At 70.4% G+C, this 115,343-nt stretch carries 97 protein-coding genes and 3 pseudogenes (1 of these 100 running past the window's edge); 45 read left to right on the forward strand and 55 right to left on the reverse strand.

The genetic code is table 11. From position 1 onward, the window contains the following. Positions 1-43 precede the first annotated feature (43 nt). Genes IEY79_RS22170 through IEY79_RS22185 form a run of 4 tightly spaced genes read right to left on the reverse strand, consistent with a single transcriptional unit; the run spans position 44 to position 4,825 of the window. On the reverse strand, positions 44-1,558 hold the full coding sequence (locus tag IEY79_RS22170) for an amylo-alpha-1,6-glucosidase (protein ID WP_189109315.1): 1,515 nt from the start codon (positions 1,556-1,558) through the stop codon (positions 44-46). Further along, positions 1,555-2,946, reverse strand: coding sequence for an MGH1-like glycoside hydrolase domain-containing protein (locus tag IEY79_RS22175; protein WP_229701026.1), 1,392 nt, complete (start codon positions 2,944-2,946; stop codon positions 1,555-1,557). Before IEY79_RS22175 ends, IEY79_RS22170 begins: the two co-directional genes overlap by 4 nt. After that, positions 2,943-3,743, reverse strand: a complete 801-nt coding sequence (locus IEY79_RS22180) for a sugar phosphate isomerase/epimerase family protein (RefSeq protein ID WP_189109316.1) — start codon at positions 3,741-3,743, stop codon at positions 2,943-2,945. Before IEY79_RS22180 ends, IEY79_RS22175 begins: the two co-directional genes overlap by 4 nt. An 11-nt stretch (positions 3,744-3,754) precedes the next feature. Further along, entirely contained in the window at positions 3,755-4,825 is a 1,071-nt protein-coding gene (locus IEY79_RS22185) for a zinc-dependent alcohol dehydrogenase (RefSeq protein WP_189109317.1), read from the reverse strand. Positions 4,826-5,035: 210 nt separating this feature from the next. On the opposite strand from IEY79_RS22185, the gene IEY79_RS22190 reads away from it, so the two are divergent. The 8 genes from IEY79_RS22190 to IEY79_RS22225 all read left to right on the forward strand — a co-directional run bounded on the left by IEY79_RS22190 (position 5,036) and on the right by IEY79_RS22225 (position 13,398). Further along, a complete protein-coding gene (locus IEY79_RS22190) occupies positions 5,036-6,436 on the forward strand; it encodes an ABC transporter substrate-binding protein (RefSeq protein WP_189109318.1) in 1,401 nt (466 codons plus the stop codon). 31 nt (positions 6,437-6,467) lie between these two features. Continuing rightward, the gene (locus IEY79_RS22195; RefSeq protein ID WP_189109319.1) at positions 6,468-7,481 is read left to right on the forward strand and encodes a carbohydrate ABC transporter permease; all 1,014 of its coding nucleotides are present in this window, start codon (positions 6,468-6,470) and stop codon (positions 7,479-7,481) included. Next, the gene (locus tag IEY79_RS22200; protein ID WP_189109320.1) at positions 7,481-8,347 is read left to right on the forward strand and encodes a carbohydrate ABC transporter permease; all 867 of its coding nucleotides are present in this window, start codon (positions 7,481-7,483) and stop codon (positions 8,345-8,347) included. Before IEY79_RS22195 ends, IEY79_RS22200 begins: the two co-directional genes overlap by 1 nt. Before the next feature lie 38 nt (positions 8,348-8,385). Then, positions 8,386-9,582, forward strand: a complete 1,197-nt coding sequence (locus tag IEY79_RS22205; protein WP_189109321.1) for an ROK family transcriptional regulator — start codon at positions 8,386-8,388, stop codon at positions 9,580-9,582. 46 nt (positions 9,583-9,628) lie between these two features. After that, positions 9,629-10,558 (forward strand): Gfo/Idh/MocA family protein, encoded by a 930-nt coding sequence (locus IEY79_RS22210; protein ID WP_268240596.1) that lies wholly within the window; start codon positions 9,629-9,631, stop codon positions 10,556-10,558. Between the two features lie 319 nt (positions 10,559-10,877). Beyond that, positions 10,878-11,576 (forward strand): type 1 glutamine amidotransferase domain-containing protein, encoded by a 699-nt coding sequence (locus IEY79_RS22215; RefSeq protein WP_229701027.1) that lies wholly within the window; start codon positions 10,878-10,880, stop codon positions 11,574-11,576. Between the two features lie 533 nt (positions 11,577-12,109). Next, complete coding sequence (locus IEY79_RS22220; protein ID WP_189109322.1) at positions 12,110-12,256, forward strand: hypothetical protein; 147 nt, start codon at positions 12,110-12,112, stop codon at positions 12,254-12,256. Positions 12,257-12,375: 119 nt separating this feature from the next. Further along, positions 12,376-13,398, forward strand: a complete 1,023-nt coding sequence (locus tag IEY79_RS22225; protein ID WP_229701028.1) for an ABC transporter permease — start codon at positions 12,376-12,378, stop codon at positions 13,396-13,398. Positions 13,399-13,617: 219 nt separating this feature from the next. Here the strand turns inward: IEY79_RS22225 and IEY79_RS22230 are convergent, their stop codons facing one another. Beyond that, positions 13,618-15,705 carry an ATP-binding SpoIIE family protein phosphatase gene (locus IEY79_RS22230; RefSeq protein WP_189109324.1) on the reverse strand — a complete coding sequence of 696 codons (2,088 nt, stop codon included), beginning with the start codon at positions 15,703-15,705 and terminating at the stop codon, positions 13,618-13,620. 484 nt (positions 15,706-16,189) lie between these two features. Between IEY79_RS22230 and IEY79_RS22235 the strand changes: the two genes are divergently transcribed. Next, on the forward strand, positions 16,190-16,975 hold the full coding sequence (locus IEY79_RS22235) for an acetoacetate decarboxylase family protein (protein WP_189109325.1): 786 nt from the start codon (positions 16,190-16,192) through the stop codon (positions 16,973-16,975). 970 nt (positions 16,976-17,945) lie between these two features. Further along, a complete protein-coding gene (locus tag IEY79_RS22240) occupies positions 17,946-18,410 on the forward strand; it encodes a hypothetical protein (protein WP_189109326.1) in 465 nt (154 codons plus the stop codon). 401 nt (positions 18,411-18,811) lie between these two features. Here the strand turns inward: IEY79_RS22240 and IEY79_RS22245 are convergent, their stop codons facing one another. Next, on the reverse strand, positions 18,812-20,038 hold the full coding sequence (locus IEY79_RS22245) for a PP2C family protein-serine/threonine phosphatase (protein WP_229701029.1): 1,227 nt from the start codon (positions 20,036-20,038) through the stop codon (positions 18,812-18,814). Between the two features lie 1,228 nt (positions 20,039-21,266). Here IEY79_RS22245 and IEY79_RS22250 point away from each other — a divergent pair. Together IEY79_RS22250 and IEY79_RS22255 are read left to right on the forward strand one after the other, a co-directional pair. Beyond that, on the forward strand, positions 21,267-22,124 hold the full coding sequence (locus IEY79_RS22250; protein ID WP_189109327.1) for a Rieske (2Fe-2S) protein: 858 nt from the start codon (positions 21,267-21,269) through the stop codon (positions 22,122-22,124). Between the two features lie 237 nt (positions 22,125-22,361). After that, positions 22,362-22,747: pseudogene (locus tag IEY79_RS22255) on the forward strand (Imm21 family immunity protein). 27 nt (positions 22,748-22,774) lie between these two features. On the opposite strand, the pseudogene IEY79_RS22260 reads toward IEY79_RS22255, so the two are convergent. Then, positions 22,775-22,957: pseudogene (locus IEY79_RS22260) on the reverse strand (IS5/IS1182 family transposase); the annotation flags it as partial. Positions 22,958-23,440: 483 nt separating this feature from the next. On the opposite strand from IEY79_RS22260, the gene IEY79_RS22265 reads away from it, so the two are divergent. Next, positions 23,441-24,058 carry a TetR/AcrR family transcriptional regulator gene (locus tag IEY79_RS22265; RefSeq protein WP_189109328.1) on the forward strand — a complete coding sequence of 206 codons (618 nt, stop codon included), beginning with the start codon at positions 23,441-23,443 and terminating at the stop codon, positions 24,056-24,058. Between the two features lie 49 nt (positions 24,059-24,107). Here IEY79_RS22265 and IEY79_RS22270 read toward each other — a convergent pair whose 3' ends face one another. Beyond that, positions 24,108-25,607 carry an LVIVD repeat-containing protein gene (locus tag IEY79_RS22270; RefSeq protein ID WP_189109329.1) on the reverse strand — a complete coding sequence of 500 codons (1,500 nt, stop codon included), beginning with the start codon at positions 25,605-25,607 and terminating at the stop codon, positions 24,108-24,110. A gap of 189 nt (positions 25,608-25,796) precedes the next feature. On the opposite strand from IEY79_RS22270, the gene IEY79_RS22275 reads away from it, so the two are divergent. Next, complete coding sequence (locus IEY79_RS22275; protein WP_373292595.1) at positions 25,797-26,471, forward strand: DUF305 domain-containing protein; 675 nt, start codon at positions 25,797-25,799, stop codon at positions 26,469-26,471. 49 nt (positions 26,472-26,520) lie between these two features. Here IEY79_RS22275 and IEY79_RS22280 read toward each other — a convergent pair whose 3' ends face one another. Continuing rightward, positions 26,521-27,237 (reverse strand): DUF6214 family protein, encoded by a 717-nt coding sequence (locus IEY79_RS22280; protein ID WP_189109330.1) that lies wholly within the window; start codon positions 27,235-27,237, stop codon positions 26,521-26,523. 204 nt (positions 27,238-27,441) lie between these two features. Here IEY79_RS22280 and IEY79_RS22285 point away from each other — a divergent pair, with 204 nt between their 5' ends. The 6 genes from IEY79_RS22285 to IEY79_RS22310 all read left to right on the forward strand — a co-directional run bounded on the left by IEY79_RS22285 (position 27,442) and on the right by IEY79_RS22310 (position 33,916). Continuing rightward, complete coding sequence (locus IEY79_RS22285) at positions 27,442-28,836, forward strand: FAD-dependent oxidoreductase (protein WP_189109331.1); 1,395 nt, start codon at positions 27,442-27,444, stop codon at positions 28,834-28,836. 192 nt (positions 28,837-29,028) lie between these two features. Then, the gene (locus IEY79_RS22290) at positions 29,029-29,943 is read left to right on the forward strand and encodes an aldo/keto reductase (RefSeq protein ID WP_189109332.1); all 915 of its coding nucleotides are present in this window, start codon (positions 29,029-29,031) and stop codon (positions 29,941-29,943) included. 149 nt (positions 29,944-30,092) lie between these two features. Next, entirely contained in the window at positions 30,093-31,181 is a 1,089-nt protein-coding gene (locus tag IEY79_RS22295) for a WD40/YVTN/BNR-like repeat-containing protein (RefSeq protein WP_189109333.1), read from the forward strand. A 43-nt stretch (positions 31,182-31,224) separates the two neighbouring features. Next, on the forward strand, positions 31,225-31,899 hold the full coding sequence (locus IEY79_RS22300) for a uracil-DNA glycosylase (RefSeq protein WP_189109334.1): 675 nt from the start codon (positions 31,225-31,227) through the stop codon (positions 31,897-31,899). Then, positions 31,896-32,900 (forward strand): N-acetylglucosamine kinase, encoded by a 1,005-nt coding sequence (locus IEY79_RS22305; protein WP_229701030.1) that lies wholly within the window; start codon positions 31,896-31,898, stop codon positions 32,898-32,900. Before IEY79_RS22300 ends, IEY79_RS22305 begins: the two co-directional genes overlap by 4 nt. A 95-nt stretch (positions 32,901-32,995) precedes the next feature. Further along, positions 32,996-33,916, forward strand: a complete 921-nt coding sequence (locus IEY79_RS22310; protein ID WP_189109335.1) for a sirohydrochlorin chelatase — start codon at positions 32,996-32,998, stop codon at positions 33,914-33,916. Between the two features lie 116 nt (positions 33,917-34,032). On the opposite strand, the gene IEY79_RS22315 is transcribed toward IEY79_RS22310, so the two are convergent. Both IEY79_RS22315 and IEY79_RS22320 read right to left on the reverse strand, forming a co-directional pair. After that, complete coding sequence (locus IEY79_RS22315; RefSeq protein ID WP_189109336.1) at positions 34,033-35,106, reverse strand: lactonase family protein; 1,074 nt, start codon at positions 35,104-35,106, stop codon at positions 34,033-34,035. 182 nt (positions 35,107-35,288) lie between these two features. Next, positions 35,289-35,801 (reverse strand): Rossmann-fold NAD(P)-binding domain-containing protein, encoded by a 513-nt coding sequence (locus IEY79_RS22320; protein ID WP_189109337.1) that lies wholly within the window; start codon positions 35,799-35,801, stop codon positions 35,289-35,291. A 48-nt stretch (positions 35,802-35,849) separates the two neighbouring features. Here IEY79_RS22320 and IEY79_RS22325 point away from each other — a divergent pair, with 48 nt between their 5' ends. After that, on the forward strand, positions 35,850-36,470 hold the full coding sequence (locus tag IEY79_RS22325; protein WP_268240598.1) for a TetR/AcrR family transcriptional regulator: 621 nt from the start codon (positions 35,850-35,852) through the stop codon (positions 36,468-36,470). Here the strand turns inward: IEY79_RS22325 and IEY79_RS22330 are convergent. Beyond that, positions 36,462-36,755, reverse strand: a complete 294-nt coding sequence (locus IEY79_RS22330) for a putative quinol monooxygenase (RefSeq protein WP_189109339.1) — start codon at positions 36,753-36,755, stop codon at positions 36,462-36,464. The genes IEY79_RS22325 and IEY79_RS22330 overlap by 9 nt on opposite strands. A gap of 161 nt (positions 36,756-36,916) precedes the next feature. Between IEY79_RS22330 and IEY79_RS22335 the strand changes: the two genes are divergently transcribed. Beyond that, a complete protein-coding gene (locus IEY79_RS22335) occupies positions 36,917-37,624 on the forward strand; it encodes an HAD family hydrolase (protein WP_189109340.1) in 708 nt (235 codons plus the stop codon). 101 nt (positions 37,625-37,725) lie between these two features. Here IEY79_RS22335 and IEY79_RS22340 read toward each other — a convergent pair whose 3' ends face one another. Both IEY79_RS22340 and IEY79_RS22345 read right to left on the reverse strand, forming a co-directional pair. Beyond that, on the reverse strand, positions 37,726-38,205 hold the full coding sequence (locus tag IEY79_RS22340; protein WP_189109341.1) for a VOC family protein: 480 nt from the start codon (positions 38,203-38,205) through the stop codon (positions 37,726-37,728). Positions 38,206-38,382: 177 nt separating this feature from the next. Further along, entirely contained in the window at positions 38,383-38,802 is a 420-nt protein-coding gene (locus tag IEY79_RS22345; protein ID WP_189109342.1) for a TOBE domain-containing protein, read from the reverse strand. A gap of 199 nt (positions 38,803-39,001) precedes the next feature. Here IEY79_RS22345 and efeO point away from each other — a divergent pair, with 199 nt between their 5' ends. The 3 genes from efeO to efeU are packed head-to-tail and all read left to right on the forward strand — an operon-like array spanning position 39,002 to position 42,504. Continuing rightward, entirely contained in the window at positions 39,002-40,153 is a 1,152-nt protein-coding gene (efeO, locus tag IEY79_RS22350) for an iron uptake system protein EfeO (protein ID WP_189109343.1), read from the forward strand. 10 nt (positions 40,154-40,163) lie between these two features. Continuing rightward, the gene (gene efeB / locus IEY79_RS22355) at positions 40,164-41,468 is read left to right on the forward strand and encodes an iron uptake transporter deferrochelatase/peroxidase subunit (RefSeq protein WP_189109344.1); all 1,305 of its coding nucleotides are present in this window, start codon (positions 40,164-40,166) and stop codon (positions 41,466-41,468) included. A 49-nt stretch (positions 41,469-41,517) separates the two neighbouring features. After that, positions 41,518-42,504 (forward strand): iron uptake transporter permease EfeU, encoded by a 987-nt coding sequence (efeU, locus tag IEY79_RS22360; RefSeq protein WP_229701031.1) that lies wholly within the window; start codon positions 41,518-41,520, stop codon positions 42,502-42,504. Here the strand turns inward: efeU and IEY79_RS22365 are convergent. After that, positions 42,438-42,848 (reverse strand): cold shock domain-containing protein, encoded by a 411-nt coding sequence (locus IEY79_RS22365; protein WP_189109345.1) that lies wholly within the window; start codon positions 42,846-42,848, stop codon positions 42,438-42,440. The two genes, efeU and IEY79_RS22365, sit on opposite strands and share 67 nt — an antisense overlap. A gap of 130 nt (positions 42,849-42,978) precedes the next feature. On the opposite strand from IEY79_RS22365, the gene IEY79_RS22370 reads away from it, so the two are divergent. Next, the gene (locus tag IEY79_RS22370) at positions 42,979-43,959 is read left to right on the forward strand and encodes a YihY/virulence factor BrkB family protein (protein ID WP_189109346.1); all 981 of its coding nucleotides are present in this window, start codon (positions 42,979-42,981) and stop codon (positions 43,957-43,959) included. Between the two features lie 27 nt (positions 43,960-43,986). Here the strand turns inward: IEY79_RS22370 and IEY79_RS22375 are convergent, their stop codons facing one another. After that, entirely contained in the window at positions 43,987-45,702 is a 1,716-nt protein-coding gene (locus tag IEY79_RS22375) for an IlvD/Edd family dehydratase (protein ID WP_189109347.1), read from the reverse strand. Positions 45,703-45,792: 90 nt separating this feature from the next. On the opposite strand from IEY79_RS22375, the gene IEY79_RS22380 reads away from it, so the two are divergent. Next, entirely contained in the window at positions 45,793-46,806 is a 1,014-nt protein-coding gene (locus IEY79_RS22380) for a zinc-dependent alcohol dehydrogenase (RefSeq protein WP_189109348.1), read from the forward strand. 21 nt (positions 46,807-46,827) lie between these two features. On the opposite strand, the gene IEY79_RS22385 is transcribed toward IEY79_RS22380, so the two are convergent. Both IEY79_RS22385 and IEY79_RS22390 read right to left on the reverse strand, forming a co-directional pair. Then, positions 46,828-48,393 carry an MGH1-like glycoside hydrolase domain-containing protein gene (locus tag IEY79_RS22385; protein ID WP_189109349.1) on the reverse strand — a complete coding sequence of 522 codons (1,566 nt, stop codon included), beginning with the start codon at positions 48,391-48,393 and terminating at the stop codon, positions 46,828-46,830. 173 nt (positions 48,394-48,566) lie between these two features. After that, positions 48,567-49,142, reverse strand: a complete 576-nt coding sequence (locus IEY79_RS22390; RefSeq protein WP_078078626.1) for a TerD family protein — start codon at positions 49,140-49,142, stop codon at positions 48,567-48,569. Between the two features lie 196 nt (positions 49,143-49,338). Between IEY79_RS22390 and IEY79_RS22395 the strand changes: the two genes are divergently transcribed. The 4 genes from IEY79_RS22395 (at position 49,339) to IEY79_RS22410 (ending at position 53,712) form a co-directional block, all read left to right on the forward strand. Continuing rightward, positions 49,339-49,797: an ATP-binding protein gene (locus IEY79_RS22395; RefSeq protein WP_229701032.1), complete on the forward strand. Its 459-nt coding sequence runs from the start codon at positions 49,339-49,341 to the stop codon at positions 49,795-49,797. A gap of 149 nt (positions 49,798-49,946) precedes the next feature. After that, on the forward strand, positions 49,947-50,591 hold the full coding sequence (locus IEY79_RS22400; protein WP_189109350.1) for a 2Fe-2S iron-sulfur cluster-binding protein: 645 nt from the start codon (positions 49,947-49,949) through the stop codon (positions 50,589-50,591). Next, a complete protein-coding gene (locus tag IEY79_RS22405) occupies positions 50,588-51,616 on the forward strand; it encodes an FAD binding domain-containing protein (protein WP_189109351.1) in 1,029 nt (342 codons plus the stop codon). The genes IEY79_RS22400 and IEY79_RS22405 overlap by 4 nt, the downstream gene beginning before the upstream one ends. Next, entirely contained in the window at positions 51,613-53,712 is a 2,100-nt protein-coding gene (locus IEY79_RS22410; protein ID WP_189109352.1) for a xanthine dehydrogenase family protein molybdopterin-binding subunit, read from the forward strand. Before IEY79_RS22405 ends, IEY79_RS22410 begins: the two co-directional genes overlap by 4 nt. Before the next feature lie 92 nt (positions 53,713-53,804). Here the strand turns inward: IEY79_RS22410 and IEY79_RS22415 are convergent, their stop codons facing one another. The 5 genes from IEY79_RS22415 to IEY79_RS22435 are packed head-to-tail and all read right to left on the reverse strand — an operon-like array spanning position 53,805 to position 59,628. Beyond that, on the reverse strand, positions 53,805-54,470 hold the full coding sequence (locus IEY79_RS22415) for a hypothetical protein (protein WP_189109353.1): 666 nt from the start codon (positions 54,468-54,470) through the stop codon (positions 53,805-53,807). Further along, the gene (locus IEY79_RS22420) at positions 54,467-55,966 is read right to left on the reverse strand and encodes an ATP-binding protein (RefSeq protein WP_229701033.1); all 1,500 of its coding nucleotides are present in this window, start codon (positions 55,964-55,966) and stop codon (positions 54,467-54,469) included. The genes IEY79_RS22415 and IEY79_RS22420 overlap by 4 nt, the downstream gene beginning before the upstream one ends. Next, the gene (locus IEY79_RS22425) at positions 55,963-56,646 is read right to left on the reverse strand and encodes a response regulator (RefSeq protein ID WP_189109355.1); all 684 of its coding nucleotides are present in this window, start codon (positions 56,644-56,646) and stop codon (positions 55,963-55,965) included. The genes IEY79_RS22420 and IEY79_RS22425 overlap by 4 nt, the downstream gene beginning before the upstream one ends. Before the next feature lie 22 nt (positions 56,647-56,668). Further along, positions 56,669-58,378, reverse strand: coding sequence for a murein biosynthesis integral membrane protein MurJ (murJ, locus tag IEY79_RS22430; protein WP_189109356.1), 1,710 nt, complete (start codon positions 58,376-58,378; stop codon positions 56,669-56,671). Then, the gene (locus IEY79_RS22435; RefSeq protein ID WP_229701034.1) at positions 58,375-59,628 is read right to left on the reverse strand and encodes a lipid II:glycine glycyltransferase FemX; all 1,254 of its coding nucleotides are present in this window, start codon (positions 59,626-59,628) and stop codon (positions 58,375-58,377) included. Before IEY79_RS22435 ends, murJ begins: the two co-directional genes overlap by 4 nt. 237 nt (positions 59,629-59,865) lie before the next feature. Between IEY79_RS22435 and IEY79_RS22440 the strand changes: the two genes are divergently transcribed. Further along, positions 59,866-61,062 (forward strand): L,D-transpeptidase, encoded by a 1,197-nt coding sequence (locus IEY79_RS22440; RefSeq protein WP_189109358.1) that lies wholly within the window; start codon positions 59,866-59,868, stop codon positions 61,060-61,062. A gap of 146 nt (positions 61,063-61,208) precedes the next feature. After that, the gene (locus IEY79_RS22445) at positions 61,209-62,711 is read left to right on the forward strand and encodes a CehA/McbA family metallohydrolase domain-containing protein (protein ID WP_189109359.1); all 1,503 of its coding nucleotides are present in this window, start codon (positions 61,209-61,211) and stop codon (positions 62,709-62,711) included. Positions 62,712-62,774: 63 nt separating this feature from the next. Here the strand turns inward: IEY79_RS22445 and IEY79_RS22450 are convergent, their stop codons facing one another. The 5 genes from IEY79_RS22450 to IEY79_RS22470 form a co-directional block, all read right to left on the reverse strand. Then, positions 62,775-64,715 carry a helix-turn-helix domain-containing protein gene (locus IEY79_RS22450; protein ID WP_189109360.1) on the reverse strand — a complete coding sequence of 647 codons (1,941 nt, stop codon included), beginning with the start codon at positions 64,713-64,715 and terminating at the stop codon, positions 62,775-62,777. A 65-nt stretch (positions 64,716-64,780) separates the two neighbouring features. Next, positions 64,781-66,226, reverse strand: a complete 1,446-nt coding sequence (locus IEY79_RS22455) for an MFS transporter (protein WP_189109361.1) — start codon at positions 66,224-66,226, stop codon at positions 64,781-64,783. Between the two features lie 137 nt (positions 66,227-66,363). Further along, positions 66,364-67,161 (reverse strand): 3-hydroxybutyrate dehydrogenase, encoded by a 798-nt coding sequence (locus IEY79_RS22460; RefSeq protein WP_189109362.1) that lies wholly within the window; start codon positions 67,159-67,161, stop codon positions 66,364-66,366. Positions 67,162-67,300: 139 nt separating this feature from the next. Beyond that, a complete protein-coding gene (locus tag IEY79_RS22465) occupies positions 67,301-68,674 on the reverse strand; it encodes a 3-hydroxybutyrate oligomer hydrolase family protein (RefSeq protein WP_189109455.1) in 1,374 nt (457 codons plus the stop codon). A gap of 190 nt (positions 68,675-68,864) precedes the next feature. Then, positions 68,865-70,256 (reverse strand): extracellular catalytic domain type 1 short-chain-length polyhydroxyalkanoate depolymerase, encoded by a 1,392-nt coding sequence (locus IEY79_RS22470; protein ID WP_444544903.1) that lies wholly within the window; start codon positions 70,254-70,256, stop codon positions 68,865-68,867. Positions 70,257-70,837: 581 nt separating this feature from the next. Between IEY79_RS22470 and IEY79_RS22475 the strand changes: the two genes are divergently transcribed. Continuing rightward, on the forward strand, positions 70,838-71,569 hold the full coding sequence (locus IEY79_RS22475; RefSeq protein WP_229701036.1) for a LamG domain-containing protein: 732 nt from the start codon (positions 70,838-70,840) through the stop codon (positions 71,567-71,569). A 6-nt stretch (positions 71,570-71,575) separates the two neighbouring features. On the opposite strand, the gene IEY79_RS22480 is transcribed toward IEY79_RS22475, so the two are convergent. The 3 genes from IEY79_RS22480 to IEY79_RS22490 form a co-directional block, all read right to left on the reverse strand. After that, the gene (locus IEY79_RS22480; RefSeq protein WP_189109363.1) at positions 71,576-72,586 is read right to left on the reverse strand and encodes a hypothetical protein; all 1,011 of its coding nucleotides are present in this window, start codon (positions 72,584-72,586) and stop codon (positions 71,576-71,578) included. A gap of 171 nt (positions 72,587-72,757) precedes the next feature. Further along, a complete protein-coding gene (locus tag IEY79_RS22485; RefSeq protein ID WP_189109364.1) occupies positions 72,758-73,657 on the reverse strand; it encodes a serine hydrolase in 900 nt (299 codons plus the stop codon). After that, positions 73,654-74,607, reverse strand: coding sequence for a LysR family transcriptional regulator (locus tag IEY79_RS22490; protein WP_189109365.1), 954 nt, complete (start codon positions 74,605-74,607; stop codon positions 73,654-73,656). Before IEY79_RS22490 ends, IEY79_RS22485 begins: the two co-directional genes overlap by 4 nt. Before the next feature lie 165 nt (positions 74,608-74,772). Here IEY79_RS22490 and bla point away from each other — a divergent pair, with 165 nt between their 5' ends. Next, positions 74,773-75,744 carry a class A beta-lactamase gene (gene bla / locus IEY79_RS22495; protein WP_189109366.1) on the forward strand — a complete coding sequence of 324 codons (972 nt, stop codon included), beginning with the start codon at positions 74,773-74,775 and terminating at the stop codon, positions 75,742-75,744. 25 nt (positions 75,745-75,769) lie between these two features. Here bla and IEY79_RS22500 read toward each other — a convergent pair whose 3' ends face one another. From IEY79_RS22500 to IEY79_RS22560, 14 genes are all read right to left on the reverse strand, one after another. After that, complete coding sequence (locus tag IEY79_RS22500; protein ID WP_189109367.1) at positions 75,770-76,492, reverse strand: DUF6390 family protein; 723 nt, start codon at positions 76,490-76,492, stop codon at positions 75,770-75,772. An 11-nt stretch (positions 76,493-76,503) separates the two neighbouring features. Next, positions 76,504-77,496 carry a hydrogenase expression/formation protein HypE gene (hypE, locus tag IEY79_RS22505; protein ID WP_189109458.1) on the reverse strand — a complete coding sequence of 331 codons (993 nt, stop codon included), beginning with the start codon at positions 77,494-77,496 and terminating at the stop codon, positions 76,504-76,506. Between the two features lie 146 nt (positions 77,497-77,642). Further along, positions 77,643-78,746, reverse strand: a complete 1,104-nt coding sequence (gene hypD / locus IEY79_RS22510; protein WP_189109368.1) for a hydrogenase formation protein HypD — start codon at positions 78,744-78,746, stop codon at positions 77,643-77,645. After that, complete coding sequence (locus IEY79_RS22515) at positions 78,743-79,039, reverse strand: HypC/HybG/HupF family hydrogenase formation chaperone (RefSeq protein ID WP_189109369.1); 297 nt, start codon at positions 79,037-79,039, stop codon at positions 78,743-78,745. The genes hypD and IEY79_RS22515 overlap by 4 nt, the downstream gene beginning before the upstream one ends. A 43-nt stretch (positions 79,040-79,082) precedes the next feature. After that, positions 79,083-81,665 (reverse strand): carbamoyltransferase HypF, encoded by a 2,583-nt coding sequence (gene hypF / locus IEY79_RS22520; protein ID WP_189109370.1) that lies wholly within the window; start codon positions 81,663-81,665, stop codon positions 79,083-79,085. A gap of 2 nt (positions 81,666-81,667) precedes the next feature. Next, the gene (locus IEY79_RS22525; protein ID WP_189109371.1) at positions 81,668-82,216 is read right to left on the reverse strand and encodes a hydrogenase maturation protease; all 549 of its coding nucleotides are present in this window, start codon (positions 82,214-82,216) and stop codon (positions 81,668-81,670) included. A gap of 6 nt (positions 82,217-82,222) precedes the next feature. Further along, complete coding sequence (locus IEY79_RS22530; RefSeq protein ID WP_189109462.1) at positions 82,223-82,429, reverse strand: hypothetical protein; 207 nt, start codon at positions 82,427-82,429, stop codon at positions 82,223-82,225. A 28-nt stretch (positions 82,430-82,457) separates the two neighbouring features. Beyond that, positions 82,458-82,577, reverse strand: a complete 120-nt coding sequence (locus IEY79_RS38435) for a DUF6893 family small protein (RefSeq protein ID WP_373292597.1) — start codon at positions 82,575-82,577, stop codon at positions 82,458-82,460. Then, the gene (locus IEY79_RS22535) at positions 82,574-84,076 is read right to left on the reverse strand and encodes a hypothetical protein (RefSeq protein ID WP_229701037.1); all 1,503 of its coding nucleotides are present in this window, start codon (positions 84,074-84,076) and stop codon (positions 82,574-82,576) included. Before IEY79_RS22535 ends, IEY79_RS38435 begins: the two co-directional genes overlap by 4 nt. Continuing rightward, a complete protein-coding gene (locus IEY79_RS22540; protein WP_189109372.1) occupies positions 84,073-84,765 on the reverse strand; it encodes a DUF6084 family protein in 693 nt (230 codons plus the stop codon). The genes IEY79_RS22535 and IEY79_RS22540 overlap by 4 nt, the downstream gene beginning before the upstream one ends. Further along, entirely contained in the window at positions 84,762-85,520 is a 759-nt protein-coding gene (locus IEY79_RS22545) for a DUF5947 family protein (protein ID WP_229701038.1), read from the reverse strand. Before IEY79_RS22545 ends, IEY79_RS22540 begins: the two co-directional genes overlap by 4 nt. Next, positions 85,517-86,500 carry a NifU family protein gene (locus tag IEY79_RS22550; protein WP_229701039.1) on the reverse strand — a complete coding sequence of 328 codons (984 nt, stop codon included), beginning with the start codon at positions 86,498-86,500 and terminating at the stop codon, positions 85,517-85,519. The genes IEY79_RS22545 and IEY79_RS22550 overlap by 4 nt, the downstream gene beginning before the upstream one ends. Position 86,501: 1 nt before the next feature. Then, on the reverse strand, positions 86,502-88,274 hold the full coding sequence (locus tag IEY79_RS22555) for a nickel-dependent hydrogenase large subunit (RefSeq protein ID WP_189109373.1): 1,773 nt from the start codon (positions 88,272-88,274) through the stop codon (positions 86,502-86,504). Positions 88,275-88,385: 111 nt separating this feature from the next. Beyond that, positions 88,386-89,441 carry an NADH-quinone oxidoreductase subunit B family protein gene (locus IEY79_RS22560; RefSeq protein ID WP_189109374.1) on the reverse strand — a complete coding sequence of 352 codons (1,056 nt, stop codon included), beginning with the start codon at positions 89,439-89,441 and terminating at the stop codon, positions 88,386-88,388. 196 nt (positions 89,442-89,637) lie between these two features. On the opposite strand from IEY79_RS22560, the gene IEY79_RS22565 reads away from it, so the two are divergent. After that, positions 89,638-89,958, forward strand: a complete 321-nt coding sequence (locus IEY79_RS22565; RefSeq protein WP_229701040.1) for a hydrogenase maturation nickel metallochaperone HypA/HybF — start codon at positions 89,638-89,640, stop codon at positions 89,956-89,958. Between the two features lie 3 nt (positions 89,959-89,961). Continuing rightward, positions 89,962-90,756 carry a hydrogenase nickel incorporation protein HypB gene (hypB, locus tag IEY79_RS22570; protein WP_189109376.1) on the forward strand — a complete coding sequence of 265 codons (795 nt, stop codon included), beginning with the start codon at positions 89,962-89,964 and terminating at the stop codon, positions 90,754-90,756. 29 nt (positions 90,757-90,785) lie between these two features. Here hypB and IEY79_RS22575 read toward each other — a convergent pair whose 3' ends face one another. Then, positions 90,786-93,293, reverse strand: coding sequence for an alpha-L-fucosidase (locus IEY79_RS22575; protein ID WP_189109377.1), 2,508 nt, complete (start codon positions 93,291-93,293; stop codon positions 90,786-90,788). A gap of 389 nt (positions 93,294-93,682) precedes the next feature. On the opposite strand from IEY79_RS22575, the gene IEY79_RS22580 reads away from it, so the two are divergent. Both IEY79_RS22580 and IEY79_RS22585 read left to right on the forward strand, forming a co-directional pair. Next, on the forward strand, positions 93,683-94,234 hold the full coding sequence (locus IEY79_RS22580; RefSeq protein ID WP_189109378.1) for a hypothetical protein: 552 nt from the start codon (positions 93,683-93,685) through the stop codon (positions 94,232-94,234). A 134-nt stretch (positions 94,235-94,368) separates the two neighbouring features. Then, on the forward strand, positions 94,369-95,208 hold the full coding sequence (locus IEY79_RS22585) for an SAM-dependent methyltransferase (protein ID WP_229701041.1): 840 nt from the start codon (positions 94,369-94,371) through the stop codon (positions 95,206-95,208). Between the two features lie 19 nt (positions 95,209-95,227). Here the strand turns inward: IEY79_RS22585 and IEY79_RS37455 are convergent. Together IEY79_RS37455 and IEY79_RS22590 are read right to left on the reverse strand one after the other, a co-directional pair. After that, positions 95,228-96,112: pseudogene (locus IEY79_RS37455) on the reverse strand (helix-turn-helix domain-containing protein); the annotation flags it as partial. A gap of 77 nt (positions 96,113-96,189) precedes the next feature. Continuing rightward, entirely contained in the window at positions 96,190-96,417 is a 228-nt protein-coding gene (locus tag IEY79_RS22590) for a DUF397 domain-containing protein (protein ID WP_189109380.1), read from the reverse strand. Between the two features lie 390 nt (positions 96,418-96,807). Here IEY79_RS22590 and IEY79_RS22595 point away from each other — a divergent pair, with 390 nt between their 5' ends. Next, positions 96,808-97,068, forward strand: a complete 261-nt coding sequence (locus IEY79_RS22595) for a hypothetical protein (protein ID WP_229701042.1) — start codon at positions 96,808-96,810, stop codon at positions 97,066-97,068. A 122-nt stretch (positions 97,069-97,190) separates the two neighbouring features. Continuing rightward, complete coding sequence (locus IEY79_RS22600; RefSeq protein WP_189109381.1) at positions 97,191-97,949, forward strand: dienelactone hydrolase family protein; 759 nt, start codon at positions 97,191-97,193, stop codon at positions 97,947-97,949. A gap of 18 nt (positions 97,950-97,967) precedes the next feature. Here the strand turns inward: IEY79_RS22600 and IEY79_RS22605 are convergent, their stop codons facing one another. Then, on the reverse strand, positions 97,968-98,771 hold the full coding sequence (locus IEY79_RS22605; protein WP_229701043.1) for an endo alpha-1,4 polygalactosaminidase: 804 nt from the start codon (positions 98,769-98,771) through the stop codon (positions 97,968-97,970). Positions 98,772-98,894: 123 nt separating this feature from the next. Here IEY79_RS22605 and IEY79_RS22610 point away from each other — a divergent pair, with 123 nt between their 5' ends. The 3 genes from IEY79_RS22610 to IEY79_RS22620 all read left to right on the forward strand — a co-directional run bounded on the left by IEY79_RS22610 (position 98,895) and on the right by IEY79_RS22620 (position 102,992). Further along, a complete protein-coding gene (locus tag IEY79_RS22610; protein WP_189109383.1) occupies positions 98,895-100,319 on the forward strand; it encodes a hypothetical protein in 1,425 nt (474 codons plus the stop codon). A 124-nt stretch (positions 100,320-100,443) separates the two neighbouring features. Further along, the gene (locus tag IEY79_RS22615; RefSeq protein WP_189109384.1) at positions 100,444-101,697 is read left to right on the forward strand and encodes an AAA family ATPase; all 1,254 of its coding nucleotides are present in this window, start codon (positions 100,444-100,446) and stop codon (positions 101,695-101,697) included. A gap of 26 nt (positions 101,698-101,723) precedes the next feature. Then, positions 101,724-102,992 carry a vWA domain-containing protein gene (locus tag IEY79_RS22620; RefSeq protein WP_229701044.1) on the forward strand — a complete coding sequence of 423 codons (1,269 nt, stop codon included), beginning with the start codon at positions 101,724-101,726 and terminating at the stop codon, positions 102,990-102,992. Positions 102,993-103,221: 229 nt separating this feature from the next. Here the strand turns inward: IEY79_RS22620 and IEY79_RS22625 are convergent, their stop codons facing one another. The 6 genes from IEY79_RS22625 to IEY79_RS22650 all read right to left on the reverse strand — a co-directional run bounded on the left by IEY79_RS22625 (position 103,222) and on the right by IEY79_RS22650 (position 113,180). Beyond that, positions 103,222-105,987 (reverse strand): glycoside hydrolase family 38 N-terminal domain-containing protein, encoded by a 2,766-nt coding sequence (locus tag IEY79_RS22625; RefSeq protein ID WP_189109386.1) that lies wholly within the window; start codon positions 105,985-105,987, stop codon positions 103,222-103,224. Continuing rightward, entirely contained in the window at positions 105,984-108,878 is a 2,895-nt protein-coding gene (locus IEY79_RS22630) for a glycoside hydrolase family 2 TIM barrel-domain containing protein (protein ID WP_189109387.1), read from the reverse strand. Before IEY79_RS22630 ends, IEY79_RS22625 begins: the two co-directional genes overlap by 4 nt. A 10-nt stretch (positions 108,879-108,888) precedes the next feature. Next, positions 108,889-109,710, reverse strand: a complete 822-nt coding sequence (locus IEY79_RS22635) for a carbohydrate ABC transporter permease (protein ID WP_189109388.1) — start codon at positions 109,708-109,710, stop codon at positions 108,889-108,891. Next, complete coding sequence (locus IEY79_RS22640) at positions 109,707-110,678, reverse strand: carbohydrate ABC transporter permease (RefSeq protein ID WP_189109389.1); 972 nt, start codon at positions 110,676-110,678, stop codon at positions 109,707-109,709. The genes IEY79_RS22635 and IEY79_RS22640 overlap by 4 nt, the downstream gene beginning before the upstream one ends. Continuing rightward, complete coding sequence (locus IEY79_RS22645) at positions 110,675-111,964, reverse strand: extracellular solute-binding protein (protein WP_189109390.1); 1,290 nt, start codon at positions 111,962-111,964, stop codon at positions 110,675-110,677. Before IEY79_RS22645 ends, IEY79_RS22640 begins: the two co-directional genes overlap by 4 nt. 214 nt (positions 111,965-112,178) lie before the next feature. Next, positions 112,179-113,180 carry a LacI family DNA-binding transcriptional regulator gene (locus IEY79_RS22650; RefSeq protein ID WP_189109391.1) on the reverse strand — a complete coding sequence of 334 codons (1,002 nt, stop codon included), beginning with the start codon at positions 113,178-113,180 and terminating at the stop codon, positions 112,179-112,181. Between the two features lie 249 nt (positions 113,181-113,429). Here IEY79_RS22650 and IEY79_RS22655 point away from each other — a divergent pair, with 249 nt between their 5' ends. Next, positions 113,430-115,343, forward strand: partial view of an Ig-like domain-containing protein gene (locus tag IEY79_RS22655; protein WP_189109392.1) — the 5' portion only. Its footprint extends 336 nt past the window's final position; the window shows 1,914 of its 2,250 coding nt (coding positions 1-1,914); it begins with the start codon at positions 113,430-113,432; its stop codon lies off the right edge, out of view.

Raw genomic sequence — 115,343 nt, forward strand, 5'->3', positions numbered from 1 at the left:
GTTCATGGCGACGTATCACGACACCATGATCCACCAGCGGTGATCATTTGAAGACACTGCCTAGGGCCGGAAACCCGCTGCGGGGCATCCAGAAGTCGTCGTGGAAACGGGCCCGCAACTGCTGCGCCGCCGTGTCCAGTTGGTCCGCCAACCGGGGGTCGTCCCATGCCGTGCGGGCGAGGGTCGCCGCGCCGTGCAGGGCGTCGTACGCGTAGCCTTGGGCCTCCGCGACCGCGATGGCTCCTGTCGCCTGCGTGCCGTCGGCGAAGCAGACCGCGCCGGCCGAGTCCTTCCAGTTCTGGTTGAGCAGGCCGCCGGGGTCGGAGGCGTAGACGAGGTACCCGTGCCGGTCGAGTCCGCCGTGTTCGAACATCCAGCGCACGGCGGCGCGGGCGTGGGGCTGGAGGCGGCGCGCGAGTGCGGGGTCCCCCGTCTGCCGGGCGTGGGCGGCCAGGAGCGCGACGAACAGCGGTGTGCTGTCGACGGAACCGTAGTAGCGGCCGTACGGGACCTGCCGGAAATGGGAGAGCTCGCCGTGACGGATCTCGTGCACGATCTTGCCGGGCTGGGCCACGGCCGCCGCGTCGTGGGCGGTCGCCTGGGTGGCGGCGAGCGCCAGGAGCGTCGACTCGGCGACCTGCGGCAGGTGGGGCAGGGCGAAGAACGAGGTGAGCAGCGAGTCCCGGCCGAACAGGGTGAGGAACCAGGGGACGCCGGCTCCGGGGACACTCAGGTCCTCGCCGTCCGGGCCGGTGGCCGGGACGTGCAGCAGCGCGAGGTCGGCCAGGCCTTGGGCACAGGCGCGGCCGAGCGGTGTGTCGTCGGCCGGAAGCGGATGCGCGGTGGCAGATCCACCCATGTGGAGCCGTGCGCTCTCGCGCCGTGCGTGCTCCTCGGCCTGTTCGGGGCTGCTGGGGGCGGCTGGTGGTTCGGGGGCACCGTGGGCGCGTGCGGTGACGGTCAGGGTGAGTTCGGCGCTGCCGTGGGCGGGCAGCGGCAGGTGCCAGGTGAGGTCGCGGCCGGTGCCGTGGTCCGAGGCGGCGGTCGGCGCGGGGGTCGCGGTGACCGTGGTGGACGACCGCCACTCACCCCGCCGGTAGGTGAACTCGACGCCGCCGGGGACGGTACGGGTGGCCCGTACGACGCCGGGCTTGTCGTACGTACGGCCGTCCCCCCGCAGCTCGAACTGGTCGGCGAAGTCGGCGTCGGCCTCGACGGTGACGGCGAGCGTGGTGTCCCGGGCGACGTTGCTGATGATCCGTACGCGCTCGACCAACCGGCCCTGGACGAGCGCCTGTCGGCGCAGAAGTGTCCAGTCGGACGGTTCGTCGCGGGTACTGCTCGCCGTGAGCACGGCTGTCGTGCCGCCGGTGGGATCCCCGGGGACGAGGGCGGTGGGAGCGGCTCCGTCGACGGTGAGCCGCCACCGGCTGAGGTGGCGCGCGTCGCGGACGAAGAGTCCGTCGGGTGATCTGCCACGGGTGCCGGTGATGTCGCCTCTGCCGTCGAGCGCCGCGAACGTGCCCGCGTGGACGAGGAGTTGGGGTGCGCTGTTCATCGGTCCGCCCCCTCCCCCGGCTCCTCGGTGCGTGCCAGCAGGTCGAGTACGACGGCCGCGGTCCAGCTGAAGTCGGTCGTGCCGCGTGCCCGGCCGGTGCGCGGGTCGACGTACTCGGCGAAGCCGGAGGCGCCGCTCGTCGCCAGGATCGTCTGCCGCAGGTCGTCGGCGCGTGTGAGGGCGCCGTGTTGTCGAAGTCCGCGCTCGACCGCCCAGTTGATGTTGAACCAGGCCGGTCCACGCCAGTAGCGGGAGGAGTCGAAGGAGTGCCCCCGCAGGTCGTAGCTGGGGGCGAGCGCCGTGGTGGAGCCGAGCCCGAAGTGTTCACCGGACGCGGTGCGCAGCAGTGCCCGTACGACAGGGGCGGGCAGGTCGGGCACCAGCAGGGGGAGCAGGCCGGTGACGCTCTTCTCCGCGATGGGCGTGTCCGTGCGCAGATCGTGGCAGAGGAACAGGCCGGCTTCGGCGTGCCAGAGCCGGGCCACCAGGGCGGTGGTGAGGGCGCGGGCGCGTCGGCGGTGCGGTCCCGGGTCCTGACCGAGTGTCAGGGCGATGGCGGCCAGGGCGTGTTCGGACGCGATGAGGAAGGCGTTGAAACCGGGGTCCTCCACGACGAACGCGTGCCGTGTGCCGGCATCGGTGTAGCCGCGGTCACGGTAGTCGGTTGCCAGCCGTACGTAGCGGCCGTAGTCCAGGTCGGTGGGCCGGTCGGCCGCGTCGCCGTGCGTGAGGTCGGCCCGGCGGAAGGTGGTGGCGGGTGCCGGATCGACCCGCTCCAGCGGCAGGTCCCAGCAAGGGCTGTTGTCCATGCCCGGTTCCCACGGGTGCAGTACGGACGCGAGCCCGTGGCCGCCGAGGTCCCGGTTCGAGTGCAGATAGCCGTGCCAGGCGGTGAGCCGGGGGTAGACCCGCTCCAGGAAGCCGCGCCGCCCGGACGTCTCGGGGTCGCTCTCGTGGACGAGCCAAGCGGCCAGCGCGTGCACGGGTGGCTGGACGATCCCGGAGGTCTCGATGTCCGAGGGCGCGCCGTGCGCGGCTCCCGCCGTGCTGGAGCGCCAGAAGTCGGGGCTCGGGAAATAGGCCTCGTGCGGCACGGCCGGGTTGAACACGATGTGCGGGATCCGGCCGTCGTCCCACTGGGCGCCGAGGAGGGTTTCGAGCTCGCGCTGTGCGCGGCGCGGTGAGAGACGGGCCAGCCCGACGGCGATGAAGGCGGAGTCCCAGCTCCACTGATGCGGGTAGAGGGTGTGGGAGGGAACGGTGGAGGCGCCTGTCCAGTTGGCGAGCAGCACGCGGGACGCGGCGGCCCGCAGGTCCCGGCGGCCGGCCCGGTCCCCGGAGGCGCCCTCGGCGACGCGCGCGGGCAGGCCGGTGGTGGTTGCCGTCATGCCCCCGACCTTCGCAGCAGGGTGGGGATGGACCGTACGGCCTCGACGGGGTCACCGGTCAGGCAGCACTCGACGGCGAGGTATCCGTCGTAGCCGATGGAGTGCAGCGCGGCGAGCCAGACGGGCCAGTCCAGGTGGCCGGCGCCGGGCTGGAACCGGTTGGAGTCGCTGACCTGCGCGTGTCCGATGTACGGCGCGGCGGCGAGGATGGCGCCCGCCGGGTCGGCCTCCTCGATGTTCATGTGGTAGCTGTCGATACCGATACGGACCGAGTCGAGGCCGACGGCGCGGATCAACTCGGCTGCCTGGTCGAGCCGGTTGACCATGTGGTCCTCGTACCGGTTGAGCGGCTCCAGGAAGAGTGAGACACCTTCCTTGGCCGCGTGTTCGCCGAGTTCGGTGAGTCCGTCGAGCAGGACGGCACGTTCCTCGTCGGCGCCGCGCGGCGGTGTGAACGGCGGGAGGCGGCGGGAGAACATGCCGTACGACGCCGGGGTCTGGGCGCCGAGTCCGCCGAGTTCGGCGATCACGGAGAGCTGGGACTTGAGCTGGACGATCGCGTCACGGCGCAGGTCGGCGTCGAAGGCTCCGAAGAAGTGGAGCATGTCGACGCACACGGTCGGCATGACGACGCCGTCCCGCCGGGCGGCGCGGAGTTCGGGAAGGCGCTCCTGGAAGTGGAGGTCGCCCTTGGCACGCAGTTCGATCCCGTCGAATCCGGCGTCCCGCGCGAAGTCCCACTTCTGTTGCAGGGTTTGGCCCGGAAGCAACTGCTCCTGGCAAGCGGTCTTGAGCATCGGAGAGCCTTTCAGAATTCCAGGACGATCTGGAGGGCATCGGCGGGGCGTTCGTCGAGGAGCGCGTAGGCATCGGCGGCCTCGGCGGCGGGGACGACATGGCTGACGAGTGACGCCACGTCGACCAGGCCGTCGGCGACGAGGGCGAGGAAGGTCCGCTGGAGCCGTTCCACCGTCCAGCGACCGGCCAACTGCGCCGGTACGCCGCCGATCTGAGAGCTGATCAGCTGAACCCGGTTGTGGTGGAACTCGTCGCCGAGCCGCAGTCCGTCGCCGTCGCCCTGGTAGAAGCCGGAGGCGACGACGCGGCCTCCGACGGTGACGGAGCGCAGGGCCTCGTGGAGAGCCCGGTAGGCGCCGCTGATCTCGATGGCGACATCGGCACCCCGGCCTTCGGTGGCTTCGCGTACGGACTCGGCGACCGCGTCGTCCAGGGCGTTGAGGGTGCGGCTCGCACCGTAGGCGCGCGCCGTGGCGAGCCGCCCGTCGAGTGCGTCGACCGCGGTGACACGGGCGCCGTTGAGCTGTGCGAGGCGTGTGGTGAGCAGGCCGATGACGCCCTGCCCGAAGACGGTGACGTCCTCCCCGACGTGGATGTCGGCGGCGAGGACGGCGTTGTAGGCGATGGCGCCGACCCGGGCGAAGGCTCCGGCGAGCGGGTCGAGTCCTTCGGGAAGGGTATGGCCCATCATCCGCTCGACGGGGACGATGCCTTCGCTGCGATGGCCCCAGATGCCCCACACCAGGTCGCCGACGCGGGGCAGCGCGGCCGTGCGGGCGCGCTCGCCGTCCGAGCCGCGTTCGAGCTCGGGTGAGACCTCGGTGACCTCGCCGACCTCGGAGTAGCCCCAGCCCGCGACCGGGTACTCGATGCCGGCGGCGCCGTCGCGGAAGATCCGTGCCTCGGGGTCCCAGGTGCGGGTCAGATACGGGTTGGTGCCGCGGTAGGCGGTGAGTTCGGTACCCGCCGAGATGCCCGAGTAACGGGTGCGGACCCGCAGATGGCCGGGCGGCAGCGGGGCACTGGCGTGTGCGGCCACTTCGACGTGCCGCGGGGCGGTGAATTGGACGACGCGTTCCACGTGAGGACTCCGAGAGGTCGTTCGGTACTGAGGTCGGGCTGTGTGGTGAGGGTCCGGCGAGAGGGTGCGGGGCACTCCCACTCAGACTTAGGTCGAACCTATCCCAGACTTATGTCTTGTCAATACGCAGAAGTAGTGCTGAGATGCCGCTATCCAAAACATAAGGCGCGACGGTCCGAGCAGTTCGGATCCGGGTAGGTGAGGGCGAGCATGCACAGAAGGCTCCGGCGGTCGAAGGCGACCGCGGCCGGCCTGGCGGCGGTAATGGGTGTCGGCGTGCTGGCGGGCTGCTCCGCCGACACCGGCCCGGCCCGGCCGGACAACAGGATCACGGTGTGGTCGCAGGAGAACCTTCCGCCGCGTATGGCGGCGACCAACAAGATCATCGACCGGTTCGAGAAGGAGACGGGCGTCCAGGTGGACCTCGTGGGGGTGGACGAGGGCCAATTGCCGCAACTGATCATGTCTGCGGCGGCCGCGGGTACCCTGCCCGACATCATCGGGGCCGTACCGATGGGCCAGGTCTGGCAGATGTACAGCAACGGCCTGCTCAACACCGAGGTCAGCGGCGAGATCGTGAACAGCCTCGGCAGGGACACCTTCGCCGACAACGCCCTGAGCCTCACCGCCGACGCGGGCAAACAGCTCGCCGTCCCCTCCGACGCCTGGCTCCAGCTGCTGCTCTACCGCCAGGACCAGCTCAAGGAGGCAGGGCTGGCGGTACCCGACACGTACGACAAGCTGCTCAAGGCCGCCGACAGGCTCGACCAGGAGGGCCGCGACGGCATCTCCGTGGCCACCGACCCCGGTGACGTCTTCACACAGCAGAGCTTCGAGAACATCGCCCTCGCCAACGATTGCCGCCTCGTCGACGACGCGGGCGACGTGGCGCTCGACTCCCCCGCATGCGAGACGGCCTTCGACACCTACGACAGACTCGGCCGCCAGTACGGTCCGGCCGGCACCCAGTCCGTGGACTCGACGCGCGCCACCTACTTCTCCGGCGCCTCGTCCATGATCGTCTGGTCGTCGTTCGTCCTGGACGAGCTGGCGGGGCTGCGTAAGGACGCGCTGCCGAGCTGCCCCGAGTGCAAGAAGGACGGCACGTTCCTCTCCGACAACACCGGGATCGTCACCGCGCTGGCTGGCCCCGACGGATCGCCCGCACAGTTCGGGGAGGTCACGTCGTGGGCGGTGACGAGGACCGCGGAGACCGGCGCGTCGACCAGGTTCATCGAGTACATGATGGACAAGGGGTACGAGGACTGGTTCGGCATGGCACCCGAGGGCAAGATCCCCGTTCGCCGGGGAACGGCCGCGGAGCCGGAGAAGTACCAGGACGCCTGGCGTGCCAGCACCGCCGGAGTCGACACCCGTAAGCCCATGAACGAGGTCTACTCCGACGACCTGCTCGACCAACTGGCCGACGGCGTCGACAACATGAAGCGCTGGGGCATCACCGAGGGCCAGGGCGCCCTCGTCGGCGCCACCAACGGAGAACTCCCGGTCCCCAAGGCGATCGGCGCGATGACCGGCGGACAGATCTCCTCCCGCCAGGCCGCCCGCGAGGCGAACGAAGAAGTCTCCGCCCTCCAGAAGTCACTCCAGTAGCCGCCGTCCGGCGCCCCGTCGAGGAATCCATATGAGCACTGCACCGAGTGGCGTGACGCAACGCCGCGCTCCCAGCGAGAACCGCCCGCCCACCGGCAGGAAACGCCGTCCGGTCACCACCGCACAGCGCGAGAACCGCACGGGACTCGCCTTCGTCACCCCCACCTTCCTGGTGGTGCTGGTCGTGGTGATCATCCCGATCCTGTGGACCGTGCTGCTGACGTTCCAGCACGCCAGGCTGGTCGACATCCAGGGTATGGGCTTGTTCGGCAACTGGACGCTGGACAATTTCACCGCCGTCTTCGGCTCGGCCGGATTCTGGTCCAGCCTCTCCACCACTCTGCTCTACACCGTCGGTTCCACCGCGGGCTCCATCGTGCTCGGCCTGATCGCCGCGCTCGCCCTGCGCAGGCCGTTCCGCGGACGGGGACTGCTGCGCGGCTCGATGCTCCTGCCCTACGTCGCGCCCGTCGTCGCGGTGGCCTTCGTCTGGCAGGTCGCGCTCAGCCCCCAGTACGGCATCGTCAACGAGTGGGGCGGCAAGCTGCTGGGCTGGGACGATCCCCTCGCGTTCCTGTCCACCCGGTCGTACGAAGTGAGCCTGCTCGGGCTGCACTTCGACATACCCCTCGCCCTGCTCACCGTCATCGCCTTCGAGACATGGCGCTACTTCCCCTTCGCCTTCCTCTTCCTGCTGGCCAGGCTCCAGGCCGTGCCGGACGGCCTGGAGGAGGCGGCACGGGTCGACGGCGCGACGCCGTCACAGAACTTCCGGTACATCCTGCTCCCCCAACTGATGCCGGTGATCGCGCTGTTGAGCGTCCTGCGATTCATCATGACCTTCAACAAGTTCGACGACGTGTACCTGCTCACCGGCGGCGGGGCCGGCACGGATGTCGTCGCCGTACGCGTCTACGACTTCCTCACCGCGCGCTTCGACGTCGGCGCCGCCGCGGCGCAGGCGCTTGTGCTCGCCGCCGTACTGACGGTGCTGCTCGGCATCTACTTCACGTTCTTCGCCAAGAAGGTCCAGGAGGAGGCGTGATGACGCGCACACAGTTCGAGGAACGCTTCTTCGGTTTCGCACGCTGGGTGACCATCGCCTTCCTGGCGGCGATCACGATCGTGCCCTTCTATTACATGCTCCTGCTCTCGGTGAAGCCGATCGACGCCCTCCTGCTGGACCCCGGTTCGCTCTGGGTGGCCGCCAAGGACTTCACCCTCGACACCTACCGCAGTGTGCTCAGGCCGACCTCCGAGGGCGGCCAGGGTTTCCTGCGCATGCTGCTCAACTCGGCCGCCGTCGCGCTGGGAACGGTATTGCTCACCCTCGCCGCGGCCGTCCCGGGCGCGTACGCGATCAGCAGGCTCCGGTTCTTCGGCAGTCGGCACGTCAGCACGGTGTTCCTCGCCGTCTACCTCTTCCCCTCCACGCTCCTGGCCGTGCCGCTGTTCGTGATGTTCGCCAAGCTCGGGCTCTCCGGGAACCTGATGGGTCTGGCGATCGTGTACATCGCGCAGACCGTACCGGTGTCGATCTACATGATGCGGAACTACTTCACGACCATCCCACGCAGCATCGAGGAGGCCGCGGCACTGGACGGCTGCTCGCGGCTCCAGACCGTACGGAAGGTGGTCCTGCCCCTCGCCCTGCCGTCCTTGATGGCCACCGGGCTGTACGTGTTCATGATCGCGTGGAACGAGTTCCTCTTCGCGCTCCTCTTCCTGGCCGCGTCGCCGGACAAGTGGACGGTCTCGCTGGGGCTCCAGCAGCTCGCGGGTGGCATCGAAGTCTCCAAGACTGTTCTGATGGCCGGTTCCGTGGTCCTCACCATCCCCGTGGTACTGCTGTTCTTCGCCGCCGAACGTCTGCTGACCGAGGGCCTGACCAGCGGCGCGGACAAAAGCTAGAGCGAGAGCCAGAGAGCGGAACGAGGAGCACCACGAACATGCCGGCCAACCAGGCAAGCCCCGGGCATCTGTTGCGGCTGATCCGCAGTGGACAGGCCACCACCCGCGGCGAGTTGCAGCACGCGACCGGACTTTCCCGGTCCACCATCGGCAACCGCCTCGATCAGTTGTTCGCGGCGGGCTGGCTGCGCGACGGGACGGGCACGTCCACCGGCGGACGGCCCTCCGCACGCCTGGAGTTCGACTCCGGGCATGCCGTCGTCATCGCGGTGGACCTGGAAACCCGGCACAGCCGCGCCGCCGTCCTCGACCTGGCGGGGCGCATCCTGGCCGAGCGCTCGGAGCCGCTGCTCATCGCGGACGGACCGGACAAGGTCCTCGACACTCTGGCGGGCTGGTTCCCCGGTCTCCTGCGGGCGTCCGGTGTCGAACCGGCCCGGCTGTGCGGCATCGGCCTGTCCGTGCCGGGGCCCGTGGACTGGGCCACCGGCCAGGTCATCCAGCCACCGATCATGCCCGGCTGGGACCAGTACCCGATCCCGGAGCGTATGCAGCAGGCGTACGCGCGGCATGCTCCCGAAGCCGCGACCGCGCCCGTGCCGGTGCTCGTCGACAACGACGCCAATCTGATGGCGTACGCCGAACAGCGCGTCCACTACCCCGCCTGTTCGGCGTTCGTGCTGGTCAAGGTGTCGACGGGAATCGGTGCCGGGGTCGTCGTGGACGGGGAGCCGTACCGGGGCATCGACGGCGGCGCGGGCGACATCGGGCACATCCGGCTGCACGACCGGGCCGACGCCCTGTGCATGTGCGGCGCGTACGGGTGTCTGGCCGCCGTCGCCAGCGGGCGCGCCATCGCCGGGCAGCTCACGTCGGCGGGCATCCCGACCACCTCGGGGTCCGACGTACGCGAGCGTCTGGCGGACGGTCAGCCCGACGCGGTCCGGCTGGCACGGGAGGCCGGGCGGCGGGTGGGTGAAGTGCTCGTCACGGTCGTGACGCTCCTCAATCCGGGGGTGCTCGTCCTCGCGGGTGACCTCGCGGGCACCCCGTTCCTCACGGGCGTACGGGAGTTGCTGTACCAACGGGCCATGCCGCGCACGACCGCCCATCTGAACGTCGTGACGTCCGGGCTCGGCGACCAGGCGGCGCTGACCGGCGCGGCGACGATGGTGGTCGAAAGGCTGTACGCGCCGGACCGGGCGGACGACAGGCTGACCGCGATGAACGGTTAGTCCCCGCGCCCGACCTCTCACCCCTTCGATCTCTGTGGAGCACACCGTGCCGTACGACCCGCGACCCGCGACCGGCCCCGAACCGGTCCGTGTCGGTCTGGTGGGAGCCGGCCCCTGGGCCCGGACCATGCACGCCCGCATGCTCGGGGCCGGGCCGGAGACAGTACTCTCCGCGGTATGGGCGCGCCGTCCCGAGGCAGCACGCGAGACCGCCGCGCCGTACGGTGCGGCCGTCGCCGCCTCGTTCGAGGAACTGCTCGACCGCTGCGAGGCTGTGGCCTTCGCCGTTCCCCCCTCCGTACAGGCCGAATTGGCCGTACGCGCGGCACGGGCCGGCCGCCCGATGCTGCTGGAGAAGCCGCTCGGGCCCGATCTCGACGCGGCAAGACAGGTGGCGGACGCGGTGGCCGAACACGGGGTCGTGACCCAGCTCGTACTCACCAAGCGGTATCACCCGGTGACCAGGGAATTCCTGCGCCGGGCAGGAGAGTTCGAGGTCACGGGCGCGCGGTCGTGCTATCTGCACGGCGCGTTCCGCGCGGGCGCGCTCGCCACGCCCTGGCGCCTGGAGCAGGGCGCGCTGCTCGACCTCGGACCGCATCTGCTCGATCTCCTGGACGTGGCAGTGGGCCCGATCGCCTCGGTACGCGGCTCGGGTGATCCACGCCTCTGGTCGGAGCTGACCTGTGAACACACCAACGGCGCGGTCAGCCAGGCCTCACTGTCCGGTTCGGTGGGTCTCGACCGGGCCCGTACCCGTGTCGAGCTGTACGGGCCGGCCGGTGAACTGACCTACGACACGGCCGAGTTGGACCACGAGGAATGCTGGCCCGTGCTACGCCGCGAGTTCGCAGCCGCGGTCCGCTCGGGCACCGCGGGGCCGATCGACGCGGCGCGCGGTCTGCACCTCCAGAAGCTGATCGCGATGGCGGCCGGCGGTGCTCTCCGCACGAGCCGGGACACCACCTGGCGCTGATCAGTTGCCGCTCCAGCCACCTTGCCGAACCACTCGGCACCTTCCCCGGCAACTCAAGAACCGGGCCACGCGTACGTCGTCGAGTCGCCTTTCTCGTCGCCAATCCCCCCGGGCGTCCACGCGGGGATCGGTGGAACCCACCCAGGCGCGGGAGCGGAACCGCTCGATACCACGAAATGCCAGGGATTGCCATATCGCCGTACACTGGTTTTAGTTGATGTGCGCAGGAATAACCGCGGATGCGGTGTATGCGCCGCTTTCCCGCGTCGTATGGGGTCGGATTCGATCGGATCCGACTCCTAGAAAGGGTGAAAGCGCCATGGCGAATGTGCTGATGATCCTTTCGGGGGTCGACCACTGGACGGGGGCCGACGGAACGCGCCTTCCCGCCGGATACTGGGCGGAGGAGTTCGCCGTCCCTCACCGCAAGATGACCGAGGCAGGGATCCATGTTGACCTCGCCTCCCCCGTGGGGGGCAAGCCGACACCCGACCCGGACAGCCTGAGCACCGAGGGCGCCGGTCCTCGGGGTCCCGAGTTCGCCACGTACGTCGATGATCACTCTGACATCCTGGGGAATCCCAAACCGCTCTCGGACGTCCGTTCCGCCGACTACGATGCGACGCTCCTCGTCGGGGGGCACGGTCCGATGGAGGATCTGGCCCATGACCCCGACATGGGTCGCGTCCTGAGCGACTTCGAGGCATCGGGAAAGATCATCGCGCCGCTGTGCCACGGCCCCGCCGGTCTGCTCAGCGCGAACAAACCAGGAGGCCACTGGCTGTTCGAAGGGAAGACGCTCACGGGCTTCACCAACGAGGAGGAGGAGGAACACGGCTCCGCGACATTCGCTCCGTGGCTGGTGGAGAACATGCTGAAGGCCCGCGGCGCGAAAATCCAGTCGATCGAGGCATGGGGCGTGAACATCGTTGAAGACGGCACGATGATCTCAGGCCAGAACCCCCAGTCCAGCGGGGCGCTGGCCGGGAAGCTGATCGACAGGCTCACCGCCCACTGAGACCCGCCCAACAGCGCGCACAGCGGAGCGCGGATGTCACTCCGGCGACCGAGGAGGGCGCGGGTACCTCGTAACCGTGGTGCCGCTCCCACTCTCTCCAGGCACGACCCCTCGGCGGCGAACCTCAGCCCCCGTTCCCCCCGGGGTGGCGAAGAGGTGCTGCTCAACGAGGTCGCCCAGTGTCACTGATCGCATGCCGTTCAGCAGGCCATCTGGGGAGAGCCCCGGCTCCGAGCGCGACGAGTGACGTACGGAAGCCGGTGAAGATCACCCCGTCGGCGGGCTGGAGATCGGTTCCCCGCAGATGTGAGCCGTCGAGAAGCCACGGCCCCGTCAACATCAGCCACCGACTCGGGGCCCCAGGGTGCGCTGAACACCTCCCGTCCATGGACGGCGATCGTCGCCGCGGACCTCTCTCGAAGAATCCGCTGGCGCGCCATGGCTCAACACACCTGGAGCTCCGGACTACTTGAGTTCCGGGGGCGCCCTGAGGAGTGCCGGCTCTCCGACGAGAAATACCTCACCGGGTCGACGTGTTCTCGGCGATGTTCTTCACCGGCACGGTCAATAAACTGCCGATCGTGGTCGGACTGGGGGCGACCATCGCGGCGGTTACCGCACTCGACGCCGCCCTGGTGCTCGAACACTTCCTTCCTTGGATACGGGATAAATGGTGGTAGTCCTGTCACGAGTTCTCAAGGGAGTTGATATGGCCGAAAGGAACGATCCCGCGGCCCCGGAGTCAGCACCGCACGGACAATCTCCTGCCCCCTCACCCACGTCGCGGTTCCGGAGAGAGGTGAGAGAGGCGATTACGCCGCGCGCCGCGCTTCTGCTCCTGGGTGTCCTGATTCTTGAGCTGGCCTTCGTCGTCTCCTACATCGGGGCCTTTCACTCACCGAAACCCAGCAAAATCACACTGGCCGTGGTGGCTCCGGCGCGGACACAGGCAGCGGTGATCGACAGACTCGGCAGCATCCCTGGCCAGCCTCTTTCGGGCCGTCCGGCCGACAGTGTGAACCAGGCTCGTGCGATGGTCCTCGAACGCGAGGTGGACGCCGCTCTTCTGATCACTCCGGCCTCGCCCGCGGACCGGCTGCTGGTGGCCTCCGCCGGCGGTCCGTCAGCCGTACAAGCCCTGCAACTGATCTTCCAGAAAGCGGATGCTTCCCGACCGGTGAAAATCACCGATCTGCGCCCCCCGAACTCCGCGGACGGGCGTGGACTGGCCAGCTTCTATCTGGTGGTAGGCATGATCATCGGCGGTTATCTGGCCTCTGCGGCGCTATCCGCGTCGTTCGGCGCGCGAACGGCCAATCCGCACCGCATGCTCATCCGGCTGGGCGCGCTGGCCGGGCTGTCGATCCTGTCGGGACTCGGCGGTGCGATCATCATCGACCTCATCTTCGACGCCCTGCCGGGGCACTTCGGCCCGATTTGGGGGATCGCCACCCTCATCACCTTCGCTGCCGCCGCATCCGGAATGGCATTCCAAGTGCTTCTCGGCCCGGCCGGAATCGCCCTTTCAGTTCTGATCTTCGTGGTACTGGGAAATCCCAGCGCGGGCGGCGTCTACCCGTCGGCACTTCTCCCGCCGTTCTGGCGTGACCTCGGTCCGGCTCTTCCGAACGGCGCCGGAGTGACGCTCGTACGCAACTACTCGTACTTCGGCGGACATCACACCAGTACGGCCTGGTGGGTACTGTCCGCCTGGGCCGCGGGCGGTGTACTGCTCAGTGCCCTCGCCTCGCTACGCCGCAGCGCGAAGGCCGCGGCTCGTGCTGCGGCACCAGAGGGCGGGAGCAGCACGGCAGGGAAGTGACGGCCATGGCTCCCGCACGGGTAGAACAGTTGTTGAAGATCGGGCGTGTGCCCCTGCCCGGCCGTGCTTGGTCGCCCCAGGGCCGCTCGACCGGGTGCGCGGCAGCGGATCTCAGCAGCCGGAAACGCACAAGGTCGCCGCGGGCGGGAGTGCCGACAGGCTCCAGCTGACGGCGTCCCCTCCCGGCAGATGTCGTTGTTGTCGCCACCCCGTGGATCGTCAGGCGCCCTCTTGGGTGTCCATGTCGGCCCAGATGGTCTTCCCGGTGCCCTCATGCCGCGTCCCCCAGTGTTGAGCGAGGGAGGCCACGAGGAAGAGTCCGCGCCCTCCCTCGTCCTGCGGGCCTGCGTGGCGCAGGTGCGGGGTGGTGTCGGCGTCGTCGTGGACTTCCACCGTCAGGCTGCGGTCGAAGATCAGGCGCAACCCGATGGGGCCCGTTGCGTGGCGGATCACGTTGGTGGCGAGCTCGCTCACCACCAGGTCGACGAGGGGGGTGTGGTCTTCAAGGCCCCACTGCGTCAGCTGGCGGCGGGCACTCCGCCTGGCTTCACCCACCGAGGGCGCTTCCGGCGGGAATTCCCACGATGAGACCCGGTCGGGCGCGATGCGCCGCGTCCTGGCGACGAGCAGTGCCACCCCGTCCTCTGGAGTCGTGTCGTGCAGGACTTTGTAGGCGACCGAGCTGGACACCTGTTTGGGAGGCGCTGTGGAGCGCACGGCTTCACGCAGCCGACTGGTCCGCGCGCGGGCCTCGGCCGGGTAGCGCTCCGCGCTGCCGTCCGAGAAGAGCGTCAACAGACTTCCGGCGAGCAATTCCACGGTGGACAACTCGTAGGGAACGCCCTGGCCCAGCGGAGGTCCACCGGTCAGCTCAAGCACGGTCACAACGCCTTCGGGGCTGGTGAGCAGCGGGCTGTCATGGCCCGCGGAAGTGCCTGAGCACTGCTGGGTGACCGGGTCGTAGACCATGTACAGGCAGGAGGCCGTGAACGGTGGCCGTGCATGATGCAGGCTTGCCGGGTCCGCGTCGCGTTCGCGTGCAAGCCTCTGGGCGACGTTGTCGAGATGCGTCATCAGTTCGTCTGGCGGCAGGTCCAGTGAGGCCAGGGTGGAAGCGGCTGTCCGTAGTCGGCCCATGGCCAGGGACGCCTGCAGGTCCTCCCCCGGCACGTACCCGATGATCAGGCCCGCCCGGCAACTGGGTAGCGGCAGGACATCGAACCAGTGGGCGCCGTAGCGACCCGAGCGGTAGCAGTAGGAGGGCTCCACCGCCGGAGTCTCCGGTGGCGCCCACGGAAGCAAACTGCGCTGAAGGGTGGTCGCCACCGTGTGCTCGCGGGTAAAGCGGCGTGCGTTGTCGAGGCAGAGCGCCGTGCGCGCGGCGAGCTGTGTGGCCAAGGACAAGTCGTCCTCGTTGAACGGCTCGGGGTGTGATCGGGCCCGGTAGAAACTGGCCAGACCCATCACCAGTCCATGCACTGTCAGCGGCGTCACGATGAGCGAATGGACTCCGGATGACACGATGAACTCTCTTCTCGGACGGTCGTGGGCCAGCCATCCGCCGGTCGCGGACAGATTCGCCACCAACTGGGGCCGCAGATCCGCCAGGGCCTGGGAATATGGACTGTGCGAGTTGTACGGGCTGGCGCCGCCGACGGGATAAGCCGGGGGCTCACCCTCATGAGACTTGAACCCGGAGCGTCTCATCGGCAGCCGAAGTGCCACCGGGCTCGTGGGCGCGTCACCGGTGAAAACAGATTCCATCACGTCGACTGCGACGGCGTCGGCGAAGTTGGGCACCGTCGTGTCAGCCAGTTCTTGCGCTGTGCGCATTGGATCCAGGGTGCTGCCCACACCGGTTTGCGCCAGGTTGAGCAAGTCCAGGTCTCTCTGCTTGCGTACCTGCTCGGTGACGTCATCGATCGCCGCGGCAGCGAGCGTGGGGAGAGACTCCGGACGTTCGACCAGGTACGCGGTGACGGCGTACTCGTGTGACCTGCCCGGATCCGTGGCTGGGACGGCACTCAGAGGCCAGTCGAACACAGGACTCTGCTTCTCCAGCACTTTCTTGATGAGCGGCGAAAGGTGGAGCCCGACGTCCAGGTCTCCGATATGGGCCCCCACCACCTGGCTCTCGCGCAGACCGCGTATGGCGAGAGCCGCGCGGTTGGACCGCAGAATGCGCAGTTGCGAATCATAAACCTCTAGGCCGATTCTGGCCTGTTCAAACAGAGCCTTCTCAACTTCCCCCGCACCATCCGGTCCTGCACCATCTGCGGCGAAGTCGACACGCCCTCCGAGCGACATGGCACACCTCACCTCCCATCCTCTACGTCAGTAAACCCGCCCGCGCGGCCGCCCGCCATACGGAGCAACATTGACCGCTGAGTTGAATTCGCGTACGCGAACCTCGACGGTCCGTTTCAGCCTCACGGCGTCATGTGCGATGTCCGATCCTGGGCATGGGAAAGGCACATGGTCACGCTATTCAGCTAAATACCTTCAGCCAGGGTCAGCGGGAAAGTTCGGCCTGCGGCTCAGGTGGCATGGCCACCACCCCACTCCTACGCTGAGAGAAGCGTCCTCACAAGGCGGGCCGACGGGTTGACCAGCTGTCATCGGGCCCGTTTCCCCAATCTTCGCAGTACGCACCCTGGGCACCGCCGGTCGCTCCCAAACACTGGCGACCTCACGTCCGTGCCGGGACGCTCGTGATTCACGCCGCGCACATCTGTGCCCTGCGCATCTGTAAATTTTACTGGAACCGAATCATCAATGTGGAGGATCACCCATGCGCGGATACACACTTCCGCTGTCCCCGCGAGGTGAAGCGAACATCACGCCGGCACCCCCGTGGCACTACGCGGGCGAAGTAGTCGCTGCCGAGTTCTGGGCGGATGCGCAAGCCGCAGCCGCAACGCTGCCCGACGGGCTCACTCTCGACCCCGAGTCAAACGGCCGCACAGTCGCGCTCTTCTTCGACTGGCAGTTCTCCGGTGAGCAGGACGAATACCTGGAACCGGCACGCAGCCAGTACCGGGAATTCTTCCTCTTGGTGGACGCGATCTGGCAGGACCAACCCGTTTCCTGGTGCCCGTACATCTACGTCGACAACGACGCGGCCATGGCGCGAGGGTGGGTACAGGGATTCCCCAAGAAAATGGGTGCGATCCATCAAACCAGGGCTTTCGCCAGCGGTGGTCCGGCCACTCCCCAGACTGCTCGGGGCGGACGCTTCGGAGCTTCCGTAAGCGCGGTGGGGCACCGACTCGCCAAAGCCGTGGTCACCCTGGAGAAGCCGCTGGAGGACCCCTCGACCATACAGCGGCCCACGATCAACCTGCGGCACTTCCCACGACTGGCAGTCGGACAGTACGACAAACCCGCCGTCCACGAACTGGTCATGGCGGTATTCGAGAACCAGCAGATATCTGATCCCTGGGTCGGCACAGCAGAGCTGGAACTCCTGGAAGCACCGGGCGAGGAACTCGCCGACCTGAAGCCGATTCGTATGGGCGTCGGAATGCGCTTCGGGCTCTCCTACACAGTGACCCAGATTCGCAATCTCACCAGCTGAGCCCCCGTAGGGAACCGGCAGAACGCCCCGGCGGAGGCGCGGCTGCCAACAGTCGGGGTTCGCCGCGGCCATGCCGTCCTCGGCCGCACAGACTCGCCCTGGCTCTCCCCTGGAGGCCAGCCCGGCGCCGGCCGATCAGTGCCTGAGCCATCGGCGAACGGCACCGCAAACTGGGAATCCGGCTCGCGGAGTCCCGCTCGACCGCGCTGTTCCAGCTCGCCAGCAAGCTGCCCGCCGCGGTCCTCGCCCACACCCTCGGCATCGACATCACTGTCGCCGTCGAGTGGCAGCGTCGTCATCGGAACGAGGATCTCCTTCAACCACCCGGACGTCGACAAGATCACAGCCGCAGGCGCCGCGCTCACCGCACACCTGAGCGCACTCGGAGCCCCGCACATGACGACCGCGACTTCGCGATTCGCCGCCGTGCTCTCGGTGCGACGACAGCCCGGAATCGTGGTCGCTGAGGCGCGGCCTTCTCCGAACCCGTCAGCCCACCACCCGGTGTACCCCTCGCCGACCGGGCCCCGGCACGGTAGCTCCGCCAACCGCCCGGTCGACCACCAGTGGGGAACCTGAAGGGCCTTCAGAAACCTTCAGGTTCCCCACAGTCCTGTTGTGCCACTGTCTTTTCACGGCCCGCCGAGGAGGGGGATCCACGGATTCGGGGCGAGGGGAAGCAGGTTCCGGAAGCCTGGGACCTGGGGGGCCGCGCCAGGCGAATTACCGGCGCGGCCCCGGGAGGACGGTCAGCCTCGGCGCCGTCCGCGATCAGCTCGTTCTCCTCCCTGCCACGAAGCCGGCAGGGAGGAGAGAGGGAACCCAGGGTGAAGGTCTTCGGAGGCCGGAGCTGCCCGTGCACGCCACCTCTCCGCCACCGCTCAGAAGCGCACGCGGACGCCCTGCCTGTCTTGAGGCGTCGTATCCAGGTGTGCGACCACAGTCCACGCACAGCAATTCAGGAGGATTCATGCGATCAGTACGTGCGACGTTGGCCACGGGAGCCGCAGTCGCCCTCGCGTCCGGCGGCCTGGCTCTGGCCGGTCCGGCTACGGCTGCACACGCGACGGCAGCTCAGTGCACCAATGGCGCCAACGGCTTCGACAGCATCCCGTATAACAAGAGCGGCACCAACGCCCGTACCGTGTCCATGGGTTACGGGGTGACGGTGAGGCTGCAGTACGGCACGGTCAATGGAGCCCAGCAGGGGTGGGCTCGTATCGACGGGACCACTGTCGCGGGCGACAGGGTTTGGATGGACTGGACCCAGAACTCCGGCAGCACCTGGCTGCAGTGCGGGCCCTTCACCGTCCAGTCGAACGGCTCACCGAACACCAGCGCCGCCAAGCGCACAAGCTCCAGCAGCAGTTACCAGTTCCGCGCGTGCGGCAATCTCGCCGGCGTCGGCGAGACCAGGTGCACGACCTGGTGGTAACAAACCCGCACCAGGCACGTGCGGAGGCTGCGGCGCAGGCTTGAGCCGGGCCGGAGCCGGGTGGCGCCCGGCTCCGGCTGACGGTGTCCTGCCACGACCCTTTGTGAAAGTAGGTCTTGGTTGTCGATGATCACGCGTTGTGCGGGTGTGATGTGCGAGCGGCGGTGGGCCCGGCCAGCACGTGGTGCAGGCAGGGGGAGCACCGCAGTTGCGCGACGCATCCGCGCGCGGCGACCGGAGAACCTCCGCCGACAACTGCGCCGGGCTGAGCGAGCCCCCGGCGGTAGTGAACGTCTTCCGCCAGTCGGCGAGGCCCGTCTCCAGCCTGAACTCGGCGGCCACGTTCGCCGGATGGCACCTCTTGTGGTCACGCGCGGCGCGGCAGACAAGGACCCTGGAGATCAGCGGGACGCGATGGATACGGTTCCTATGGGCGGTCCCGGCCCCAGCCAGTCACACAGGAGCACGGTCGCGTCGTCCTGGAGATGCCCGTGGTGGTAGTCGAGGAAGGTGTGGACGAATCGGCGGACGGTCTCCTGGGGGCTCAGCCTGGCGGTGGGGTACTGCGTGAGGACGGAGATGAAGCGGTCGAGCCCGAATTCGCTCCCGTGCGCGCGCCGTGCCTCCGTGATGCCGTCGGTGTAGAGCACGACGCGATCCCCCGGCTCCAGCTGGTGCCGGCAGACCGCCGCTTGCCCACCGCCCAGGCCGGTGCCGAGCGGGTACGCGGGCTCGCACCGCAGGCGGAGCGCGTCCTCCCCGCGCAGCACGAGCGGGGGGTGGTGGCCGAAGCTGGCCCAGCGCAGCAGCCCGGAACGGGTGTCCAGGGAGATGAGGAGAGCCGTGACGTAGCGGTCGTCGTAGACGCGGTTCAGCTCTTTCTCGATGGCATCACCGGTCTCGGCGATACCGGCCCCGCGGCGGCGGGCGCTGCGCGAGGCGGCGACCGCCAGAGCGGCCGTCTGGCCCGCGGCGGTGTCGTGGCCCATGGCGTCGAAGATCGACAGATGGACCTGGTGGCCGGCCGTCGCGTAGTCGTAGGCGTCACCGCTGATCCAGTACGACGGCTCCAGCGTGGCGCAGATGGCCACCCGTGAGTCGGTGTAGGTACGAGGCGGCATCAGGTGCCACTGCGCTTCCGCGGCCACGTTCATCGGCTGGGTGCGGTTCAGGCGGGCGTAGGTGTCGCTGTGCCCGCGTTTGGTGGAGATGGCCAGCGCCACCAGGGCCGCCAGTCCCCTGGCGTGCTCGCGTACGGCGTCGCCGTCCCGGGTGGTGGCGACGAACATGATTCCGATGCGTTCGTTGCCGTTGAACAGGGGCACCCAGTAGGCGGCTCCACCGGCCGACGGTGTGGTGGCGGGAAGCATCCGGCCGTACTGGTAGGCGCGGCCCGCGTCGGTGTCCTGGATCCTCAGGATCCGCTCGGCCGACGCGTCCGTGCGCGCTCCGACGAGCAGATGGAGCGCACGGCGCTCGACATCGCCGAGATAGAGACGTACGTCGGTGAAGCCCGCGGGCCCGGCCCGCTCGCTCACCGTGTCCGGGAGGTCGTCGAACGAGATGTTGCCGATGACGCTCAGCAACTCCGCGAACAGTCGCTCGCCTCTGTTGTCGCGATCATCCACGCCAGTACTTTCCGATAATGCGGCATTTACCCGTGAATGTTACGAGCGTACATCGGGCCCGATCCATGAGGCGCCCGGTGGAGGCATGCCGCCCTGGAGGCGTTCGAGATCCGTGGCGCGGACCTCGTACCGGAACCGGCCGGCTGCCTGACGGACGACACCGTCGGCTCAACAGTCGGTGGGATCCCCGGGCGGGTACTCGATCGGGTGATGCTCGCCCGAAGCATGCCCAGCTCAGAGGGCAACTGCTGCTGACGATGTGCCCGAAGGCCCGCGCCCGCTGCCGACGCGCGCGTCTCTGGCATCCGACACGGATCGAGACGCAACGTGGCACACACTCCGGTCGTTCTCGCGCCGGCCGGCGGCCGGGTTCGGGCAAGACCACGCTGGCGGTCGAACTCCAGCAGTGGCTTCCCGGGGCCGACGGGACTCGGGGCGTGCTGGTCACACTGCTGGGATCCGGCTCGCCGGCAGATCGGGGCCGGACGGGGCGAGTGCCCTTCGGCCGCTGATCCGTGCTGGAAACGACCCTTCGGGTGGGTGAAGAGCCCGCGCCGGGCGTCATGAGCCGGGCCGCGTACGCCCCTGATGCGCAGCCTGACGGGCTGCTCGTAAGTCGGCGACCCTCGGCATCCGGCACGTCCTCCCACGATGGGGCGGTGACCGAGACTCTGCCGAGAGTCGAACTCTTCGACGTCGATCAACCGCGACTGGCCGCGCCAGGCGCGCTCAACGCGTTCCCCCTTCTCACCGACCGCGACATAGTGCAGTGCGCTCTCGGCGGCGTCGTTGCCCTCAAGGCGGGCGATGATCCACGCGGCGAGATAGCGCGAGCAGTAGCAGCGCATCCATGTGATCGCCGGGCGGCGATGACGGTGCCGGCTGTCCCGGGGATTCGGTGGAACCTGCCGCTCGTGGTGAAAAACTCAGTGACCTGGGATTCGCTCTTGTCCAGACCAATTCGGGGCTCACGACGCCCGCGGGCCCAGTCGCACCAATCACCGTACCGATGCAACCCCAACTGCGTATGGGGTAACGATGTCCGACATCCGACCGGCACCTCGTCATAACGCCGATATCGACGCCTGGGTCACCGCCCCAGCAGCGATGCCCGGACATGCGCGCCGGGCGCCGGGCGCCCATGCTGTGAGGGATTGTCACGTGTGACGGCCGGCGGCGCGTTGTGCGTTGTGGCCTTGGGCTGATCTCCTGAAGAAAAGAAAAGGACATGGCTTACATCACGCCTTTCGTCAACCGCATCGAGCGCCTCGGGACTCTGGACCGAATCGCCCGCCCGGCGGCCGCGGCCGTCCAACGGCTGGTGCGGCCGCGCCAGGTTCGCAACGTGCTCAGCGGCACGCTGCTTGGCCACCCGGCCCATCCGGCCCTGAGCCAGATCCCGATCGGAGCCTGGTCGATGGCCACCCTGCTGGACACGATCGGCGGCGAGCGGTCCGCCCCGGCGGCGGGACTGCTCAACGCGGTCGGCGTCGCCGCCGCCCTCCCCGCGGCAGCATCCGGCCTGAACGACTGGTCGGACAGCCAGGAAGAGGCCGCACCCCGGCGTGTCGGGGTCGTGCACGCGGCCGCCAACAGTACCGCGCTCGGGTTCTACACGGCCTCACTTGTCGCCCGCCTGCAGGGAAGGCGCTCCCGTGCCACTCTGCTCGGCTGTACGGGATTCGGCGTCATGCTCGCCGGTGTGTACCTCGGCGGACACATCGCCTTCACCAACGCGTACAACGTCAACCACACGGCGACCGAGAATCGGCCGCAGGACTGGACACCCGTGCTCTCCGACGCGCACCTCTCCGAAGGCGCACTCCGTAAGGTGCCCGCCGGCGACACCCATGTGCTTCTGACCAGGACGCAAGGGCAGGTTCTGGCCCTCTCCAGCACCTGCAGTCACATGGGCGGACCGTTGCAAGAGGGCCGCATCGAGGACGGCTGCGTCGTGTGCCCGTGGCACGGCAGCAGCTTCTCCCTGGCGACCGGCAATGTCTTCCGTGGCCCAGCCTCGGCGCCGCAGCCGGCCTACGAGACCCGCGTGCGAGCCGGCCAGATCGAGGTCAGAGCCCGCTGCTGAGCAGCGGGAATCGCGGCACCGTGATGAACGATCACCAGCCGTACCAACGGCTCCGGATGGAGATCTTCGGGGCCTCCTCATCGGTCGCCGTCCGGGCACATATCCCACCTTCCGCACAGCTCCGTGCGGCGGCTCGGAGACTGAACTGTCAGTTTGTCCGTGACCGGGGTCCTGGCGGGAGACGCCACCACTCCGGACGACTACGACCGAGCCTGCGCGGTGGATGATCTCGCCGGTGTGATCGCCGTCGGAGACAACGGCGATCAGGCACTGGTGCTGGCGGGCGAGCCCGCTACCAGCTGTTTTCTACCCGAGCACGAGCCTTCCTGCGGTGGCTCGCCGCCGACTCCGAAGCCGGGCTGAAGACCGCAGCCAGGGCTGTCCTCTCAGATGCAGCCACCCAGTGGGAGGAGTGCGGAACATGGGTGACGGACGGTCCAGCCACGCTCATGGACTCTGCCGAGGCAGGCGCCGATCTGGACATCGAGTATCCCGGCGGTGGCATGCCCGTCCACGCATCAGTCCCCTTGCCGGCCGGCCGCTGGAAGATCCGTGCCACCCAAAACTGGGCGGACGAAGAGAACTGGGTCGGCCTGGTCCAGCTTCTGCCCATTGAATCTTGAACCGGCAGGAGCTTGGGTTGAGTGCGATCATCCCTTGCGGGCAAGGTTGTGCGGATGGGCGATGCCGAGCGTCGCGTGGTGGACGCCTTCACCCCTCAGCCGGCAGTCACGGAGGTTCTTCCAGGCTTCCATTCGCGCAAAGACATGCTCGACGCGGGCGCGGACCTGCCTGTGCGAGCGGTTGTGCTCCCGCTTCCAGACGGGCAGTTCCGCAGCGCAGTGACCAACGCACGGAAACCGGTGCCGGCTGAGGCCGGTGAACGGGCCTATCCATGACGGCTCCGAATGCGCCGCCCACCGCCGCAGTCGATCAGCGGCCCCTTCGCTCCACGGCACCGCTGAGGCGCCCTGCTGCCTGACGTTGAGTCCGGTCGGCAGTGCCGGATCACTGTCTCCGGGGTCTCTGAGTTATCTGGTGGGCTCGTCAGTCAAGTCAGCAACGAGTCAGCACGGATACGATGAAGGGCGACCGGAGGCGGTCGAACCCGCACATCTGCTTCGACCGCTTCTCTGTGCTGACCTGCGAGTTCGCAGGTCAGCACAGAGAAGCGGCGCGCGCGCCGTCTGTCTTGGACGATCCCCCGCGTCGCCCAAGACAGACAGCCTCGTCCCACGCCGACCAGGCCCGACGAATCTGGCAGCGGGAACGTGCTGAGTATACTGGCTAAGAGCCAGTCAACGCAGGAGTCCAGCATGTCCCCGCGAAGCGCATCGGTCAATGAAGAACTTCGTCGGCGTTCCCGCGAACGGCTTCTGCAGGCCACCGTTGACCTTGTCGAGGAGCGCGGATTCGACGGGACGACCCTGGCCGACATCGCCGACCGGGCCGGAGCGGCACGCGGACTGGTCTCGTACTACTTCCCCGGCAAGCGCCAGATGTTCCAGTCGGCCGTGCACCGGCTGATGCACCGGACCCTGCAGGCGGCCCTGGAGCGTGAGCCCCGTACCGACGACGGGCATGAGCTGCTGGCGCGTGCCATCGATGCCGTCCTCGGTCTCACGGTCCATCATCCGGTCCTGATGCGCGCGCACATGGCGGGCATACTCCAGGCCGAGGGCTTCGTCCAGTGCTCCGAGCAGCAGCGGCTCGCCGAGCTGCTGCGCGAGACGATGGTGCGCTACGGGTCGGACGACGTGGACCACGACTATCCGTTGCTGCGCGCGCTGATGATGGGCGCGGTGTTCGCGATTCTGCTGCCGGGGGCGGGAATGCCCCTGGTCAGTCTGCGGGATGAGTTGTTCCAGCGGTTCGGTCTTGATCCGGCCTACCACGCTCCGCCGGGCGGGGAGCCCGCCCGGCGCAGCGTCTGACCATCACCCTGCCGGTCCGGCCGGCCGCGTCAGCGGCCGGCCGTTCCGGTCAGCGGCGGAAGTCCTCGAAGTAGTCCGGCTGCGTCTGGACGTTGAGCTCGTCCATCCGCACCTTCTTCGCCTCGTCCGTCCGGCGGTCGTCGAGCTTGATGACGTCCAGACCCTTGGCGATGTCGTTCGAGTAGATGTAGCCGTTGTAGTAGTACGCCGACCAGGGACCGGCCGTCGTGACCTGGTCGAGGGTGACCGGGCCACGCTCGAAGTAGCCGATCTCCTTCGGCTTCGACGAGTTGGTGAAGTCCCAGACGGAGATGCCGCCCTGGTACCAGGCCTGGACCATGATGTCCTTGCCCTTGACCGGGATCAGCGAGCCGTTGTGCGCCACGCACACCTCGGCGTCCGCCTGCGGACGGTCGATCTTGAAGTAGCTCTTGAACACCAGCTTCCGCTTGTCGCCCTTACCGACGATGTCGTAGATGCCGTCCGCGCCGCGCTTCGGACCGATCTCCTCGTTGCAGGTCGCCGCGCCGCCGCCGCCGAGCTCGTCGGTGAAGACGACCTTGTTGGCGGCCTGGTTGAAGGTCGCGGAGTGCCAGAAGGCGAAGTTGACGTTGTCCTGGACGCGGTCGATGATCCTCGGCGCCTCCGGGTTCTTGATGTCGAACAGGATGCCGTCACCCATGCAGGCACCAGCGGCGACGTCCTTGGAGGGCAGCACCGTGATGTCGTGGCAGCCGGTGGTGGCCGAGACGCCCGGGTTGGTGGGCGCGCCGGGGTTGCCGCCGTCCGGGAAGAGCACCGGGAAGTCGACGATCTTCGACTTCTCGGGCGCCTTGCGGGGCACCTTGATGATGCTGATGCCGTCGTGCGGCGGCTGGCAGTCCGGGAACGTGGCGCTGGGCGAGTACGAGGAGACGTACACGTACACGTTCTTACGGTCGGGCACGAGCGTGTGCGTGTGCGAACCGCACGCGGTCTCGACAGCGGCGACGTACTCGGGGTTGCGCTTGTCGCTGATGTCGAAGATCTTCATGCCCTCCCAGGAGGACTTCTCCGTCGCCGGCGCCGAGACGCTGGAGCAGGAGTTGTCACTGCGCGAGGCGTCCGTCGACAGGAAGAGCAGGTCTCCCGAGACGGATATGTCGTTCTGACCGCCGGGGCAGAGGACCTGGGCGACCGTCTTGGGCTTCGACGGCTTGCTGATGTCGAAGATCCGGAAGCCGTCGTAGTTCCCGGAGAAGGCGTACTTCCCCTGGAACGCGATGTCCGAGTTGGTCCCCTTCAGGTGCTCCTTGGGGACGTTGGCGACGTGCGACATGTTGTCACTGTGGATGATCTCGTCCACGCCGGGTATCTCGTCGTTCTGGATGGCCTTCCTGGCCTCGGCCTGCTGGCTCTTGGAAGTCTCTTCCTTGGCCGGCTTGTCACCGGGGTCGGGTGTCGCGACCGCCGGTCCGGCGGCCAGCAGCGTGGCGAAGAGCCCGGCGGCGGCGGCTGCTGCCACGCCCAGACGTCTACGCCGCACGCGGGTGGTGTGCAACGAAGTCACTGCGTCCTCCCTTGTATCCGTTCCTAGTTGAACGGCTTACGGACGTCGGCAGTATCGTCCTTCACATGTACATCTCAACAGATGGCAACCTAGATGTAATGAAAGTTTTTGATCTTTCATGGTCCGGAGCGTGTTAGGAAAGTGCCTGACAACGTGCCCGATACACATCAAGTACCCCAGGAGGTCACCGTGTTGATCCGGACCAGGAGCGGACGCGCCCTCCGGCCTGTCGTGGCATCGGTGGCCATGGCGGCCCTACTCGCCCTGGGGGCCTGCGACTCGGGCGACGACGGCAAGAAGAGCGAGACCAAGAGCGCCACGGGACAGGTGGTCGCCCCCGGCAAGCCGGGCGAGAAGTCCAGGACCCTCTCCCCCGAGGAAGCGGCGAAGGAGATCCCGGACAACACGCCCAACTCGTCCGACTACGGCTACGCGACGATGATGATCCAGCACCACGGCCAGGCGCTGGTGATGACCGAACTCGCCCCGGACCGTGCCGGGTCCAGCAAGGTCAAGCGGCTCGCCGAGCGCATCTCCGCGTCGCAGAAACCGGAGATCGGCGCGATGGAGGGATGGCTGAAGCTCAACGGCGGCGAGGAGAAGGCGGAGAAGGAAGGCGGCCACGACCACGGCGGGATGGACATGCCGGGCATGGCCACCGACGCCCAGCTGGCGAAGCTCCGGGCAGCGAAGGGGAAGGCGTTCGACGACCTCTTCATCAGCCTGATGGTCACGCACCACCAGGGCGCGGTCACGATGGCCACCGAGGCCCTCTCCGGCGGCAACAACGTCCAACTCGAAGAGATGGCAAGCGATGTGATCGCGCAGCAGACGTCCGAGATCAACCGGATGCGCTCGCTGTAACGCGTCTACGGCGGCCTTCCGCACGGCCGCCGCGGCTCCTCGTCGCGGGTCAGCGGCGGCGGTGACGCGGAGTCAGATAGCCGTCGTCGCGGGCGCTCGCGATGATGCTGAGCGATTTGCGGCGCCCGTACCCCGTCGCGCACATCACCGCGAGGACCGGGTCCTGGCCCAACTGCTGCGCCCTGCGGTACGTCTCCGCCACCCCTCGCCGGTCCGCCCGGTCCGCCCGGTCCGACGAGGCGGAGTCGTCGGCGCGGTGCCGGCCGCCGGGCCGGGGATCGTCCTCCGGAGGCTCCGCGCCGGTGTCCGAGGGGCCGCCCTCGTACTCGTAACCCTCGCCCTCCCGCGTCACGGCGACCACCGGGTCGGCCGCGGGGGGCACGTCCTTCACCGCCGCTGTCGGGACGGCCGCCGCCGTGTCGCCGGCGACCGGGTCGGCCTCCACATGGTGCTGTCCCGCCACCACCCGGCAGGCGTATTCGAGCGGCGCCTCGATCCAGTGGCCCAGCTCGGTCAGGTCGTCCAGCGGCAGCGGCGGATCGGCCTGCGCGTCCTCGACCGCGATGACCCCGTCCCGCAGGACGGCGAGTACGTCGACGCGGGCCCCGTCGGGGAACGTCAGGCGGATGTCGACCCAGGGCGGTACCAGTTCGTGTCTCGGAAGTTCGCACCGGCCGCCCGGTGGGGTGTCGCAGGTGACGGTGCCATACCCCTGCACCTCCCACCGGGGCCAGAGAGGTGTCGCGGGCTCAGCGGCGGAAGTCATCTCAAGTTCTGACACATTCACCACTTAATCAGGCAATTCTGCCCTCTCGCTGTGGCACACCCGCCGTCGGCGCGCATCGCACTCGGTCAGCGCACTGGCGTACCTCCCACCGGGCGCGGACACCCGCGACGCGACGGCTCCGCGTACTCCCCAGCCCACCATGCCGGTGCGATGCTGGAAGTCTCCTGCCGGAAGGAGTGCGCCGTGCCGCGCATCGCCGTCGTCGGATCGGGCCCCAGCGGGGTCTACACCGCCCAGGCCCTCGTCCAGCAGTCGTCGGTCCCCGGCATCCTGGTGGATGTCCTGGACCGGCTCCCCGCCCCGTACGGGCTGGTGCGCTACGGCGTCGCGCCCGACCACGAGAAGATCAAGTCGCTCCAGAACACGCTGCGTTCGGTGCTGGAGCACGAACGCGTCCGCTTCCTGGGGAACGTCGAGATCGGCGCGCACGGCCTCACGCCCGAACGGCTCCTCGGGCTCTACCACGCGGTCGTCTACTGCGTCGGCGCCGCCCGGGACCGCCGGCTCGGCATCCCCGGTGAGGAGCTGGCGGGCAGCCACTCGGCGACCGACTTCGTCTCCTGGTACAGCGCGCACCCCGACGCCGTGCCCGCGGGCTTCGGGCTCGGTACGCGCTCGGTCGTGGTGATCGGCGTGGGCAATGTCGCCGTCGACGTGGCGCGGGTCCTGGCCCGTGGCGCGGAGGACTTCCGGCCGACCGACGTGCCGCACCCGGCGCTCGGCGCGCTGGCCGGGAGCGCGGTCAGGGACGTGCACATGGTGGGCAGACGCGGACCGTCGCAGGCGAAGTTCACCACGAAGGAACTGCGTGAACTGGGCGCGCTCCCCTCGGCCGAGGTACGCGTGGAGCCCGCCGACCTGGCGCTCGATCCGGCGTACGCCCCGGCCCCGGCGGCCCCCACCGGGACCGGGCCGCCCGCGCGGCCTCTGGCCGCCGTCAACCGGCGCAACGTCGAGGTCGTACGCGGCTGGGCCGGCGCTCCCGATCAGGGCCGGGCCCGCCGCATCCACCTGCGGTTCTTCCTGCGCCCCGTGGAGCTGCTCGGTGCCGGCGGACGTGTGACGGCCGTACGGTTCGAGCGCACCGCTCCCGACGGGCAGGGCGGGGTGCGGGGCACCGGGGCGTACGAGGACATCGAGGCAGGGCTCGTACTGAGGGCGGTCGGCTACCGGGGTGTGCCGCTCGCCGGGCTGCCCTTCGACGAGACGACGGGCACGGTGCCGCATCTGGCGGGGCGGGTGCTGCGGCACGGGGTGGCATCGCCCGGGGAGTACGTGGCGGGCTGGATCAAGCGCGGTCCGACCGGGGTGATCGGCACCAATCGCGCCTGCGCCAAGGAGACAGTCGCCTCGCTCCTCGCGGACGGGCCGGGACTGGCCGTCCGCGAGATCACCGGGGATCCGCTCGACGCGTTCCGTGCGGCCGGGCTCCGGCCGGTCGAATGGCCGGGCTGGCTGGCGATCGAGGACGCGGAGGCGGCGCTGGGTGCGGAGCTGGGGCGGCGGTCGGTGAAGATCCCGGACTGGGAGGGCCTGCTGGCGGCGGCACGTGGGAAGCGGGGACAGTCGGGCAGGTAGGCGGGGCTCATCGGCGGATGGCCGGGGTCCCGCCCGTCGGGCGGGACCGGACTGCTAGGGTGAGTTGTCGTCTCAGCCTCCTGTCTGTGCGGATTCCGATCCGCCGGGGAGGCTTTTTTCATGCCCGGATCCGGCACGTGCCCGGCCGGGCGGACGGTCCGACCACACCCGCCCTTCCCGCAGAGGAGATCCATGTCCGACACGCGTGCGCGCCCCGCGACGGCCGCAGGTACCTGGCAGCTCGGCGACCTGACCGTCAACCGCGTCGGCTTCGGCGCCATGCGACTGACCGGCGGCATTCCGTTCGGTCCCGGTGGCCGGCGGAGCGACCGCGAGAGGTCGATCGCCGTGCTGCGGCGGGCCGTCGAGCTCGGGGTGAACCACATCGACACCGCCGCCTTCTACTTCTCCGCGACGCGCTCCGCCAACGAGCTGATCAACGCCGCGCTCGCGCCGTACCCCGACGATCTGGTCATCACCAGCAAGGTCTGGCCGGGCAGGGACCCCTCCGGCGACTGGTGGTGGGCCGAGCCGGAGCAGTTGCGCGGTCAGGTCGAGGAGAACCTGCGCCAGCTCGGCCGTGACCATCTGGACGTGGTGAATCTGCGTCTGCCGCGGAGCTGGGCGTCCCGCTCCGTCGCCGAGCACTTCGGCGCACTCGCGGAGCTGCGGGACGCCGGGCTCGTCCGTCATCTCGGCGTCTCGAACGTCACCGCCGGGCAGCTGGCCGAGGCCCGGACGATCGCGCCCGTCGTCTGCGTGCAGAACCCCTACAGCGTGGACGCGCCGGGCGCGCAGCGGGAACTCCTGCGGGAGTGCGGTGACCTGGGGATCGCCTTCGTACCGTTCTTCGCGATCGCGGGCGCCCGGCGCGAGGCGGGCGCCGGCGCGACGGAGGACGGGGCGGTGCTCCAGGTCGCGCGCGCGCACGGCGCCTCGCCCGCGCAGATACGGCTGGCCTGGACGCTGGCGCAGGGCGCGCACGTCCTGGCCATCCCCGGTACCGGCGATCCGGAGCATCTCGTGGAGAACGTGGCGGCCGGTGCGATCCGGCTCTCGGACGAGGAGATCGCACGCCTCGGGAAGGTCCGTCAGGGCGCCGGGTAAGCAGAAGGCCGCCGGGCGGTGGTCCCCCCGACCCCGGCCTTCGCACGCGGCCGCCGCCGGCAGGGCGGCCGCGTCCGGAGGCCCGTTGTCAGTGGGTGGGTGCAGACTGACCGGAGTCTGGGACAACGGCGTCTTCGGAGGTACCCGCCATGACTACCGACGTACTGCTCACCGTGGGCACACGCAAAGGACTCTTCATCGGCCGCAGGCGCGGCGGGCGGTGGGAGCTCGACGGACCGCACTTCAACGCGCAGGCGGTCTACTCGATCGGGATCGACACCCGTCATCCCGTGCCGCGCCTGCTGGTCGGCGGCGACAGCGCGCACTGGGGCCCGTCCGTGTTCCACTCCGACGATCTCGGTGCGAGCTGGACCGAACCCAGCGTGCCGGCGGTGAAGTTCCCCAAGGACACCGGTGCGTCGCTGGAGCGGGTCTGGCAGCTCCATCCGGCGGGCCCCGCCGCGCCGGACGTCGTGTACGCGGGCTCCGAGCCGGCCGCGCTGTTCCGGTCCGACGACCGGGGGGAGACCTTCGAGCTGGTCCGGCCGCTGTGGGAGCACCCGACGCGTTCGGAGTGGGTGCCGGGCGGTGGCGGCGAGGCCGTGCACACGGTGGTGACCGACCCCAGGGACGCGGACGCGGTGACGGTCGCGGTGTCGACGGCGGGGGTGTTCCGCTCGCGTGACGGCGGCGCGAGCTGGGCGCCCTCCAACAAGGGCGTGTCGGCGGTCTTCCTGCCCGATCCCGACCCGGAGTTCGGCCAGTGCGTCCACAAGATCGCGCGGGACGCGGTCGATCCGGACCGGCTCTACCTCCAGAACCACTGGGGCGTGTTCCGCAGCGACGACGCGGGCGCCAACTGGAAGGACGTCGGCTCCGGTCTGCCGTCCGACTTCGGCTTCGCCGTCGCGGCCCATCCGCACCGGGGCGACGTGGCGTACGTCTTCCCGATCCAGGCCGACTCCGACCGGGTCCCCGCCGGCCGGCGCTGCCGGATCTACCGTACGAGCAATGCGGGCGAGACCTGGGAGGCCCTGGTCACGGGTCTGCCCGACGGCGACCACTTCGGGACGGTGCTGCGCGACGCGCTGTGCACGGACGACGCGGACCCGGCCGGTGTTTACTTCGGCAACCGCAACGGCGAGGTGTACGCGAGCGCGGACGACGGCGACAGCTGGCAGCAGCTCGCCTCGCACCTTCCCGATGTCCTCTGTGTCCGGGCGGCGGTCCTTGGCTGATTCGTTGATCACGAAGACCGACGGCGCATTAGAGTGACGCCCCGTGGCACGTGAACTCAAAGAAATCGTCGAGTCCGGATGGGCCGACGCCCTCGCCCCTGTGGCCCAACGCATCACCGCGATGGGCGACTTCCTCCGTGCGGAGATCGCCGCGGGACGCACCTATCTGCCTGCCGGGCCGAATGTGCTGCGCGCTTTCCAGCAGCCGTTCGACGAGGTGCGGGTCCTGATCGTCGGTCAGGATCCTTACCCCACACCGGGACACGCGGTCGGGCTGAGCTTCTCGGTCGCCCCCGAGGTGCGGCCGGTGCCGGGCAGTCTGGACAACATCTTCCGGGAGATGCACGCGGACATCGGGGCGCCCCGGCCGTCCAACGGGGATCTCACGCCGTGGGCCCGGCAGGGTGTGCTGTTGCTCAACAGGGCGCTCACCACAGCTCCCCGTAAGCCGGCTGCGCACCGGGGCAAGGGCTGGGAAGAGGTCACCGAGCAGGCCATCCGGGCGCTGGTGGCCCGGGACAAGCCGCTGGTGTCCATCCTGTGGGGCCGTGACGCCCGCAATCTGCGTCCGCTTCTGGGCCGGTTCCCCGCGATCGAGTCGTCGCACCCCTCCCCCATGTCGGCGGACCGGGGCTTCTTCGGTTCGCGTCCGTTCAGCCGCGCGAACGAACTCCTCGTCCAGCAGGGCGCGCAGCCGGTCGACTGGCCGCTGCCGTGAGCTGGGTGCTCGGCGTCGACTCGGGCGGGTCCGGGCTGCGGATCGCTCTCGGGGCGGTGGACGAGGCCGCGGGCATCCTGGCGGACGGTGTCGCGGAGGTCCGGACGGTCGGCACCGCCGTGTCCGCCGAGCCTGTCCGCACCGGCTCTTCCGGGATCGATCCGGACCATTTGCTGGAGCAGTTGCTGCCCGCCGTGCGGACCTTGCTCGCGCGTGAGGGCGCGGAGGCACCCGTGGCCGTCGCGGTCGGCGCGGCGGGCATGGCGACGCTCGGCGACGGGCTGCGCGCCGGCTTGCCCGGGGCGCTGGAAAGCGCCCTGGGAGTAAGCCGGTTGGCGCTCGCCGCTGACGCGGTCACCGCGTACGCGGGGGCGCTCGGCCAGCGTCCGGGTGCCGTCGTCGCCGCCGGTACGGGCATGATCGCGCTCGGCACCGATCTGACGGGCTGGCGTCGCGCGGACGGCTGGGGACATCTGCTCGGCGACTGCGGCGGCGGAGCTTGGATCGGCCGGGCGGGGCTGGAGGCGGCGATGCGCGCGTACGACGGGCGGCGCGGCGGTTCGGCCGCGCTGCTGTCCCGGACGGAAGCCGTGTTCGGCCCGGCGCCGGAGCTGCCGGGGCTCCTCTATCCGCGTACCGACCGGCCCGCCGTGCTCGCCTCCTTCGCCCCCGAGGTGGCCCGCTGCGCGGCGGACGACCCGGTCGCGGCGGGGATTCTCACCGAGGCCGCGCGGCACATCGCGGACGCGGCCGTCGCGGCGTGTCCGGGGGCGGAGGGATCCGAAGTGGCCCTGACGGGCGGGCTGTTCAAGATGGGCGACCCACTGCTCGTACCGCTGCGGGCGGAGTTGGCGCGGCGGCTGCCGCACGCGAGGTCGGTGTCGGCCCAGGGAGATCCGCTGGCGGGGGCTCTGCGGATCGCGGCGGCTCTCGCGACGGGTTCGTTTCGACTGCCGTGCGACGGACGGATGTTGTCCGTCCCGACAGAGCGGGACGAATAAGGGTTAAGCATCATAGCGAAGAAATACGGACAGATGACGCACGACCGGACCCTCCCCGAACAGCCGACCCCACAAAACCAGTAGCATTCGGCGCCATGAGCTCCCCCACTGGGCCGGCACCCGGCCTGCCTGTACGAATGCCTCGACCTCGACAGTCGGGGCGGCACCGTCGACCCGAACCCGTGGCGGCGCCCGAGGGCGCGCCCACGCTTGTGCTGGCCATGCCCGGCATCCCCAGTGCCGAGGTGCGGAACCTCGGCGAGGAGGTCGTCAGCATCGCCCGTTCCGAGCTTCCGGGCCTGGACGCCCGGATCGGCTATCTGGACGGCGACGACGACGAGTACGCCGCGCTGAGCACGGTCCTGGCGCAGACCGGCGAGCAGCGTGTCGAGCGCTACGAGCTGGCGAAGGCCGCCGGCCGTGACGTCGCCGAGCCCGAGGGCATCTCGGCCGTTGTCGTGCCGCTGCTCGCGGGTCCCGACAACTCCCTGGTCAGGCGCATACGTCAGGCCGTGGTGGACAGCAAGGCCGTGGCGGAGATGACCGAGGTCCTCGGTCCGCACCCGCTGCTCGCCGAGGCACTCCACGTGCGCCTGTCGGAGGCCGGGCTCGCCCGTGCCGACCGCGCGAGGCTCTTCACGGTGGCCACGGCCGCCGACGGCATCATCCTCGCGACGGTGGGCGGCGAGGAGGCCGTCCAGGCGGCCGGGATCACCGGGATGCTGCTGGCCGCGCGCCTCGCCGTGCCGGTCATGGCGGCGGCGCTCGACGACGACGGCGCGGTCTCCGCCATCGCCGAGCAGCTGCGCGAGTCCGGCTCGACGCAGCTGGCGCTCGCTCCGTACCTGATCGGACCCGAGCTGCCCGAGGGGCTGCTCGACGTCGCGCTCAAGGAGGCCGACTGCGCCGCTTCCGAGTCGCTCGGCGCGTATCCGGCGGTCGGCAAGCTGGTGCTCTCGCAGTACACCAGCGCGCTGGGCATCTCGGCGCAGACGCAGAACTCACCGGCGTCCTGAACTCCGGGGTCCTGAACCGCGGTTCCACCCGGTGGTGCCGGTTCGTCCCCGGTCGCCGGACGGCCTGATCTCTCAGCCCGTCCGGCGATGGGGCGCGGCGCCGCCCGGCGGCGGTGTCAGCCGAAGATCACACAGGAGGCCGCGGGCGCCTCGAACGAGCCCGCACGCGACGGCACACCGGTCACCGGGTCGATGTCGAACCAGGTCACATCGCCGGAATGCTCGTTCGACGCGTAGAGCCTGCGGCCCGCCGGGTCCAGCGAGAGATCGCGCGGCCAGCGTCCGCCGCAGTCCACCGTCGTGACCAGAACGGCCTTCTCGCGCGTCTCGTCGAGCGTCAGGACGGCGATGCTGTCGTGCCCGCGTACGGCGGCCCAGAGGTGCCTGCCGTCGTGCGAGACGACGATCTCGGAGGCGTAGCTCGCCACCTCGACACCGTCGGGGAGGACGGGCGCCTCTCCGACCGGCTCCAGTGTGCCTTTCTCGGTGTCCCAGCGGCAGACCGTGAGGGTCGCTTCCAGTTCGTTGAGTACGTACGCGTGGGTGCCCGCCGGGTGGAAGGCGAGATGGCGCGGTCCGGTGCCGGGGCGCAGCACGCTCTCGCCGTGCGGGGTGATGTCGCCGTTGTCGGGGTCGACCGAGCTGATCCGTACGGAGTCGGTGCCCAGGTCGACGGCGAGCAGCCACTGGCCGCCCGGGTCCGGCAGCACCTGGTGGGCGTGCGGCCCTTCCTGCCGGTCGGAGCGTGGTCCGGTGCCCTCGTGCTGGAGGATTCCGGCCGCCGCGCCGAGGGTGCCGTCGGCGCGGACGGGCAGCGTGGTGACGCTGCCGGAGCCGTAGTTGGCGGTCACCAGATGCCCTGCGGCGAGGGTGAGATGGGTGGGGCCCGATCCGCAGACCGGCACCGGCTCACCTATCAGGCGCGGCGCCGATGTGCCGCCCGACGCGCGCGGGGAGACGTCGAAGGCCGCCGCCGCGCCTTCCTCTCCCTCGGAGACGGCGTAGAGCACCGATCCGTCGGCCGCGAGGGTCAGATAGGAGGGGTCGGCCAGTTCGTCGGTCGCGCCGATCTCCGTCAGCGAGCCGGTGTCCGCGTCCACCGCGACGGCGATGATGCCGCGGCCGCCCGCCGAGGTGAACGACCCGATGTAGGCCCGCCCTTCGCCCCTGCCGTCGCTCCTGTCGCCCACTGTCTGTCCCCTTGTCGCTCGATCGCTCTGTGCGTCCAAGAGCGGTGCGCGTGCGCCGCTCGTGTGTCCGGCCGACGGTAGCAGGGGGTCTAGACCAGCTGCCCGCGTCGGGTGCTGCCGCCTGAACTACCCATTCCGGCGGCCGGTTCACCCTTTCGGACGAGCCGGAGGCATATCGGCTCTCAGACGGCGTGCACGGGGAGCGCGACGCCGGTGAGGCGTTCGGCCTCCGCCCACAGACGGGCGTTGACGGCGGTGTCGAAAGCCTTGCGGGGCATACGCGCGGTGGTGGTGGGACCGACGAGGCCGAATCGTCCGCCGGGGCCGTAGTAGCCGCCCGCGACGGCGTCGGGACTGGTCGCGGCGTACAGCAGTGGTTCGGCGCCCTGTTCCGCGCCCTGCGAGGGCAGGAAGTCGAGCTTGGTGAGCAGGGTCGTACCGAGGGACCGCCTGCCGTTGCCGAGGCTCGCGCCCGCCGTCTGGAGGTTGGTGCGGGTGTAGCCGGGGTGCGCGCCGGTGCTCAGCAGGGGCCAGCCGCGCTCGTCGGCGATACGGGCGAGTTCTCTGGTCATGATCATGTCGGCGAGCTTGGACTGCGCGTAGGAGCGGCTCGCGCTGTAGTTCCGGCTCGTCCACTGGAGGTCGGCGAAGTCGATCCTGCCGTAGCCGGCCGCGCCGCTGCCCATCGTGGCCACGCGCGGGGACCCGGCGGTCAGCAGCAGCGCGCCCAGCGCCGCCGGGCGATCCTCGACACGGCGGCATCGATGCTCACCGAGATGCCGGTGGCCCAGGTGAGCCTCAACGAGCTGAGCCGGCGGGTCGGGCTGGCGAAGTCCAACGTCCTGCGCTACTTCGAGTCCCGGGAGGCCGTACTCCTCGACCTGCTCGACGTCGCGTGCCGGGAGTGGACCGACTATCTGGAGGGGGCGCTCGCCTCGGGCGTCGACGCCCACGCCCCGCCGCGCGAGCGGGGCGACCAGGTGGTGGCCGTGCTCGCCGCCTCGCTGGCGGACCGTCCGGTCCTGTGCGACCTCACCAGCTCGCAGGCGGCGGTCCTGGAGCGCAATGTCTCGCCCGACGTCGCGGCGGAGTTCAAACGCACCGCGGTGGCGAACGTCGGCAAGATCGCGGCTCTGGTCCACGCCCATGTGCCGGAGTTGAGCGGGAACGACGCGCCGCGGTTCGCCGCCTACTGCGTCATGACGACGGGCGCGATCTGGACCCACGCCCAGCCGTCGGCGGCGATGCTAGCGGCCTACGAGGCAGATCCGTCGCTGGCTGCCATGCGGATCGACTTCGAGGTGTCCTTGCGGGAGATGCTGGAGGTCGTGCTCTCGGGGCTGCTGGCACGCGCGTCAGCCTGAGAGCGGGACCGAGGCGTCGATCTCGTACTGCGTGATCTCCATGCTGAGCACGACCGGGGACGGCTGCGACTCCCGCGCCGTCCGGGCCAGATGGGCCGCCAGGTGCTCGCGCGACTCCCACCGCTCGTACACGTTGACGCGGCCGGGCTCGACCGGGTCGGCGGCCACCACGTAGTCGAGACAGCCGGGCTCGGCCCGCGCCCGCCGCTGCGCCTCCTCGAAGCCCGCGAGGAACGCCTCACGCTGCTCGGGTTCGACGTAACCCTTGCCGGCGACGATCAGCATGGTGGCCTCCGTGGTGTTCGGGGGTGATGCGTGAGCCGTGTCGGACCGGTTGGATTGTCCCGCGCGAGGGGTCGGCGGCGTACGGCGGGGCCACCGCGCGGCGGGTGGGCACGAAGGCGGCCGGCAGGGCGCCCGACGTGCCCTCTTGGCATGCTGGGGCCATGAGCACCGCGCGCACCCCCTCTCCCGTCTCCGTCGTCTTCGACCTCGACGGCACCCTCGTGGACAGCGAGCCGAACTACTACGAGGCCGGCCGGCGACTGCTCGCACAGCACGGTGTACCCGACTTCACCTGGGAGCACCACACCCGGTACATCGGCATCAGCACCCGCGAGACGCTTGAGGCGCTGCGCGCGGAGTACGGGCTCGACACACCGGTGGACGAGTTGCTGGCCATCAAGGACCGCCTCTATCTGGAGCTGGCGGGGGCGTCGACCGAGGTCTTTCCCGAGATGCGGAAGTTCGTGGAGCAGTTGCATACGCAAGGCGTGCCCATGGCGGTCGCCTCCGGCTCGTCGCGTGCCGCCATCGAGGCCGTGCTCGACGGTACGGGGCTGAGCCCGTACTTCACCCTCTTCGTCTCCGCCGAGGAGGTCCCGCACGGCAAACCGGAGCCCGACGTCTTCCTTGAGGCGGCGCGGCGCCTGGGCGCGGACCCGGCCGACTGCGTGGTGCTGGAGGACGCGGCCCCGGGCGTGGCGGCCGCACACGCGGCCGGCATGCGGTGTGTCGCCGTCCCTTATGTGCGGGGCACGGCCGGTGATCCGGCCTTCCGCGAGGCGGAGTTGCTCTTCGCCCGCGGCCAGGACGAGTTCACGGCCCGGGCGGCGTACACCTGGCTGACCGGGACGGCGCAGGGCCGGCAGTAGCCACCGGCACGGCGAAGTACCGCACCGAAGCGGGGTACTGGGCAGGGCCGGCAGTAGCCACCGGGCGCCGACAGCAAGCGATCGCTTGAGTATCAGCCGCCTCAGGACGTCCCGTCGGCAGCGGCCCGCAGGGCGGCGAGGTCGATCTTCGACATGCCAAGCATGGCCTTCATCGCGCGCTGGGCACGTTCTTGGTCAGGGTCGTTCAGCATCTCGTTCATCGCGGTGGGCGCGACCTGCCAGGAGAGGCCGAACTTGTCCTTCAGCCAGCCACAGGGGCCTTCCTCGCCGCCATCCGCGGAGAGCTTGTACCAGTAGTGGTCGATCTCTTCCTGGTCGGCGCACTCGATCAGGAACGAGATGGCCTCGTCGAAGGTGAACTGCGGGCCGCCGTTGATGCCCGTGTAGCGGTGGCCGTCGAGCTCGAAGTCGACGGTGAGTACGGTGCCGGCCGGCCCGGGACCGGCCTCGCCGTAGTGGGTGATGGCCGTGATCCTCGAGTTCGGGAAAATCCCGATGTAGAACTCGGCGGCGTCCTTCGCCTGTCCGTCGAACCAGAGATTGGGGGTGATCTTCGGCATCGCTGTCTCCCTGCGTCTTCGCCGTCCGCCGCCTCTACGGCTTCCTTGTCCTCTTCTGACTGTGGCACCGGCCGAAACTCATCGCAGAAGCAGCGAAACCCAGGACCGACACCCTTCGGAGACCAAACACCCCCCAGGGATCCACATCCCTCGGGGACCGACCCCCCTTCCGACCGCTCAGACGCTCCCGAGGGAGATCTCCGTCGACTTGATCAGCGCGGTGACGGCGGTTCCGGGGGTGAGCCCCAGCTCCTCCACCGCCTCCCTCGTGATCACGGCGGTCAGCTCGGTCTCCCCCACCGTCAGCTTGACGTTCGCCAGACTGGTGCCGAGAACGATCTCGGTGAGCTTGCCGGTCAGCCGGTTGCGGATACTCAGGCCCTCGACCGGCCCGGTGGCCAGGGCGACCTCGGTGGCCTTGGCCAGCACGCGCACCTCGGTGCCCACCGCGATGCCGAGGTCCTCGACGGCATCAAGGGTGATGGCGGCGGTGACGTCCTGCCCGCCCGACAGATGGACCCTGACCGTGGCCATGACCTCCCCGGGAGTGACACCGGTGACGGTGCCGGGAAGCTGGTTGCGGATGCTCAGCTGCATGGGAGGTTCGGCCTCTCGCTGGTGGGGCGTGGAGCGGACGGAAGTAAGGCCATTGAAAAGGATGAGCAAAGGCGAACGACCCATTGACTCCGGTATCTGAGATTTTGCTGCGGTTTCAGATGAGTAAGGCTGAGCTAACTTAGGCTCGCCTCACCCTCGGGGCCGCGCCGAAACACCGTTATCAGCCGCTGGAGCCCGCATGCGTCCCGTCCGCCTCTCCCTGGTCACCGCCGTCGCGGCGGTCGCCGCCCTCACCACCGTCACGGCGTGCGCCGAGAAGAGCGATGCCGAAGGGAACGGGGCCGTCAGGGTCACGGCGACCGACACCTCCTGCGAGGTGTCGAAGAAGGAGTTCCCCGCCGGTCACCTGCAACTGGCCGTGGAGAACAAGGGCTCGAAGGTCACCGAGGTCTACGTCCTTTTCCCCGACGACCGGATCGTCACCGAGCGCGAGAACATCGGTGCGGGCACCAAGGCGAACATCACCGCGGAGATCAAGGCCGGCGACTACGAGATCGCCTGCAAGCCCGGTATGAAGGGCAAGGGCATCCGTCAGCAGGTCAAGGCCACCGGCGGCGGCAAGGCCGCGAAGCGCGATCCCCAGCTGGACGCGGCGGTCGCCGCGTACCGCCAGTACACGCTGGAGCAGGCGGAGGAGACGCTGCCGAAGGCGAAGGTATTCGCGGAGGCGGTGAAGGCCGGTGACATCGAGGCCGCCAAGAAGGCGTACGCCGACTCCCGTATCGGCTGGGAGCGCACCGAGCCGGTGGCAGAGTCCTTCGGTGACATCGACCCGAAGGTCGACCTGCGCGAGGACGGTCTCGAAGAGGGCCAGGACCTGGAGAAGGACTGGACCGGCTGGCACCGCCTGGAGAAGGCGCTGTGGCAGGACAAGAAGATCACCCCGCGCGACAAGGAACTCGCCGATCTGCTGATCACGGATCTGACCGTCTGGCAGAAGAAGGTCGGTACGGCGGAGATAACCCCGACGTCCATGGCGAACGGCGCCAAGGAACTGCTCGACGAGGTCGCCAGCGGCAAGGTCACCGGTGAGGAGGAGCGGTACAGCCACACCGACCTGGTCGACTTCAAGGCCAACGTCGAGGGCGCCGAGAAGTCGTACGCGCTGCTGAAGCCGGTGGCGTCCAAGAACGACGCGGAGCTGACAGGTGAACTGGACACCCAGTTCGCGGCGTTGAACACGCTGCTCGACAAGTACCGTGAGGACAGGATGAGTTACGTGTTCACGTCGTACGACACGGTCGGCGAGCCGGAGCGCAAGGAGCTGTCCGACGCGGTGAACGCGCTGGCCGAGCCCCTGTCGAAGCTCGCCGCCGCGGTCGTGAAGTAGTGGCGCGGGCATGACCGACGAGACAGAACAGGGCGGACCGGCCGACGCGGGCGGTGCGAACGGCACGGCCCGCGCGCCGTCCCGACGTTCGGTGATCGGCTGGGGCGGCGCGGGGCTCGCGCTCGGCGCCGCGGTGGCCGGCGGTACGACCCTCGCCCTGCGGGCTACGGACAGTCCGGAGCCGGCCGGGTCGGCGGGCGCGGCCGTCCCCTTCCACGGCGCGCACCAGGCCGGGATCGCCACCGCCGTCCCCGACCGGCTGCACTTCGCGGCATTCGACGTGACCACCGAGAACCGGGCGGAGCTGATCCAGCTCCTCAAGGACTGGACGGCGGCGGCCTCGTTGATGACCGAGGGACGCGCGGTCGGCGAGGGCGCGTTCGGCGGAGTGCCGGAGGCCCCGCCGGACGACACGGGCGAGGCCGCCGGTCTGAAACCGTCCCGGCTGACGCTGACCATCGGCTTCGGTCCGTCGCTCTTCACCGGGGACGCCAAGGCCCGCCAGGACCGTTTCGGCCTGGCGAAGCGAAGGCCCGGGGCGCTGGTGGATCTGCCGAAGTTCCCCGGCGACAACCTCGACCCGGCGCGCAGTGGCGGTGATCTGTGCGTGCAGGCATGCGCCGACGATCCGCAGGTCGCGGTGCACGCCATCCGTAACCTCGCCCGGATCGGCTTCGGCCGGATCGCGATCCGCTGGTCGCAGCTCGGCTTCGGCAAGACGTCGTCCACCACGCCCGACGCGCAGACCCCGCGCAATCTCTTCGGCTTCAAGGACGGCACCCGCAATGTCGCGGGCACCGACACCGCCGCGCTCGACCGGCATGTGTGGGTGTCGGCCGACGCGGGACCCGACTGGATGGCCGGCGGCTCGTATCTGGTGGCCCGCCGGATCGCGATGCGGATCGAGTCCTGGGACCGCACCTCCCTCCAGGAGCAGGAGGACGTCTTCGGGCGGGACAAGGGCGAGGGGGCGCCGGTCGGCAAGGCCAGGGAGCACGACGAGCCCTTCCTCAAGTCGATGCTGCCGGCCTCGCACGTACGGCTCGCGCACCCCGACTCCAACGGCGGGGCGCGGATGCTGCGGCGCGGCTACTCCTACACCGACGGTACGGACGGACTCGGCCGGCTGGACGCGGGCCTGTTCTTCCTGGCGTACCAGCACGACGTACGGGAGGCGTTCATCCCCGTACAGCGGAGTCTGTCGCGCTCCGACGCGCTCAACGAGTACATCCAGCACGTGGGTTCGGCGGTCTTCGCCGTACCGCCGGGCGTCCGGGACAAGGACGACTGGTGGGGACGGGGGCTGTTCTCGTGACCCGCGCTCCCCTCAACCGCACAGTGATCTCGGCGGAAGGACGGCCGGCATGTTCGGCAACTATCTGATCGGTCTGCGCGAAGGGCTGGAGGCCAGCCTGGTCGTCTGCATCCTCGTGGCGTATCTGGTCAAGACCGACCGCCGCGACGCGCTGCGGCCCGTCTGGATCGGCATCGGCATCGCCTGCGCCGTCTCGCTCTCCTTCGGGGCCGCACTCGAATTCGGCTCCCAGGAGCTGACGTTCGAGGCGCAGGAGCTGCTCGGCGGGTCGCTGTCGATCGTCTCGGTGGGGCTGGTGACCTGGATGGTGTTCTGGATGCGGCGTACGGCGCGGCATCTCAAGAGCGACCTGCAGGGCAAGCTCGACGCCGCGCTCCAGATGGGTACGGGGGCTCTGGTGGCGACCGCGCTGCTGGCCGTGGGGCGGGAGGGCCTGGAGACGGCGCTGTTCGTCTGGGCGTCGGTACGGGCGGGCGGCGAGGGCAGGTCGGGGCCGCTGATTGGCGTGCTGCTCGGGATCGCCACCGCGATCGTGCTGGGCTGGCTCTTCTACCGGGGCGCGCTGAGGATCAATCTGGCGAGGTTCTTCACCTGGACGGGCTCGATGCTGGTGGTCGTGGCGGCGGGCGTCCTCGCGTACGGCTTCCACGACCTTCAGGAGGCGCGCTTCATCGGTGGGCTCCAGGACAAGGCGTTCGACATCACCAGTACGGTCCCGCCGGACAGTTGGTACGGCACGCTGCTGAAGGGCGTCTTCAACTTCCAGCCCGATCCGACCGTTGTCCAGGTGACGGTGTGGGCGCTGTATCTGATCCCGACGATGTTCTTCTTCCTCGCGCCGCGGCGTGCGAAGACGGAGCCACCGCCCGCTCCCGGAACGCCCCCGCGTCCGGCGCCGGAGTCCGAGCCCTCCTCGAAGACGCGGTGGTCAGGCCGGGTGGTGGGCGACGGCGCGCCCACCACCACCGCTCAGGATTCGATCCAGCCGTGGGAGCGCGCCAGCTCGATCACCGACGTGCGTACCCGCTTGATCTGATCGCCCGTCAGGCTTCCGTCGGCCTGGAGCAGCGCCTCCGTCAGCTCGTTCCGCAGCTCGACCGGGGAGAGCACGTCCGAGTAGTCGCCGTGCGGATCCGCCGGTCCCGTGCCCGACGTGCCGCGCTGTGACGCCGGCGCGTTCACCAGCCTGATCTGTGAAGCCTTGGGGCCCTTGTCCCCCATCTCCAGAAGGTACTCGACCTCACTGCCCGCCTTGTACTGGTACTTCTCGTCCAGCAGATCGTTGGCGTGCATGAACACGTCCTCGTCGCCCTCGCTCGGGACGATGAACCCGTACCCGCGAACCTCGTCGAACCTCAGCACTCTTCCTACCTGCAACACAGCCCCTACCTCCACGGCCTACCACTACCTCGGCTACCTCCGGGGTCCACACCGAACCCCCGAGCAACCTCTCATATCCACCCGCCTGCGAGAATCCGTCGTCGGCAGTTCAATTCGAGTCGGGGGCACGATGGGCACGGTGGTACGGGTACCACAGACCCGGGACATGATCGGGGAAGAGCTTTCCGGCGACGAGGCGTGGGCGGCGCTGCGCACGTACGGCGGGGGCAAGCTGCTGAGCGACGCGTTCCTGCGGTTCCGTTACGCGGACGGGTTCAGCATCGCGAGGGCGCTCGCCTTCCAGTTCGTCCTGGCGCTGGTGCCGTTCAGCATCGCGCTGGTGGGTGTCGCGACATCACTGCATACGGAGAGTGTGGGACGCGTCGTCGAGTTGACGCTCACCCGGATCGCGCCGGGTCCGAGCGCGGATCTGATCCGGACCTCGCTCGGGCGTGCCGAGGGCGGGGCCGGTTCGGGTCCGGGCGGTGAGCTGGCCGTGTGGCTCGGGCTGGGTTTCGCGACGCTGAATCTCGCGTCGGCGATGGCTCAGATCGAGCGGGGCGCGAACCGTATCTACGGGGTGGAGCGGGACCGCCCGTTCCTCGCCAAGTACGGTCGCGCCCTGGTGCTCGCGGTCGCGGCGGGACTGCCGCTGGTCGGCGGGTTTCTCATCCTGGTGGGCGGCAAGGCGGTGGGCGGCGCGCTCGCGGAGACGTTCCACTGGGGTGAGGCGGCGCAGGACGTCTGGGGGTGGCTGCGGATTCCGGTCGGCATCCTGCTGACATGGCTGGCTTCGGCCGTGCTGTTCCGCTGGGCCCCGCGCCGGGATCAACCGGGTTATACGTGGCTGGCGTTCGGCTCCGCCGTGCATCTGCTGCTGTGGGTGGGCGCGACGTGGCTGCTCACTCTGTACGTCGGCTTCAGCGGGTCGTTCGGCTCGGTGTACGGGCCGCTGACCGCGTTCGTCGCGCTGCTGCTCTGGTCGCAACTGGCGGGCATATCCCTCTTCCTGGGGCTGTCGCTCGCCGCGCAGCTGGAGTCGGCGCGCGCCGGACAGCACGACCCGGTCCATCCCGATCCGGGCCACGGCGGCGATCCGGACCACATCTGACCGGCGGGACGGATCGGCCGGCCGCGCTCAGTGCGACTCGCGCGACACCTCGTGGCCGCTCGACCCGACGAGGAAGTCGAGGTCGACGCCGGTGTCCGCCTGCATGACATGGTCGACATAGAGACGTTCCCAGCCGCGCGCCGGGGCGGCGAAGGAAGCGGTCATCTCCTCGGCGGGGCGCCGCAGTTCGAGCTCCGCCGCGGGTACGTCCACGTCCAGGCGGCGCCCGGCGACATCCAGCTCGATCCAGTCCCCCGTGCGCAGGAGTCCCAGCGGCCCGCCCGCCGCGGCCTCGGGCGCCACATGCAGTACGACGGTGCCGTACGCCGTCCCGCTCATCCGGCCGTCGCAGATCCGCACCATGTCGCGTACGCCCTGTTCCAGCAGCTTGGTGGGCAGCGGCAGGTTCGCGACCTCGGGCATCCCCGGGTAGCCCCTGGGACCGCACCCCCGGAGCACGAGCACCGACGTCGCGTCGACGTCGAGATCTGGGTCGTCGATACGCGCGTGCATGTCCTCGATGCTGTCGAAGACGACCGCCCGGCCCCGGTGGTTCAGCAGTTCGGGCGAGGCGGCGGCGGGCTTGATGACGGCGCCCGACGGGGCCAGGTTCCCGCGCAGCACGGCGATGCCCGCCTCGGTCCGGAGGGGGTCGGCACGCCGGTGGATGACGGAGTCGTCCCAGATCCGCGCCCCGTCCAGATGATCCACCAGCGGCGTGCCGGTGACGGTGAGCGCCTCCGGGTCGAGCAGGTCCCGCACCTCGTTCAAGGCGGCGAGCAGACCGCCGGCCCGGTGGAAGTCCTCCATGAGATGGCGGCCTGCCGGCTGAAGATCGACCAGGAGTGGTACGCCCGCGCCGGTGCGGTCGAAGTCGTCGAGCGTGAGGTCGATGCCGAGCCGCCCGGCGACGGCGAGCAGATGCACGACGGCGTTGGTCGAGCCGCCGACGGCGGCCAGGGCCACAATCGCGTTGAGGAAGGACCCCTTGGACAGCGTCGTGCTCGGGCGCCTGCCCTCGGCGACCATCTCCACCACGAGCCGCCCCGTGCCGTGGGCGCTCTCCAGCAGCCGGCTGTCCGGGGCGGGGATGCCCGCGACGCCGGGGACGGTGGTGCCCAGCGCCTCCGCGACGCATGCCATGGTCGAGGCGGTGCCCATGGTGTTGCAGTGCCCGCGGCTTCGGATCATCGAGGACTCGGAGCGCAGGAACTCCTCCTCGGAGAGGGTTCCCGCCCTTACCTCCTCGCTGAGTTTCCACACGTCCGTGCCGCAGCCCAGCGGCTTGCCGCGGAACGTGCCGGTGAGCATCGGACCGCCTGGCACCACAACGGCGGGCAGATCGACGGAGGCCGCGGCCATCAGCAGGGACGGGATGGTCTTGTCGCAGCCGCCGAGCAGCACCACGCCGTCCACGGGGTTGGCCCGCAGCAGCTCCTCGGTCGCCATCGCCGCCATGTTCCGCCACAGCATGGCGGTGGGCCGGACCAGCGTCTCGCCGAGGGAGACGACCGGGAGGTTCATCGGGACGCCCCCGGCCTCCCAGATGCCCTGCTTGACACTTTCCGCGACCTCGCCGAGGTGGGCGTTGCAGGGCGTCAGATCGGACGCGGTGTTGGCGATCGCGATGTGCGGGCGTCCGTCGAAGGCGTGCGCGGGCAGTCCCCGGCGCATCCACGCCCGGTGTATGTAGGCGTTCCGGTCCGTTCCCGCGTACCACTGAGAGCTGCGCTGCTCCGGCATGGCTGGCACCCTAACTTTCCCGAGCCGTTCCGGGGAAGGGCGCGCCCGCCCTGCCACCCGCCGTCCGGCCGCGCCTTCTGGAGGTCGTCCTTGCGTGCTTTCGTCATCACCGGGCCTGGCCGGTGCGAGGTGGCGGACGTCGAACCGCCCGTCGCCGCGCCCGGCGAGGTCGTCGTGGACGTCGAACGGGTGGGTGTCTGCGGCACCGACGTCGAGTTCTACACCGGCGAGATGAGCTATCTGCACGACGGCCACGCCTCGTACCCGATCCGGATCGGGCACGAGTGGTGCGGCACCGTCTCCGCCGTCGGCGAGGGTGTCGAACCGGGCTGGCTCGGACGGCGTACCACCGGGGACACCATGCTGGGCTGCGGGCACTGCCGGCGGTGCGCCCGCGGGCTGCACCATGTGTGCGAGGACCGTTACGAGTTGGGTATCCGGCACGGCCGGCCCGGCGCGCTCGCCGAGCGGGTCGCCGTCCCCGTCTCCTCGCTGCACGCCCTGCCGGACAGTGTCGACGCGACGGCCGGCGCCATGGTCGAGCCGGGCGGCAACGCGCTGCGCGCCGTCGAGGCCGCCGCCCTCTCCCCCGGCGACCGGCTGCTGGTGCTCGGTCCCGGCGCCATCGGTCTGCTCGCGGCGCGGTTCGCGCTCGCGCGGGGCGCGGAGGTACACGTACAGGGGCTGACACAGGAGTCCCTGGACTTCGCCCGTTCCGTGGGAGCGCACGGCGCGTGGACCGCCGACGGGCTTCCCGAGCTGCCCTTCGACGCCGTGATCGACGCGTCGAACGCCGCGCATCTTCCGGCGCGGGCTCTGGAGTTGGTCGAGCCGGGCAAGCGGGTCGTCTACATCGGTCTGGCGAGCGACCCGAGCCGGATCGACACCCGCGCCCTGGCGCTCAAGGACGTCACCGCCGTGGGTGTCCTCAGCGCGTCTCCCGCCCTCGCCCGGACCATCGGGCACTACGCCTCGGGCGCGGTCGATCCGCGTCCGCTGGTCGCGAGCACGGTGGCGCTGGAGTCGCTGGCGCGGGTGCTGGCGGGCGCCCGGCCCGAGGGGGCCGGACCGGGTCCCAAGATCCAGGTCGATCCCCGGCTGTGAGCGGCCGGGGGCCGTTCCGCGTCAGGCCAGTTGGATACGGACGTGGTGCCGGCCGCGCAGACCGGCCGGAACGGTGTCGGCCCGGCGCCCGTCCACCCTTGTCGACACGGCGCGATTGCCCGAGCCGGTGAGTGTGATGTCGAGCGTCATGTCCCGGTAGGACAGGTCGCGCAGCGTCACTGGTCCCCAGCCCGCGGGGAGGCTGGGGGTGAATCGCAGCCCGCCGCGTTCGAAGCGCATACCGAACAGGCCCTGGTGGATCAGCCGCAGATATCCGGTGGCCGACCAGGTCTGGTCCTCCTCGGACTCCCACTGCCGCTCGTTCTGCCAACCACCGTCCACCGCACCGGTCCTGGCGTTGTAGATCTCCCAGAAGCGGCCGTCCGGCCGCTGGAGGGTGGCGATGTCGAGGACCGCCTGCCCGAACAGGTCGACCCGCCCGCCGACCGCCGCCGCGTGCCCCCACATACCGACCGTCATCGGCCACACGATCACGTTGTGGCGGCCGGGCCGTTCGTCGTCGAAGCCCGAGAAGTGCGGGTACACGTTGACCACACCGCGCGGCTGGCGGTGCGTGGTGCGGAGCAGCGCGTGCGTCCGGGCGCGGGAGGCGACCCCGCACAGCACGGCGAACGCGAGCCCGTTCCCCTCCTGATACGTCTCCAGTTGGCCGACGCGCTCGCCCGAGCCGTGGATGAAGTAGCCGTAGCTGTCGGCCTCGGGCCGCCAGAGGTGGGAGTCGATCGCGGTACGCAACCGGGCCGCCGCGCCGCGCAGTTCACCGGCCACGGAGCTGTCGCCCACCACATCGGCCATGTCGGCGCAGGCCAGATGAGCGGCGTGGTAGAGGCAGTTGGTCGACAGACACATCATCGTGTCGGTGTCCGGGTGGTCGAGGACGAACGACGAGCCGTTCGCCGGGTCGTACGGCGGGCTCGGGTAGCCCGCGATGCCGTCCTGCATGAAGGCCGGGCCCTCGAAGAGGCCGTACTCCTCGTTGAAGTGCCGATCCCGGTTGAGGCGCAGCGTGTTGAGGGCGGCCTGATGGGCGTCGGTGACGAACTGGCGGTCCCCGGTGGTCAGGTAGTGGTTCCGGGCGGCGATCGCCCAGACGATCTGGTCCCACCACTGGTTGTCCTGCTGCACGACGAGCGTGCCGTCGTCCTGCCGCCGGCAGACCGACCACAGGGTGTTGCGGGCGACGTCGGGTGACAACAGGCTCGCCGCGTTCCAGGAGTTGACCGAGGCGTCGCGGGTCCAGGGCTGTTCGTAGCCGCCGCCGGCCCGGATGAAGACACCGGGCGGGTCGGTCATGAGGCCGGTCTGGTTGTACTCGGCCGGGTCGTAGGGGACGGTGTTGATGTCGAGGAGATTGTCGAGCGCCGCGCGGTAGGCGCCGCCCAACAGGGCTTCCCGGGCGTGGGATCCACCGAACTCGATCCGCGGACGACCGGCGCCCTCGCTCCCCGGTGCGGCGTGGACGGGGGCCGCGGCGGCCGCCATTCCCGCCGCCGTCAGTCCGGCGACGGCTCCTGCCCGCAGGACGTCTCGCCGTGCCGGTCCGTGCCGTCGCTCGTCGGAACTCATGCGGCCTCCCCATCGACACCGTTGTCATGTACACACCGGAGTGGATGTTCGCGGCGGCCTGACGGGCTGTCAATGAGCAGGGCGGACCGTGGTGTTCGAGCCGGGCGGCGGCGGACCGGTGCCCGGCCGCCGCCGTCCCGCTCGTACTCCTGTGCCGAGTCCGCGGCCCGGGGTCAGACGTTGACGCCGAAGTCGGCCGCGATACCGGCCAGTCCGGAGGCGTAGCCCTGACCGACGGCGCGGAACTTCCACTCCGCGCCGTGCCGGTAAAGCTCGCCGAAGACCATCGCGGTCTCGGTGGAGGCGTCCTCCGTGAGGTCGTAGCGCGCGAGTTCGGCGCCACCGGCCTGGTTCACCACGCGGATGAACGCGTTGCGGACCTGGCCGAAGCTCTGACCGCGGGATCCCGCCTCGTGGATCGAGACCGGGAAGACGATCTTGTCGACGTCGGCGGGAACGCCCGCGAGATTCACCTTCAGGGACTCGTCGTCGCCCTCGCCCTCACCGGTGAGGTTGTCACCGGTGTGCTCGACCGAACCGTCGGGGCTCGTCAGGTTGTTGTAGAAGATGAAGTGCTGGTCGGAGAGCACCCGGCCGGCGCTGTTCACGAGCAGGGCGCTCGCGTCGAGGTCGAAGTCGGCGCCGGTCGTGCTGCGCGCGTCCCAGCCGAGGCCGACGAGCACGGCGGTCAGGCCGGGAGCCTCCTTGCTCAGCGAAACGTTGCCACCCTTGCCCAGGGAAACGCCCACAATCTCCTCCTGCTGTTCGTGACTGAAAAGTGGATCAAAATCTATAACACCGTACGACCGACGGTCCCGGTATCGACCAGGCTCGTACGGTTCGTTGCCCTCCCTTGGGACTGAAGTGGCTGAAGCGGGGCAGGCGGTGACGTGAACAGTGGGAGAGCGGCTCTCAGGGGCCGTCACGGGGGAACGGATCAATACCATGGACAGGCAGTTGGAGGAGACCGAGGACCGCTGCCCCGCGACGGGCCGGGTGGTCCGCCGGGGCGCCGTGTTCGACGGGGACTCGGGGATGATCGGGGAGGCACGCCGCTTCACGGCCGGCTTCCTCGGGACCGTACGGACGGACCAGGGCCGGACCGTGCCGTCGCAGGTGGTCGGTACGGCGCAGCTGGTCGTCAGCGAGCTGGTGACCAACGCGTGCAAGTACGCGCCCGGCCCCTGCCTCCTCGACCTGGTCTTCGACGGGGACGTCGTGGAGATCACGGTGTGGGACACCGATTCCACGCTGCCGGTGCCGCGCGCCGGCGAGCCCGGCCGGATCGGACAGCACGGGCTGGAGATCGTCATCGCGCTCTGCGAGGGCTACGACGTCCGTCGGGAGCCCGTGGGCAAGCGGATCAAGGTCCGCCTCGCGGCCGGGGCCGACGGCCGGGTGTAGCCCCCGCACCGGCCCCGGGCCCGAGCCGGGCCCCGGGCCGAACCCGCGCTCGTAAGCCCGGCCGGAGGTCGCCCCGGCGGGCCGAAGCCGATCGGGTGGACCCCGGCGAGGATCGTTTGCGGAGAGTGCGCGAGGGATACCCGACGGTGATGCCGCACACCTCCGAAGTGATGCTCCACGTCAACGGCACCCCGCACCGGCTGACGCTCGACAACCGGACCACGGTGCTCGACGCGCTGCGCGAACACCTCGATCTCACCGGCCCCAAGAAGGGCTGCGACCAGGGCCAGTGCGGCGCCTGCACCGTCCTCGTGGACGGTCGGCGCGCCAACAGCTGCCTTCTTCTCGCCGTCGCGCAGAGCGGCGCCCGTATCACCACGATCGAAGGCCTGTCGGGCACCGCGCACACCCCCGCCGGCGGTACGGACGAGTCCCGCCGGCCGCACCCGCTGCAACAGGCCTTCCTCGACCACGACGGCTTCCAGTGCGGCTACTGCACACCCGGCCAGATCTGCTCGGCGGTCGGCGTCATCGCCGAGGCGGCCGGCGGGCACCCGTCGCACGTCACCGGCGCCGACGGCCCGCCGCCGGGCGAACCGGTGCCGCTCACCCCCGACGAGATCCGCGAACGGATGAGCGGCAACATCTGCCGCTGCGCCGCCTACCCGAACATCCTCGCGGCCGTCCAGGACGTCGCCGGTACGGCGAGGCGGACGAGTACGACGATCAGCACCGGCACGTCGGGCAGCAAGACCTGGACCGGCGGTACGAGCAGGGCGGACGTGACCTCATGAAGTCCTTCACCTACGAACGCGCCACCGACCCGGCGCAGGCCGTCGCCCTCCTCGCCCGCGATCCGGCCGCCCGCTTCCTCGGCGGCGGCACCAATCTCGTCGACCTGATGAAACTCGGGGTCGAGACCCCCGGCCATCTGGTCGACATCGCCCGGCTGCCGCTCGACCGCGTCGAGGTGACCGACGACGGCGGCCTGCTCATCGGCGCCACCGTGCGCAACAGCGATCTCGCCGCCGACCCGGCCGTCCGCACCCGGTTCCCGGTGCTGTCGCAGGCACTGCTCGCGGGCGCCTCGGGACAGCTGCGGAACACGGCCACCACCGGCGGCAATCTGCTCCAGCGCACCCGCTGTACGTACTTCCAGGACGTCACCAAGGCGTGCAACAAGCGCGAGCCCGGCACCGGTTGTCCGGCCAGGGAGGGTGTCCACCGCGATCTCGCGGTGCTGGGGCACTCCGAGGCGTGCGTGGCGACGCACCCCTCCGACATGGCCGTCGCGCTCGCCGCCCTCGACGCCGATGTCCTGCTGCTGGGCCCGGACGGCGGACGCACCGTGCCGCTCACCGACTTCCACCGGCTGCCCGGCGACCACCCCGAGAAGGACACGGTGATCCGGCCGGGCGAACTCGTCACCGGCGTCCGGGTCCCCCGGACGGCCGCCGGACTGCCGTCCGCCTATCGCAAGGCCCGGGACCGCGCCTCGTACGCCTTCGCGCTGGCCTCGGCCGCCGTGGTGCTCGATGTGCGCGACGGTGTCGTGGGGGACGTACGGCTCGCCTTCGGCGGGCTGGCCCACAAGCCCTGGCGGGCCACCACCGCCGAGGCGACGCTGCGCGGCGAACCGGCCACGCCCGAGTCCTTCCGGCACGCGGTGGAGGCCGAACTCGCCGCCGCCCGGCCGCTGCGGGACAACGGCTTCAAGGTCCCGATGGCCCGCAATCTCGCCGTCCGGCTGCTCACCGAGCTGGCCGACCCCGCGGCGACCGCCACCGACCACACCGACCCTCGCCGAGGAGACCGATGACGACCAGCCGGGAGCGCGCACTGGGCTCCGACGCCGTCCGGATCGAGGGCCTGGCCAAGGTCTCCGGCACGGCCAGGTACTCCGCCGAGCACACCCCGCCCGGCTGTCTCTACGCGTGGCCGGTGCCCGCGACCGTGGCCCGCGGCCGGATCGCGTCCTTCGACACGGCGGCCGCCCTCGCCGAGCCCGGGGCCGTCGCCGTACTGACCCATGAGAACGCGCCGCGGATCAGCGACCCCGAGGACGCCATCCTGGGCGTGCTGCGCGACGACCGCGTGCCGCACCGGGGCTGGATCGTCGCCGTCGCCGTCGCGGAGACGCTGGAGGCGGCGCGCGCCACGGCCGATGCCGTGCGCGTCTCCTACGTGGCCGAGGACCACGACGTCGTCCTCACCGCCGACCATCCCGGCCTCTACTCCCCGGAGATGGCGAACGGCGGGCACCCCGGCACCCGGGAGCGCGGTGACTTCGACACCGTCTACGCCGCCGCCCCGGTCACCGTCGACGTCACGTACTCCATGGACCCCATGCACAACCACCCCATGGAGCCGCACGCCGCCGTCGCGCACTGGCACGACGGGCGGCTGACGGTCTACGACTCCAGCCAGGGATCGAGCACCGTACGCGACGCACTGGCGGCGCTCTTCGCCCTCGACCCGGCGCACGTCACCGTCATCAGCGAACACGTCGGCGGCGGCTTCGGTTCCAAGGGGACGCCCCGCCCTCAGCCGGTGCTGGCCGCGATGGCGGCCCGGCATGTCGGGCGCCCCGTCAAGCTGGTGCTGCACCGCTCCCAGCTCCCGGCCGTCGTGGGACACCGGCCGCCGACCATCCAGCGGGTGCGGTTCGGCGCGGACCGGGACGGGGTGATCAGCGCGCTCGCGCACGAGATGGTCTCGTACACCTCCACGGTCAAGGAGTTCGTGGAGCAGGCCGCCACGCCCGCCCGCACCATGTACACCTCGCCGCACAGCCGCACCGTCCATCGCGTCACCGCGCTCGATGTGCCGACACCGTCGTGGATGCGCGCGCCGGGCGAGGCGTCGGGCATGTACGCGCTGGAGTCGGCGATGGACGAGCTGGCCCTGGCCGCCGGGGTGGACCCGGTGGAGCTGCGGGTGCGCAACGAGCCGTCGCACGAGCCCGATTCGGGCCGTGCCTACAGCAGCCGTCATCTTGTGGAGTGTCTGCGCGAGGGGGCCCGGCGGTTCGGCTGGGGCGACCGCGATCCACGGGCCGGGCTGCGGAAGGAGGGCCGCTTCCTGGTCGGCAGCGGCGTCGCCGCCGCCTCGTATCCGGTGCTGATCTCACCGTCCACGGCGGAGGCGCGCGCCGACGCGGACGGCGGTTTCCTGGTACGGGTCAACGCCACGGACATCGGTACGGGAGCCCGCACCGTGCTCGCCCAGATCGGCGCCGACGCGCTCCAGGCGCCCCTGGAGCGGGTCCGGATCGAGATCGGCGACAGCGATCTGCCGCGGGCACCGCTGGCGGGGGGCTCCTCGGGCACCGGCTCGTGGGGCTGGTCGGTCGACAAGGCGTGCCGGGCGCTGCGTGCGCGCATCGACGCGGCGGGCGGCACCGTGCCTCCCGAGGGACTGTCCGCGAGCGGCGACACCACCGAGGAGGTGGGCGCCGGAACGGAGTTCGCCCGTCACGCCTACGGAGCGCACTTCGCCGAGGTGCAGGTGGACACGGACACGGCCGAGATCCGGGTCCGCCGGATGCTGGCGGTCTTCGCCGCCGGCCGCATCCTCAACCCCCGTACGGCGCGCTCCCAGTTCATCGGCGCGATGACGATGGGGCTGGGCATGGCGCTGATGGAGGGTGCGACGATCGACCCCGTCGCCGGCGACTTCGCGGAGCGCGACCTCGCCTCGTACCACGTCCCCGCCCACGCGGACGTGCGCTCGATGGAGGCGTACTGGATCGAGGAGGACGACCGGCATCTCAATCCGATGGGCAGCAAGGGCATCGGCGAGATCGGCATGGTCGGTTCGGCCGCGGCGATCGGGAACGCGGTACGTCACGCGACCGGAGTCCGCCTGCGCGAGGTGCCGATGCGGCCCGACAAGCTGCTGCCGCATCTGGCCTGACGGTCGGGGACGGACGGTCGGGGACGGACGGTCGGGGACGGACGGGGACGCCGAGGCACCCTCGGCCCGGCACCGCCCCCGGTGCGATCGCGTCAGGAGCTGTCCGCGTCCGGCCTGAGCGCCGGGCGTGGCCGCACGCCCAGATCGATGTCGGCGTCACAACCGGCCGGCCCCAGAGTGCCGTCCGTGCCCCGCAGCACGACCGGCTCTCCGCCCTCGGCGTCCCGCGCGAACGCGACGGTACAGATCACCTGCCGTACGGCCAGGTCGTCGAGGCTGCTGAGCGCGAAGGGAAGCGTGGCGAGCGTCCGCGCGTCCTTGGTCAGCTCCACCCGGGGAGATCGGTCGCGGCCGCCCTCGCCGGGCAGGTCCGGCAGATCGGGCAGGTCAGGCAGACCGTCCGAGAGTCCGACCGCGCGCTCCGCAGGGAGCGGTCCGGCGAGGAGCGCGACCAGGGTCTTGGTGCCCGCCGTCGCCGCATCCGTCGTCGGCCGGTCCGACGGGTTCGACGGGTTCGACAGGTCCGGCATGGTCTCGTACGCGCTGGGCCGGGCTATGGGCATCAGCGCTCCTCCCGAGCGGAAGAAGAGCAGCGTCCGGTCCTCGCGGCTGGGGAACACCTGGATGGTGGCGGGGTCCCCCGCGTCGATGGCGTCGGTCGACTGGATGTCGCAGCCGGTGAGGAGCAGCGCGGAGAGGAGAACGGCGCCGGGGAGAAAGGGAGTCGCGGCGCGAGTGTGGCGTCCCGGGCGGGTCACGCGGGCTCCTCCCCCGCGTTCAGGGGTATCTCGACGGTGAAGACCGCGCCGGTCGCCGCCGCCGGGTCTCCCGCGTGCTCGCGGGGAGCGTTGGCGGCGTGGATGGTGCCTCCGTGCAGCCGTACGTTCTCCTGGGTGATGGCCAGTCCCAGCCCGCTGCCCGTGGAACGGGTCCGGGCCGCCTCCGCCTTGTAGAAGCGGTCGAAGATGTGCGGAAGCGCCTCGGGCCGTATGCCCGGCCCCCGGTCGGCGACCTCCATCACGAGCAGCCCCGTACCGTCCTCGCGGTCTCGCGTGCGCAGCCGTACGGTGACACCGACGCCGCCGTGCCGCAGCGCGTTGCCCACGAGGTTGGCGACGACGATGTCGAACCGGCGCGGGTCGAGCCGGGCCCGGATGCCCGCCGGAAGTTCGGTGCGCACCTGGTCGGTCCAGCGCCGGTTCTGAAGGGTCTTGGCGATGGTCTCGGCCGCGTCGACCTCGTCGGTGTTCAACTCGGCGGCGCGCGCGTCGAACCGGGAGATCTCCAGCAGGTCGTCCACGAGCACGGCGAGCTTTCCGGTCTCGGCACTGATCAGCCGTACCGCCTGCGCCGTGTCGGGGTCGAGCCGGCCCGCGTCCTCGTCGAGCACCTCGGTCACGGCGAGCATCCCGGCGAGCGGGGTGCGCAGTTCGTGCGAGACGTCGGCGGCGAAGCGCCGGGCGCGTGCCTCGGCGCGCTGGAGTTCGTCCACGGACCGTTCGATCTCTCCGGCGGATTCGTTGAACGTACGGGCCAGATCGGCGAGTTCGTCGCTGCCCCGCACCGGGATACGGGTGTCGAACCGGCCGCTGCCCATGCTGCGGGCGGCCCGCCGCAGCTCGCGGACCGGGCGCAGGACGCTCCGTGCGGCGAGCAGGGCGGGCAGCAGCGCGATCGCGAGTCCGGGCACCGCGCCGTCCCTGGCGGCGGTGATCAGCGCGTCGACCTGTGTCTGTTCCTGGTCCATGCGCATCACCGCGTACAGGACGAGCCCCGTGGACAGGACACCCCCGACACCGACCTTGAAGACGGTGGGCATGCCGATCGTCAGGTACGGCACCCCGTCCTTGACGACCCGTTCGAAGCTGCCGTGCGGATAGCCCACGGTCTTGCGGCGCAGTTCGGGGGTGATCACGGTGGAGGTGGGGCTGGTGCCTGAGGAGGCCCGCAGGGTGCCGTACTCGGCGAAGACGATCCAGGTGTGCGGTTTGCCCTTGCGGGCGATGTCGCGCAGTACCTCCGACAACGCGTCCGCGTCCTCGACGGGCAGCCCGACACCGATCTGCTGGACCTGTTCGCGGAAGGAGGAGACGGCGGTGTCCTGCGCCGTCCTGAGGACGCTGTTGCGCGCCTCCCGGAAGGTGAGGGTGGCGGTGGTGCCCGCGCTGACGACGGCCACCAGCAGAAAGGCCAGCACCAGTCGGGTGCGCAGCTTGAACGGGGTGGCGGGCCGGCCGGGCCGGAGGCCCTTCACAGCGGTCCGAAGCGGTAGCCGAAGCCGCGCAGGGTCTGGATGTACCGGGGGTTGCCCGGCTCCGACTCGATCTTGTTGCGCAGCCGCCGGACGCACGCGTCGACCAGCCGGGCGTCGCCGTGGTAGCTGTGCTCCCAGACGTGTTCCAGCAGTTGCTGCCGGCTGAACACCTGCTCCGGCGCCGCGCTCAGATGCAGCAGCAGACGCATCTCGGAGGGGGCGAGCGCGAGACGCTGCCCGGACTTGGTGACGGTGAGTCCGGTGCGGTCGATGGCGAGTTCACCGTGGAACTCGACGGCGGGCCGTCCGTTTCCCGGCTCGTCGATGCGCCGCAGCACGGCCCGGATGCGGGCCTCGATCACCTCCGTACGGGCGGGTTTGACGATGTAGTCGTCGGCGCCCGCCTCCAGCCCCACGACGACGTCGAAGTCGTCGCCGCGCGCGGTGAGCATGATGATCGGCAACTGGCTGTTCTCGCGGACCTGTCGGCAGACCTGGACGCCGTTCACGCCGGGCAGCATGAGGTCGAGCAGGAGCAGATCGGGGCGGAACTCGCCGAGGGCGGCGAGGCCGGCCTCGCCGGTGGCGGCGGTCCGCACCTCGTGACCCCGGCGGCGCAGGCCCAGTTCGACCCCTTCGCGTACGGCGGGGTCGTCTTCTATGAGGAGCACGCGTGGCATAGGCGGATTGTCCCAGGGGTTCTCAGCGCCGGTTGGGGCGTCGGACGAGGCGGCGGGTGAGGCCGGAGAGCAGGCTGTCGAGTTCCGTGAGGCGGAGCGGGCGGGCGAGGAGGACGAAGACCAGGCCGACCACGGCGGCGCCCGCCGCGCAGGCGGCGACCGCGCCCGCCGGCATCACGCGGGCGGCGGCGAGGTGGCCGAGGACGGCGGCGGGTACGGCGGCGGTGAGCAGCCGCGCGTGGGCGGCGACGGCGGCGGAACGCCACAGCGCGGGGCCCGGGGTGCGGGGGCGCCGGTGGCCGGGCGCGGTCGCGGGTACGGGCGCGAGCCCGCGGTGCAGGACCAGCGCCGTCACCACCCATCCGGCCACCAGGGCGACCGAGTACGCGCCCGCCATCCCGGTCACCGCCCAGCGGGCCGGCAGCAGCGCGTACGCGGCCAGCGACAGACCCGCGTTGAGTCCGGCGATCACCAGGTTGAGAAGAAAGGGAGTGCGGGTGTCGGAGAGCGCGTAGAAGGCGCGGGAGAGGACGTACTGCCCGGAGAAGGCGACGAGTCCGGGCGCGAACGCCACCAGGATCCCGGCCATCACCGCGATGTCGCGCGCGTCGGTCAGCCCGTACTGGAACACGGCCGCCATCAGCGGCTGCGCGAGGGCCAGCAGAAGGCAGGCGGCCGGCACGACGGCCGCCGCGCTGCTCCTCAGGGCGTACGAGACGTCGCGCCGTACACCGTCCCGGTCACCGTCGGCCGCGGCCCGGCTCATCCGCGGCATCAGGGCGGTGACCAGCGAGACGGTGACGATGCCGTGCGGTACGGCCCAGAGCAGATAGGCGTTGTTGTACGCGCTGAAGCCGGCGCCGCCGTCGATGCCCTCGGCGGCCGCCCGGCCGCCGGCGAGGGTCGCCAGCCGGGTCACCACCCAGTACGCGCCCTGGTTGGTGAGCACGAGCAGCACCAGCCAGCCGGCGGCGCGCAGTGGTCTGGTCAGTCCGCTGCCGCGCCAGTCGAAGCGGGGCCGCCAGCGGAACCGGGCCGCGCGCAGGGCGGGCAGGAGTGCCAGCGCCTGGACGGCGATGCCCGCCGTGGTGCCCCAGCCGAGGAGCGCCGTCTCCGTGCCGGTGAACTCTCCGCCGTCGCCCGTGGCGAGGTAGAGGCCGAACACCGCGATGACGACGACGTTGTTGAGGACGGGCGTCCACATCATCGAGCCGAACCGGCCCCGGGCGTTGAGCACTTGACCGAGCAGGGTGAAGACCCCGAGGAAGAAGATCTGCGGCAGGCAGTAGCGGGCGAACGCGACGGTCATCGTGGCCTGTTCACCGGTGTAGCCGGTGTACGCGTCGACGAGTGCGGGCGCGGCCCACACGGCGCACGCGGTGATCGCGAGCAGGGCGACGACGCACACGGTGAGCAGCCGGTCGGTGTACGCGGCGCCGCCGTCCTCGTGCTCCTTGGCCGCGCGGACCAGTTCGGGGACGAACACGGCGTTCAGGGCGCCGCCGAGGAGCAGCATGTAGACGATCGTGGGGACGGAGTTGGCGACGGCGTAACCGTCGGCGGTGAGCCCGACGCCGAGCGCGGCGGCGACCACGGCCGACCGGACGAATCCGGCGGCGCGCGACACCACGGACCCGGCCGCCATGATCACGCCGCTGCGCGCGACGGACGGTTGGCCCGGTGCGCCGGGCGTCGCGGGCTCTTCCGGCTTCGCGAGGGACGTGGCGCTCATCGGCGGGCCAGGTATGCCTGGAAGGCGCGGTAGAGCGCGTGGTTGGTTGTCCCGGCCAACGGTCTCTCCCACTCCCCCAATGTCTCGACGACCTGTCCCCCGGTGCCGAGTTTCCAGCGCAGCAGGCCGAAGGAACGGTCCGCCGGATCGAGAGTGGAGGGTACCCCGCGCATGTCGTACACCTGCGCGCCCGTCGCGTGGGCGTCGAGGATCATCCGCCACTGAAGGGCGTTCGAGGGGCGGACCTCCCGCCGGTGGTCGGCGGAGGCTCCCGTCTGGTACCAGACCCGCCGCCCGACGGTGATCATGGTGTGGGCGGCGAGTATCTCGCCTTCGTGACGGGCGAGATAGAGCTTCATCCTGCCCGGCTCCTCCGCGTTGAGCGCGGCGTACTGGCGCTCGTAGTACGCCTGCGAGCGGCCCAGCCGGAAGCCGTCACGCTGCTCGGTGACGCACAACAGCCGGTAGAAGTCGGGGAGTTCCGCGGCGCTGCCCACCACCACCTCCACCCCCGCCTTCTGCGCGCGGCGTACGTTGCGCCGCCACTCCTGGTTGAGCCCCGACCAGAGATCGTCGGTGCCGCGGCCGGCGAGCGGCACCTGGAAGACATGGCGGGGCTGTGCGTCCCCGCCGTCCCCCGTGTCGTCGCCGCAGCGCTGCCAGCCCCGGGCCCGCAGCCGTTCGGCGACCGCCGTACCGAGCGGGTCGACCTCGCAGTCGAGGACATCGGCGAGGCGCCTGCCGGTTCCGGTCCGCGACTTGAGCGGTCCGGAGTGCCATCGCCGGTGCGCGGGCGTGGGGCCGATCCGTACGGCGAAGGCGCCGGCGCCCTTGAGGTACCGCAGCAGCGGTGTGAGCCAGGCGTCGATGTCCGGATCGGCCCAGTCGGCGACGGGTCCCTCCGGCAGATAGGCGAAGTACCGCCGTGTGCCGGGGAACTGACGGAGCAGCACCAGTGCCACGCCGGTGAGCCCCCCGGCTCCCGGTGCGGCTCCCGGTGCGGCTCCGTCCCCGATTCCGTCGGCGGGTCCCGGTGCGGGCCCCTCCGCCGGTCCCCAGCCCAGCAGCAGCGGCCGCCAGCCGTCCTTGACCTCGGCCCACGAGGGGCACTGGAGGAATCCGGGACCCAGCGCCGCCCCCGTACGGGAGGCGAGGAACGCGCGGTACGCCTGGGCGGTGACGGGTTCCAGCCGTAGGCGGCCGCCGTGGCTCTGCCCGGTTCGGCCGGCCGTCACAAGGAGCGCTGCCACAGTGTGAGCCTCTCTTCCACCCCGACCTGGACCGCGGGGACGCCGAGGATGCTCACAGCGGTCCATGACCGCTCCGCGGGCCGAATGTGACGGGACGACGACCGTTCTCCATCAGTGCCTGTCACATTGCCCACACCTCTCTCACCTGCGGGTTTCACATGCTTAGAGTCGCGCTGTCCCACTGCCTTCCCACGGGGGTCTCCGTTGCGTCAGCCACTTCGCCCGCATCACCGAGCCGTGCGCCTCGCGATCGCGCCGGTCGTACTCGTCTCGCTCGCCGCCTCACTCACGGCCTGTTCGTCCGCCTCCGCGGGCGGTACGAAGGACGCGGGGAGCGCCGGCGACGGCAAGGCCGGCCGGACCGCCGAGAGCCCGGCCACCGTCACCGTCACCCCGCGCGGACAGGACGCCGAGGCGGGGCACCCGGTGAAGGTCACCGCCCACGGCGGCACACTCACATCCGTCACGGTCACCGACGACCGGGGCCGGACCCTCAAGGGGTCGATGGAGCCGAAGAACATGGTCTGGGTCTCGGACCGCAAGGCCGTTCCCGGCGCCTCGTACACCGTCAGGGCGGCGACCCGGACGAAGGGCGGCACGACGGGGACGGCGGAGGCGGCGTTCGGCACCGCCGACGCCGGCAAGGTCAACAAGACGGACTGGCGGCCCGGCGCGGGGGCCACGGTCGGCGTCGCGCAGCCGATCTCACTCGTCTTCGACAACCCGGTCGCGAACAAGGCAGAGGTGGAGCGGCAGTTGAGAATCACCACCTCCAACGACACCGAGGGGTCCTGGGGTTGGGTCCGGGACTGGTCGGGCCGGGACCGGGTGGACTGGCGGCCGAAGACGTACTGGCGCCCCGGCACGAAGGTCACGCTGCGGGCCGAGCTGAACGGCACGGACTCCGGGACCGGCGGCGGCTGGTTCGTACGGGACTACTCGACCACCTTCACGATCGGCGCCCGCCAGGTGGTCAAGGTCGATCTGGACCGCCACCGCCTCACCCTCGAACGGGACGGCGAGACCGTACGCGAGATCCCGGTCTCCGGCGGCACCCCCGGCGGGGACAAGCGGTCCTGGCGCGGCACGGCGGTGCTGATGGCCAAGGAGGGCACGATCAACATGAACTCCGAGACGGTGGGCCTCGGTAACGCCTACGACAAGATGGTCGACCAGTCGATGCGGCTGACCTGGTCGGGCATGTACGCGCACGCGGCGCCGTGGAACTCGCGCCACATGGGTGTCGCGAACCGCAGTTCCGGCTGTATCGGGATGAACTCCGCCGACGCGGCCTGGGTGTACCGGCAGGTGCGCGTGGGCGACCCGTTCGAGATCAAGGGCGCCGACACGAAGGGCACGGTCGAGGCGGGCAACGGCTTCGGGGCGTGGAATCTGTCGTGGAAGGAGTGGCGGGAGCGGAGCGCCCTGGACTGAGCGCGCGGGGCCGGGCTTTCGGTGTAGGGGGCAGCGTTCGTTGTTCTCGACGGGCCCTGCCTCCGTTCACCCGGTGTTCGGTTTGTTCTCCGAGACTCAGCGGTCGGCACCCCCCGCGCCGGAAGTAGAACGAAAGGCTTCAATCCGTGAAGGACAAGAACACCGAAGACCCCGAGCGCTCGGCTCTTTCGCGACGTCGTCTCGTCAAGTTCGCGGGCGTCGGTGCGACGCTCGCCGCGGCGGCCCCGATCGTGGGCGCCGGCGTCGCTTTCGGCAACGAGGACGACGACCGCAAGTCCGGCCACTCCGGTGACTCCCGCAGACGCTCCTGGCGCGCCGGTGACCACCACGTGCACTCGGAGTACAGCGGTTCGTTCGACACGACGAAGAACCCGCCCGTGTTCCAGAAGGGCGGCGACGCCGTCTACCCGATCGTGACCAACGCGATCATGGCGAAGAACTTCGGCCTCAGCTGGGCCATGTGCACGGACCACGGCGGTCCGACGCACTCGAAGGTCAACCTTGAGCAGGCCTACCCCGACCTGCTGCGCTCGCGTGTGCTCGTTCCCGAGGTGCTCCAGTTCTGGGGCATGGAGTTCGACGCCCCGGCGCTCGACCACCACACGCTGATGATCCCGCACCACAGCGACGAGGCGCAGCAGCTGTTCGAGCTGGAGTCGCGCTTCGCCAAGCTCGACCCGTTCCCCGCCGACCCGGGCCGTGACACCGAGGCCAAGATGGTGGAGTTCCTGAAGGCGGCGAAGGGCATGCCCCGCAAGCCGCTGGTCATCGCCCACCACGCCTCGCGCTCCGCGCCGGGCCTCGGCGTCTACGGCCAGGACACCCCCCGCGAGTTCCGCAACGGCAACGATGCCGCCCCCGACATCTACGTCGGCTTCGAGGGCGCCCCCGGCCACCAGGCGGGTCCGCTCAACGGCGGCGACCGCGGCGGGTACGGCAACTACCCGACCCACGGCGGCTTCGACCAGATGACCGCGCGTGTCGGCGGTCTGTGGGACGCGCTGCTCGGTGAGGGCCGGCGCTGGTGGATCACCGCGACGTCCGACTCGCACGTGCACTGGACGCGCGGCGGCTCCGACTTCTGGCCGGGCGAGTACAGCAAGACCCACGTGCTGGCGCGCCAGGACTACGCCGACATCATGGACGGTCTGCGCAACGGCCGGATCTGGGTCGGCACCGGCGACCTCATCCGGACCCTGGACGTCACGGCGAGCAACCGTGGCAACGAGGCGGCCGTCGGCGAGTCGATCACGATCGACAACCGGGGCCGTACGGACGTCGAGATCGAGATCAGGTTCCGCCCGCTGAACGGCGAGAACGCCAACGGTGACCGTCCCGAGGTGCGTCGTGTCGACCTGATCACCGGCAAGATCACGGGCAAGAGCGACGACCGCGACTCCGACACCAACCCGACCACCAAGGTCGTGGCGCGGTTCGGCAAGCGCGACTGGCGCAAGCAGGGCGACGAGTACGTCATCAAGCACACCCTGCGCGACGTGGACAGCGACATGTACGCCCGTGTCCGCGGCACCAGCACGGACGAGGCCGAGCCGCTGGCGGACGGCCTGGAGAGCCCGTGGGACGACCTGTGGTTCTACTCGAACCCGGTCTTCGTCAAGGTCCGCTAGTCGGCGGAGGCGTCTGACACATCGGTCGCCTGACGGGTTCACCGATCGCCGGACGGGCGGATCTCAGCCCGTCCGGCGATCGGCGTCGGGCGAGGCCGGATCCGGCCCGCGCGTCAACCCGTGGAGCCGCAGGGCCAGTTGGATCTCCAGCGAGCGGGCCGGGGAGTTCCAGTCCTGGCCCAGCAGCCGGCCGACCCGTTCCAGCCGCTGCACCACCGTGTTCACATGGACGTGCAGCGCGGTCTTGGTCCGGGTGAGGCTCGCCCCCTCGGCGAAGTACGCGTCGAGCGTCCCCACCAGGTCGGTGCCGCGCTCGGTGTCGTAGTCGAGTACGGGGCCGAGCGTGGCGTGTACGTAACCGCCGAGGTCCGGCCGGTCGCCCAGCAGGACGCCCACGAAGCCGAGGTCGTCGGTCGCCCCGCCGTGCCCGGTGTGGCCCAGTGCGCGCAGGGCGGAGAGACAGCGGCCCGCCTCGGTGTGGGCGGTGGGCAGTTCTGCGGGGCCGGCGGCCGGGCCCCCGGCGCCGACGGTGACCGGGGAGCCGACCGCCTGGCCGAGTTCGGCGGCGAGCCTGCGCGCGCTGGGCCCGGGGGTGTCGGTCGGCGCGACCAGCACCACGTGTCCCTGGTGGATACCGGCCAGCCCCTTGCCCGCCTGCGCGTGCCTGGCGGCCACGGCCAGCAGACGGTGCCGGTCCGCCGTCTCGCTGTCCGCGACGAACACGCAGTGTCTGCGGGCCAGATTGACACCCAGCCGCCGTGCCCGCGCCGACAGCGCGCCCGGATCGCCGGAGCGCGCGAGCAGGTCGCCGAGCAGTTCACCGCGTACCCGGTCCTCTGCCTCGGCGACCGAGCGGCGCAGCAGCAGAAGCAGCGCCGTGACGACCCCGGCGCGTTCGAACAGGAGCCGGTCGACGTCCGCGAGGTCCGTGTGCCCGGTGAGGGCGATGCTGCCGAGGAGTTCGGGACCGGCCAGGACTGCGCAGACCCAGGTGCCGTTCAGGGGGACCGCCCGGCCGCTCGCCCGGGAGGCGGCGACGGCCGGGGCCGGTGGAGCGAGCGACTCGGCCCGGGCGCGGGCGAGTTCGGCGCCGTCCGCGTCGTGGATGAGGATTCCGCCGTCGAGGATGTCGGCGATGGCCTCGGCCACGTCGTCGGCTCCGCCGCCCCGCAGGACGAGGTCGGTGAGCTGGTCGTGCGCCTGCTCGGCGCGGCGCATCTCGCCGCTGTGCGTTCTGATCGTCTCCGAGGCCGAGTTGAGGTCGACCAGCGCGGCCCTGGTCTCCTCCAGCAGCCGCGCGCCGTCGATGGCGATGGCCGCGTGGTCGGCCAGCGAGGAGAGCAGGGCGACCTCCTCGGCGGCGAACTCGCGGGGCGCGCGGTCGGCCGCGTACAGCACCCCGATGACGCGGGCGCCGACCCGCAGCGGCACCCCGAGAATCGCCCGCAGACCCTCGTCGAGCACGGCGCTGTCGATGGTGGTGGTGTGGTGGAAGCGGGTGTCGCGCTGGTAGTCGCCGGTGGCGTACGGGCGGGCCGTCTGTGCGACGAGTCCGCCGAGGCCCTCGCCCATCCCGAGCCGCACCTGCTGGAACGCGGCGGCCACCGACCCGTCGGTCACCCGCATATAGGTGTCGCCGGCGGCTTCGTCGTTGAGGGACAGATACGTGACGTCCGTGCCGAGCAGCAGCTTGGCCCGGTGGACGATGGCACGCAGCACCGCGTCCAGGTCCCGGAGCGCGGCCAGGTCGCTCGCGGTGTCGAACAGCGCGGTGAGCTGGGCCTCGCGGCGCCGGTGCTGGCTGAGGGTCCGCCTGATCCGCAGCGCGACATCGGTCGCTTCGGTGATCGCGGCCAGCTCACCGCCCCGCACGCCCGCCTCACGGGCGTCGGCGGCGGGGCGGGCGAACTCCTCCGTGGGCGCGCCCTGCGCCAGCAGATCGAGCAGCCGGCGCAGGGCGGCCGCGGAGTGCCGGGTGCCTGGAGCTGTCACGTCGGCGAGCATACGGTGATCACCTCCGGGTGGGCATGGGTGCGGCGGCGGGAGTACGGCCCGAGGGCGGGGGCGGGTCAGCCGCCGAGCCGGGCCGAGTCCTTGACGCTCTCGGCGGGGCTGTCGGCCGGGGCCCCCGCGGGCGGCGTGGGAGCGGAACCGACCAGCCCGTCCTTGGTCAGGTCGCGGCCCCGGGTCTCCTTGGCCACCCACACGGTCACGACGGTGACGAGGGCTGCGGCGCTGAGATAGACGGACACCGGCAGGGACGAGTCGTAGTCCTTGAGCAGTTCGACCGCGATGAGCGGCGCGAGCGCGCCACCGATGATCGAGGCGAGCTGGGAGCCCATCGAGGCACCGGAGTAGCGGACCTTGGTGTCGAACATCTCGGAGATGAACGCCGCCTGCGGTCCGTACATCGCCCCGTGGAACAGCAGGCCGACCGTGACCGCGAGCGCGATGACCGGGAACGACTCGGTGTCCAGCAGGGCGAAGAAGGCGAACGCCCAGCCCACCATGCCGATCGCGCCGATCTGGGTGACCGGACGGCGGCCCAGCCGGTCGGAGAGCGCGCCCCACAGCGGAATGGTGACGAAGTGCACCGCCGAGCCGATCAGCACCGCGTTGAGGGCGTCGCTCTTGGGCAGTTCCAGATGCACGGTGACGTAGACGAGCACGAAGGCCGTGAGGATGTAGTACGAGACGTTCTCGCCGAACCGGGTGCCGATCGCGACCAGCACCTCGCGCCAGCTCTTGCGGAACACCTGGACGATGGGCGCCTCTTCCCTGACCGCCGGGACGCCGCTCTTGGCAGCGGTCCCGGCCGCCCGCGCCGCCTCCTCGGCCGCCTTCCGCTGGGCCTCCAGGAAGACCGGCGACTCCTCGACGGAGATACGGATCCACAGACCGATCATGACCAGCACGCCGGAGAGCAGGAACGGGATGCGCCAGCCCCAGGCGAGGAACGCCTCGTCGGACTGGATCGCGGCGAGCAGTGCCAGTACACCGGTGGCCAGCAGGTTCCCGCCGGGGGCACCCGCCTGCGGCCAGGAAGCCCAGAAACCACGGCTCTTGTCGCCGCCGTGCTCGGAGACGATCAGAATGGCGCCGCCCCACTCGCCGCCGAGGGCGAAGCCCTGGACGAGTCGGAGCACCGTGAGCAGGATCGGCGCGCCGACGCCGATGGTCGCGTGGGTGGGCAGCAGGCCCATGGCGAAGGTCGCGCCACCCATCAGCAGGAGGCTGAGCACCAGGAGCTTCTTGCGGCCGATCTTGTCCCCGTAGTGGCCGAAGACGATGCCGCCGAGGGGGCGTGCGGCGAAGCCGACGGCGTACGTGAGGAAGGCGAGGAGCGTGCCGACGAGGGGGTCGCTGCTGGGGAAGAACAGGGTGTTGAAGACCAGCGCGGCGGCGGAGCCGTAGAGGAAGAAGTCGTACCACTCGATGGTGGTGCCGACGAGGCTGGCCGCGACGATGCGGCCGATGTTGCCCCGGCGGGGCTGTGGAGAGCTGGGGACGCTCATGGTGGAGTCACCGCGTTTCGTTGGGCGGGCAGGGACGGGGGTGCGGGATGGAGCGAAGCTGGAGCGGGTCGGACAGCGGGCCGGCCGGGGTTCAGCCGGTGAGGGTCGGCGACCGCGGGGAGACAGCCGCCGGGGCGTCAGCCGGCGCCCCACCCGCCGTCGACGGGCAGGGAAGAACCGGTGATGTAACCGGTGTTGGGCCCGCAGAGCCAGAGGCACACCGCGGCCACCTCCTCCGGCTCGATCAGCCGTTTGATCGCGGAACGGTCCAGCAATACGTCTCTGACGACTTCGTCCGGGGGGATTCCGTGGGCTACCGCCTGGGCGGCGATCTGCCCTTCCACGAGCGGAGTCCGTACGTAGCCGGGGTTGACGCAGTTGCTGGTCACGCCGTGCGGGGCGCCTTCGAGAGCGGCCACCTTGCTCAGCCCCTCCAGGCCGTGTTTGGCGGCGACGTAGGCGGACTTGAAGGCGCTGGCGCGCAGTCCGTGCATGCTGGAGATGTTGACCACGCGGCCCCAGCCGCCCGCGTACATGTGCGGCAGGCAGTGCCGCATCAGCAGGAACGGGGCCGTGAGCATCACCTTCTGGATCAGCTCGAACCTGTCGGGCGGGAAGTCCTCGATGGCGGCGACGTGTTGCAGCCCGGCGTTGTTGACCAGGATGTCCACCTCGGCGGGGAGCCGGTCGATCGCCCCGGCGTCGGCGAGGTCCACGGCGTGGCTCACGCCCCCGGTCGCGGCGGCGGCGGACTTGGCCGCGTCGGCGTCGCGGTCGACGATGTGCACCAGCGCCCCGGCTCCGGCGAGCGCCTCGGCGCAGGCCCGTCCGATGCCGCTGCCGCCACCGGTCACCAGCGCGGTGCGACCGTGGAGCCGACTGCCGTCCGCGCGCGGTGCGGAGGGGTCGGGGCCTGCGTGACTTGGGCTCTTCATGGCCGGAACGGTAGAGACACCTGACCGGACATCCCATGTGACGGTTCACCACAGTGGATACCGATCAGGTGTCGCTGTTCACCACCTGCGTCACCGAGAGCGCCGATCGGCCACTCTACGCGGTCACGCGGTCACGCGGTCACCCGCCGAGCGGGCACCGGCTGAGCAGCGCGGCCGGATCCGCCCCCTCGGGCATCGGCAGCGTGCGGCTCGAAGGCGGGCGCCGGCCGTCGTCCAGCCAGCGCTCCAGCGCGGTGACGGCGGAGCGGTGACACGGCACCAGCGGGCGGAGCCGGTCGGGGAAGGTGTCGAAGAGCGAGTCGACGTGCGTACCGCCCTCGACCCGGTAGTAGCGGTGCAGCGCGCCCCGGCCCTCACGGCGCACCATCTTCGCGTACGCGTCCGAGGTCTTGGAGATGGGCAGCAGCACGTCGAGCGTGCCGTGGAAGCTGATCAGAGGTTTGCCGATCCGGCCGGTCAGCTCGATCTTCCCGACGGCCTCGCGGACCGTCTTCGGGCGGGCGTCGTAGTCGTAGTCGGCGTCGCAGGCCGGTGTCCCCGGGGCGCAGAAGGGCGTCCCGGCCTCGGTCGCGCCGTCGTATCCGGGGTCCACTTCCTCGCGGTAGATGCGTTGGGTGAGATCCCAGTAGTACTGGTGGTGGTACGGCCAGAGGAACTCCGAGCCTGCCGGGAATCCGGCGTCCACGATCTCCCGGTGTGCCGCGCCCGCGCCCGGGCCACCGGCCGCCCAGAGGGGATAGGCGCGCAGGGTGGGCGGCAGGAAGGTGAGGGGGTTGGGGTCCTCCGTACGCCAGAGGGTGCCCTCCCAGTCGACGCCGCCGTCGTACAGCTCGGGGTGTTTCTCCAGCTGCCAGCGCACCAAGTAGCCGCCGTTGGACATGCCCATCGCGAGCGTGCGGGCCACGGGCCGCTGATAGCGCTGGGCGGTCACCTTCCTGGCCGCGCGGGTGAGTTGGGTGACCCGGCCGTTCCATTCGGCGAGGGCGTCGCCGGGCGCGGAGCCGTCGCGGTGGAAGGCGGCGCCGGTGTTGCCCTTGTCGGTGGCGGCGAAGGCGTAGCCGCGGGCGAGCACCCAGTCGCCGAAGGCACGGTCGTTGGCGTACTGCTCGCGGACCCCGGGCGATCCGGCGACGACGAGGCCGCCGTTCCAGCGGTCGGGCAGCCGGATCACGAACTGGGAGTCGTGGTTCCAGCCGTGGGTGGTGTTGGTGGTGGAGGAGTCGGGGAAGTAGCCGTCGATCTGGATCCCCGGTACGCCGCTCGGGGTGGCGAGATCCTTCGGCGTCAGCCCCGACCAGTCGGCCTCGTCGGTGTGGCCCGACGCGACGGTGCCCGCGGTGGTCAACTCGTCCAGGCAGGCGGCCCGTTGGTGTTCGGCGCCGGGTACGTCGATCGCGTTCATCCGGGCGCAGTGGCCGGGGCGCCGGTCGTCGTCCGGGCCGGAGGCCGAGACCGCGGAGGCCGGGATCGCGGGGGCCGAGACCGCCACCATCACGGCCGCCACGGCGACGGACGCGGCGCGCAGCCGCCCGACGAAGGGCCGCCGTTCAGGCCGAACTGCCGTGACGGGCACGGCCGTCGGGGCGGGTGGGACGTTCTGCGGGACAACTGGCATGGGCCATCACTCCGTTGTAAGGACACGACACGCGACACGTACAGGGCGGCGGGACGCTACCCGCCCGTCAGGGGCAGCGAGCATCGGCGAGGACGTAATAACCCGTCGGGGACTCCTTCAACGTGCGGACGACGAACGTGTTGTTGAGGCCCATGTTCTGGTTCGAACCCTTGGCGTACACGTATCCCCCACTGGTGGTCGCCCGTCCGGACGGCACATGCTCGTAGTTGCTCGACGTCCAGCAGGTCGCCGTCGCTCCGGTGGTACTGGCCGTGACCTGCGCGGAGCGGGCGCCTTCGACACCGTCGGCGCCGTGCGCCGCGACGCTGTACGTGTGCGTGGTCCCGGCGCCCAGGCCGCTGTCGGTGTACCTGGCCTCGGCCGGCCGGCCCACCCGTGTACCGCCCCGGTAGACCGCGTAGCCGGTCGCGCCGGCCACCGGCTCCCACTCCAGCGCGACGGAGGAGCTGGTCACGCCCGTGGACCGCAGTCCGGCCGGGGCCGGCAGGCCGCCGGGGTCCGGCGCGGAGGTGTCGAGTCCGAAGAAGCGGGTGACCCAGTGGCTTGAGCAGATCGAGTCGATGAAGTTGGCGGTGCCGGTGGCCCCGCACTGCTCGGCGCCCGTGCCGGGGTCGACGGGCGTGCCGTGACCGATGTTCGGTACCCGGTTGACCTCGACGGCGACGGTGCCGTCCCCGGCCAGATACTCGTCCCGGCGCGTCCCGTTGGGGCCGATGGTGGAGCTGCGGTCGGGCGTCTGGTCGAGGCCGTGCACCTGGGTCCACTGGTCCCGCAGTTCGTCGGCGTTCCTCGGGACGACGGTGGGATCGTTGTCGCCCTGCCACACGGAGACCCTGGGCCAGGGGCCGGCGTGGCCGGGGTAGGCGTTCCGTGCGCGCTGCGCCCAGTCCTGCGGCGTACGGTCGACGCCGGGGCTCATGCAGGTGAAGGCGGCGAGGACGTCCGTGGCGCACTCGTAGGGCAGTCCGGCCATCACCGCGCCGGCCTTGAAGACGTCGGGATACGCGGCGAGCATGACCGCCGTCATGGCACCGCCCGCCGACAGCCCCGTGACATTGACCCGGCCGGCGTCGGCGCCGTAGGACGACACGGCGTGGGCGACCATCTGCCGGATGGACGCGGCCTCGCCCTGACCGCGCCGGATGTCGGCGGCCTGGAACCAGTTGAAGCACTTGTTGGCGTTGTTGACCGACGTCGTCTCGGCGAAGAGCAGCAGGAAGCCGTACCGGTCGGCGTAGGTGGTCAGGCCCGAGTTGTCGGCGTAGATCTGGGCGGACTGTGTGCAGCCGTGCAGCGCGACGACCACGGGCGCGTTCGCCGGCAGGGACGCGGGCCGGTAGACGTACATGTTCAGGCCGCCGGGGTTGGCCCCGAAACTGGTCACCCGCTCAAGGGCGACGGCCGCCCGCGCCTCGGGCGCCGGCGGGAGCAGCGCGATTCCGGCGGCCAGGGCGAGGGCGGCGGCGGCGCGCCCGAGGGCGCGGCGCAGGCGTCCGCGACGTCGTACGTGAGTGGGTGTCGGCTGATCCGGACGGGACGGCGATACGTGGGACAACGTGACCTCCGGCGACAAGGGCCCGGCCGCGTCCCTCGGGGAGGACGGTGGCCGGAGTGGGGTGCGGTCACAGTAGGAGCGCGCGGTCCGTCACGGAATGTGGTGCCGCTCCACAACACGGCTGCCACAGGGGGGCCACCACCTGTTGCGAGGAGCACCGCGCGGTGCTAAGGGTGTCCGCGAAGTAGGGCCGTCCGCCCGCGGGGCGGGGCCCTACTCGCAACCACCCGCCGTCCAGGCGGTGTTCAGGCACGGTGTGTGTGACGGATGAGAGGTACGGCTCTGCCACGAGACCGTCAACCGGACGAGGCCACCCGCCCGGCCGCGCCGTCCGGGTGTGTGTTCCAGGCGTAGGAGCGTGGAGTTCCGCCTTCTGGACCGGTAGGACGCGGTCGAGTAAGTGTGCGGTATTTTATGGCGTTTCGTCGGCCGCCCCTTTAGGTACGTATCCCTGGTGCGGGGCGGTGCGGTGCGAGATCGAGGCGGTCGACGTCATGTGCGGATCCTCAGATACGGCGGACGAGTCCGCGGATTCCCTCTCCCCCTACGGCCGGCCGGTGTTCACGGCCGACTTCTCGTCGGAGGACCAATGGGTGGCCGGCCGCTCCTGGGCCTATCCCGGCGGCGGCCCGACCAACCCGGGTGACAACAAACTCGACTATCTGACCCCGGACCCCGCGTACAGCCGAAGCGGTGTCTTCCGCGCCACGCGCAGGACCCAGAACACCTGGTACGCGGGGCTGTTGACCACCGAGGGCAGCGCGGACGGCTTCATGGTCCGCACGGGCGACATCCTTGAGGCCCGCGTCCGTCTCCCCCACGAGCTGGGGGCCTGGCCGGCGATCTGGACCTGGCTGGACGGCGGCAACGAGATCGACGTTTTCGAGTACCACCCGGACAACCCGGATCTCCTGGAGCTGTCGAACCATGTGAACGGCGCCCAGCGCTACCACCGCGACCGGGCTGTCCGCCCGGGCGCCTGGGTGGACTTCGAGGTCCGCCTCGGCGCGCGCTCGGTCGACTGGCACATCAACGGCGTCCGCGCCTTCGCCGACCGCAGGGGCGTGGGCCGGGACTGGCGGGCCTATCTGATCGTGAACCTCTCGGTCTGCGCGGGCCGTTACCACCCCCGCCCGGAACCGGACACGAGGGAGATGTCCTACGAGGTGGCCCAACTCCTCGTGTACCGCCCCTGATTCGGGTCAGCCGCCGAAGAGGCCGCCAAGAAGTCCGCCGAGCGGGTCGTGGTCGTCCTCCGGGGGTTCGCTCGACTCGCCCGACGGTGTCGGTGTGCCGGTCCCCGTACCGGCACTGCCGGCGCCGGCGCTGGGCGACTGCGAGGTCGTGGCCTCCGGGGCGCTCGGGCTCCCCGACGTCGCGGAGGGCGACACCGCGCCGGTCTCCGTCGGGAGCGGTTCGGGTGAACCAGTGCCACCGGACCGCGCCCCGGCCGAGGGCTCCACGGCTTCCCCGCTCCGCGGGGTCTCGCCCGGCACCGGTCCACCGCTCTGCCCCTGTCCGGCCTCCGGCGCGCCCGAGACCGAATCCGCGGGAGCGGGCGAGGTGTTCGCCGGATCCTGGTCGTCGCTCTCGGTGACCCCTGGTATGGAGAGCCAGGGCGGCGCCGAGCCTCCACCGATCACCGCGCCCCCGAGCACGACGGCACAACAGACACCGGTACCGGCGAGCGCCCACCCGATGCGCCGCAGACGCCTGGGGGGAGGGTGGGGCGTGTCGCGGTACGCCGAGGACGAGACGGGCTCGGTCGGCCTGGCGGGCAGGGCGTCGAGCTCGACGGTCGCTGTCACGGAGGGGCCGGGCGCGGCAGGGCCGGGCTCGTCGGGGGCGGCGACCTGGGCAGACGCCGCCCCCACAGCCACGGAGGGGCCCGGCTCCGCCGGACTCGCCGACTCGCCCGCGCCGTCGCGCGCGGAATCACCCGCCCAATCACCCGCCACGGGACTCTCCGCGGTCTCGGACTCCTCCAACTCGCCTTCGCCCGGCGCCCGTTCGTCATGTCCCGCGTCGGGCACCGGGTCACCGGGCGCCTGCGACTCCGCCGGCACCTCCGAACCCTCGCGGCGCTCCGCCGCCTCCGCCGCCATCCCGGCGACCACCTGCTCCAGCCGGCCGAGCCGGTCGCTCAGGTCCGACCCGTCGTCGCGAGGGGACTCCTCCCGCTCGGCATCGCCGTCTGCTCGGTGCTCTTCCACAACCGCCCCGCTCAGTGCTTCCCAGTCGTACGACGGATATCCAGCATCGCCGATGAGACTAGTACTACCGCACCGATGGCCACCTCTCCGAGTAGACGACAAGAACCGGCCTTCCACCGTCCACGCCGCGCGGCGCTACGACCCGGACCGCCCCCGCCGCCCGCCTAACGCCTAACGCGGGGCAGGGCTGCGCAGCGCGTCGATCGCGATGCGCGCCGCGGTGCCGATGACGGCGTCCGCCGCGGGCAGGGCGGCGGCCGGGCTGGCCGCGCGGGTGAAGACCGCGACGGCGTAGCGGCCGTGGTCGGGGTACTCGATGACGCCGACCTCGTTGCGGAGCGTGGGCGCGCTGCCCGTCTTGCCCGCGACGTGCACCTCGTCGAAGGGGAAACCGGATGCCAGCCGGTGGGGCCACACCTGGAGGCCGAGCAGGCGGCGGACGGCCGCGCTGTGCTCGGGGCCGCACGCCTCGTCGCGCCAGATCGCGCCGAGCAGACGGGTCATGTCGCGTGCGGTGCTCCGGTTGGTGCGGGCCGGGTCGAGCGCGCGCAGGCGGGCGAGGACCTGAGGGTCGGCCAGCGCCTGCGAGCCGCCGGGCCCGGCGTCCTCCCTGATGCCGGCGATGAACTCGCGGAAGGTCTGGACGGCGTGGGTACGGGTGAGCCCCAGGCGCTCGGTGGTCTTGTTGACGGCGTCGAGACCGACGCGTTCCAGGAGGAGTTCGGCGGCCGTGTTGTCGCTGACGGCCATCATCAGATAGGCCGCGTCGCGCAGGGAGAGACGTGCCGGGTCGAGCATCGCGGACAGTCCCGTGGGTCCCGCCGTTCGGCCTTCGGCCGGTGACTCGGCCTGGTCCGTCAGGGCCAAGTGCCCTGCCTCCGCGTGCTGATGGAGCGTGACGAGCAGCGGGAGCTTGTGGACGCTCGCGGTCACCACGGGCTGGTCCGCGCCCACGTCGATCTGGGCACCGGAGTCGATGTCCACGGCGTGCAGCCGGCCGGTGACCCCGGCTTCGGCGAAAGCGGCGCGGATCCGGTCGCGTGGGTGGGTGCGGGCGGGGGGCTCGGTCATATCCAGTACTCCGCCGCCGGGCGCAGATGCAGCGGGCCGGTGGACAGGTCGGGGCCGGCGGCGGTACGGCCCAGGGCGTCGGTGACAGTGTCGGCGAAGGCCCGTACGGCTGCGTCGCCCCGCCCCTTGGGCCAGGCGGCCGAGTGGCGCCGGGCCAGCGGCGCGCCGCTCAGCGGGCGCCAGCTGAGGTCCGGGTCCCCGGCATGGTGGGCGTCGCGCGGTCCGAAGGCGATGGCGCGGCTGGACAGCAGCAGGCCGCGTATGAAGCTCGGCCCCTGGCCGTGCCGGACCGCGGCGGGGGTGTAGCCGTGCCGCGCGCAGGTGGTCAGGAGATCGTCGTGGACGGCGGGGGCGTGGGCGCGGGGGAAGAGGATCAGGTCGTATCCGGTGAGCGCGGCGAGCGGGACCGTTTCGAGGCGCGCCTCAGGGGCGTCGTGCGGCAGCAGGACGCCGAGTTCATGGCGCAGGACGGGGCCCAGCTCCAGACCGGACACGTCGCAGGGGTGGTGGATGAGCCCGACGTCGAGTTCGTGCGAGGCGAGCCGGGCGAGTTGCTCGGAGGTCCCCGACTCGTGCAGTTCCAGTTCCACTCCCCCTGCGCGCTCCTGGAATCCGGCCAGGATCGCGGCCACGGTCTCCCCCGTGATGTCGGGCGGCAGCGCGGCGCGCAGCAGCCCGCTGTGACCCTCCTGGATACGTCGGGCGGTGGCCATCAGCGCCTCGGAGTGGGCGAGCAACTGGCGTGCCTCGTCGAGAAGGAGCGCGCCCGACTTGGTGATCGTGACGTGTCTGCTGGAGCGCTCGAAGAGACGTACGCCCAACTCCCGCTCCAGCCGCTGGATGCGCTGTGACAGGGGTGGCTGGGCGACACCGAGCCGGCGGGCGGCACGGCCGAAATGTAACTCTTCCGCTACAGCGACGAAGCACTGCAGGTGTCGTATCAGGTCCACGACCAGCAACCATACCGATGATTGATTGATCCATGAGCGATAGCGGTCTTGGACGTGAACGGTCGGCCGTTGATCTCCTCGGGGCGAAGGAGGTACGGACACCAGGCCCGTACCTCCGTGTGAAGGGTCCGATCAGAGCACCCCTGAAGGGAAAGCCGCCACCGTATGTCCAGCCGTACCCGCACCCGTGTCCAGGTCCCCCGCCGTGCCGCGCTCGCCACCCTCACCGGCCTCGCCACGATCCCTCTCGTCGGCTGCGGCAGCGGCTCCTCCGACGACGGGTCACCGTCCCGTTCCGGCTCCACCCCCTCGAAGTCGACCCCTGCCCCGTCCGGTACCACGTCCGGGACCGACCCCGGGATGGCGCGCGCTTTCGCCGGACTGGAGCGGAAGTTCGACGCCCGCCTCGGCGTCTACGCGATCGACACCGGCAGCGGCCGGTCGATCACCCACCGGCCCGACGAACGCTTCGCGTACGCCTCCACCTGCAAGGCGCTGCTCGCCGCCGTGATCCTGGGGAAGAACTCCCTCAGGGAACTCGACCGCCTGATCCGCTACGACCGCGACTCCGTCGAAGGTCATTCACCGATCACCGAGCGGCATCTCGCCACGGGTCTGACCCTGCGGGAGCTGTGCGACGCCACCGTCCGCTACAGCGACAACGGTGCGGCCAACGTGCTCTTCGACGAGCTGGGCGGCCCGAAGGGCCTCGAAAAGGCCCTCGTCGGCATCGGGGACCGCGTCACCCGGTGCGACCGCTACGAGGTCGAGCTCAGCGACGCCGTTCCCGGCGATCTCCGCGACACCAGCACCGCCCGCGCGCTGGCCACCGACCTTCGTACGTACGTCCTCGGGGACGCCCTTCCCGCCGGCAAACGGGCCGTGCTGACGGACTGGCTCAAGCGCAACACCACCGGCGACACGGTCATCCGCGCGGGCACCCCCAAGGGCTGGCAGGTCGGTGACAAGACCGGCACCGGCGGCTACGGCACCCGCAACGACATCGCGATCGTGTGGCCCCCCAGGGCCGACCCGATCGCCATCGCCGTACTGTCCCGCCGCGACTTCAAGGGCGCCGAGGCGGACGACGCCCTCATCGCGGAGGCCGCCGAGGTCACCCTCAGCGCCTTCGCGTAGAGCGGCTGGCCCGCCCCTCGGCGAATCACCCCGACGCCGCCGCACACGCCGGCACCGCGAGCCGGCGCGCCTCCGTCGACTCGACGCGCGCCGCCTGAGTCTCCGTCAGCACGTCGCACACCCAGTCCCAGTGCAGCGCCACGAGATCGCCCGGAGCGGGCCCGGCGATCAGGGACCGGCCGCCCGTCGACCAGCGCACGGTCTCCTCGCGGGGCGGTCCCGGCGTCAGGGCCGTACCCGTCCAGATCAGCGGACGGGACTCGACCGTGGCCGACTCGCCGGAGACCGCCTGGACGACCCCCGTCCGGATACGGCACCGGTCGAGGACCGACAGCGCCGTCAGGTTGCCCGAGGCGCGCAGCAACTCGGCCCAGGGGTAGACGTCGAAGACCTGGAAGCTGTGGTGGGCGAGGGCGCGGCCGGGGGCGTCGCGCCAGGTGCCGCCCAGCTGGCCCCGGAAGCGGTCGCGCATGCGGGCCAGCAGGGCTTCCGGGTCGGCCCGGTCCAGAAGGTCGTTGCCGATCCAGTACGCCTCGACGACGCGTTCGTCGAGCGGGTCGTCGAGCCCGGCCGTCTCGGCGAGGAATTCGAGATAGACCCAGGCGCCCTCGAACTGCCGGGCGCCGCGCTCGATGCCCTCGGGGTCGGCCGGGCGCAGCAGCGCCGCGGAGTCGGCCGGGCCGCAGTAGCCGAGTTCGTTGGGCGGGTAGGCGTACCGCGCGAAGAGGATCGCGCCGCGCTCGCTCATCGCTCGCTCATTCAGCAGATCCTCGGGAGCTGTTCGCCGACGGGGAGGGGGACGACCCGCGATCCGCCGAGCCCGGTTCTGGCGACCACCATGCCGGGATGGTCCGGTACGCAGGTGCCGATGCGGCGTGCCCCGACTCCCAGGGGGTGCGCCTGGAGGGCCGCGAGGACCTCGTCGGAGCGGTCTCCGGGGACGATCGCGATCAGCTTGCCCTCGTTGGCGACCTGGAGGGGGTCGAGCCCGAGGAGGCTGCACGCGTCACGGACGGTGTCGGGTACGGGCAGGTCCCGCTCGATCAGTTCGACGCCGACCCCCGAGGCGGTGGCGATCTCGTTCAGTGAGGCGGCGACGCCACCGCGCGTGGGGTCGCGCAGGACATGCACGTCGGTGCCGGTGACGAGCATCGCGGCGACGAGACCGTGCAGCGGCGCTGTGTCGCTCTCGACCGTCGTGCCGAAGTCCAGGCCGTCCCGGCAGCTCATGACCGCCACGCCGTGCACCCCGATGTCGCCGCTGATCAGCACGGCGTCCCCGGGGACGGCCCGGCGTGGACCGATGTCGACTCCCGCGGGGATCACGCCGATCCCGGAGGTGTTGACGTAGACGCCGTCCCCGCTGCCGCTGTCGACGACCTTGGTGTCGCCGGTGACGAGTCGGACCCCGGCCGCTCGCGCCGCCGCGCCCATGTCCTGGGCGATCCGGCCGAGTTCGGTGAGCGCGGTGCCTTCCTGGAGGATGAACGCGGACGACATGAAGAGCGGTGTGGCGCCCGACATGGCCAGGTCGTTGACGGTGCCGTTGACGGCGAGGTCCCCGATGGAGCCGCCGGGGAAGAACATCGGTCTGACCACGAACGAGTCGGTGGAGAAGGCGAGCCGGGTGCCGTCGCCGACGGTGAGTACGGCGGAGTCGCCCAGTTCGTGTGCGGCGGCGGAGCCGTACGCGGGAAGGAACAGGTGCTCGACCAGCTCGGCGGACATCGCCCCGCCGCCTCCGTGGCCCATGACGACGGTCGGGGTCGAGCGGAGGGGGACGGGGCAGGTCCAGCTCTCGAAGTCGAGGCCGTCGGGGGAGGTCGCGGGGGCGGTCACCGAAGCGTCCCGGGGGGAGGTCGCGGGCGCGGGAACGTGGTTGGTCGTCTCGGTCTCAGTCACTTCGCATCGACCAGTTCCAGCCGGCGGTAGGTGAAGTACGCGGCGCACGCGCCTTCGGAGGACACCATCGTGGCGCCCAGCGGATTCCTGGGGGTGCACTCCTTGCCGAAGGCCGCGCACTCGTGCGGCTTGATCAGCCCCTGGAGCACATCGCCCGACCGGCACAGCGACGACTCGGCGGTCCGGATACCGGCCACGTCGAACCGGCGCTCGGCGTCGAACTCCGCGTACTTCTCGGACAGTCGCCATCCACTGCCCGGGATCATGCCGATGCCGCGCCATGTCCGGTCGGTGACCTCGAAGACATCGCGCAGCATCTCCATGGCGGGGAGGTTGCCCTCGTCGCGCACGGCGCGGGGGTAGGCGTTCTCCACCTCGTGACGGCCCTGTTCGAGCTGGAGGACCGTGCGGCGGACACCTTCGAGGATGTCGAGCGGTTCGAATCCCGTGACGACGATGGGGACTTGGTACTTCCGCGCGAGCGGCGGGTACTCGGAGGTCCCCATCACGCTGCACACATGCCCGGCGGCGAGGAAGGCCTGCACCCGGCAGGTGGGGGACTCCATGATGGCCGCGATCGCGGGCGGTACGAGGACGTGCGAGACGAGCAGGGAGAAGTTCCGTACGCCCAGCCTCCTGGCCTGATGGACCGTCATGGCGTTGGCGGGGGCGGTCGTCTCGAAGCCGATGCCGAAGAAGACGACCTCCTTGTCCGGGTTCTCACGGGCCAGTTTCAGCGCGTCGAGCGGGGAGTACACGACGCGTACGTCACCGCCCGCGCTCTTCACCGAGAACAGGTCCTGTCCGCTGCCCGGCACCCGCAGCATGTCGCCGAAGGAGCAGAAGATGACACCGGGACGAGCGGCGATCGCCAGCGCCCGGTCGATGATCTCCAGCGGGGTCACGCAGACCGGGCAGCCCGGTCCGTGGATCATCTCCACCCCGTCGGGCAGCAGTTGGTCGATGCCGTGCCGGATGATCGAGTGCGTCTGGCCGCCGCAGACCTCCATCATGGCCCAGGGGCGGGTGGTGGCGGCGTGGATCTGGTCGACCAGCCGCTTGGCGAGAGCGGGGTCGCTGAACTCGTCGAGATACTTCACTTGACCGTGCCTTCCGCTGATTCCCGCTGTCTGGCCGCGAGTTCGAAGCCGTCGCCGAACTCCTCCTCCAGGAGACCGAGTTGCTCGAAGTTCGCCAGTGTCCGCAAGGCCGATTCCTCGTCGAGGCGCTGGATGGCGAAGCCGACGTGGACGACGACGTACTCACCGATCCGAGCGTCCGGGATGTACTGGAGGCAGACCTCCTTACGTACGCCGCCGAAGTCGACCTGGGCCATCAGGGCGCCGTCGACCTCGGCCGTACTGAGCACCCGCCCGGGGACTGCCAGACACATGGTGCCTCTTCCTTCTCTCTTGGTGGTGTGACCTGACGTACAGTCAGCCGGACGCGGCGATCAGCAGCTGTCCGAAGGCGATGCCGCCGTCGTTGGGCGGCAGGAGGCGAGGACGCAGCGCGGTGAAGTCCCTCTCCCCCAGGCCTTGTTGAACCGCTTCGAGCAGGACGGCGTTCTGGAAGACGCCGCCGCCGAGCGCGACCACTCCGAGCCCGGTCCGGTGCCGGCACAGCTCCGCGAGTTCGACGGTGAGAGCGGCGACGGCGGCGTGGAAGCGCGCGGCGATCAGCTCCGGAGGAACGCCCGCGCGTACGTCACGGACCACCGCGTGGATCACCGGCGCGGGATCGGCGACGACGGGCCCATCGGCACCCGGCGCGGTCGGCCCATCGAGCGCGAAGACGTAGGCGTCTCCCGCGGCCTCGCCCGGCACGGATCTCGCCAGGCCCTCCAGCGCGATCGCCGCCTCCGCCTCGTACGCCACCTCCTGCCGTACGCCCGCCAGTGACGCCACCGCGTCGAAGAGCCGGCCCATGCTCGATGTCGGCACACAGCCGAAGTCCGTCCCGAACTGGTGCGCCAGCACGTCGCGTTCCTTGTCGGGGCAGGCGGCCACGGCGGGCAGCTTCCCGTCCCAGTCGATCCCGGCGGCGTGCAGGTGCGCGAGCGCCATCCGGTACGGCCGCAGCACGCTCGCGTCACCTCCCGCAAGCGGTACGTACGCCAGGTGCGCGGCCCTGCGGTACGACATGTAGTCGGCGATCAGCGTCTCGCCGCCCCACACCGCGCCGTCGGGGCCGTGGCCGGTGCCGTCGTAGGCGAAGCCGATGACGCTCTCACCGGGGCCGAGGCCGTGCTCGCCCAGCACGGACGCGATGTGCGCGTGGTGGTGCTGCACGGTGCGTACCGTCCGGCCGTCGGCATGAGTGCGGGCCCAGGCGCCGGAGCGGTAGCCGGGATGGGCGTCGGCCACGAGCTGTTCGGGTCGGACGCCGGTCAGCAGCCCGAGATGGGCCGCCGTGCGGGTCAGCGCGTCGACCGTGGAGAGGTCGTCCAAGTCGCCGATGTGCTGGCTGACCCAGGCGTAGCCGCCCTCGCCGAGCGCGCAGGTGTTCTTCAGGTCGGCGCCGGTGGCGAGCAGCGGCGGGATGTCGAACGGCAGCGCGAGGGGCAGCGGGGCGTATCCGCGTGATCTCCGTACGGGCAGTTCGGCACCCGCGACGAACCGGCTGACGGAGTCGTCGCACGGCACCTGGATGGGGCGGTCGTGCCGCAGCCAGGCGTCCACCAGCGGCGCGAGTTCGGTCAGCGCCTTCGTGTCGTCGGTGACGATCGGCTCGCCGGACCGGTTGCCGGACGTCATCACGAGCACGTCGGGGCCGGGGCTGTCGTCGCCGATGCCGAAGAGAAGAACGTGCAGCGGGGTGTACGGGAGGAGCACGCCGAGGTCCGGGTTGCCGGGGGCCACGTCGGCGGCGAGCCCGGCCCCGGCGGCCGGCGCACGGCGCGGCAGCAGCACGATCGGCGCACGCGGGCCGGTGAGGAGCGCCCGCTCGTCGTCCGTCACCGTCACCAGTTCTTCGGCGACGTCGAGGTTCGCGACCATGACGGCGAAGGGCTTGCCCCCGCGGTGCTTACGGCGCCGCAGTTCGGCGACGGCCGTCTCGTCACGGGCGTCGCAGGCGAGGTGATAGCCGCCGAGTCCCTTGATCGCGACGATCTTTCCCTCGGCGAGCAACCGCCGTGCCGTGCGAAGCGCCTGGTCCCCCTCGCGGACCACCTTGCCGTTCGCGGCGACGAGTTCGAGTCGCGGACCGCAGGCATGGCAGGCGATCGGCTGCGCGTGGAAGCGTCGGTCGCGCGGATCGCCGTACTCCGTGCGGCAGTTGTCGCACATCTCGAACCCGGCCATGGTCGTGGCCGCGCGGTCGTAGGGCAGACCGGTGACGATCGTGAAACGCGGGCCGCAGTGCGTGCAGGTGATGAAGGGGTGGCGGTACCTGCGGTCGGCCGGGTCGCGCAGTTCGGCCAGACAGTCCCCGCAGGTCGCGGTGTCGGGCGAGACCAGGGTGCGGACGCGGTCGGCGGCGCTGGACTCCGCGATCACGAACCCCGCTTCCCCGGTGGGCGGTTGGTCCGTCTCGGTCACGGCTTCCACGACGGCCAGCGGGGGTGGGTCGGCCCGCAGCCGGCGGCCGAACTCCGCGACCGCTCCGGGGTCGCCCTCCACCTCGGCGACGACGCCGGAGCCGGTGTTGGCCACGGAACCGGTGAGCGCGAGTTCGGAGGCGGTGACATGGACGAAGGGGCGGAAGCCCACGCCCTGGACGACCCCGCGCACCTCGAACCGGCGCCGGACACGGGGCTGTCGGGCCGGGGTGGCCTCCGGCTCCCCGGTCCCGCTGCCCATCATCTGAAGACCTGACAGCGCTTCGGCCGCCTTCGTCTCGTCGATGATCTCCATCGCGAAGCCCATGTGCAGCAGGACCCAGTCACCGGCGGCCGGGGGCGAGTCGAGCATGCCGACGTTGATACGGCGCCGGGCGCCCTCCACGTCGACGAGGGCGAGCTGGTCCGCGTACCCCTCGACGATCTCCACGACTTGCCCGGGGATGCCGAGACACATGATCAGGACCTCCGGGTCCGGGCGGGTGCGGGTGCGGCTGTCGCGGGGTCCGCCACGCTTGACGACGGCGTGGGTCTCGCGGCGAGCAGCCGCCGGACCAACGCGCGTACCTCCGCCACCGCTTCGGGGACTGCGGCGGCGACGGCCTCACTGAGGCCGATGCCCTCCTCGACGTCGGCGGGGGTGCACCCCACAACGTGGGTGTGCGGAAGCGTACCGCCCAGTTGACCCAGATTTGCCAGGACAGATACCGGATTCATGCCGTGTGCGTCGAATTCACCCGTCCCGAGGTCGTCCGGGCCCACTTCCAGAACGGTCAGCTCGCCGGGCGCGCCGCCGCCGGGGCAGGCGTCGACCAGCACGAGCGCGTCGTACCCGTCGAGCAGGTCGTACGCGAGGTGCATCCCCCGGATGCCGTAGTCGACGACCCGGACACCGTCGGGAAGCGGCGCCGCCCCGGGTCCGGCGAGCCGGCGTACGACCTCCGGCCCGAAACCGTCGTCGCCGAGAAAGAGATTGCCGATACCGGCAACGAGCACGCCGCCGCTCACGTCAGGTCAGTTCCCGCCGGACTGGAGGTTCGGCGACTCGGGGTCGATGGGCCCGCCGGGTTGGACGGAAGTGTCCGACTTCTTGCCGGAGCCGCCGGACGGCCGGTCGGCGGGTCCTGCGGACGGCTGGTCCGAGCCGGTGTCGCGCGAGCCCTTCGGCCCGCGCTCGTGCTGCGGTTCCTCGTCGTGGCGTCCACGAGCCGCGTCAGTCATCGGATCCTCTTCTCACTCGTGCCGGCGCTCACATCGAGCGCATGCGGACGTATCTGCGGATGTCGGGAAGCGATCGCACGCCGACGGCGACGGCGACCACCGCCATGGCCGCGGCCACACCCGTGGTGATCATTCCGAGGGTTCTCACGAGGGGTTCTCCTTCCGGTGTTCCGGTAAACGGGGGCTGTCGGTGGTATCGGGGACGCCGCCGGCCTGCCGGGGGTCACCGGCGGGAAGCGGTTCCAGTTCGTCGGGGGCGAAGTAGAAGTAGCGGCCGTACCAGTCGTGCATCTCGGCCGCCGGGTCGTCGACCAGGACGAGGGCGACGTGCACGCCGCCGTCGACGTCCGAGAGCACGGCGGTCACCCGTGCCACCTGCCCGGCGAAGAAGAGGTCCTGCGCGTCGGCGCGTCGGGACGGATGGACGCGTACGAGGCTGCCCTTGGTGACCGGGACCCCCTCGATGACCACAGTGTCGGACTCCGGCGACACGGCGGCGTCGGCCGCCGGGTCCCACCAGGGCGCGCCGCCGGTGTCGAAAGCGGCCGGCTCGGCGTCCCGCAGATCGGCGAGGGGCGCCGTGGCCCTGGCGCCGGCTCTCGGGACCGGACCGTGGGGGTCGCGGAGAAGGCCGTGGAGCCGCTGGAGGTCCTGCGCCGACATCGTGTCGCAGCGGTCGATGATCTCGCGGGCCCGTGGGTCGGTGGCCCGCGCCTCCGCCTTCTCCTCGTCCGTCATGGTCATCACGCGGAGGGTGAGGATCTCGTCGATCTCGGTGGAGTCGAACAGTGCGCCGGGGCTCTGTTCGGCGATCTCCGGGTGGTCGTAGAGGATGATCGGCGCGCCCAGCACCGTGTCGGTGGAGCCCTTCGCCCCGGCCAGGACCGGCCAGCACCGGCGCTGCTCACACCGCGCCGCCGCGGGGGCCGCCTCCTGCGACGGCTCGCGCAGGGAGACGAATTCGGCGCCGTGGGCCTTAAGGAGCAGGTGCGTGCCGATCAGGGAGGCGCGGATCGCGGCGTCCTTGTCGGTGGCGGTCCCGGTGTGTTCGTTGTCCACGGACACCGACAGCCGCAGGAAGCCGTCGTCCCAGGTCGTACTGGTACGGACGCGGACCGCAAGGGGTTCGCGGCGCCGTACGACACGGCCGACCGTCACACCGTGCTCATCGGTGAGCGGTTCGGTCTCCTCGCCTCCGGGGACGGTCAGCAGTTCGTCCGTCGAGCCTCCCCGGCCGCTCAACGGGACGGTGCCCGGGTCGAGTTCGCACTCGACCGCCTCGTCCCAGCTCAGGACCGACACACCGGCCACGTCGAGTTCACCGACGGGAGTGTGCCCGCCGTCCTCGTCGAGCCGCTGCACCTCACGCACCTGGAGCTGGAGGAATCTGAGCCGGACGGTCGCCTCCGCGGCGGCCGATGATCCGTCAGAAACCTTCAGCAGGCACTGCGTCGCCATGCCCGGGTCCTCGGCGAAGCTCCCGGGCGCCGCGTGGGGCGGGCCGAGGACGCCGAACTGCCAGCGTGAGCGGTTCTTGTGGGAGCTGGCCCGGTACGGGTACAGCAAGTAGCCCTCGTACAGGACCGCGTCGGCGATCGTACGGACATGGTCGAGACCCACCGGGGCGGTGGGCGTCAGGGGGGTCATGTGACCACCTCGCCGATCTCGTCGGCGGCGGCGCGCGCCCGCGCGTCCGCCAGCACCGTGGTCACCGTCTCGTCCCAGCTGATCAGTCCACGCCGCTCACGGAAGTCCGCGAAGCGGGCGAGGACGTCGTGATCGAGCCTGATCCACCCGGAGTTGGGGAAGTGGAAGGCGATCACCTGCCGCCATACGGCCACCGGCAGCTGGTACCGCGCCTCGCAGTCCCAGGGCACCTGCCGTACGCCGAACCCCGAACCGGCGGCGCCGCCCTTGGTGAAGACGGTGCCCGAGAAGAGCAGGCTCATCGGCACCGTGCCCTCACCCAGCGCGTGCAGATAGCGGGAGCCGCTGACGTCGAAGTCGTAGGTGCAGGGCAGCGCGAGGTCGACCTCGGTGGAACCGGTGAAGCCCTGCACGGTCGTGTGGCACTGCATCCACTGGAACGGCCGCAGGGTGTCGGCCCACCGCTCGCGCTCCCCGAACAGCCCGCGCAGCGCTTCCTGTTCGGCCGGTCCGTAGTGGCGGCGCTGCGGATCGATACGGACCTGGCAGCGCAGCACGATCGCGTGGATCCGCTCGTCCGTGCCGTCCTCGATGCGCAGCCGCGCGGTGAGCTGCGGGGTGGCGGTGTACGGCTCGGCGACGATGTCCTGGACGGAGAACTCCAGGCCGGGGGCCGGGGCGCCGCTCATGAGGCCCCGCCGGCGGGCGAGGAGCCGTGCACCGTCGTCGCGGAAGCGTCCACGGCCGCCGGTACGGATGAGTTCACGGCCGCCGGCACGTAATCCGCGGGCCGGCTGCGGCCCTCGACGTGCTCGAAGAAGGCGTCCATCGCGGCGTGTGCCTCCTGGCCGCCGTCGAAGCCGCGCCACAACGTGCGCAGTCGCCCGACCAGTTCGTAGCACGCGTCGATCGGCACCAGATGACAGGACGCGACCGACTCGCGCCCGCCGCCGCCCCCGCCCGCCGCGGTGCGGCGTACGAGCAGTGCCTCGACATCCGGGCGCAGCACGGCCAGTTCGGGGTTTGCCTCGACGATGGTCGCCCAGGCGTCGAGGGGCAGTTCCGACTCCGTGGCCCCGGCGGGGCCGGGGTAGAAGGCGATGGTGCGCTCCTGCACGGAGTTGCGGAACAGGAAGGCCAGCCCCACCGGGATCTGAAGCTCGTCCCAGGTGCGCGCGTCCAACGGGAGCCCGTCGAACCGCAGATACCGGTCAGGGACCGCGCGGTAGCGCAGCCGCGCGCCCTCGTCGGTGAAGAGGAGATAGCAGGCCCGGCAGCCGCACATCAGACTGCGGCTCTCCAGATTCACCACATGCTGGTGCTCCTCGCCGATCGGCGCGGCGCACATCTCGCACCGCTCACCGGCGGCCGGCTCGGGCCGATTACGGCTGACCCGCAGCAGCGCGGCGACCGGCGACACGGTGCGGCCCCGGGGTGCGCTCATGTCGCGACCACGGCCCGGCCCGGTACGGCGACAGAGACGGACGCCCCGTCCGCCAGCAGCGGCAACGGGTCCAGATGCGCCCCGTCGGCCTCCTCGTCGAGGCAGGCCCCGGCCCGCCGTACGTCGTAGTGCGCGCGGCAGGCGGAGCAGCGCAGCACGCCGTCACCCGCGCCGCCCCCGAGCCGCCGGGCCAGCGTGGCGCCCTCCATCGGGAGTTCGCACCGGGCGCACCGGTCACGGAAGGCGAACAGGTCGGGGCCGATCCGGCAGGCGACGACCGGCAGCCCGCCGACGGTGAAGCGCTCGACGCCGCCGGACTCCAGGGCGAGCAGGGCCGGGACTGGCTCCCAGGTCGCGCCCGCGTCACCGGCTCCGGCTTCCGCTTCGTGCAGCCGGGAGAAGAGGGCGTCCACCGGTACCAGCGGGCCCGCGGCCCCGGCGGCGCTCTCCTCGGCGGGCTCGACCTCGATCGTGGTGATCTCCGGGGCCGCCGCCTCGATCGCGCCCCGTACGGCGAGTTCCAGGGTGGCGGAGGAGGACGGGCAGCCGTCACAACTGCCCAACAGCCGTAGTTTCACGGCTCCTTCGTCCGTGACCTCCAGCAGCTCCACGTCGCCGCCGTGCGATCCGAGATACGGCCGTACGCTGTCCAGCGCCTTCTCGACCCGCGTCATCACGCTGTACGGGTGCAGTCCGTGCACCAGCAGCACGCTCGCCACCAGGTCGTCGGCGGCGATGGCGGCCAGGGTCTCGTCGTCCAGCCGCCCCCGCTCGTGGACGAGGTCGAGGAGGCGTTCGAGGCCGGCGCCGTAGAAGTCCGTGACGAGCCGCACCAGTTCCTCGCTGCGCTCGCGCGCCACGACGCCGCCGGCCGCGCTGGCGGCGATCAGGGTGTCGATACGCTCCCCGGTCGCCCGCCACTCCTCGGACCCCGGGGACTGTTCGGCGTGCCGCTCCGTCATGGCCTGAACGTCAGCCACGTCACTCACTGCCCGCGGACTGCGTGGGCGAGTGCAGCAGCTCCAGCTTCTTGCCCTCACCGAGATACATGTGCACGCCGCAGGGCAGACAGGGGTCGAAGCTGCGGACCGTACGCATGATGTCGATGCCCTTGAAGTTCTCCCGGTCGTTCTCCTCGAAGATCGGCTGGCCCTGCACCGCGTCCTCGTAGGGCCCGGGCGTTCCGTAGGTGTCGCGCGGGCTCGCGTTCCACGGGGTCGGCGGATACGGGTGGTAGTTGGCGATCTTGCCGTCCCTGATCACCATGTGGTGCGAGAGCACACCGCGTACGGCCTCGGTGAAGCCGCAGCCGACGCCTTCCTCCGGGACCTCGAACTTCTCCCACGTCTTGGTACGGCCCGCCCGGATCTCCACGAGCGCCTTCTCGGCGAAGTGCAGGGCGCAGGCCGCCGCGTACGCCTGGAAGTAGGTCCGCGCCCGGTTGCGCTCGATGGTGTTGCTCCAGCGCGGGACGTGCCACTCCAGCTCGACCGGGCCCTTGAGCGCGGTCTTGGGGAGGTTGATCTTCACGCTCTTGCCGGTGGCCTGGATGTAGCCGATGTCGACGAGACCGGCCAGCGCGGTGACCCACAGGCGGGCGAGCGGCCCGCCGCCGGTGTCGAGCGCGAGGTATTCCTCGCCGTCGAACCAGCGCGGCGACATGACCCAGCTGTACTTGTCGCCCAGGTCCCGCTTCTGCGGCTGCGGGTTGGTGTGCTGGTTCCACGGGTGGCGGCGGTCGACCGGGTTGCCGAGCGGGTCGTGGGTCACGAACATCTCCTGCTCGTCCCAGTCGTTGTAGTACGACGAGCCGAGCAGGATGCGGATACCGAGGTTGATCTTCACCAGGTCGGTGGTGATGAGCTTGCCGTCCACGACGATGCCGGGGGTCACGTACATCTTCCGACCCCAGTCGGTCATGTCCTTGTACTCGAAGTTGCAGTGCTCCGGGTCCTGGAAGGAGCCCCAGCAGCCGAGCAGGATACGGCGGTTGCCGACCTCCTCGTAGCCGGGCAGCGCCTCGTAGAAGAAGTCGAAGAGGTCGTCGTGCATGGGCACGACCTTCTTCATGAACTCCACGTAGCGCTGGAGCCGGGTGATGTAGTCCGTCATGAGCTGGATGGTCGCCACCGTGCCCACCCCGCCGGGGTAGAGCGTGGAGGGGTGCACATGGCGGCCCTCCATGAGGCAGAACATCTCGCGGGTCATCCGGCTGACCTGAAGGGCCTCGCGGTAGAACTCGCCCGTGAAGGGGTTCAGCGACCGCATGATGTCGCCGATGGTCTTGTAGCCGTGGTCCTCGGCGTGCGGGGAGTTGGTGCGGTTGGCCAGTTCGAGTACGCCGGGATTGGTCTCGGCGACCATCTTCTCGCAGTAGTCGACCCCGACCAGATTCTCCTGGAAGATATTGTGGTCGAACATGTACTCGGCGGCCTCGCCGAGATTCACGATCCACTCACCCAGATGCGGCGGCTTCACGCCGTACGCCATGTTCTGCGCGTAGCAGGAACAGGTGGCGTGGTTGTCACCGCAGATTCCGCAGATCCGGCTGGTGATGAAGTGGGCGTCGCGCGGGTCCTTGCCCTTCATGAAGACCGAATAGCCGCGGAAGATCGAGCTGGTGCTGTGGCACTCGGCGACGACCTTCTGCTTGAAGTCGATCTTCGTGTAGATACCCAGACTCCCGACGATTCGGGTGATGGGGTCCCATGCCATCTCCACCAGTTCGTCTCTGCCCTGGCTCGTCGCCGTCATGGGGCCGCCTCTTCTTTCCGTCTCGGTTTCGTGGAGGGTGAGTTACCGGGTGGCGTCCAGGTGAGTGCCCCATCGGCCGCCGGATCGGCGGCCGATGGGGCATTCGCAGGATTACCAGGTGCGGGTGGCGCCGGTGGTGAGTTCCTTGCCGCGCTTACGCCATTTCGGTTCGCGGTCGAGCGTGTGGGTGGTGATATGGCGCAGCCGCCGCATTGTCGCCCCGTACATACCGACGGCGTTCGTGGAGAGTTTCCCGCCCGGAGGCTCGTCCATGAAGGGCATGAATTTGTCCGGGAATCCGGGCATGGTGCAGCCGATGCAGATGCCGCCGACGTTGGGGCAGCCGCCGATGCCGTTCATCCAGCCGCGCTTGGGCACGTTGCACTTCACTGCGGGACCCCAGCAGCCCAGCTTCACGATGCACTTGGGCGAGCCGTACTCCGTCGCGAAGTCGCCCTGCTCGTAGTAGCCGGCCCGGTCGCAGCCCTCGTGCACGGTCTGGCCGAACAGCCAGGTCGGACGCAGTTCGTCGTCGAGGGGGATCATCGGGGCCTGGTCGGTGGCCATGTAGAGCAGATAGGTGAGCGTCTCCGAGAGGTTGTCCGGCTGGATGGGGCAGCCGGGGACGCACACGATGGGGATCCCGGCCTTGGACTTCCACTCCCAGCCCAGGTAGTCGGGGACACCCATGGCGCCGGTGGGGTTGCCCGCCATGGCGTGGATGCCGCCGTACGTGGCGCACGTGCCGGCCGCGACGATCGCGGTGGCCTTGGGCGCGAGCCGGTCGAGCCACTCGCTGGTGGTCATCGGCTGACCGGTCGCGGGGTCGTTGCCGAAGCCCGACCAGTAACCCTCTTCCTTCAGCTTCTCGTTGGGAATCGAGCCTTCGACGACCAGGACGAAAGGCTCCAGTTCGCCGCGGTCCGCCTTGAAGAACCACTCCAGGAAATCGTCGGCGCCACCGTTCGGGCCGCACTCGAAATCGATCAGCGGCCAGTGCACGGCGATCTGTGGCAGACCGGGCAGCGCGCCGAGTGCGATCTCCTCGATGCTGGGCTGGGTCGCGGCGGTCAGCGCGACCGAATCCCCGTCACAGCTCAGTCCGGCATTGATCCACAGCACATGGATCAGCGTGTCCTCGGCTTTTTTCGCCGCTTCTGTCGGCATAGCACCGCTGCCTTCCGGGATTGGTCCACCCGATACCCATGAATCTCATGGGTGTGGCGTCACTCACATTGCTACCATCTAGGATCCGGCTGAACGTTCTGTCAACACGGGTTTCGTCCGGGCGGCCCTGCTTTTGCGCCCGGAATTCCTGGGCCAATTGGGTGACTCAAGGAAGGCCGGTCGGTAGGTGCATGAATTGTCGATCACACAGAGCATTGTCGACGCGGTATGCGAGCGCGCGGCGGGAAGACCGGTACGCACCGTCAGCGTCCGGGTGGGAATGCTGACCGCCGTGGTGCCCGACTCGATGCGCTTCTGTTTCGACCTGACCACGGCGGGCACGGTCGCCGAAGGCGCGGCACTCGAAATCGAACAGCCGCCGGGAACTGCGCGCTGCCGGGCGTGTTCGAAGGACTTCACCCTGGCGGATCTTGTATTGCTGTGTCCGTGCGGGAGCGCCGATGTGGAGATCACGTCGGGACAGGAACTCCAGATCATCTCCATGAGAGTGGGCTGACCTATGTGCGGTACGTGCGGTTGCTCGGGCGGAAGCGAAGGGGGCACCGGGACACGGATCGCCGTTCCCCACACGCACCCGCACGACGGTGACCACGTTCACGATCACACCGGGCCACATCAGCCCGTCGCGATCCGCGGGACGGCCGACGGCGGCGAGACCGTCACCCTCGAACAGCGGGTCCTCGCCAAGAACGAGGACCTGGCCGCCCGTAACCGCTCCTGGCTGGCGGAACAGGGCATCGTGGCGGTGAACATGATGAGTTCGCCCGGCGCCGGCAAGACCACCCTCCTCGAACGCACCATCCGGGATTTCGCCGGCCAGCGCCCGGTCGCGGTCATCGAGGGCGACCAGGAGACGATGCTCGACGCCGACCGGATCAAGCGCGCGGGCAGCACCGTCGTCCAGGTGAACACCGGCGCGGGCTGCCACCTCGACGCGGAGATGATGCGGGACGCGCTCACCACCCTGGCGCCCGTGTCAGGATCGCTCGTCCTGGTCGAGAACGTCGGCAATCTGGTCTGCCCCGCCCTCTTCGATCTCGGCGAGCGCAGCCGGGTTGTGATCATCTCGGTCACCGAGGGCACGGACAAGCCGCTCAAGTACCCCTATATGTTCGCCGCGGCGGACCTGGTGATCATCAACAAGATCGACCTGCTGCCGTACGTCGACTTCGACGTCACCCGCTGCGAGGAGTACGCCCGTTCCGTCAATCCCGGTCTGCGGTCACTGACCGTTTCGGCGACCACCGGAGAGGGAATGCGCGACTGGTACGACTGGGTGGCCGGGCAGTACTGAGGCTCGCCGGCCACCACTTCCCCGAGTCCCTACCGGGCCCGGACCACGACCTCCGTCAGGGACAGCGGGTTCGTCGTGGACGCGAGCTGCACGCGTACGTAGCGGCCCTTCGCGTCGCCGAGATCGACGGCGGTGGGGCGCTGCGCCCGGTCCTCCAGATGGACGGCGGTCACACCGGGCGCGGTGCGCGCCTCCTCCAGGGAGTCCGTCGTGAACGGGGTGTCGGAGACCAGCACCCAGTAGTCGGCGAGGCGTTCGGCGCAGCAGTCGGTGCGGTTCCAGATCTCGACGGTGTCAATGGTGTGCGACCGCTCCAGATCCACCTGCCACCAGGCCTGGTGGGACGGTTCCGCGGTGTGCGTGGTCGTGTTGTCGCGCAGGTAGTCCCCTGCCGTGTCGCCGTCCACCGCGCGGCTCGGGACCCCGTCCCACGCGGTGCTCGACTGGGTCGCCGTCCTGTCGCGCGCCACATTGGGCAGGACGGCCTCGACATGGCCCGTGAGTTCCAGGACCCGTCGGCCGCCACCGGTCACCACGGTTTCGATGGCGGCCGGGCCGGTCTCGGAATCGGCCGGCAGCGACACCGGGGCCGTGACGGTGTGCGTGCGGCCCCGCTTCAGACCGCTGAACCTCACTTCCCCGCCGGTGGTCCAGCCCGCAGGCGCCCTCAGTGCGAGAGTGCCGCGTGCCGTGTCGTGGCCGAGGTTCGTCACATGGACCGGGACGTCGGTGACCGATCCGACCGTGAGCCGCTCCGGCACCTGGGCCCAGGAGACGACGCTTCCGGTGGGCGCGACGAGCACCGCGTCGAGGCTCAGCCCGAGGTCCTCACCGGCGTGTTCGGGCTTCGCGAGGGTGAGCGTCACGGGGGTGACCCGGCCGGGTCCTACGGAGAAGGGGCCGATGGCCTCCCGGGTCAGCTCCTCGCCCTTCACCAGCCGCGTCCGCTCCCCGACCTGGACGCGGTAGAGCGCGTCGGGGCGGGCCTCTCCCCGTACCGCGAGCGACACCTGCCCGGCTCGGTCGGCGGTGACGTAACCGGAGTGGCGCACCGTGGTCCGCCGGGTGCTGGAGTAGCTGCCCTCGTCGGCGTAGCTGTAGCCGTCCTCGAAGTCCCCGGCGCCAAGCACCACGGCTCCGTTGCCGCCCGCGTCGGCGCGGCCGAGGGAGACGGTGTTCTGCGGGACGACCCGGAGTTCGCCGCCGAGTTCGGCCTTGATCACGGGGAGCACCTGGTCACGGGGGGTTTCGGGCACGGTGACGACGAGGTCGTCACCGTCCCGGCGCCAGTCGAGCCGCTGCGCCGCGCCGTCCTCGGTCACCTTTCGTACGGAGGTGGCCAGGCCGGGCAGGCGCAGTTCGCCCGACTCGGGCCAGTGGGTCACGTGCAGGAACAGGTCGCGGTCCTTGACCGTCACCTCGCCCCACGGCTGACCGCCGAACCGGGTGGCTGAGGCGTCGAGTACGGCGTCGGGGTGGCGGTCGAGCCAGTCGCCCATCCCGCGCAGGACGTCCGCCTCGAACTCGACCACCGAACCGTCGCCGCGCGGGCCGATGTTGAGGAGATAGTTGCCGCCTCGGGCCCGGACGCCGGTGAGTCCGACGACGAGGTCCCGGATCTTGCCGGGCAGGTCGTCACGGACCTGCCAGCTTCGGTAACCCCAGGTGTCGTGGTAGATGGAGGCGGGGGTCTGCCAGGCGCCGTCGAGTGCCACGGAGGGGATCTCGTTGTCGCCGAGCGTCCGGAAGTCGCCCTTGTTGTTCCACACCCGGCTGTTGACGGCGGCCTCCGGCTGGAGTTCGCGGACGATGCCGGCGAACTCCTCGCTCTGCGCGTCAGTGGGTGACGACATGTCGAACCAGACTTCGGCGATGTCACCGTAGTTGGTCATCAGCTCGCGGATCTGCGCCTTGATCACGGGTTCCATCGAGGCGGGGATCGGATTGTTGTTGCTGCCGTCGAATGCGTGGCCCTGGTGCCAGTCCACGAGGGAGAAGTAGAAGCCGAACTTCAGTCCCTGGCTCCGGCATTCGTCGGCGAGAGCCTTCAGCGGGTCCTTGCCGTAGGGGGTCGCGTCCGTCACGTCGTAGTCGGTGGTGGCGGTGTCGAACATGGAGAAGCCGTCGTGGTGCTTGCTGGTGATGACGACGTAGCGCATGCCGGCCTGCTTGGCGAGGGAGCAGATCCCGGCGGGGTCGAAGCGGTCGGGCCGGAAGCGGGCGGCGACGTCCAGATACTCCTCCTCGGAGATGTCGGCCCACATCTGGATCTGCTCGCTGTAGCCGGAGGTGACCGGTTCGCCCTTCCAGACGCCGCCCAGCTCGGAGAAGAGTCCCCAGTGGATGAACATCCCGAACTGGAGCCGCTGCCAGGCAGCGAGGTCCTTGTCGGCGCTGAGATCGATGGCGCCCGGTATGCCGCGCACGGATGGCCCGTCGGGCCGGTCCACCGAGGTGGCGACCGCCGCGGGAGGGCTCGTGGCCACCGCCCCGGCGGCGAGCAGCAACGCGAGCACGACGCCGATCACCTTGCGCATTCCGGCACTCCTCCGCGAGCGATCCTATGGAGACATCCGACCCTGAAGCCCCAATCAGGCACTTTGTGCCCGCATTTGACCGACGGCCGGGTGAACACATCGGATGTTAGAGGCGAGTCGACGTCACGTCACCCCCTCCGACACCGTCGGCCCCTCGCGGACCACCGCCGAGGAACGGGGAAGGCGGCATTCGAATCGCGTTTCGAATGCCGCGGCGGGTGGCACTTTTTCACGCGCCCGGTGAGATCTGACTTTGCATGAGGGATTTTTCGCGGCGGCCGTGGAGTGCGGGCCGGTACGGTCGATTCAGCTCCCCGTAAGGAGCCGGCCCGGGGCAACGGGAAAAGCGCCCGACCCCAGGACGCGAAGCGATCGAACGCGGAGAGCTGATGCTTGACCTGTTTCGGCGAGAGTGGATAGACCCTCCCTCCGGGAAATCGCATGATCTCGGTGCGCCGAGCTTCCCCGCGGCCACTCCCGAAGGCCGGCCGTCGGATCAGCAGGGCCTCATCGGGCTCGCCGCCTTCGTCCAGCGGAACCGGCCCCGCTATCTTTGCTACGCACGGGCGCGACTGCTCGACGAGGCCGCGAGCCAGGCCGCCGTCGAGGCGACGATCGCGGCCATCAGCGGCCGTTGGAGCGATCTCCTGCAGAACGCGCGCCCCTCGGCGGACGCGTGGCGGCAATTGCGTACGCGGATTCAGAGTGTGAGCCGCGCGGCCGGCGTACCGGATTCGGCCGTGGCGCGGCTGTACGGCGACTTTGCCCCGGACACCGCGGACACCGCCCTTTTGCGGTGGCGCCTGTCGATGACCACCGAGTCGATCGCCGATCTGATGGGCATCGACCCTCCGGCGGTGGCCGCGTCACTGCTGACCGTCCAACGGCACTTCCCCGCCACGGCACTTCGGCAACTGGAGCAGTCGCCCTTCCGTCCGTGACGCGCGCCCGACTCACTTGGCACGCACGGCCACATCATCACCCTGACCAGTGGTGGTGCGCCTTGGGCGGCGCTTCTAGGATGGGCTCGTATTCCCTGGCGAGATCGTGGTTCGAACCGGGAGGAGTCCGTCCCTTGGCTGACAACAGGCGTGTCGACTTATCCGTTCCCAGTGCGGCGAGAATGTACGACTGGCTGCTGGGCGGCCACTACAACTACGAGGTGGACCAGAAGGCGTCCGAACAGCTCCTGAAGGTCGCGCCGACGACAAAGGAGCTGGCGCGCAACAACCGCTGGTTCCTGGAACGCGTGGTGCGTGTCATGGCCGCGGAGCACGGAATTCGGCAGTTCGTCGATTTCGGGTCCGGCCTGCCGACGCAGAACAACGTGCATCAGATCGCTCAGGCCGTCGATCCCCGCTCACATGTCGTCTATGTGGACAACGACCCCGTCGTACTCGCGCACGGGCAGGCGATCCTCGACGAGAACGACCGGAGCGTGGTCATCGCGTCGGACATGCTGGAGACCGAATACATCCTGGAGCATCCCGACTTCAAGCGTCTCATCGACCTTGAACAGCCGGTCGGTGTCCTCTTCAACTCCGTTCTGCACTGCATTCCCGACGCCGCCGGACCGGGTGACCTCGTCACGCGCGTCGTGGATCTCCTGAGTCCCGGCAGCTTCGTGGTGATATGCCAGCTCGTCAGCGACGACGCCGACCTGCGCCGGCAGGTTACGGAGATGATGCTGGAGCAGACCCATGGCCGATGGGGCCGGGTACGCGAACGGGCCGAGGTGGACCGGTACTTCGACGGGCTGGTGATTCAGCGGCCCGGTCTGGTCGATGTCACGGACTGGCGTCCGGACTCGGAGCTCCAGCGTCGCCAGCGCAGCATCGAGTGGACGGAGTACGGCGGTCTGGCCGAGGTGCCGCCGGGTCGGCAGGGCACGGTTCCTCGGTCTCGTACCGCGTGATGGCGTCCCGCAGTATGACCCGGCTGTCCCGCCAGGTGGCGGCCGCCTCGTGGCTCAGGCGCAGCATCAGCTCCACGCGCCGTTCCACATCGTCCGGCTTGACGTAGTACGTCGCGTCGTCGTCCCCCTCGACATACACCATGGCGGGTGGACCGAGGGGGGCGAAGCGCAGATGCGCCATGGAGCCGTGATTGGAGACGACGCTGCTGTTCAGCGGTACGAACCGGACGGTGACACCGGGCCGGTCGCTGAAGCGCAGGAGCTTGCGCAGCTGCTCGGCCATGGTCCGCCGGGTGCCGACCTGGCGGAGCAGTACGGACTGGTCCAGCAGGAAGACTCCCCTGGGCGCGTCCGGCTGCTCGAAGAACCGGCGCTGCCGCTCCTCCCGCAACTGGACGCGTTGTTCGACCTCTTCGCCTTCCGAGACCCGGAGACCGTCGCTGATGATCTGGCGCGCGTACGCGGCGGTCTGGAGGAGACCGGGCACGATCCGGGCCTCGTAGGTGCAGAAATACACGGCCTCCGACTCCAGCGAGATCAGCCGCTGCATCCATGAGGCCGCGTAGTCGGAATAGCGGTCGAACCACTCGGGTTCCAGCGCGCGGCCGGCGAGGCGTTTGAGTTCGGCGCGCTCCGCCGCGTCGGCGCCGTACCTGTCGGCGAGAATATCGACGTCCCGCGGATCCGGCGGGCTCTCCGCCCGTTCGAGCCGACTGACCTTGGAAACCGAGGCGTTGATCAATTTCGCGGAGTGGGTCGCGGTGAATTTATGCGCCTCACGCATTCTGCGCAGCTCCGCGCCGAGCACGATACCGGCCGCTGTCGGATTGAGCCTCCGTCGATGAACAGGGGCGAAAAGCGGGACCGGGGTGTCGGACAGCTGGGACACGCGTGCTCCGTTCATGAATAAGCGTGGCTCATCATGGCACGACGAAAGCTCGCGTGTCCCGCTGAACTGGCTTTCAAAGCAGGCGAGTTGGACTACAGGACGTCGAACTCGCCTTTCCTCGCTCCGTCCAGGAAGGCTTCCATCTCGCGCGCTTCGAAGATCAGCGCCGGCCCGTCGGGATCGGTCGAGTTGCGCATCGCCACTTTACCGCCCGGCAGGGCGGCCAGCTCCACGCACTGACCGTTGGCCGTACTCTTCGCGCTCTTGATCCAGTCCGCCGTGATGGAACCCGCGGAGACACCGTTGCGATATCCGTCCATACGCTTCTCCCTGGCTGTGTGTTCGAAGATCGGACTTCGCGTCGGCCCCTGCCGACTTCGGCCCGCTCGGCGGTGACGTCGCAGGCAGGGACCCCATGCAATCCCCTCATGCAATTGCACGGGCAGGAACACGGCGATACTAGACGTGGATACTCGAACGGAACTGTCCCCCGGAAGGGTGATAGCGGCAGCGCGCCGAGCTCGACATCAGCCCACAGAAATACGTTCGATTCTCCAGGCGGGGGGTCCCTGGAGCCGGTCCGAGCAGCGCCGGGCAGCGCGTCGCCCGTCGCCTCGCCGTACAACTCGGGTAACCATGAAACAGCGCCACGACCGAGCGCCGGTCCCGGCGGCCGCGCGATCGGCCGTCCTCATCAGCCAGGAGCAGCCATGACCACGGAGCAGGAAGCAATGGACGCCATCCACCACGCGTTCGGCGACAGCGCGCACGCCGAGGTGGCCACCTTCCCGGCGGGCAACGTGTCGATCACCCTCACCAAGGGGGAGCACGCGGCCACGATCGACGGGCACCCGGAGAGCGGCTGGGGCTGGACCGTCGACCCCGGCGACGACGAGGGATTCAGCGGGCACGAGAACACCGCGGCCACGCTGGACGAGGCGCTCGCCGACATCCGCGCCGTCCTCATCTGACCCGCCGGCACCGCGTCCCCCGGGCCCTGGCCGCGATCACCGGAAGGAGTAGGGTCGGCGTCGAGGATCTGGCGGTCGGCAGGCCACCCGAACCACCGCTCTTCCCACGAAGTGAGAGACCCATGGCCACCGCTGTCATCGGATCGTCCGTCGACATCCCCACCCCGGACGGAACCTCCGACGCCTATCTGGTCCACCCCGAATCCCCCGGCCCGCACCCGGCAGTGCTGGTCTACATGGACGCCTTCGGGCCGCGACCGGGCCTCAAAGCCATGGCGGACCGGATCGCGGCGGCGGGCTACACCGTCCTGCTCCCCAACGTCCTCTACCGCGCCGGACGCGCCCCGTTGGTCGAACTGCCCGACTTCATCGCCCCGGAACAACGCCCGGAGATCTTCGCGAGCATCCTGCCGGCCATGCGGCAGCTGACCCCGGAGCCGGCCGTACGGGACGCCGGCGCGTACCTGGACTGGCTGGCCGCCAGTCCCCTCGCCACCGACGGTCCGGTCGGGATCACCGGCTACTGCATGGGGGCCGGTCTCGCGCTGCGCGCCACCGCGGCGTATCCGGACCGGGTGGCCGCCATGGGGGGTTTCCACGGCGCGCACCTGGCCAGTGAGGCACCCGACAGCCCGCACCTCGGCGCCGGCCGGATCACCGCCGAGCTCTACTTCGGCCACGCCGACCAGGACGCGGCGCTCCCCCCGGAGCAGGTCGACCGTCTCGAAAAGGCCCTCACCGACGCCGGTGTCCGCCACCGGGCCGAGGTCTACACGGGAGCCCGCCACGGCTACACCCAGGCGGACACCGCCTCGTACGACGCCGAGGCGGCGGAGCGGCACTGGACCGCTCTGCTGGACCTCTTCGGACGTAATCTCTGAGCGCGTGCCGCGAGGCGGTCAGCAGGTCTGACGGAGATGACCGTCGCTGCCGTCGGGGAGGACGTCCAGGTCCCGGCGCACGATGCTGAGCCTGTCCCGCCATCCCGCGCACGCGGTCGCCAGCCCCTTGGACGTGTACTCGACGACGATCACACGGTCATCGAAGTACTCCGTGAACGAGTCGCACTCCCCGTACTCCCCGCACTCCTCGACGACGGCGAAGTCGAGCCCGGTCCGGTCGCGGAACCCGGCGAGATCGGCGGTGTTCTTCTGGCCGATCGCCAGGCCCTTCTCGTGCGCGTGCGCCGAGAGCAGGGTGATGAAGGCCATGGCGGCCGAGGAGCCGAACCGGCCCCTACTGCGCTCATAACTGTCGTAGTTGTCGGGTTCCACCGCCTGGAAGCCGTTGTCCGCGCAGCCGTCGATCCAGCCGTTCACCCTGGCCGCGATACGTTCGCGCTTGCCGGCGGTGCCCACGTCCAGGATCGCCTCGTCCCACTCCTCGTCGATGATGACGTCGCCGTTGTCGTCGCGGAGCAGGAGATCGGGCTCCCACGCGTCCAGTTCGTCGGGCTGGACCTGGAAGGCGTTGACGTAGCAGATGTTGTAGAGCCCGGGCGCCGGGGAGTCCTCGCGGTCACGGCCGACCACGCGTACCCCGGCGGGCGGCGGGTAGGCACCGCCGATCTGGTAGTCGAACCCGGCGTGGGCCGGCGGAAGGGACACGGCGGCCGGCCGCGAACCCGCGGGGGACGAGGCGGGGAGGGGGGTGATCAGTGCGATGGTGAGGGCCGCGACCGCGTAGATCGAGCGCGCCTTCACCCTGTGAACGTCTGGTCCGGTCAAGAGAATCTGGCCTATCGGGGGCAGGAGCGATATGGTCACCGCGATGACTACCTATTCTGCTGTCAGATTGGGGGTCCCGTCCGCGCAAGGTGAGTGCTGATGCTCACCGAGACCGCGAACGGGAATTCCCGCCTTTCCTTCTGGCCGCGCGTGCGTGAGTTCGCCGTGCCGCCGTCCATGATCGAGACCGCGACCGCCCGCCGTCAGGCCGGCGACTGGGCCGGAGCCTGCGCGGCGGCTCGTATCGATGTCGATCTCAGCCCACGTTCCTCGGCGCGTACCCATGGCCGGGAACTCACGGCCCGACTCCGGGCCGATCTGCGCCATTTGGCGCCCGATCTGCTGCGCTGGCACATGCCGAGGATCGCTCCTGACGGTCTGCTGCGCCCTGGGCTGACCGTCGCTCTGGCGCGGTACGGCGACGGGCTCAGCGCCGTCGGCCCGGTGTATCTCGTGGCCCGGACTCCGCCGGCCTGGGCGGATGCCGGTCAGCGGATCAGCCTCGCGCTGTGGGACGGGTCCCATGCCGGTGCCGCCGCCCGACGCCATCCGCATCCCCATCCCGACCGGCGGTTCCGGCTCGATCTGCACCGCCATCTGTGGGACGCGCGCCGGACCGACGAGCTCCGGGCCCGGTCCGGGGCCGATTCGCCGTCGGGCGGGGGCGGTCCGGTGCTGGATCCGGCGGTGCCGGAGGCACTGCGGGAGGCACTGCCGGACGCCACGGCGCGGCGCTGCGCCGTTGACCGGTGGGCGGCCGAGGCCGGGATCCTTCTCCGGGCCGAGGGGCGGTCCACCGGTGCCGTCGCCGTACGGCTCGGGGCCCGGCTGCGGCTGGAGTTGGAGCTCGTCGCGGACGAGCACGGCGCCGGCCCGCCGGTCCTGCGGATCGCGGAGCCGGGCCGGGCCGGCCCCGCCCCGGCGCCGCCGCTCCTGCCCGACGCGGCGACCTGGATACTGCCGGACCTGGAGCTGATCCGGGCCGGTGCGATCGACGTCGACCGGCTGCATCCGCTGGTCGCCCCGGCGCTCGTACCGGGTTGTTCGCCGACCGGTCCGGCGCCGGTTCGCGAGCGGTCGGGACAGCCGCGCCTCGTGGACTGCCGGGGAGCGCGCCATCGGATCGGCCTGGTCGACGGGGTGTTGAGCGCGCTGGACCATGACCCGGACGAGATCCGGCGGGAGGAGTTGCTGGCCGCGCTGACGGGTACTCCGCTCGCCTGTCTGCGGGCCATCGACGAGGCGCACCGGAGTCCGGACTGCCTCACCGGGGTCCGTGAACGCCTGGACCACGGCGACGCGGCCGGTGCGCTGGCCGTCGTCGAGGGCCTGTTGGGGCCCGACGCGCTCCTTCGTGGCGGCGCTCTGCGGGACGAGCTGGAGGCCGCCGCCGAACGGCGGGTGAGCTACGGCCTGTTCCGGGCGGGCATGGTCGGTCCGGGTCCCGGGTCGGGCCGCAACCTGCCGCGTAACAGGCGCCCGCGTGACCTCCGTTCCCACCCGCGCGTCGCATCCACTCGCTGAGCCCGACACCGACCGGCGATGCCCGGTCCTGCCGACATGGCTGGACCTCCGCCGCCCGCACACACGCACACACGCACACACGCACACCACATGACCGCCCGACCCAACCCAGAGGTGATGACACTTGACCACTCGCACCCCGTTCGCCCGTACCGACGCGCCCGCCCCCGCCTCTCAACTCGACGTCGCAGGTGAGCTGTTGGCCCTGCTGCGCGACACGACCACCGAACCGCGCCCCGACACACAGTTGGAGGCGCTGACCCTGGCCGTCGCCGCCGACCTCCCCGTACTCCTGTGGGGTGAGCCGGGCATCGGCAAGACCGCCGCCCTGACACAGCTCGCCGCGTCGCTGGACCTTCCGCTGACCACGGTGATCGCGAGCGTGCACGAACCCTCCGACTTCTCGGGCCTGCCCATCGTCGGAGACGATCCCGCCGCGCAGGGTGTCCCGATGGCCCCGCCGGACTGGGCTGTTCGGCTCGTACGGGCGGGGCGCGGGCTGCTGTTCCTGGACGAGCTGTCCACGGCGCCGCCGGCCGTTCAGGCCGCCCTGCTCAGGCTCGTACTGGAGCGGCGGATCGGCGCACTCCAGCTCCCGCCGGGCGTAAGGATCGTGGCCGCCGCCAATCCGCGCTCGTCGGCGGCCGACGGATGGGAGCTGAGCCCGCCGCTGGCCAACCGGTTCGTTCATCTTCAGTGGACCCATGACCACGAGGTCGTCGTACGCGGCCTCGGTGGGACCTGGCCCCTGGCCACCCTGCCGCGACTCGATCCCGAACGGCTCTCCGAGGCCGTCGACTTCGCCCGCCGTGCCGTGTGCGGGCTGCTCTCCGCGCGGGCCGGACTCGTGCACCGGCTGCCCAGCAACGAGACCCGCCGGGGCGGTCCTTGGCCGTCGCCCCGCAGCTGGGAGATGTCGCTGCGGCTGATCGCCTTCGCCACCGCGGCCGGTTCGTCCCGGGACGTACTCTCACTGCTCGTCAGGGGCACCGTGGGGGACGGTCCGGGGCTGGAACTGCTCGCCAGTCTCGACCGGATGGATCTCCCCGACCCGGAGACGCTTCTCGCCGACCCGGCGAACGCCGTCCTGCCCGAGCGCGGGGACCTGCGGCAGGCCGTACTCGACGGAGTGGTGCGGGCGGTCCGCGAGCGCCCGGAGAAGTCCCGCTGGGACGCGGCGTGGGCGCTTCTGGTCCGGGCGACGGAGACCGGCGCACCGGACCTGGTGGTCGTCCCCGCGACCACCCTCGCCTCGCTCCGCCGGGAGGAGTGGGACGTTCCGGCGTCGATCGACCGGCTCGCCGGTGCGGTGTCCCTCTCCCGGCGGGCGGACCAGGTGGCGGCCCGTACCACGGCCGTCGCGAGGGCCGGCCGATGAGCCCGCACCGGGACGGGGATGAAGCCATGGACGCGCCGGGAGAGCTGGATCTCGACAAGCTCTTCGCCGCCCGGCTGCACGCCGTCCGGGTCCGTCCCTTCATGGCCACGGCCCTGTTCGCCCTGCATGTGGTGGAGTCGCGGCGGGTGCCGACGATGGCTGTCGACCGGCACTGGCGGGCTTACGTATCGTCGGCGTTCGTGGCCCGGACGCCGGTGGAGGAACTGGCCGGGGTCTGGGTGCACGAGGTGTCACACCTGCTCCGCGACCACCACGGCCGAAGTGACCGGTTCGCGCGGGCCCGCGGGCTGACCGGCCCGGCCGAAAGGCTGCGGATGAACATCGCGGCGGACTGCGAGATCAACGACGACGTGTTCGGAGACGGACTGGCCCGGCCCGAGGGCGCCGTCGGTCCGGGCGTACTCGGGCTGCCGGCGGGCGGGTTGATGGAGGAGTACCTGCTCCAGTTCCGGCTCGGTCCGCATACGCAGAGCATGGCCTGGCTGGACTGCGGCAGTGGCGCCGACGGACTGGCACGGGAGTGGGATCTGGGACCGGACGGCGCGCACGGTCTCAGCGCGCAGGAGCGGGACGCCGTCCGGTTCCGGGTGGCGCAGGGCATCAGGGCCCGTCCCGGGAGTGCGCCGATGGGGTGGCAGCGGTGGGCGGAGGAGGCGTTCCATCCGCCGCAGCCGTGGCGGGAGTTGCTGGGGGCGGCGGTCCGCTCGGCGGCCTCCGGTTCAGGTGCGGGCGAGGACTACACGTACGGCCGGCCTTCGCGGCGTTCGGCCGGGGTGCCCGGTGTCGTACTGCCGAGCCTGCGTCGCAGGCCGCCGCGGGTCGCGGTGATCATCGACACGTCCGGGTCGGTCAGCGACTCCGAACTGGGCAGCGCGCTGAACGAGGTCGCCGCCATCTCCCGTGCCGTGGGCGGCCGTCGGGATCTGATCACCGTTCTGCCCTGCGACGCGTCGGCCGAGATCGCGCATCCGCTGTGCCTGGCCGCGGGGATCCCACTGGTGGGCGGTGGGGGTACGGATCTGCGTACGGGGTTCGCCAGGGCGCTGAGGAAGGGGCCCCGGCCGGATGTGATCGTCGTCCTGACGGACGGTCAGACGCCCTGGCCCGACACCCGGCCGCCGTGCCGGACGGTGGTGGGAGTGTTCGACCGTGAGTCCTCCTCCGGGTCGTGGGACGAGGACGATCCCGACTACGTGCCGGACTCGCCACCCGACTGGGCACGGGTGGTCTCCATCGGGCCGTCGTCGAGGGGTGTGTCGTCCGGCGCGCGGTGAGCCGCGATCACGCCCCGGCGGCCCGCTCCGCGGGCCGCCGTACGACGGGGACGTTGACCCGGACCGCGTGTTCGTCCGCCTTGAAGGCATCAAGACGACCCTCTACCACGCCGGCGTCACACACAGCTGAGAGCCCGCCTCACCCGGGGCCCGGCGGACATCGTGTCCGCCGGGCCTGTCCGCCGGGCGCCGGAGCGCTCACCGCGGGCCGGCCGACGCGGGGACCGGCTCACTCGGCGAGGCGCACCGTAGCGATCTCCCATGCCCTGAGGGGAATCCGGACCGTTCCGGCGTCGACAACCGGCGCGTCCCCAGGGTTCGCACCGTCCGCGCGGCTGTCCTGGTCGCCCAGAAGGCCGACGCGGCGAGCACCGGCGAAGGCGCCGCGTACGACCGCGGTGGTCGGCTCGGGGGATGCGGCGACCAGACGGAGTTCCAGCTCTCCGTCGCGGCGGCGAAGGCTGGTCATGACCGCGCCCTCGACCGACAGACCTTCGTGCGAGGCGGGCTGGGCTTCGAGCGGCCCCGTGCCGGGTGCGGCATGGAGCGGGTGGCGGAAGTGTTCGCCCGCCTCGGCGAGTCCCGCCTCGTGCCAGTCGCCCGCGTGCGGCAGTACCGCGAAGGAGACGGTACTCGTGCCAATCATCTGGGCATCTGGGATGGGGAGTTGCGGTCCGGCGGGTTCGGCGCGGTAGGGATGGATGTTGCGGCTGAGCCAGCCTGTGCCGCGCAGGACGGTCAAGGCGACCTCGTCGTCGAGGAGTTCGTACTCGCAGGCCTGTGTCAGCAGCAGACCGGCACCGCCCGCGTCCACGAAACCGTGTGCGGGGAACGTCGGGACCGGGCGCTCGCTGAAGCCGCCCTCCGCGGTGCGCCCCCGTTCGACCACCGCGAACTGCCCTTCGGCATGGGAGGAGTTGGCGGGCCGGGCGAGCGGCACGTGGCAGCGCACCCGGTGGTCGAGCGAGGCGTTGTCCAGGGTCAGATCGAGGCGGACGAAGGGCTCCCCCACCCGCAGTTCGACGTCCAGACGGACACTGCCGGGCCGGCTCGTCGCCGTACGCCGGTCGGCTGTCCGGTCCACCGCCTCGGGCCAGTCGTACACGCGCTCCACCGTGAGCGAGGCGCGCAGGGGGCCGCCGACCGCGGCGGCGACGCGCAGTGAGCGGGGGGTCTCGACGAGCCGGTCGGTGCCGGGCGGGGCGTAGTTGTAGCTGTCGCCCCGGTCGCCTCCGTCGACGATGCGGCCGACGCCGTCGAGCACGGTCCCGTCGGCGGAGGTGACGCGGAGTGTGCCGTCGTCCAGAGCCGTGACGGTGACGAGTCCGTTGGACAGGGTCCGTCCCTCGGCGCGTACGGGCTCCGGCCCGCGCGCCGCTTCGGTCCGCGCCTCGGCCTGTTCGTCGGCCTGCCCGCCCGGCACCGGCCGCAGCGACGTCCAGCCGAGCGCCGGTACCCGGGCCAGACAGGTGACCGTGCGCTGCGCGGCCCGGGTGATACGGACCGTCCAGTCACCGCTCGCACCGGTCACGGCGGTGCGGACGGCCTCCACGTCGAACGGTGTGTCGCCGCCGTGCCGGGCCACGCCGAATTCCAGTACGCGTCGCTCGTTGTCGCAGCTCCAGTGGGTGATCTCGCTGCCGAACAGCTCCCGCCCGTGGACACGTGGCAGGAACGCCGGCAGTTCCTCACCGGGCAGCGTCTCGGAGAGCAGAAGCCGCTCCCCGCGCACGTCGGTCTGGGCCGGCAGCCTGCTGCCGTCGGGCAGTTCGACGGCGATGTCCTCCCACTCGTCGGGGACTTCGAGATCGACGGTGACCAGGTCCTCACGCGCGGCCGGTGTGGGATTCAGTACGAGTACGGCGTCCCGCGCCACCTGCCGTGCGAGGCCGCCGGCCACCCTGTCCCGAACGGCCTGGCCGAGGTGGCCGGCCTCGCTGATACGGGCGAAGACCTGGGTGGCCGTCTCGTCCACGCCGCATCCGGTGACCGAGTCGTGGCCCGAGGCGTCGATGAGCCGCCACCACGCCATGTCGAGGAACTTCTCGGGCCACTCGGCCGACCAGAGCGCGGCGAAGGGCTCGGCGTAGCGTTCGACAAGTCGTTCCGAGCGCGCGAGCGCCTGCTTCAGATGAGGGCGCGCGGAGAGCACACCGGGCAGGATGTTCGCGTTGGCGTGGCTGCGCAGTTCGCCTTCCACGACGGGCAACGACCGGTCGTGCGGGTCGCGTTGGCCGATGTAGTCGGCCAGGGTGGTGATCGTCACGTCGACGTCCGCCGGGTCCAGGTCGGCGACCAGCTTGACCAGGGAGCCGACGGGGGCCGAGTGGTCCGTGCCGTACATGGCGAGGACCGGGTCGGCGCCGAAGGAGGGTGCCAGCCGCCTGCCGAGGTCGGCCATGCGCCCGGCGAAGTGCCCGGGGTCGGAGAAGACATAGGCGGCGTTGCCGTAGCCGCTCGCGAGATATTCGGTGCGTACGGAGCTGCCGTCGGGTGCCTGCCAGCGGAAGGCGTGGCCGGGTACGCCCGCGGGGACGCCGCGCCACACGCAGGCGTGGTCGAGACCGGCGGCGGAGAGGATCTGCGGCATCTGCGCGCAGTGGCCGAACATGTCGGGGAGGTAGCCGACGGGCATCGGGCTGCCCAGTTCGGTGGCACGGCGGTGGCCGAGTTCCAGATTGCGGATGATGTTCTCGCCGGAGCAGAGGAATTCGTCCAGGAGGATCTGCCAGGGGCCGACGGCCAGTTGGCCGCGCCTGACCAGTCGGAGCACGCGGTCGCGGTGTTCCGGGCGGACCTCCAGGTAGTCGTCGACGGCGGCCATCTGGCCGTCGAGGGTGAAGCGGAACCGTTCGTCGGCCTCCGCCCGGTCCAGGACCTCGTCGAGCAGGTCGACCAGACGCAGCCGGAAGCGCTGGAACGGCTCGTACCATTCGCGGTCCCAGTGGGTGTGCGGGACGAGCGACACGGCGGGGGCGTGGGCGCGGGCGGTCATCGGGACGGTGTCTCCTCTGCGGCCGGCGTACCCGCCGGGCTGGGGGGTTGGGGCGTGAAGGTGAGCGTCAGGGAGGCGCTCTCCGGCTGGAGCCGGTACTGGGGCAGGACACCGGGGCCGCAGGACGCCGAGCCGAGTCCGTTCTGCGCGAGGTCGAGGTTGAGCACGATCGTGTCGCCCGGTACGAGGTCGGTGGTACGGGTCGCGGCGTCGAGCTGCTCCGACGTCCAGCGGCGGGCGGTGAAGGCGAAGGGCGCCTCGCCGTCGACGCGCAGGCCCGCGCCGTCGTCGGACGTGAGCCGCAGCCAGCGCAGGTCGATACGGTTCCCGTTCTCCTGGGGGAAGACGTACGGCGTCTGAAGGGCATCGACGGTGCCGGTGAAGCGGCCGACCCGGGCGGCCTGGCGGCTGTCGGCGTACGCCTCCCCCGGTCCACGCCCGAACCACTCGGCGGCGCCGAGAGCGGCGGGCAGTGCCATGCGCAGGCCGAGCCTGGGAAGTGTGCACGGCCAAGCGCCGTCCGGGTGGACGTCCAGGTCCAGCCGCAGGCGTTGTCCGTCGGCGCTCCAGCGGTAGTCGGCCCGCATGCCGAAGCCGAGGCCGGGCGGGGCGGCCCGGGTGCGTACGACGAGGGCGTCGCCGAGCGGTTCGACGGCCACGACACGGTGCTGCAGACGGTGCAGGCCCGCGGCGCGCCATCGGGCTTCCTCGGGGTCGTCGGAGCCCCGGTCGTTGTCGGTGGGTGCGCGCCACAGGTCGAGCCGGGGCCCTTCGACGGGCAGGCCGCCGAGTGCGGTCAGTCGCCCGGTCAGCGGGTCGAACACGCCGGGGCCCAGGCGCAGTTCGGTCGCCGTCAGGTGGGGAGCCGCACCGGTGGCGGGAGCGGCGGGGGCCGGTGCCGGGGCGGTGCGTGTCTGGCCCCAGGCCACGACATGACCGGCCCGCGCCCACGGGGTGTCGGCGCCGAGAGCGGCCCGTACGGTGAGCCAGCTCTCCTTGGCGGTGGCGGGAAGTCCGGGCAGAGGCAGGTCGGTGGCGGCGCCCGCGGCGACCGGGGGCACGGTGAGCGCACCGTGGGCGACCTCGATCCCCTCCTCCTCAAGGACCCAGGAGAAGTCGAGATGCTCCGTGGACAGGATGTCGTAGTGGTTGGTGACGCGCAGTGCGCCGTCGACGCCCGTGATCCGCACCGGTTCGAAGACCTTCGCGAACTCCGCGAGGGCGGGTGACGGCGTGCGGTCGGGACGGACCAGTCCGTCGATGACGAAGTTGCCGTCGTGGAGGGGTTCGCCGAAGTCGCCGCCGTACGCGAAGTAGGCGCGGCCCTCCGCGTCGTGCTGGGCCATGCCGTGGTCGAGCCACTCCCATACGAAGCCGCCCTGGCAGCGCGTATGGCGTTCGAACAGGTCGCGGTATTCCAGCAGACCACCCGGTCCGTTGCCCATCGCGTGGCCGAACTCGCAGAGGATGAAGGGCCGTTCGCGGACGCGCTCGGGCCCCTCAACGCCCTGCCCGATGCGGTCCACCTCGTCGTGGCTCGCGTACATCCGGCTGTGAACGTCGGTGTAGGAGCAGTCGGTGTCGCCCTCGTAGTGCACCGGGCGGGTGGGGTCGCGCCGGTGGGTCCACTCGGCCGCGGCCGCGAGGTTGCGGCCGGTGCCGGCCTCGTTGCCGAGCGACCACATGACGACCGAGGGGTGGTTCTTGTCCCGCTCGACCATGCGGCGCATACGGTCCACGTAGGCGTCCGCCCAGCGGGGGTCGTCGCTGGGGTTGCCCTGCCAGTCGAGTTCGGAGAAGCCGTGCGTCTCCACGTCGTTCTCGTCGATGACCCAGAGGCCGTAGGTGTCGCACAGGTCCAGGAAGGCGGAGTCCGGCGGATAGTGGCTGGTGCGCACGGCGTTGACGTTGTGCCGTTTCATCAGCTCGATGTCGGCGACGGCGAACTCGCGGGGCACGACACGTCCCGACTCCGGGTGGAATTCATGGCGGTTGACGCCCCGGAAGACGATGCGGCGGCCGTTGACCTTGAGTTGACCGTCCTCGACGGCGACGGTACGGAAGCCGATACGTACGGGGACGCGCTCGGCTTCGGTGTGGATCTCGCCCTCGTACAGCCGGGGCGCCTCGGCGCTCCACGGCTCCACGTCGGCCACCTCGGCCAGTTGACCGGCGGGCAGGCCGACGATGCCGAGCTCGGGGACGCTGACACGTACGCCGCTGTCGGCGTCGACACGGAGCGTGCCTCGTCCGGTGAGGTGGTCGTATCCGGCGTCGACCGTGAAGTCCCGTACCCCGCCCGCCGGACGGGCGAGCAGGGTGACGTCGCGGAAGATGCCGGACAGCCACCACATGTCCTGGTCCTCCAGGTAGCTGCCCGCCGACCACTGGTGGACGCGGACGGCGAGGACGTTGCCGCGCCGTCGCAGCAGTGCGCCGACGTCGAACTCCGTAGGCAGCCTGCTGCCCTTGGTCACGCCCAGTTCGGCGCCGTTGAGCCAGACCCGACCGCAGGAGTCGATACCGTCGAAGCGCAGCACCGCGGGCCCGTCCGGCCAGTCGTCGGGCAGGTCGAAGACCAGCCGGTGGTCACCGGTGGGGTTGTCGGAGGGCACATGGGGCGGGTCGACCGGGAAGGGGTAGCGGACGTTGGTGTAGGCGGGAGCGCCGTGGCCGGCCAACTGCCAGTGGCCGGGGACCTGGAGGTCCGCCCACCCCCCGTCGTCGAAGTCGTCCCGTTCGATGCCTTCGGGCGCCGCGTCGACCGCCGGTGAGAGCAGGAACCGCCAGCTGCCGCCCAGGCCGATCGCGGGTGCGTCGGAGCGGAAGGCGGACCGGGGTGCCGACGAGCCGTGGCCGGGGGCCGGATCTTCGACGTACGAGGAGGGCAATGGATTCCCTTCAGCCCTTGAGGGCGCCGGCGGCGATATTGCGGATGAAGTGCCGGGCGCCGAACAGGAAGATGATGATCAGCGGGACGATGGCCACCAGCGTGCCCGCCATGACCACGCTGTAGTCGGTGACGTAGAGGCCGTTGAGCTGCGCAAGCGCGAGTTGGAGCGTGATGTGGCGGGAGTCGATGAGGACGACCAGTGGCCACAGGAAGTCGTTCCACACGTTGACGAAGGTGAAGATGCCGAGGAACGCGAGCGCCGGGCGCAGCACGGGCAGTCCGACGTACAGATAGGTGCGGAAGAAGCCGCAGCCGTCGATCCGCGCGGCGTCCAGCAGTTCGTCCGGCAGGGCGCCGGCCGCGTACTGGCGCATCCAGAAGATGCCGAAGGCGTTGGCCGCGGCGGGCACGATCAGCGCCTTCAGGCTTCCCACCCAGCCGAGGTCGGCCATCAGGGAGAACTGCGGGATGGCGGCGAGCTGGGTGGGCACCACGAAGGTGGCCAGGAGGATCCCGAAGAGGATCTTGCTGCCGGGGAAGGTGTACTTGGCGAAGGTGAAGGCCGCGAGTGAGTCGAAGAACAGCACGGCGACGGTCGTCACGATCGCGACCACCAGCGTGTTGAGCAGTGATCCGAAGAAGTCGATCTTCGAGAAGACCTCGCCGATGTTGTGGAACAGCTGGCCGCCGAAGATGAGCTTGGGCGGGCTGGAGTAGATGTCCGGCGTGGTGTTGGACGCCATCACGGCGAGCCAGTAGTAGGGGAAGAGGGTGATCACGGCGCCGACGAGGAGCGCCGCGTACGTCAGGACACGTCCGCGAGTACTCATCGCATGTCCTCCTTGATGGTGACCTGGCCCCGCTCGGGGCGTTGCACGAGCCGCCAGTTGAGGATGGAGAACAGCACGACGACGACGAAGATGCCCCAGGCGATGGCGGCGCCGTAGCCGAAGTCGTTGTCCGCGAACGCGGTTCCGTAGAAGTAGAGGACCATCGTCAGTCCCGCTCCGCCGGGGCCGCCGCGGTCGCCGAGCAGCACCTGCGACTCGGTGAAGATCTGGAGGCCGCCGATGGCGGACATCACCAGGGAGAACAGGAGCACCGGCCGGAGCAGCGGCAGGGTGATCCGGAAGAACGTCTGCACGGGGCTCGCGCCGTCGACGCGCGCCGCCTCGTAGACGTCGGTGGGCAGGGCCTGGAGTCCGGCGAGGAAGATGATCGCGTTGTAGCCCGTCCAGCGCCAGATGATCATGATGGCGATGGCGCACCGGATTCCCCAGGGATCGGTCAGCCAGGGGACATGGCCGAAGCCGAAGAGGTCGAGGATCCAGTTGAGGATGCCGAACTCACCGCTGAAGATCGAGCCGAAGACCAGCGACATCGCCACGATGGAGGTCACGTTGGGCATGAAGTACGCGACGCGCAGCACGCCCTTGAAGCGGATCGAGGAGTTGAGTCCGAGGGCGATGAGCAGGGCGAGGACGGTCATCGGGACCGTCGACATCACCCAGATGATCAGGGTGTTGGCTATCGAGTCCCAGAACTGGCTGTCGGTGAGCAGATAGCGGAAGTTCTCCAGGCCGACGAATTTCATCGGGCCGACGCCGTCCCAGCGCTGGAGCGACAGGTAGAGCGAGTAGAACACCGGGTAGAGGCCGAAGACGGCGAAGAGCAGGAAGAACGGGGAGACGGCGACGTACTGCGGCAGATGACGCCACCGCCTGCGCCGCCGGGCGGATTCCTCCGCCGGTGACCGCCGGGCGATCGCCGGCGCGTCGAGGTCGGACGTCGCGGTCATGAGAGCACACCCTGTCGGCGCAGAAGTCGTTCGATCCGGTTCCGGGCGTCCTTCCAGGCGCGCTCCGGATCCTTGCCGCCGAGTTCGACATTGGTGAGCTCGTCGGTGTAGGTGTCGCTGATGGTGATGTCCCAGGGGCTGAAGTAGGCGTACCGCACCTGGTCGGCGATGTCCGCGAAGACTCCCGCGGCCGACTGGCCGCCGAAGAACTTGTCCGGGGCGCTGATCCGCCGGTCCGCGGTCGCGGCGGGACTGGACGGGAAGAGGCCGATGTCCAGGTAGTTGGAGGTCTGGTTCGCCGGGTTCAGCATCCAGCTGATGATGTCGAAGGCCGCCTGCGGGTCCGGGCAGGCCGCGGTGATGGCGAGGAAGGAACCGCCCTGGTTGCCGGCCCCGCCGGGCGGTGCGCACACCCGCCATTTGCCCGCGGTGCCGGGCGCCGACAGCTTGATCTCGCCGGTGATCCAGGAGGCGTTGACGAGGCTGACCTCCTGGCCCGTGTTCCAGGCCGCGTGCCGGTCGACGGACTGGCCGCTCGCGGTCTGCGACCCGCCGAATCCCGCGGTGAGACGGCGCCGGAACGCCTCGACCGAGCGGTCCCAGGCCAGCCGGACGTGCGACTGGTCGTCGAGGTAGGTGTCGTCCGGGGCGAAGTACTTCTGCTTCTCCTGGGCCATCGAGTAGGTGAACACCATCTTGGTGTCGGTGATCAGATAGCGGCCGGGAAGCTTCTTCCGTACCTGTTCACCGAAGGTGAAGTACTTCTCCCAGGTGGGGACGGTCGCCGCGACGTCGTCCGGTTCGCTCGGCAGGCCCGCCTTGTCGAAGATGTCGTGCCGGTAGTAGAGGGCGGCGGGACCGATGTCGATGGGGAAGCCCATCTGGAAGCCCTCGGGGGTGGCGCCCGCCTTCCACTTCCACGGCAGATATCCCCGCGCCAGCTCCCGCGCCCCGTGGTCGTTGAGATTCACGAAGCGGTCGCTGTCGCCGAAGTACCGCGAGATGTTGTCGCCGAGCATGGTGATGTCGGGCAGATAGGCATTGCCCGCGAGCGCGGCGAGCAGTCGTTGCGTGATGTCGCCGCTCACCCGTGAAGGCATGAACTTGTCCGCGGCGAAGCGCTTCCCGGCGGCCTTGAGCACGCTTTCGGAGAAGCCGTTGAACGAGTACCAGAAGGTGAGGTGACCGGGGTTCGCGGTCGTGGGGCTTGAACATCCGCCGGCTCCGAACGCGGCGGCGCCGAGAGCGGTCGCGCCTGCCAGGAGCCTTCGTCGAGTCAGCGTCATTGAGGACCCTTCCAAGGCCCGTGAACGTTCCCGTGAACGTTCACGAATTGCCGGGAAGTCTCTGGCGGACCACGCCGATATGTCAAGGGGCCGCACGTCCGCGACCTGGGGAGGGCGGTCGGCGGGCGGTTCGGGTCACGGTCCGGGCCGGGGTGCGGGCCTGAGCGAGCGCGGTAAGGGCACCGATGCGTACGTCGTGGTCATTTCGACCCGCTCACCCGGACTCGCGCAGCCGCAACTCCGCCCGGACGACCAGCTCGTCGGGGGTGAGCGGGCCGCTGCCGGTCAGCAGGCGGGCGGCCTGCTCGACGGCGAGCGCCCCGAGCCCGCGGGTGTCCAGGGCCACGGTCGACAGCGGCGGCTCGACGAGCGTACCGAGACGCAGACCGTCGAACCCGATCACGGCGAGGTCCCGGGGGACGCTCCGGCCGAGGCGGCGCGCGGCGCGAAGCGCGCCGATGGCGATGATGTCGTTGAAGGTGAAGACGGCGGTCACGTCGGGGTGTTCGGCGAGGAGCGTCTCCAGCGCGCTCTCGCCGCCCTCGACGCTCTGGTCCGCGCGGCACACGGGCCCTTCGTCCAGACCGCAGGCCGCCGTCGCTGCCGCGAACCAGGCGTGCCGGACGCTCGGTTCGGCCCGGCCTGCGTGGTCGAGCATGCCGATGCGCCGATGGCCCTTCTCCACCAGGTGCGTGATCGCCGCCTGGACGCCTGCCTCGCCGTCGATCCGGATCGCGCTGAACCGGTCGCTGCGCCGCTCACGGTCGATGAGCACGACCGGGAGGCCGCGCGTCAGCTTCTCGATCTCGTCCTCGGACCGGCTGAAGTACCCGACGACGGCGTCCACCTGGGAGGCGATGACCTGGAGGGTGCCGCGTTCCTCCTCGGCGCTGTCGGCGGTGTCGTACACGAGGACGTGCCAGCCGTGGGCCCGCGCGGCTTCCAGCGCCGCCGCGGCGACCTCGGTGAAGAACGGGTTGAGCAGATCGGGAATGACAAGACCGACGCTGATGGTGTCCTGTCTGACCAGTCCCCTGGCGAACCGGCTGGGGCGGTAGCCCAGCGCGAGGGCGGCGTCCAGCACCCGCTGCTTGGTGGAGCCGTGGATCTCGCCCTTGTTGTTCAGGGCCCGTGACACGGTCTGCCGGGACACCCCGGCGGACCGGGCGACATCGTGGATCGTCACCCTGCGGGATTCGGTCCCCGACGACGCCATCACTCACCTCCGCGCAGCTGCGGGCGCAGGCGCGCCGACAGGGATCCGAGTATGCCTCGGCCGGGCGCGGCAGCGCATTTCGCTGCCGCCCGGCCGCCATACATGGGATCACTGACCGCCGTCGACGGCAGACCGATGCGTCGCACGCGTATTGACAGGGCCATAGATCCGACGTTGTGATGTGAACCCAGTCTGTTTGAATTCGTTCACTTCCGTTCGTCTGTGTTGATCCACGCTCTCCTCTCCCCCATGGAGCCCCTCGTGCACCTGCACAGCACCCGTCCGCCGTCGCGGAACACCCTGCTGACCATGGCCCTCGTCCTCGCGCTGACCGCCCCGGCCTCCGCGGTGTTCGCGGCCGGGGCCGATCCGTCGAGCACCAGGAGCGCCGCCGCGCCGACCGCGGAGACGGTCGTCGACGTCACCGCTTTCGGCGCCGATCCGACGGGCGGCCGCGACAGCGCCGGCGCGGTGGCGAAGGCCATGCGGCAGGCGAAGCGGGTGAAGGGCCCGGTCCGCGTCCTGTTTCCGCGCGGCACCTATCAGATCTACCCCGAGCACGCCGAGCGCCGGGAGCTTTACGTCTCCAACACCGCGGGCGCCGACCAGACTTACCGCGACAAGCGAATCGGCATCCTCGCCGAGGACATGCGCGACGTCACGATCGACGGCGACGGCTCGCACCTCCAGTTCCACGGGCTGATGACCGCCTTCGCCGTCATCCGCTCGCGTGACGTCATGGTCGAGGACTTCGGTTACGACGTCACCGCGCCGAAGGTCGTCGACGCCACCGTCAGCGGCTCCGGGGTGTCCGACGGCAAGGCCTACCGCGTCCTGACCGTCCCCCGGGGCAACGGTTTCTCGGTGGCCGACAACAAGGTGACCTGGCTCGGCGAGAAGAGCCCGGCCACCGGCGAGCCGTACTGGTCGGGCGTCGACGGCATGGACTACACCCAGATCCACGACCCCTCGGAACAACGGAGTTGGCGCGGCGACAACCCTCTGTTCTCCGACGTCGCGTCGGTGAAGGACCTCGGCGGCAACCGACTGCGTATCGACTACACCACCTCGGCCGCCCCCACCGACCGCGGTCTCGTCTACCAGATGCGCGAGACAACCCGGGACACCCCGTCCGCTCTGTTCTGGGAGTCGCGGGACGTCACGGTCCGCGGACTCCAAGCGCGGTATCTGCACGGCTTCGGCTTCGTCGGCCAGTTCAGCGAGAACATCACCGTCCAGGACAACGAGTTCCGCACCGATCCCGCCTCCGGACGGAGCACGGCGGCGTTCGCCGACTTCGTCCAGATGTCCGGGGTCGGGGGCAGGGTGAAGGTCACCGGCAACGTCTTCGACGGCGCGCACGACGACGCGATCAACATCCACGGCACTTACCTGGAGGTCACCGGGCGGCCGGCGGACCAGAAGGTCCTCACCCTCGCGTACAAACACCCGGAGACGGCCGGGTTCCCGCAGTTCTACCCCGGTGACGAGGTGGAGATCGTGGACAAGCGGACCATGGCGCCGGTGCCCGGTCCGACGCCCAGGGTCGTCTCCGTCGACGGCCCGTCGGGCAAGGACCACGACAAGCCGCTCACCACGATGACGGTCACCTTCGACCGGGCGGTCCCGAGCTCCGTGACCGCCGGGAACTTCGTGGTGGAGAACACCACGTACACCCCGGCGGTGACCGTCAGCGGCAACACGTTCCGCAACATCCCCACCCGCGGCATCCTGGTCACCACCCGGAAGCCGGTGGTCATCAAGGACAACGTCTTCGACGGGATGACGATGGCGAGCGTCTTCATCTCCTCCGACGCCTACCAGTGGTACGAGTCGGGCCCGGTCAAGGACGTCCTGATCAGCCGCAACACCTTTCTGCGGCCGGCCTCCCCGGTGATCCTCGTGGAACCGACGAACCAGGTCGTGGATCCGGCGATGCCGGTGCACCACAACATCCGGGTACGGGACAACACCTTCCGGACGGGAGACGTACGGCTGCTCGACGCGAAGAGCGTCAGCGGTATCTCCTTCGAACGGAACAAGGTCGCCCGCCTGGACCGCCACACCGCCTTCGCCGCCGAGACGACGAACCCCTGCCCCGCGCCGGGCACCACCACCCGGGTGCGCGCCGTCCCGAAGGCGTCGGCGTACAGCACCTCGCTG

The sequence above is a fragment of the Streptomyces camponoticapitis genome (assembly GCF_014646115.1).
Lineage (GTDB): Bacteria > Actinomycetota > Actinomycetes > Streptomycetales > Streptomycetaceae > Streptomyces > Streptomyces camponoticapitis.

Coding starts and splice junctions, on each gene's coding strand:
- IEY79_RS22170 (WP_189109315.1), bottom strand. CDS start 1,558: ATGAACAGCGCACCCCAACTCCTCGTCCACGCGGGCACGTTCGCGGCG.
- IEY79_RS22175 (WP_229701026.1), bottom strand. CDS start 2,946: ATGACGGCAACCACCACCGGCCTGCCCGCGCGCGTCGCCGAGGGCGCC.
- IEY79_RS22180 (WP_189109316.1), bottom strand. CDS start 3,743: ATGCTCAAGACCGCTTGCCAGGAGCAGTTGCTTCCGGGCCAAACCCTG.
- IEY79_RS22190 (WP_189109318.1), top strand. CDS start 5,036: ATGCACAGAAGGCTCCGGCGGTCGAAGGCGACCGCGGCCGGCCTGGCG.
- IEY79_RS22195 (WP_189109319.1), top strand. CDS start 6,468: ATGAGCACTGCACCGAGTGGCGTGACGCAACGCCGCGCTCCCAGCGAG.
- IEY79_RS22200 (WP_189109320.1), top strand. CDS start 7,481: ATGACGCGCACACAGTTCGAGGAACGCTTCTTCGGTTTCGCACGCTGG.
- IEY79_RS22205 (WP_189109321.1), top strand. CDS start 8,386: ATGCCGGCCAACCAGGCAAGCCCCGGGCATCTGTTGCGGCTGATCCGC.
- IEY79_RS22215 (WP_229701027.1), top strand. CDS start 10,878: ATGGCGAATGTGCTGATGATCCTTTCGGGGGTCGACCACTGGACGGGG.
- IEY79_RS22230 (WP_189109324.1), bottom strand. CDS start 15,705: ATGTCGCTCGGAGGGCGTGTCGACTTCGCCGCAGATGGTGCAGGACCG.
- IEY79_RS22235 (WP_189109325.1), top strand. CDS start 16,190: ATGCGCGGATACACACTTCCGCTGTCCCCGCGAGGTGAAGCGAACATC.
- IEY79_RS22240 (WP_189109326.1), top strand. CDS start 17,946: ATGCGATCAGTACGTGCGACGTTGGCCACGGGAGCCGCAGTCGCCCTC.
- IEY79_RS22250 (WP_189109327.1), top strand. CDS start 21,267: ATGGCTTACATCACGCCTTTCGTCAACCGCATCGAGCGCCTCGGGACT.
- IEY79_RS22265 (WP_189109328.1), top strand. CDS start 23,441: ATGTCCCCGCGAAGCGCATCGGTCAATGAAGAACTTCGTCGGCGTTCC.
- IEY79_RS22280 (WP_189109330.1), bottom strand. CDS start 27,237: ATGACTTCCGCCGCTGAGCCCGCGACACCTCTCTGGCCCCGGTGGGAG.
- IEY79_RS22290 (WP_189109332.1), top strand. CDS start 29,029: ATGTCCGACACGCGTGCGCGCCCCGCGACGGCCGCAGGTACCTGGCAG.
- IEY79_RS22295 (WP_189109333.1), top strand. CDS start 30,093: ATGACTACCGACGTACTGCTCACCGTGGGCACACGCAAAGGACTCTTC.
- IEY79_RS22310 (WP_189109335.1), top strand. CDS start 32,996: ATGAGCTCCCCCACTGGGCCGGCACCCGGCCTGCCTGTACGAATGCCT.
- IEY79_RS22330 (WP_189109339.1), bottom strand. CDS start 36,755: ATGCTGATCGTCGCCGGCAAGGGTTACGTCGAACCCGAGCAGCGTGAG.
- IEY79_RS22335 (WP_189109340.1), top strand. CDS start 36,917: ATGAGCACCGCGCGCACCCCCTCTCCCGTCTCCGTCGTCTTCGACCTC.
- IEY79_RS22340 (WP_189109341.1), bottom strand. CDS start 38,205: ATGCCGAAGATCACCCCCAATCTCTGGTTCGACGGACAGGCGAAGGAC.
- IEY79_RS22345 (WP_189109342.1), bottom strand. CDS start 38,802: ATGCAGCTGAGCATCCGCAACCAGCTTCCCGGCACCGTCACCGGTGTC.
- efeO (WP_189109343.1), top strand. CDS start 39,002: ATGCGTCCCGTCCGCCTCTCCCTGGTCACCGCCGTCGCGGCGGTCGCC.
- efeB (WP_189109344.1), top strand. CDS start 40,164: ATGACCGACGAGACAGAACAGGGCGGACCGGCCGACGCGGGCGGTGCG.
- efeU (WP_229701031.1), top strand. CDS start 41,518: ATGTTCGGCAACTATCTGATCGGTCTGCGCGAAGGGCTGGAGGCCAGC.
- IEY79_RS22370 (WP_189109346.1), top strand. CDS start 42,979: ATGGGCACGGTGGTACGGGTACCACAGACCCGGGACATGATCGGGGAA.
- IEY79_RS22375 (WP_189109347.1), bottom strand. CDS start 45,702: ATGCCGGAGCAGCGCAGCTCTCAGTGGTACGCGGGAACGGACCGGAAC.
- IEY79_RS22385 (WP_189109349.1), bottom strand. CDS start 48,393: ATGAGTTCCGACGAGCGACGGCACGGACCGGCACGGCGAGACGTCCTG.
- IEY79_RS22395 (WP_229701032.1), top strand. CDS start 49,339: ATGGACAGGCAGTTGGAGGAGACCGAGGACCGCTGCCCCGCGACGGGC.
- IEY79_RS22400 (WP_189109350.1), top strand. CDS start 49,947: ATGCCGCACACCTCCGAAGTGATGCTCCACGTCAACGGCACCCCGCAC.
- IEY79_RS22405 (WP_189109351.1), top strand. CDS start 50,588: ATGAAGTCCTTCACCTACGAACGCGCCACCGACCCGGCGCAGGCCGTC.
- IEY79_RS22410 (WP_189109352.1), top strand. CDS start 51,613: ATGACGACCAGCCGGGAGCGCGCACTGGGCTCCGACGCCGTCCGGATC.
- IEY79_RS22425 (WP_189109355.1), bottom strand. CDS start 56,646: ATGCCACGCGTGCTCCTCATAGAAGACGACCCCGCCGTACGCGAAGGG.
- murJ (WP_189109356.1), bottom strand. CDS start 58,378: ATGAGCGCCACGTCCCTCGCGAAGCCGGAAGAGCCCGCGACGCCCGGC.
- IEY79_RS22450 (WP_189109360.1), bottom strand. CDS start 64,715: ATGCTCGCCGACGTGACAGCTCCAGGCACCCGGCACTCCGCGGCCGCC.
- IEY79_RS22455 (WP_189109361.1), bottom strand. CDS start 66,226: ATGAGCGTCCCCAGCTCTCCACAGCCCCGCCGGGGCAACATCGGCCGC.
- IEY79_RS22460 (WP_189109362.1), bottom strand. CDS start 67,161: ATGAAGAGCCCAAGTCACGCAGGCCCCGACCCCTCCGCACCGCGCGCG.
- IEY79_RS22465 (WP_189109455.1), bottom strand. CDS start 68,674: ATGGTGGCGGTCTCGGCCCCCGCGATCCCGGCCTCCGCGGTCTCGGCC.
- IEY79_RS22485 (WP_189109364.1), bottom strand. CDS start 73,657: ATGACCGAGCCCCCCGCCCGCACCCACCCACGCGACCGGATCCGCGCC.
- bla (WP_189109366.1), top strand. CDS start 74,773: ATGTCCAGCCGTACCCGCACCCGTGTCCAGGTCCCCCGCCGTGCCGCG.
- IEY79_RS22500 (WP_189109367.1), bottom strand. CDS start 76,492: ATGAGCGAGCGCGGCGCGATCCTCTTCGCGCGGTACGCCTACCCGCCC.
- hypE (WP_189109458.1), bottom strand. CDS start 77,496: ATGGGCCACGGAGGCGGCGGGGCGATGTCCGCCGAGCTGGTCGAGCAC.
- IEY79_RS22515 (WP_189109369.1), bottom strand. CDS start 79,039: ATGTGTCTGGCAGTCCCCGGGCGGGTGCTCAGTACGGCCGAGGTCGAC.
- hypF (WP_189109370.1), bottom strand. CDS start 81,665: ATGTGTCTCGGCATCCCCGGGCAAGTCGTGGAGATCGTCGAGGGGTAC.
- IEY79_RS22530 (WP_189109462.1), bottom strand. CDS start 82,429: ATGACTGACGCGGCTCGTGGACGCCACGACGAGGAACCGCAGCACGAG.
- IEY79_RS22535 (WP_229701037.1), bottom strand. CDS start 84,076: ATGACCCCCCTGACGCCCACCGCCCCGGTGGGTCTCGACCATGTCCGT.
- IEY79_RS22540 (WP_189109372.1), bottom strand. CDS start 84,765: ATGAGCGGCGCCCCGGCCCCCGGCCTGGAGTTCTCCGTCCAGGACATC.
- IEY79_RS22545 (WP_229701038.1), bottom strand. CDS start 85,520: ATGAGCGCACCCCGGGGCCGCACCGTGTCGCCGGTCGCCGCGCTGCTG.
- IEY79_RS22555 (WP_189109373.1), bottom strand. CDS start 88,274: ATGACGGCGACGAGCCAGGGCAGAGACGAACTGGTGGAGATGGCATGG.
- IEY79_RS22560 (WP_189109374.1), bottom strand. CDS start 89,441: ATGCCGACAGAAGCGGCGAAAAAAGCCGAGGACACGCTGATCCATGTG.
- hypB (WP_189109376.1), top strand. CDS start 89,962: ATGTGCGGTACGTGCGGTTGCTCGGGCGGAAGCGAAGGGGGCACCGGG.
- IEY79_RS22575 (WP_189109377.1), bottom strand. CDS start 93,293: ATGCGCAAGGTGATCGGCGTCGTGCTCGCGTTGCTGCTCGCCGCCGGG.
- IEY79_RS22580 (WP_189109378.1), top strand. CDS start 93,683: ATGCTTGACCTGTTTCGGCGAGAGTGGATAGACCCTCCCTCCGGGAAA.
- IEY79_RS22590 (WP_189109380.1), bottom strand. CDS start 96,417: ATGGACGGATATCGCAACGGTGTCTCCGCGGGTTCCATCACGGCGGAC.
- IEY79_RS22595 (WP_229701042.1), top strand. CDS start 96,808: ATGACCACGGAGCAGGAAGCAATGGACGCCATCCACCACGCGTTCGGC.
- IEY79_RS22600 (WP_189109381.1), top strand. CDS start 97,191: ATGGCCACCGCTGTCATCGGATCGTCCGTCGACATCCCCACCCCGGAC.
- IEY79_RS22610 (WP_189109383.1), top strand. CDS start 98,895: ATGCTCACCGAGACCGCGAACGGGAATTCCCGCCTTTCCTTCTGGCCG.
- IEY79_RS22620 (WP_229701044.1), top strand. CDS start 101,724: ATGGACGCGCCGGGAGAGCTGGATCTCGACAAGCTCTTCGCCGCCCGG.
- IEY79_RS22625 (WP_189109386.1), bottom strand. CDS start 105,987: ATGACCGCCCGCGCCCACGCCCCCGCCGTGTCGCTCGTCCCGCACACC.
- IEY79_RS22635 (WP_189109388.1), bottom strand. CDS start 109,710: ATGAGTACTCGCGGACGTGTCCTGACGTACGCGGCGCTCCTCGTCGGC.
- IEY79_RS22640 (WP_189109389.1), bottom strand. CDS start 110,678: ATGACCGCGACGTCCGACCTCGACGCGCCGGCGATCGCCCGGCGGTCA.
- IEY79_RS22645 (WP_189109390.1), bottom strand. CDS start 111,964: ATGACGCTGACTCGACGAAGGCTCCTGGCAGGCGCGACCGCTCTCGGC.
- IEY79_RS22650 (WP_189109391.1), bottom strand. CDS start 113,180: ATGGCGTCGTCGGGGACCGAATCCCGCAGGGTGACGATCCACGATGTC.